This window comes from Rouxiella sp. Mn2063 (assembly GCF_049319665.1).
GTDB lineage: Bacteria > Pseudomonadota > Gammaproteobacteria > Enterobacterales > Enterobacteriaceae > JBMOUD01.
The window spans coordinates 1-115,343 of record NZ_JBMOUD010000007.1 but is presented as its reverse complement, the minus strand read 5'-3'; the positions used below and the strand labels follow the sequence as shown (position 1 = coordinate 115,343).

The 115,343-nt window shown below is 48.4% G+C and carries 102 protein-coding genes, 5 tRNA genes and 2 pseudogenes (1 of these 109 running past the window's edge); 68 read left to right on the top strand and 41 right to left on the bottom strand.

Annotated features, from left to right (window positions below):
* From mscM to rsgA, 3 genes are all read right to left on the bottom strand, one after another.
* On the bottom strand, positions 1-2,161 hold the 5' portion of the coding sequence (gene mscM / locus ACL9RG_RS12520; RefSeq protein WP_422792944.1) for a miniconductance mechanosensitive channel MscM. It extends 1,181 nt beyond the left edge of the window; 2,161 of the gene's 3,342 nt are visible here — the first part of the coding sequence; its start codon is at positions 2,159-2,161; its stop codon lies off the left edge, out of view.
* 25 nt (positions 2,162-2,186) lie between these two features.
* Positions 2,187-3,092: an archaetidylserine decarboxylase gene (gene asd / locus ACL9RG_RS12515; protein WP_422792943.1), complete on the bottom strand. Its 906-nt coding sequence runs from the start codon at positions 3,090-3,092 to the stop codon at positions 2,187-2,189.
* Positions 3,093-3,238: 146 nt separating this feature from the next.
* Positions 3,239-4,276 (bottom strand): small ribosomal subunit biogenesis GTPase RsgA, encoded by a 1,038-nt coding sequence (rsgA, locus tag ACL9RG_RS12510; RefSeq protein WP_422792942.1) that lies wholly within the window; start codon positions 4,274-4,276, stop codon positions 3,239-3,241.
* A 181-nt stretch (positions 4,277-4,457) separates the two neighbouring features.
* Here rsgA and orn point away from each other — a divergent pair, with 181 nt between their 5' ends.
* The 4 genes from orn (at position 4,458) to ACL9RG_RS12490 (ending at position 5,856) form a co-directional block, all read left to right on the top strand.
* A complete protein-coding gene (orn, locus tag ACL9RG_RS12505) occupies positions 4,458-5,003 on the top strand; it encodes an oligoribonuclease (protein ID WP_422792941.1) in 546 nt (181 codons plus the stop codon).
* A gap of 493 nt (positions 5,004-5,496) precedes the next feature.
* Positions 5,497-5,572: transfer RNA gene (locus ACL9RG_RS12500), tRNA-Gly, on the top strand.
* Between the two features lie 66 nt (positions 5,573-5,638).
* Positions 5,639-5,714 (top strand) — tRNA-Gly (locus ACL9RG_RS12495).
* Between the two features lie 66 nt (positions 5,715-5,780).
* A tRNA-Gly gene (locus tag ACL9RG_RS12490) sits at positions 5,781-5,856 on the top strand.
* 310 nt (positions 5,857-6,166) lie between these two features.
* Here the strand turns inward: ACL9RG_RS12490 and queG are convergent.
* Complete coding sequence (gene queG, locus ACL9RG_RS12485) at positions 6,167-7,324, bottom strand: tRNA epoxyqueuosine(34) reductase QueG (protein ID WP_422792940.1); 1,158 nt, start codon at positions 7,322-7,324, stop codon at positions 6,167-6,169.
* Here queG and nnr point away from each other — a divergent pair.
* The 15 genes from nnr to ACL9RG_RS12410 all read left to right on the top strand — a co-directional run bounded on the left by nnr (position 7,323) and on the right by ACL9RG_RS12410 (position 25,991).
* Positions 7,323-8,873: a bifunctional ADP-dependent NAD(P)H-hydrate dehydratase/NAD(P)H-hydrate epimerase gene (nnr, locus tag ACL9RG_RS12480; protein WP_422792938.1), complete on the top strand. Its 1,551-nt coding sequence runs from the start codon at positions 7,323-7,325 to the stop codon at positions 8,871-8,873. The two genes, queG and nnr, sit on opposite strands and share 2 nt — an antisense overlap.
* A 10-nt stretch (positions 8,874-8,883) precedes the next feature.
* Positions 8,884-9,351, top strand: a complete 468-nt coding sequence (gene tsaE / locus ACL9RG_RS12475; protein WP_422792937.1) for a tRNA (adenosine(37)-N6)-threonylcarbamoyltransferase complex ATPase subunit type 1 TsaE — start codon at positions 8,884-8,886, stop codon at positions 9,349-9,351.
* A 7-nt stretch (positions 9,352-9,358) separates the two neighbouring features.
* Positions 9,359-11,095: an N-acetylmuramoyl-L-alanine amidase AmiB gene (gene amiB, locus ACL9RG_RS12470; RefSeq protein ID WP_422792936.1), complete on the top strand. Its 1,737-nt coding sequence runs from the start codon at positions 9,359-9,361 to the stop codon at positions 11,093-11,095.
* A gap of 40 nt (positions 11,096-11,135) precedes the next feature.
* On the top strand, positions 11,136-13,148 hold the full coding sequence (gene mutL, locus ACL9RG_RS12465; protein WP_422792935.1) for a DNA mismatch repair endonuclease MutL: 2,013 nt from the start codon (positions 11,136-11,138) through the stop codon (positions 13,146-13,148).
* Entirely contained in the window at positions 13,141-14,094 is a 954-nt protein-coding gene (miaA, locus tag ACL9RG_RS12460; RefSeq protein ID WP_422792934.1) for a tRNA (adenosine(37)-N6)-dimethylallyltransferase MiaA, read from the top strand. Before mutL ends, miaA begins: the two co-directional genes overlap by 8 nt.
* 111 nt (positions 14,095-14,205) lie before the next feature.
* Entirely contained in the window at positions 14,206-14,514 is a 309-nt protein-coding gene (hfq, locus tag ACL9RG_RS12455; RefSeq protein WP_422792933.1) for an RNA chaperone Hfq, read from the top strand.
* A 98-nt stretch (positions 14,515-14,612) separates the two neighbouring features.
* A complete protein-coding gene (gene hflX, locus ACL9RG_RS12450; protein ID WP_422792932.1) occupies positions 14,613-15,917 on the top strand; it encodes a ribosome rescue GTPase HflX in 1,305 nt (434 codons plus the stop codon).
* Between the two features lie 33 nt (positions 15,918-15,950).
* Complete coding sequence (gene hflK / locus ACL9RG_RS12445) at positions 15,951-17,228, top strand: FtsH protease activity modulator HflK (protein ID WP_422792931.1); 1,278 nt, start codon at positions 15,951-15,953, stop codon at positions 17,226-17,228.
* A 3-nt stretch (positions 17,229-17,231) separates the two neighbouring features.
* Positions 17,232-18,236 (top strand): protease modulator HflC, encoded by a 1,005-nt coding sequence (hflC, locus tag ACL9RG_RS12440; RefSeq protein ID WP_422792930.1) that lies wholly within the window; start codon positions 17,232-17,234, stop codon positions 18,234-18,236.
* A 94-nt stretch (positions 18,237-18,330) separates the two neighbouring features.
* Complete coding sequence (locus ACL9RG_RS12435; RefSeq protein WP_422792929.1) at positions 18,331-18,531, top strand: DUF2065 domain-containing protein; 201 nt, start codon at positions 18,331-18,333, stop codon at positions 18,529-18,531.
* 143 nt (positions 18,532-18,674) lie between these two features.
* Positions 18,675-19,973, top strand: coding sequence for an adenylosuccinate synthase (locus ACL9RG_RS12430; RefSeq protein WP_422792928.1), 1,299 nt, complete (start codon positions 18,675-18,677; stop codon positions 19,971-19,973).
* A gap of 275 nt (positions 19,974-20,248) precedes the next feature.
* Positions 20,249-20,674: a nitric oxide-sensing transcriptional repressor NsrR gene (gene nsrR / locus ACL9RG_RS12425; protein ID WP_422793025.1), complete on the top strand. Its 426-nt coding sequence runs from the start codon at positions 20,249-20,251 to the stop codon at positions 20,672-20,674.
* A gap of 41 nt (positions 20,675-20,715) precedes the next feature.
* Positions 20,716-23,292, top strand: a complete 2,577-nt coding sequence (rnr, locus tag ACL9RG_RS12420) for a ribonuclease R (protein ID WP_422792927.1) — start codon at positions 20,716-20,718, stop codon at positions 23,290-23,292.
* A 201-nt stretch (positions 23,293-23,493) separates the two neighbouring features.
* Positions 23,494-24,234: a 23S rRNA (guanosine(2251)-2'-O)-methyltransferase RlmB gene (gene rlmB / locus ACL9RG_RS12415; protein WP_422792926.1), complete on the top strand. Its 741-nt coding sequence runs from the start codon at positions 23,494-23,496 to the stop codon at positions 24,232-24,234.
* Between the two features lie 125 nt (positions 24,235-24,359).
* Positions 24,360-25,991 (top strand): isovaleryl-CoA dehydrogenase, encoded by a 1,632-nt coding sequence (locus ACL9RG_RS12410; protein ID WP_422792925.1) that lies wholly within the window; start codon positions 24,360-24,362, stop codon positions 25,989-25,991.
* Positions 25,992-26,329: 338 nt separating this feature from the next.
* On the opposite strand, the gene bsmA is transcribed toward ACL9RG_RS12410, so the two are convergent.
* Positions 26,330-26,638 (bottom strand): biofilm peroxide resistance protein BsmA, encoded by a 309-nt coding sequence (gene bsmA, locus ACL9RG_RS12405; protein WP_422792924.1) that lies wholly within the window; start codon positions 26,636-26,638, stop codon positions 26,330-26,332.
* Between the two features lie 256 nt (positions 26,639-26,894).
* Here bsmA and yjfP point away from each other — a divergent pair, with 256 nt between their 5' ends.
* The 5 genes from yjfP (at position 26,895) to rplI (ending at position 29,255) form a co-directional block, all read left to right on the top strand.
* Positions 26,895-27,644: an esterase gene (gene yjfP, locus ACL9RG_RS12400; protein ID WP_422792923.1), complete on the top strand. Its 750-nt coding sequence runs from the start codon at positions 26,895-26,897 to the stop codon at positions 27,642-27,644.
* A 171-nt stretch (positions 27,645-27,815) separates the two neighbouring features.
* Entirely contained in the window at positions 27,816-28,208 is a 393-nt protein-coding gene (gene rpsF, locus ACL9RG_RS12395; RefSeq protein ID WP_422792922.1) for a 30S ribosomal protein S6, read from the top strand.
* A gap of 5 nt (positions 28,209-28,213) precedes the next feature.
* Positions 28,214-28,531: a primosomal replication protein N gene (gene priB / locus ACL9RG_RS12390; protein WP_422792921.1), complete on the top strand. Its 318-nt coding sequence runs from the start codon at positions 28,214-28,216 to the stop codon at positions 28,529-28,531.
* Positions 28,532-28,535: 4 nt separating this feature from the next.
* Positions 28,536-28,763 carry a 30S ribosomal protein S18 gene (gene rpsR / locus ACL9RG_RS12385; protein WP_002210155.1) on the top strand — a complete coding sequence of 76 codons (228 nt, stop codon included), beginning with the start codon at positions 28,536-28,538 and terminating at the stop codon, positions 28,761-28,763.
* Between the two features lie 39 nt (positions 28,764-28,802).
* Positions 28,803-29,255 carry a 50S ribosomal protein L9 gene (rplI, locus tag ACL9RG_RS12380; protein WP_422792920.1) on the top strand — a complete coding sequence of 151 codons (453 nt, stop codon included), beginning with the start codon at positions 28,803-28,805 and terminating at the stop codon, positions 29,253-29,255.
* Between the two features lie 145 nt (positions 29,256-29,400).
* Here rplI and ACL9RG_RS12375 read toward each other — a convergent pair whose 3' ends face one another.
* On the bottom strand, positions 29,401-30,138 hold the full coding sequence (locus ACL9RG_RS12375; protein ID WP_422792919.1) for an OapA family protein: 738 nt from the start codon (positions 30,136-30,138) through the stop codon (positions 29,401-29,403).
* 398 nt (positions 30,139-30,536) lie between these two features.
* Here ACL9RG_RS12375 and fklB point away from each other — a divergent pair, with 398 nt between their 5' ends.
* On the top strand, positions 30,537-31,157 hold the full coding sequence (gene fklB, locus ACL9RG_RS12370) for an FKBP-type peptidyl-prolyl cis-trans isomerase (protein WP_422792918.1): 621 nt from the start codon (positions 30,537-30,539) through the stop codon (positions 31,155-31,157).
* A 291-nt stretch (positions 31,158-31,448) separates the two neighbouring features.
* Here the strand turns inward: fklB and ACL9RG_RS12365 are convergent, their stop codons facing one another.
* Together ACL9RG_RS12365 and ACL9RG_RS12360 are read right to left on the bottom strand one after the other, a co-directional pair.
* Complete coding sequence (locus ACL9RG_RS12365) at positions 31,449-31,940, bottom strand: lipocalin-like domain-containing protein (RefSeq protein ID WP_422792917.1); 492 nt, start codon at positions 31,938-31,940, stop codon at positions 31,449-31,451.
* A gap of 418 nt (positions 31,941-32,358) precedes the next feature.
* Positions 32,359-34,314: a bifunctional 2',3'-cyclic-nucleotide 2'-phosphodiesterase/3'-nucleotidase gene (locus ACL9RG_RS12360; RefSeq protein WP_422792916.1), complete on the bottom strand. Its 1,956-nt coding sequence runs from the start codon at positions 34,312-34,314 to the stop codon at positions 32,359-32,361.
* 250 nt (positions 34,315-34,564) lie between these two features.
* On the opposite strand from ACL9RG_RS12360, the gene cysQ reads away from it, so the two are divergent.
* Entirely contained in the window at positions 34,565-35,308 is a 744-nt protein-coding gene (gene cysQ, locus ACL9RG_RS12355) for a 3'(2'),5'-bisphosphate nucleotidase CysQ (RefSeq protein ID WP_422792915.1), read from the top strand.
* A gap of 60 nt (positions 35,309-35,368) precedes the next feature.
* Here cysQ and ACL9RG_RS12350 read toward each other — a convergent pair whose 3' ends face one another.
* A complete protein-coding gene (locus ACL9RG_RS12350) occupies positions 35,369-35,926 on the bottom strand; it encodes a YtfJ family protein (protein WP_422792914.1) in 558 nt (185 codons plus the stop codon).
* 432 nt (positions 35,927-36,358) lie between these two features.
* Here ACL9RG_RS12350 and ACL9RG_RS12345 point away from each other — a divergent pair, with 432 nt between their 5' ends.
* Entirely contained in the window at positions 36,359-36,565 is a 207-nt protein-coding gene (locus ACL9RG_RS12345; protein ID WP_422792913.1) for a DUF1107 domain-containing protein, read from the top strand.
* Positions 36,566-36,781: 216 nt separating this feature from the next.
* Here the strand turns inward: ACL9RG_RS12345 and ACL9RG_RS12340 are convergent, their stop codons facing one another.
* Entirely contained in the window at positions 36,782-38,137 is a 1,356-nt protein-coding gene (locus ACL9RG_RS12340) for a hemolysin family protein (protein ID WP_422792912.1), read from the bottom strand.
* 495 nt (positions 38,138-38,632) lie between these two features.
* Between ACL9RG_RS12340 and tamA the strand changes: the two genes are divergently transcribed.
* Genes tamA through ACL9RG_RS12325 form a run of 3 tightly spaced genes read left to right on the top strand, consistent with a single transcriptional unit; the run spans position 38,633 to position 44,575 of the window.
* Positions 38,633-40,369, top strand: coding sequence for an autotransporter assembly complex protein TamA (gene tamA, locus ACL9RG_RS12335; protein ID WP_422792911.1), 1,737 nt, complete (start codon positions 38,633-38,635; stop codon positions 40,367-40,369).
* Complete coding sequence (gene tamB / locus ACL9RG_RS12330; protein ID WP_422792910.1) at positions 40,366-44,193, top strand: autotransporter assembly complex protein TamB; 3,828 nt, start codon at positions 40,366-40,368, stop codon at positions 44,191-44,193. The genes tamA and tamB overlap by 4 nt, the downstream gene beginning before the upstream one ends.
* 31 nt (positions 44,194-44,224) lie before the next feature.
* A complete protein-coding gene (locus ACL9RG_RS12325) occupies positions 44,225-44,575 on the top strand; it encodes a gamma-glutamylcyclotransferase family protein (RefSeq protein WP_422792909.1) in 351 nt (116 codons plus the stop codon).
* A gap of 122 nt (positions 44,576-44,697) precedes the next feature.
* Here ACL9RG_RS12325 and ppa read toward each other — a convergent pair whose 3' ends face one another.
* Positions 44,698-45,228 (bottom strand): inorganic diphosphatase, encoded by a 531-nt coding sequence (ppa, locus tag ACL9RG_RS12320; protein ID WP_422792908.1) that lies wholly within the window; start codon positions 45,226-45,228, stop codon positions 44,698-44,700.
* Positions 45,229-45,531: 303 nt separating this feature from the next.
* On the opposite strand from ppa, the gene ACL9RG_RS12315 reads away from it, so the two are divergent.
* A complete protein-coding gene (locus ACL9RG_RS12315; protein WP_422792907.1) occupies positions 45,532-47,130 on the top strand; it encodes a methyl-accepting chemotaxis protein in 1,599 nt (532 codons plus the stop codon).
* 94 nt (positions 47,131-47,224) lie between these two features.
* Here ACL9RG_RS12315 and fbp read toward each other — a convergent pair whose 3' ends face one another.
* Positions 47,225-48,229, bottom strand: a complete 1,005-nt coding sequence (gene fbp / locus ACL9RG_RS12310; protein ID WP_422792906.1) for a class 1 fructose-bisphosphatase — start codon at positions 48,227-48,229, stop codon at positions 47,225-47,227.
* A gap of 168 nt (positions 48,230-48,397) precedes the next feature.
* Here fbp and mpl point away from each other — a divergent pair, with 168 nt between their 5' ends.
* Complete coding sequence (mpl, locus tag ACL9RG_RS12305) at positions 48,398-49,777, top strand: UDP-N-acetylmuramate:L-alanyl-gamma-D-glutamyl-meso-diaminopimelate ligase (protein WP_422792905.1); 1,380 nt, start codon at positions 48,398-48,400, stop codon at positions 49,775-49,777.
* A 206-nt stretch (positions 49,778-49,983) separates the two neighbouring features.
* Here mpl and ACL9RG_RS12300 read toward each other — a convergent pair whose 3' ends face one another.
* The 3 genes from ACL9RG_RS12300 to argR form a co-directional block, all read right to left on the bottom strand.
* The gene (locus ACL9RG_RS12300) at positions 49,984-50,247 is read right to left on the bottom strand and encodes a DUF1471 domain-containing protein (RefSeq protein ID WP_422792904.1); all 264 of its coding nucleotides are present in this window, start codon (positions 50,245-50,247) and stop codon (positions 49,984-49,986) included.
* Positions 50,248-50,461: 214 nt separating this feature from the next.
* Positions 50,462-50,725 carry a peroxide/acid stress response protein YhcN gene (gene yhcN / locus ACL9RG_RS12295; protein ID WP_422793024.1) on the bottom strand — a complete coding sequence of 88 codons (264 nt, stop codon included), beginning with the start codon at positions 50,723-50,725 and terminating at the stop codon, positions 50,462-50,464.
* A gap of 490 nt (positions 50,726-51,215) precedes the next feature.
* The gene (gene argR, locus ACL9RG_RS12290) at positions 51,216-51,686 is read right to left on the bottom strand and encodes a transcriptional regulator ArgR (protein ID WP_422792903.1); all 471 of its coding nucleotides are present in this window, start codon (positions 51,684-51,686) and stop codon (positions 51,216-51,218) included.
* A 461-nt stretch (positions 51,687-52,147) separates the two neighbouring features.
* On the opposite strand from argR, the gene mdh reads away from it, so the two are divergent.
* Positions 52,148-53,086 carry a malate dehydrogenase gene (gene mdh, locus ACL9RG_RS12285; protein ID WP_422792902.1) on the top strand — a complete coding sequence of 313 codons (939 nt, stop codon included), beginning with the start codon at positions 52,148-52,150 and terminating at the stop codon, positions 53,084-53,086.
* Between the two features lie 127 nt (positions 53,087-53,213).
* Here the strand turns inward: mdh and ACL9RG_RS12280 are convergent, their stop codons facing one another.
* Positions 53,214-53,486 (bottom strand): helix-turn-helix domain-containing protein, encoded by a 273-nt coding sequence (locus tag ACL9RG_RS12280; protein WP_422792901.1) that lies wholly within the window; start codon positions 53,484-53,486, stop codon positions 53,214-53,216.
* 992 nt (positions 53,487-54,478) lie between these two features.
* Between ACL9RG_RS12280 and ACL9RG_RS12275 the strand changes: the two genes are divergently transcribed.
* The gene (locus tag ACL9RG_RS12275) at positions 54,479-54,844 is read left to right on the top strand and encodes a DNA-binding protein (protein ID WP_422792900.1); all 366 of its coding nucleotides are present in this window, start codon (positions 54,479-54,481) and stop codon (positions 54,842-54,844) included.
* Between the two features lie 87 nt (positions 54,845-54,931).
* Here the strand turns inward: ACL9RG_RS12275 and ispB are convergent, their stop codons facing one another.
* The gene (gene ispB / locus ACL9RG_RS12270) at positions 54,932-55,903 is read right to left on the bottom strand and encodes an octaprenyl diphosphate synthase (RefSeq protein WP_422792899.1); all 972 of its coding nucleotides are present in this window, start codon (positions 55,901-55,903) and stop codon (positions 54,932-54,934) included.
* A 263-nt stretch (positions 55,904-56,166) separates the two neighbouring features.
* Here ispB and rplU point away from each other — a divergent pair, with 263 nt between their 5' ends.
* The 5 genes and pseudogenes from rplU to ACL9RG_RS12245 all read left to right on the top strand — a co-directional run bounded on the left by rplU (position 56,167) and on the right by ACL9RG_RS12245 (position 59,080).
* The gene (gene rplU / locus ACL9RG_RS12265; protein WP_422792898.1) at positions 56,167-56,478 is read left to right on the top strand and encodes a 50S ribosomal protein L21; all 312 of its coding nucleotides are present in this window, start codon (positions 56,167-56,169) and stop codon (positions 56,476-56,478) included.
* A gap of 18 nt (positions 56,479-56,496) precedes the next feature.
* Positions 56,497-56,754, top strand: a complete 258-nt coding sequence (rpmA, locus tag ACL9RG_RS12260; RefSeq protein WP_422792897.1) for a 50S ribosomal protein L27 — start codon at positions 56,497-56,499, stop codon at positions 56,752-56,754.
* Positions 56,755-57,139: 385 nt separating this feature from the next.
* Positions 57,140-57,352 (top strand): annotated as a pseudogene (locus tag ACL9RG_RS12255) (EamA family transporter); the annotation flags it as partial.
* 18 nt (positions 57,353-57,370) lie between these two features.
* Complete coding sequence (cgtA, locus tag ACL9RG_RS12250) at positions 57,371-58,540, top strand: Obg family GTPase CgtA (protein WP_422792896.1); 1,170 nt, start codon at positions 57,371-57,373, stop codon at positions 58,538-58,540.
* 399 nt (positions 58,541-58,939) lie between these two features.
* Positions 58,940-59,080 (top strand): hypothetical protein, encoded by a 141-nt coding sequence (locus ACL9RG_RS12245; RefSeq protein ID WP_422792895.1) that lies wholly within the window; start codon positions 58,940-58,942, stop codon positions 59,078-59,080.
* 226 nt (positions 59,081-59,306) lie between these two features.
* On the opposite strand, the gene pmrB is transcribed toward ACL9RG_RS12245, so the two are convergent.
* The 3 genes from pmrB to dacB all read right to left on the bottom strand — a co-directional run bounded on the left by pmrB (position 59,307) and on the right by dacB (position 62,519).
* Positions 59,307-60,365: a two-component system sensor histidine kinase PmrB gene (pmrB, locus tag ACL9RG_RS12240; RefSeq protein ID WP_422792894.1), complete on the bottom strand. Its 1,059-nt coding sequence runs from the start codon at positions 60,363-60,365 to the stop codon at positions 59,307-59,309.
* Entirely contained in the window at positions 60,362-61,024 is a 663-nt protein-coding gene (pmrA, locus tag ACL9RG_RS12235) for a two-component system response regulator PmrA (RefSeq protein ID WP_422792893.1), read from the bottom strand. The genes pmrB and pmrA overlap by 4 nt, the downstream gene beginning before the upstream one ends.
* Positions 61,025-61,085: 61 nt before the next feature.
* Positions 61,086-62,519 carry a serine-type D-Ala-D-Ala carboxypeptidase gene (gene dacB, locus ACL9RG_RS12230; protein WP_422793023.1) on the bottom strand — a complete coding sequence of 478 codons (1,434 nt, stop codon included), beginning with the start codon at positions 62,517-62,519 and terminating at the stop codon, positions 61,086-61,088.
* A gap of 281 nt (positions 62,520-62,800) precedes the next feature.
* On the opposite strand from dacB, the gene greA reads away from it, so the two are divergent.
* On the top strand, positions 62,801-63,277 hold the full coding sequence (gene greA, locus ACL9RG_RS12225; RefSeq protein ID WP_422792892.1) for a transcription elongation factor GreA: 477 nt from the start codon (positions 62,801-62,803) through the stop codon (positions 63,275-63,277).
* 126 nt (positions 63,278-63,403) lie between these two features.
* On the opposite strand, the gene yhbY is transcribed toward greA, so the two are convergent.
* Positions 63,404-63,700, bottom strand: coding sequence for a ribosome assembly RNA-binding protein YhbY (gene yhbY, locus ACL9RG_RS12220; RefSeq protein WP_422792891.1), 297 nt, complete (start codon positions 63,698-63,700; stop codon positions 63,404-63,406).
* Between the two features lie 181 nt (positions 63,701-63,881).
* On the opposite strand from yhbY, the gene rlmE reads away from it, so the two are divergent.
* From rlmE to ACL9RG_RS12135, 17 genes and pseudogenes are all read left to right on the top strand, one after another.
* Positions 63,882-64,511 (top strand): 23S rRNA (uridine(2552)-2'-O)-methyltransferase RlmE, encoded by a 630-nt coding sequence (gene rlmE, locus ACL9RG_RS12215; protein WP_422792890.1) that lies wholly within the window; start codon positions 63,882-63,884, stop codon positions 64,509-64,511.
* Between the two features lie 56 nt (positions 64,512-64,567).
* Positions 64,568-66,517, top strand: coding sequence for an ATP-dependent zinc metalloprotease FtsH (gene ftsH, locus ACL9RG_RS12210; protein WP_422792889.1), 1,950 nt, complete (start codon positions 64,568-64,570; stop codon positions 66,515-66,517).
* A gap of 145 nt (positions 66,518-66,662) precedes the next feature.
* A pseudogene (folP, locus tag ACL9RG_RS12205) lies at positions 66,663-67,513 on the top strand (dihydropteroate synthase).
* The gene (glmM, locus tag ACL9RG_RS12200) at positions 67,506-68,843 is read left to right on the top strand and encodes a phosphoglucosamine mutase (RefSeq protein ID WP_422792888.1); all 1,338 of its coding nucleotides are present in this window, start codon (positions 67,506-67,508) and stop codon (positions 68,841-68,843) included. Before folP ends, glmM begins: the two are co-directional and overlap by 8 nt.
* A 252-nt stretch (positions 68,844-69,095) precedes the next feature.
* The gene (secG, locus tag ACL9RG_RS12195) at positions 69,096-69,440 is read left to right on the top strand and encodes a preprotein translocase subunit SecG (protein WP_422792887.1); all 345 of its coding nucleotides are present in this window, start codon (positions 69,096-69,098) and stop codon (positions 69,438-69,440) included.
* Positions 69,441-69,552: 112 nt separating this feature from the next.
* Positions 69,553-69,639, top strand: a tRNA-Leu gene (locus tag ACL9RG_RS12190).
* 76 nt (positions 69,640-69,715) lie between these two features.
* Positions 69,716-69,792: transfer RNA gene (locus ACL9RG_RS12185), tRNA-Met, on the top strand.
* A gap of 218 nt (positions 69,793-70,010) precedes the next feature.
* Positions 70,011-70,463: a ribosome maturation factor RimP gene (gene rimP / locus ACL9RG_RS12180; protein WP_422792886.1), complete on the top strand. Its 453-nt coding sequence runs from the start codon at positions 70,011-70,013 to the stop codon at positions 70,461-70,463.
* A 21-nt stretch (positions 70,464-70,484) separates the two neighbouring features.
* Complete coding sequence (nusA, locus tag ACL9RG_RS12175) at positions 70,485-71,993, top strand: transcription termination factor NusA (protein WP_422792885.1); 1,509 nt, start codon at positions 70,485-70,487, stop codon at positions 71,991-71,993.
* A gap of 24 nt (positions 71,994-72,017) precedes the next feature.
* Positions 72,018-74,711, top strand: a complete 2,694-nt coding sequence (gene infB, locus ACL9RG_RS12170) for a translation initiation factor IF-2 (protein ID WP_422792884.1) — start codon at positions 72,018-72,020, stop codon at positions 74,709-74,711.
* Positions 74,712-74,846: 135 nt separating this feature from the next.
* The gene (rbfA, locus tag ACL9RG_RS12165) at positions 74,847-75,260 is read left to right on the top strand and encodes a 30S ribosome-binding factor RbfA (protein WP_422792883.1); all 414 of its coding nucleotides are present in this window, start codon (positions 74,847-74,849) and stop codon (positions 75,258-75,260) included.
* Positions 75,260-76,204 carry a tRNA pseudouridine(55) synthase TruB gene (truB, locus tag ACL9RG_RS12160; RefSeq protein ID WP_422792882.1) on the top strand — a complete coding sequence of 315 codons (945 nt, stop codon included), beginning with the start codon at positions 75,260-75,262 and terminating at the stop codon, positions 76,202-76,204. Before rbfA ends, truB begins: the two co-directional genes overlap by 1 nt.
* Positions 76,205-76,324: 120 nt before the next feature.
* Complete coding sequence (gene rpsO, locus ACL9RG_RS12155) at positions 76,325-76,594, top strand: 30S ribosomal protein S15 (protein ID WP_422792881.1); 270 nt, start codon at positions 76,325-76,327, stop codon at positions 76,592-76,594.
* 262 nt (positions 76,595-76,856) lie between these two features.
* On the top strand, positions 76,857-78,974 hold the full coding sequence (gene pnp, locus ACL9RG_RS12150; protein WP_422792880.1) for a polyribonucleotide nucleotidyltransferase: 2,118 nt from the start codon (positions 76,857-76,859) through the stop codon (positions 78,972-78,974).
* A 133-nt stretch (positions 78,975-79,107) separates the two neighbouring features.
* A complete protein-coding gene (gene nlpI / locus ACL9RG_RS12145) occupies positions 79,108-79,992 on the top strand; it encodes a lipoprotein NlpI (RefSeq protein ID WP_422792879.1) in 885 nt (294 codons plus the stop codon).
* A gap of 116 nt (positions 79,993-80,108) precedes the next feature.
* Positions 80,109-80,189 (top strand): protein YrbN, encoded by an 81-nt coding sequence (gene yrbN / locus ACL9RG_RS12140; RefSeq protein WP_096335046.1) that lies wholly within the window; start codon positions 80,109-80,111, stop codon positions 80,187-80,189.
* Positions 80,179-82,089 carry a DEAD/DEAH family ATP-dependent RNA helicase gene (locus ACL9RG_RS12135; protein WP_422792878.1) on the top strand — a complete coding sequence of 637 codons (1,911 nt, stop codon included), beginning with the start codon at positions 80,179-80,181 and terminating at the stop codon, positions 82,087-82,089. The genes yrbN and ACL9RG_RS12135 overlap by 11 nt, the downstream gene beginning before the upstream one ends.
* Before the next feature lie 95 nt (positions 82,090-82,184).
* Here the strand turns inward: ACL9RG_RS12135 and ACL9RG_RS12130 are convergent, their stop codons facing one another.
* Positions 82,185-83,210 carry a luciferase-like monooxygenase gene (locus tag ACL9RG_RS12130; RefSeq protein WP_422792877.1) on the bottom strand — a complete coding sequence of 342 codons (1,026 nt, stop codon included), beginning with the start codon at positions 83,208-83,210 and terminating at the stop codon, positions 82,185-82,187.
* Positions 83,211-83,570: 360 nt separating this feature from the next.
* Here ACL9RG_RS12130 and ACL9RG_RS12125 point away from each other — a divergent pair, with 360 nt between their 5' ends.
* Genes ACL9RG_RS12125 through ACL9RG_RS12115 form a run of 3 tightly spaced genes read left to right on the top strand, consistent with a single transcriptional unit; the run spans position 83,571 to position 86,862 of the window.
* Positions 83,571-84,542, top strand: coding sequence for an HlyD family secretion protein (locus ACL9RG_RS12125; protein ID WP_422792876.1), 972 nt, complete (start codon positions 83,571-83,573; stop codon positions 84,540-84,542).
* On the top strand, positions 84,542-85,696 hold the full coding sequence (locus ACL9RG_RS12120; protein ID WP_422792875.1) for an ABC transporter permease: 1,155 nt from the start codon (positions 84,542-84,544) through the stop codon (positions 85,694-85,696). Before ACL9RG_RS12125 ends, ACL9RG_RS12120 begins: the two co-directional genes overlap by 1 nt.
* Positions 85,693-86,862 carry an ABC transporter permease gene (locus ACL9RG_RS12115; protein WP_422792874.1) on the top strand — a complete coding sequence of 390 codons (1,170 nt, stop codon included), beginning with the start codon at positions 85,693-85,695 and terminating at the stop codon, positions 86,860-86,862. Before ACL9RG_RS12120 ends, ACL9RG_RS12115 begins: the two co-directional genes overlap by 4 nt.
* Before the next feature lie 53 nt (positions 86,863-86,915).
* Here ACL9RG_RS12115 and ACL9RG_RS12110 read toward each other — a convergent pair whose 3' ends face one another.
* The gene (locus ACL9RG_RS12110; RefSeq protein ID WP_422792873.1) at positions 86,916-87,794 is read right to left on the bottom strand and encodes a U32 family peptidase; all 879 of its coding nucleotides are present in this window, start codon (positions 87,792-87,794) and stop codon (positions 86,916-86,918) included.
* A 19-nt stretch (positions 87,795-87,813) separates the two neighbouring features.
* Positions 87,814-88,809 carry a ubiquinone anaerobic biosynthesis protein UbiU gene (gene ubiU / locus ACL9RG_RS12105; RefSeq protein WP_422792872.1) on the bottom strand — a complete coding sequence of 332 codons (996 nt, stop codon included), beginning with the start codon at positions 88,807-88,809 and terminating at the stop codon, positions 87,814-87,816.
* A 358-nt stretch (positions 88,810-89,167) separates the two neighbouring features.
* Here ubiU and ubiT point away from each other — a divergent pair, with 358 nt between their 5' ends.
* The 4 genes from ubiT (at position 89,168) to ACL9RG_RS12085 (ending at position 92,671) form a co-directional block, all read left to right on the top strand.
* A complete protein-coding gene (gene ubiT / locus ACL9RG_RS12100) occupies positions 89,168-89,707 on the top strand; it encodes a ubiquinone anaerobic biosynthesis accessory factor UbiT (protein ID WP_422792871.1) in 540 nt (179 codons plus the stop codon).
* Positions 89,701-90,204 (top strand): GNAT family N-acetyltransferase, encoded by a 504-nt coding sequence (locus tag ACL9RG_RS12095; RefSeq protein ID WP_422792870.1) that lies wholly within the window; start codon positions 89,701-89,703, stop codon positions 90,202-90,204. The genes ubiT and ACL9RG_RS12095 overlap by 7 nt, the downstream gene beginning before the upstream one ends.
* Before the next feature lie 86 nt (positions 90,205-90,290).
* Entirely contained in the window at positions 90,291-90,794 is a 504-nt protein-coding gene (locus ACL9RG_RS12090; RefSeq protein ID WP_422792869.1) for a DUF1543 domain-containing protein, read from the top strand.
* 515 nt (positions 90,795-91,309) lie between these two features.
* Positions 91,310-92,671 (top strand): carbohydrate porin, encoded by a 1,362-nt coding sequence (locus tag ACL9RG_RS12085; RefSeq protein WP_422792868.1) that lies wholly within the window; start codon positions 91,310-91,312, stop codon positions 92,669-92,671.
* Between the two features lie 53 nt (positions 92,672-92,724).
* Here the strand turns inward: ACL9RG_RS12085 and ACL9RG_RS12080 are convergent, their stop codons facing one another.
* Positions 92,725-93,060 carry a GIY-YIG nuclease family protein gene (locus ACL9RG_RS12080; RefSeq protein WP_422792867.1) on the bottom strand — a complete coding sequence of 112 codons (336 nt, stop codon included), beginning with the start codon at positions 93,058-93,060 and terminating at the stop codon, positions 92,725-92,727.
* A 126-nt stretch (positions 93,061-93,186) separates the two neighbouring features.
* Between ACL9RG_RS12080 and ACL9RG_RS12075 the strand changes: the two genes are divergently transcribed.
* Positions 93,187-93,624, top strand: coding sequence for a YhbP family protein (locus ACL9RG_RS12075; protein WP_422792865.1), 438 nt, complete (start codon positions 93,187-93,189; stop codon positions 93,622-93,624).
* A gap of 441 nt (positions 93,625-94,065) precedes the next feature.
* Here the strand turns inward: ACL9RG_RS12075 and phnP are convergent, their stop codons facing one another.
* From phnP to ACL9RG_RS12020, 11 genes are all read right to left on the bottom strand, one after another.
* Positions 94,066-94,833, bottom strand: a complete 768-nt coding sequence (gene phnP, locus ACL9RG_RS12070) for a phosphonate metabolism protein PhnP (protein ID WP_422792864.1) — start codon at positions 94,831-94,833, stop codon at positions 94,066-94,068.
* Positions 94,824-95,402: a ribose 1,5-bisphosphokinase gene (gene phnN / locus ACL9RG_RS12065; protein WP_422792863.1), complete on the bottom strand. Its 579-nt coding sequence runs from the start codon at positions 95,400-95,402 to the stop codon at positions 94,824-94,826. The genes phnP and phnN overlap by 10 nt, the downstream gene beginning before the upstream one ends.
* Positions 95,402-96,538, bottom strand: a complete 1,137-nt coding sequence (gene phnM / locus ACL9RG_RS12060) for an alpha-D-ribose 1-methylphosphonate 5-triphosphate diphosphatase (protein WP_422792862.1) — start codon at positions 96,536-96,538, stop codon at positions 95,402-95,404. Before phnM ends, phnN begins: the two co-directional genes overlap by 1 nt.
* The gene (gene phnL, locus ACL9RG_RS12055; RefSeq protein ID WP_422792861.1) at positions 96,535-97,245 is read right to left on the bottom strand and encodes a phosphonate C-P lyase system protein PhnL; all 711 of its coding nucleotides are present in this window, start codon (positions 97,243-97,245) and stop codon (positions 96,535-96,537) included. The genes phnM and phnL overlap by 4 nt, the downstream gene beginning before the upstream one ends.
* An 87-nt stretch (positions 97,246-97,332) precedes the next feature.
* Positions 97,333-98,121, bottom strand: a complete 789-nt coding sequence (gene phnK, locus ACL9RG_RS12050) for a phosphonate C-P lyase system protein PhnK (RefSeq protein WP_422792860.1) — start codon at positions 98,119-98,121, stop codon at positions 97,333-97,335.
* On the bottom strand, positions 98,118-99,020 hold the full coding sequence (locus tag ACL9RG_RS12045) for an alpha-D-ribose 1-methylphosphonate 5-phosphate C-P-lyase PhnJ (RefSeq protein ID WP_422792859.1): 903 nt from the start codon (positions 99,018-99,020) through the stop codon (positions 98,118-98,120). Before ACL9RG_RS12045 ends, phnK begins: the two co-directional genes overlap by 4 nt.
* Positions 99,010-100,104 (bottom strand): carbon-phosphorus lyase complex subunit PhnI, encoded by a 1,095-nt coding sequence (locus ACL9RG_RS12040; protein WP_422792858.1) that lies wholly within the window; start codon positions 100,102-100,104, stop codon positions 99,010-99,012. Before ACL9RG_RS12040 ends, ACL9RG_RS12045 begins: the two co-directional genes overlap by 11 nt.
* Positions 100,104-100,685, bottom strand: coding sequence for a phosphonate C-P lyase system protein PhnH (phnH, locus tag ACL9RG_RS12035; RefSeq protein WP_422792857.1), 582 nt, complete (start codon positions 100,683-100,685; stop codon positions 100,104-100,106). Before phnH ends, ACL9RG_RS12040 begins: the two co-directional genes overlap by 1 nt.
* Positions 100,686-100,688: 3 nt before the next feature.
* The gene (gene phnG / locus ACL9RG_RS12030; RefSeq protein WP_422792856.1) at positions 100,689-101,132 is read right to left on the bottom strand and encodes a phosphonate C-P lyase system protein PhnG; all 444 of its coding nucleotides are present in this window, start codon (positions 101,130-101,132) and stop codon (positions 100,689-100,691) included.
* A 2-nt stretch (positions 101,133-101,134) separates the two neighbouring features.
* The gene (gene phnF / locus ACL9RG_RS12025) at positions 101,135-101,860 is read right to left on the bottom strand and encodes a phosphonate metabolism transcriptional regulator PhnF (protein ID WP_422793022.1); all 726 of its coding nucleotides are present in this window, start codon (positions 101,858-101,860) and stop codon (positions 101,135-101,137) included.
* Between the two features lie 342 nt (positions 101,861-102,202).
* On the bottom strand, positions 102,203-103,297 hold the full coding sequence (locus tag ACL9RG_RS12020) for an adenosylhomocysteinase (RefSeq protein WP_422793021.1): 1,095 nt from the start codon (positions 103,295-103,297) through the stop codon (positions 102,203-102,205).
* A 679-nt stretch (positions 103,298-103,976) separates the two neighbouring features.
* On the opposite strand from ACL9RG_RS12020, the gene ACL9RG_RS12015 reads away from it, so the two are divergent.
* Positions 103,977-104,264 (top strand): type II toxin-antitoxin system RelB/DinJ family antitoxin, encoded by a 288-nt coding sequence (locus tag ACL9RG_RS12015; protein WP_422792854.1) that lies wholly within the window; start codon positions 103,977-103,979, stop codon positions 104,262-104,264.
* Between the two features lie 8 nt (positions 104,265-104,272).
* Positions 104,273-104,548, top strand: a complete 276-nt coding sequence (locus tag ACL9RG_RS12010; RefSeq protein WP_422792853.1) for a type II toxin-antitoxin system RelE/ParE family toxin — start codon at positions 104,273-104,275, stop codon at positions 104,546-104,548.
* Between the two features lie 6 nt (positions 104,549-104,554).
* Here ACL9RG_RS12010 and nrdG read toward each other — a convergent pair whose 3' ends face one another.
* The 5 genes from nrdG to treR all read right to left on the bottom strand — a co-directional run bounded on the left by nrdG (position 104,555) and on the right by treR (position 111,674).
* On the bottom strand, positions 104,555-105,019 hold the full coding sequence (nrdG, locus tag ACL9RG_RS12005) for an anaerobic ribonucleoside-triphosphate reductase-activating protein (protein WP_422792852.1): 465 nt from the start codon (positions 105,017-105,019) through the stop codon (positions 104,555-104,557).
* A gap of 4 nt (positions 105,020-105,023) precedes the next feature.
* Positions 105,024-107,159, bottom strand: a complete 2,136-nt coding sequence (gene nrdD, locus ACL9RG_RS12000; protein WP_422793020.1) for an anaerobic ribonucleoside-triphosphate reductase — start codon at positions 107,157-107,159, stop codon at positions 105,024-105,026.
* Positions 107,160-107,480: 321 nt separating this feature from the next.
* A complete protein-coding gene (treC, locus tag ACL9RG_RS11995) occupies positions 107,481-109,118 on the bottom strand; it encodes an alpha,alpha-phosphotrehalase (RefSeq protein WP_422792851.1) in 1,638 nt (545 codons plus the stop codon).
* A 48-nt stretch (positions 109,119-109,166) separates the two neighbouring features.
* Positions 109,167-110,582 (bottom strand): PTS trehalose transporter subunit IIBC, encoded by a 1,416-nt coding sequence (gene treB, locus ACL9RG_RS11990; RefSeq protein WP_422792850.1) that lies wholly within the window; start codon positions 110,580-110,582, stop codon positions 109,167-109,169.
* A gap of 141 nt (positions 110,583-110,723) precedes the next feature.
* Positions 110,724-111,674 carry a trehalose operon repressor TreR gene (treR, locus tag ACL9RG_RS11985; protein ID WP_422792849.1) on the bottom strand — a complete coding sequence of 317 codons (951 nt, stop codon included), beginning with the start codon at positions 111,672-111,674 and terminating at the stop codon, positions 110,724-110,726.
* Positions 111,675-112,110: 436 nt separating this feature from the next.
* Here treR and mgtA point away from each other — a divergent pair, with 436 nt between their 5' ends.
* On the top strand, positions 112,111-114,828 hold the full coding sequence (gene mgtA / locus ACL9RG_RS11980; protein ID WP_422793019.1) for a magnesium-translocating P-type ATPase: 2,718 nt from the start codon (positions 112,111-112,113) through the stop codon (positions 114,826-114,828).
* The last annotated feature ends 515 nt before the right edge of the window (positions 114,829-115,343 follow it).

The window sequence follows — 115,343 nt, the reverse complement described above, 5'->3', positions numbered from 1 at the left end:
GATAGACCACTTGCAACAGGAACCAGATAGCTACTGAGGTTTCCAAACGTGCGAGCAGTGACTGGGCAGTATCTAAATAGCCAAGCAGCGACGCGAACGCGGCCAGCAGAGGCGCACTCACCAATAACCACCACAAGGCACCGTTAACGCGATGATCGCCATCGCCTTGCTTATCCAGATACAACGGAATACTGGCGCGTTTGAGGCTATGAGTCACCAAGCTGAGCAGCAAACACAGCACAATAAAGCACAGTCGCCCTAAGGTATTCGAGAATTCCCGGTCGCTGAGATTATCGAAGGTAATCAGCGCCATAATTAACGGGATAATGACCCAAATAGACATGGCGTAATAACGCAATGCTCGGGAAACCCGACGCTGTGGCCAGCCGAGATGGGCGATAAACAGCCCTTTAGGGTGGGCAAGTGCAGCGCTTATCATAAACAGCCATAGCACAGGCAGCGCCGCCGTTACGCCATCGCCGATAGCAACTGCAATCGGATAAGGCCAGGCGTTTTGTAATCCAAAACCTAACGCCGCCCACAGTACAGGCAAGGGCAGTGCGACCAGTACTGACCAAAACACGGTACGCATGGTGAGTGAGAAATGGTCTTGCGTCACTTTACCGACCCGGCTGCTGGCGCGCTCAAGGAAGGCATAATAGTGGCGGCGTGAACTGATACTAATAATCACCAGAATGAGTGCGCCAAACAGCGGCGTTAAGGTTTCTTTACTGGTGAACATCATCGCCGTTGCTTTGCTTAGCTGCGCTAAGGTATCGAGCGATAACAAGCGTTTTAAATCGTGAGCGACCATCACTGGGTAAGCCAGCGATATCGGGCTGACATCGGCTACCCAGAAGAGATAGCGGTGGGCAGCGTCGTGAATATCCTTCAGCGCATCAACTAACTGACCATTGGCAACTTTTAGTTTAGTCAGCTCAAGAATCTGTGTATCACACCCAGAAAGCAGTGAATTGAGCAAATCACTTTGCGTGCGCAACTGTGATTCCAGGATTTTTTGTTGGGATGAAGTTAATGGTTTCCCATCATCCTGACGGCCTTTACGATATTGCTGCTGCTTATCTAGCTGCTCTTCATAACGTAAGCGTTGAACGCGTAGCTGGCCCATCTCATTATCAAGCTGCTGCGGTTTTGGCGTATCTGGTAGTTTGGCAACCTGCGCACGCAGTGTTTCACCGAGAAGGTTAGACGCGCCCAGCCACTGTGCTTGTTCTCGGATGGTGCTCAGCGCCTGACGTACTTGTAACGTTTGTGCCGCGGCCTGGCGTTGTTGTGAAGCAATCAAATCCATCCGCTGTGCTTGCTGATTCATTGCCAGCGATAGCTCACGGTTGATTTGCAGCAATTCGCTGATTGATTGCGGCAATTCGCCGCTTTGTTCAGCCAATTGCTCCGTTTTTTCCAACGCTTCTTCGGCTTCTCGTTGGCGCTGACTATTGAGCGCATTACGCAGTGTCTGTAGTTGTTGATCCAGACGATCGTGGCGAACTTTATAGATTTCAGCGCGCATTCTCGACAATTCTTGTCGATTACTTGCAGACAGTTGAGCCAGCTCAAGTTCTTCGACTTTCGCTTTGCGAGCCATGGATTCTGCCTGCAAAGCGTTCATCTTGGCTTGCCCTAACGCCGAGGCATTGCTGGTCGAACTCTGGATCCTTTGGGTAATTTCAGCCAGCGTGCTGCGCGCTTCCGCTTGTTGCTGTGGGATTTGGCTCAGAGAATCGCTTATTTCGCGGGAACGGTCTTGCTCTTGACGAAGTTGCCTGGCCTGTTCAAGTAGTTGGCTGCTGACTTGTAAAATTTGCTGGTCGAGTTGCGGCGCACTTAGACTATCGTCTACCGGCAGCTGTTTATCGCTTTGTGTTTTCAACTCCTGACGCAAGCTTTGCGTCATTTTGGGGAAGTCGTCGATAACCTGCTGATATTGCTCCGTACGAGCCGTCGAGGCGCTGGCTTCATTTAGCCAGCTAAGAGCGCTTTGTAGCGCCTCGACGACTTGCGGCTGATTAGCCATATCCTTATTGGCTTCAGCTTGCTTGAGTTCTTGCCTGAGTTGATCTTCATTAGGGGCTGCGTTGGAAACCAACGGCAGCCATAACAAGAAACTTACCAGCAAAGCAGAGATCAGACGCACCAGCATTTCCTTTTAATCTGACGGGGTTTTATTATTCGTTTACTTCTACAACAGTATTTTCCGCCGCAGGCTGGCGAATAGCCTCCGCGAAGGGTTGCCCCATGCGAGTGACCGTACCATTGCTTAAGTTCGGCGAGAGCGTGACTTGATTGGCGGCAAAGAGGTTAATTACCGTGGAGCCGAGTTTGAAGCGTCCCATCTCTTGGCCTTTTTCCAATGTAATGGCGTTTTCTTCACCGGCTGCTGGGTAAGTCCAGCGTTTGATGATGCCCTCACGCGGTGGGGTGACTGTGCCACTCCATACGGTTTCAATACTGCCAACGATAGTCGCACCGACGAGAATTTGTACCATTGGGCCAAATTCAGTATCGAACGTGCAGATAACGCGTTCATTGCGTGCGAATAAATTAGGTACGTTAGCCGCGGTCAGTGGATTGACCGAAAACAAGTCACCGGGTACATAAATCATCTCACGTAGCGTGCCATCACAAGGCATATGTACACGATGGTAGTCACGAGGCGCCAGATAAGTGGTAGCAAACAGGCCATTTTCGAAACGCTCAGCGAGCTGATAATTACCAGCCAACAGCGCTTCAAGAGAATAGTAGTGGCCTTTCGCCTGGAACAATTTGCCATCTTCTATTGGCCCTAGCTGGCTAATGGCGCCATCGGCAGGCAGGCACAGCATATCCAGACCGCTGACAATAGGACGTGCGCCTTCACGCAATGGACGCACGAAGAAGTCATTAAAGGTGGCATAAGAACGCAGGTCAGGTTCCTGAGCCTCTTTCATATCCACTTTGTAGTAACGAGCAAAGCCTTTGATAACCCATTGGGTCAGCATTGCTGCACGGCGCTCAGCGCCCCAGCCAGCAAGGCGTGTCAGCCCTTGTTTAGGTAGTAAATATTGCAACTTGATTTTAATACTATCTAGCACGAGAACCTCTTGTGGAGTATCTGACCTTAAAATCAGGAGGCTGCTGTTTCCCTGCAGCCCTGTTTAATAGGTTTTAAAATATAATTAGGGTAATCAATTGGTTAATCTCAATTTTTACCTATAAATAACCTTTACGTGCCAATGATTTATAGCTCGTCAAAGTTTTTACGCGTTTTGACCTCGGCCATGCTTTCCAGGATGCGATGATAATTATCAAAGCGTTCTTCAGCTATGGTGCCGTTATCGACGGCATCACGAATGGCACAACCAGGATCGCTACCGTGCTTACAGTCACGGAACTTGCAGTAACCAATATAAGGACGGAATTCAACAAAGCCTTGGGTCACTTGCTCTGGTGCTAAATGCCACAGGCCGAACTCACGTACGCCAGGTGAGTCAATGACGTCACCGCCATGTTGGAAGTGATACAGCCTTGCTGCTGTCGTGGTATGTTGCCCCAATCCTGAGTTATCAGAGACATCATTAACCAGGATTGGTTTCTCAGCAGGCGGTAATAATGCGTTGAGTAAGCTGGATTTGCCCACACCAGATTGCCCAGCGAAGATGCTGATACGATCGGTCAATGCAGAGATGAACTCTGGCATGCCTTCGCCGGTATGGCTGGAGACTTCCAATACGCGATAATTAATATTGCGATAAATGTCCATCATCTGCTGGACGAACTGGCGACCATCATCGTCAAGCAAATCGATTTTATTGAGCACGATGAGCGGTTCGACATCGATGGTTTCACAGGCCACCAGATAACGGTCGATAATGTTGAGGGACAGCTCAGGCAAGATAGCTGAGACAATCACAATTTGGTTGATGTTAGCCGCGATAGGCTTTACGCCATCGTAGAAATCTGGGCGGGTCAACACGGAAGTACGCTCATGTACTGCTTCCACGATGCCTTTGACGCTGGCATTTTCACCAGAACGCCATACCACGCGGTCACCGGTCACCAAAGAGCGGATTGTTCGACGAATATTGCAACGGTGCAGGCTGCCGTCGGTTGCTTCAACGTCAGCATGCATCCCAAAGCGGCTGATGACGAAACCTTCTTGTGGTTCGCCGTGCAGAGAATCGTCCAACTCTTTGCGGTTGTCGGTCTTTTTCAGACGACGCTCGTGGTTTGCCTGAACGCGACGTTGTTGCCCTTTTGACAGTTTTGCTTTAGTCACTGCGCCTCACTTGACTTGCTTTAATCGCTCGTTGCGACCAAAACGGCTATGATACCAGCTATTTTATATTAATTAATAATTACAGGCGGTGGGTTGTTCGAGGTGTCGTACATTTTTGAGTGAAAATGTAAGTAACAACTCATGCTGTGGTACTAAACCTGATAATAGATATGGAGTAAACATGGCAGCAAATGACAGTAATTTGATTTGGATTGATCTGGAAATGACAGGTTTAGACCCAGAACGCGACCGGATTATCGAGATTGCAACCTTAGTGACTGATGCCAATCTTAATATATTGGCTGAAGGGCCGGTGATGGCGGTGCATCAGTCTGACGCGCAACTGGCATTAATGGATGATTGGAACGTGCGCACTCACACTGGTAGCGGTTTGGTGGAGCGAGTAAAAGCTAGCCCGTTTGATGATGTGACTGCTGCCCGTAAAACTGTCGAGTTTTTGCAGCAATGGGTACCTGCGGGTAAGTCTCCAATCTGTGGTAACAGTGTTGGTCAAGACCGTCGTTTTCTATTTAAGTACATGCCCGAGTTAGAAAGCTATTTCCATTACCGCTATTTGGATGTCAGTACTTTAAAAGAGCTGGCGCGCCGCTGGAAGCCTGAGATCCTTGATGGCTTTAAAAAACAGAATACTCATCAGGCACTGGATGATATCCGGGAGTCTGTGGCCGAGTTGGCTTATTACCGTGAGCATTTTATTAGCTTGTAAGTATGGTGTGTGGGGCCGGCGATAATGCAAATGGCTTTGCTTGTATGTCGCTGTGCCCTGCGGTATATCGCTACTATGCCCATGACTTCTGCATTAGCTTCGCTACAACCAGCGTTCGAATCTGTTACTGGCAGGCCTGTCTCTTAGCTGAATTATGTCGCCTTTGTAAGCCCGTCTTACTGTTCACAGCCTATTAGCCAGTATTTATACTAAAATCGGTGATGCAATCGGCAGTGCGGCGTATTTTTAATCGGTTGACGCGGATTTTAAAGGAATCGTGAAAATATGCTTGCAAGGATGGGGGAACGGGTACATAATGCCGCTCATCAAAAAGAGCCACCCACGAAAACTTAGTTAGATTTCAAAGGGTTAGCGAGAAAAGTTAAATATTTCTTGCAAGGTGAATTTAGATTAGTACAATGCGGCTTGAATTTTAGAAGTACGTGTTGAACGAGTAGTAAGTAGTACGAAATAAATAGCACCACCATGCGACGCGGGAATAGCTCAGTTGGTAGAGCACGACCTTGCCAAGGTCGGGGTCGCGAGTTCGAGTCTCGTTTCCCGCTCCAAAATTTCAAATGCTGTGGTTTTCCAACAAACCAGTTTAAAACAGCACGATGCGCTAGCATCTCAATGCGGGAATAGCTCAGTTGGTAGAGCACGACCTTGCCAAGGTCGGGGTCGCGAGTTCGAGTCTCGTTTCCCGCTCCAAAATTTCAAATGCTGTGGTTTTCCAACAAACCAGTTTAAAACAGCACGATGCGCTAGCATCTCAATGCGGGAATAGCTCAGTTGGTAGAGCACGACCTTGCCAAGGTCGGGGTCGCGAGTTCGAGTCTCGTTTCCCGCTCCAATTTTTACTCTTCTTTTTACTTCATCCCTTATAAAGATTGTGTATTTTCTTTGCTGTTATTCATTATCCATTAATCAATCGTAGTAACTTTTTTAACAGAGTTATCCACAGATTATGGTGTATTTTTGCACTGTACTTTTTTTGATCTGAATATCTTGCGTAAGTTTAACTAATTGAATTTAAACAATTAAAAATAAAATAAAATCGTTAGTACGATCGCTTGCTCTTTTTTTTGCACTTGATTGGCAACGCTTTTTTATTTTTATGCACAGCAAGGACAGGCTTACTATTTACAGAATTATCCTCTGTGTTAGGCATCTCTCGGTAACCCTTTTTCCACCGCCCGAATAAGCCGCTTTTTCTGCAAAGATTGGACTTCAACTTGGTTTTCATTGCGTCTGGCCAATTGTTGGCCGATGGCCCAGGTAATATGTTCATCTAGCAATTCACTCTCTCCTTGCCGTGATTGCAGCGCATTGAGCACACTTTCATCGTAAGGCGCATTACCGAGTGCTACGGCAATATTACGTAACCAGCGCAGGTGGCCGATGCGGCGAATAGGCGAGCCTTCGGTAATACGAAGAAATTTTGCCTCATTCCAGGCGAACAAATCTATTAATTCAGGTGCATGCAGGACGGCACGGGGGCTGAAATCTGCTTCATCGGTGAGTTGAGAATAGCGATTCCAAGGGCAGATCAATTGGCAATCGTCACATCCGTAAATGCGATTGCCCATCAGCGGGCGAAATTCTTCGGGGATCGCACCTTCTAATTCAATCGTCAGATAGGAAATGCAGCGCCGGGCATCAACAGTATAAGGGGCGACAATTGCGCCGGTTGGGCAGGTTGTCATACAAGCCACGCAACGCCCACATTGCTCCTCCTGTGGACCATCGACGGGTAGCGGCAGGTCAATCAACAGTTCCCCAAGGAAAAACCAAGAGCCTGCTTCTCGATTCAATATAAGTGAATGCTTACCAACCCAGCCAATCCCAGCTTTTGCTGCAAGAGGTCGTTCCATTATCGGCGCAGAATCGACAAAAGGGCGGAAGTTTGTTTGGCTGCCGGGCTGATGTTCGCAGCAATACTCTTGAATCATTTCGCCGAGTTTTTTCAAGCGCTGGCGTAAAACCTTGTGGTAATCGCGTCCTAATGCATAACGGCTAACATAGCCGAGTTTGGGATTATTCAGCGTTTTAGCAAAGGCGGCTTTTGCAGGAAGGTAGTTCATGCGCACGCTGATCACGCGCAGTGTGCCGGGCAACAGTTCATGCGGCCGGGCACGCATCATACCGTGACGTGCCATCCATTCCATTTCGCCATGATATTGTTTATCAAGCCATTCTTGTAAACGTGGCTCTTCAACTGACAAATCAGTATCGCAAATGCCGACCTGCTGGAAGCCTAGCGATAAGCCCCATTGCTTGATATGTTGGGATAATTGGACGAGATCGAGAGGCTGGGTCATGGCTAACCAAAGTGAAAAACACAACGCGACAAGTTTACCACAGTCTGTCTACTCTGCAGACTGGGTGCGTCAAGCAGAGCGTCGTGCGGCACAAGAAACCGGTATTTCGTTGTTTGTATTAATGCAACGAGCTGCCGCTGCCGCTTTTACCCATGCGCAACGCACGTTTCCCAACGCTCATCATTGGCTGATACTTTGTGGCCACGGTAATAACGGCGGAGACGGCTATGAACTCGCTCGCTTGGCGAAACAGGCCGGTTTGAACGTGACGCTATTGGCCGTTAACCAAGATAAACCACTGCCAGAAGAAGCGCAGCGCGCCCGCGATGCCTGGTTGGAAAGCGGAGGGCAAGTCGGTGAAAGCAGCAGCGAGTGGCCGCCGTCTGTTGATTTAATTATTGATGCATTGTTAGGTACCGGGCTGTCTTCGGCTGCGCGTGCGCCGTACGATCAATTAATTGCGGCGATTAACCGTCATGCCGCGCCTGTTGTTGCATTGGATATTCCTTCCGGGCTGGCTGCTGAAACTGGCGTAGCTGCAGGTCGGGTGGTTTATGCCAATTTAACGACCTGCTTTCTAGCACTAAAACCGGGCTTGTTGACCGGGCAAGCACGGGATTATGTTGGTACGCTACACTATGATTCGTTGGGGCTTGAAAGCTGGTTACGGCACCATCCCGCTTTATTACAACGTCTTGATGCTCAACATATTAACCGTTGGTTTGCGCCTCGCCGTCCTTGTTCACATAAAGGTGAACACGGGCGTTTATTGTTAATCGGTGGCGATATTGGTTTTGCTGGCGCGATTCGCATGGCTGGCGAAGCGGCACTGCGCGCGGGAGCCGGTTTGGTGCGAGTACTTACTCACCAGAAACACGCCGGCCCGATGCTTACTGCTTGTCCCGAGCTGATGGTTGAAACACTAAATGATGCCGCACTGTCAGCCGGGATTCAGTGGGCAACCGCCATCGTTATCGGGCCGGGGCTAGGTCAAGGTGAGTGGGGGAAATCAGCTTATCAACAGGTCGCAAATAGCGAAAAACCCGCATTATGGGATGCAGATGCGCTTAACATGCTGGCAAAAAGCCCGCAGAAGCGGCAAAATCGCGTCTTAACGCCACATCCTGGTGAAGCGGCTCGTTTGTTGGGATGCTCGATTCAAGATATTGAGAGTGACCGCTTACTTTCTATCAAGAAGCTGGTGGAACGCTTCGGAGGAACGGTTGTCCTCAAAGGCGCAGGAACATTGATTGCTGCCCAAAATGAGATTGCCACCAAAGGTGCTGTAGCAGAGCAAGAATGGCAACTGGCGATTGCTGATGTAGGCAATGCCGGGATGGCCAGTGGCGGAATGGGCGATGTTCTGTCAGGGATTATTGGCAGCCTGTTAGCACAAAAACACTCACTTTATGATGCGGCTTGTGCCGGAACGTTGGTACATGGCGCTGCTGCTGATAGCATCGCTTTGCGTCAAGGTACGCGAGGCATGTTGGCAACTGACTTAATCACCGAGATTCTCCCTTGGGTTAATCCCGGCCAAAAAAAATAGAAATAACCCAATGAATCAACTTAACTTATCTCTGCCAGACGAAGCCTCAACATTGCAACTCGGGGCCAACTTAGCCAAGGCTTGCCAGGGCGCAACCGTAATTCATCTTTTTGGAGAATTAGGTGCGGGTAAGACCACATTCAGCCGTGGTTTTTTGCAGGCGCTTGGGCATGCAGGCAATGTAAAAAGCCCAACCTATACGCTGGTTGAACCTTATCAATTGCATCCAATGTCGGTTTATCATTTTGATTTATATCGTCTTGCTGACCCTGAAGAGCTAGAATTCATGGGGATTCGCGATTACTTTACTGAAGATGCCATTTGTCTGGTCGAGTGGCCGCAACAGGGGGCGGGAGTATTGCCTGAACCTGACCTTGAACTGACCCTCGAATATCAACCGCACGGAAGATTGGCGACGATTAAAGCGGTTTCCGATGTCGGAATGACAATAATACAGATGCTGGCAAAGCAAGGATAAAGGCGTAATGATTGAACGCGTTAACAGGTTGTGGATAACGATAGTTGCTGTCGTCTCGCTATTGCTTTTTTTCAATGCCTCGGCACTGGCCGTTGGGCTTAAAAATATCAATGTTTCCAATGGAGCGACGCAGTCTATTGTGACCGTCACTTTTGACGGTCCGCCAGTGTATTCCTTTTTCTCACTGCATAATCCCGACCGCGTCGTTATGGATGTTAATCAAAGCGGTGTGATGCATGGTTTGCCGCTCAATTTTAACGGACAAAATATCGTTCAACGCGTTCGCGCCAGTACACCAAAAGATGCCACCAGCCAGCGGTTGGTGTTTGAACTGACCAAAAAAGTCAGAACCAATGCCGTCAAGCAACAAAATGGCAATCAATATACCGTGGTATTTACCATGAATGCGGTGAATGCCTCCCCGGCTCAACGTGTAACAGCCCCGGTGGCTGCTGCACCAACTCCTGCGCCAGCGGTTGCTAATGCTTCTGATGATGACAAAACAACGGCCGTTTCCGGTGGTCCACTTTCCCGCACACCTGTTGTTGCCAAATCGCACAATGCAGCGGCTAATAGCCAGGTTATTGTGGCGATTGATGCCGGGCATGGTGGGCAAGACCCCGGTGCTTCAGGCCAGCATGGTCTGAAAGAGAAAAACGTCACTATTGCCATTGCTCGAAAATTGCAGGCGTTACTTAATCATGACCCGATGTTCAAACCAGTGCTAACGCGCGATGGCGATTACTTTATTTCCGTAATGGGCCGCTCTGATGTGGCGCGTAAGAAAGGGGCCAATGTGCTGGTTTCTATTCACGCTGATGCCGCGCCAGATCGCCGTGCAACAGGGGCATCTGTTTGGGTACTTTCCAATCGCCGGGCTAATAGTGAAATGGGTAACTGGCTGGAGCAGCATGAGAAACAGTCTGAATTATTAGGCGGTGCTGGTGATGTTCTCGCCAATACCTCTGCCGATCCTTATCTCAGTCAGGCGGTACTAGACCTGCAGTTTGGCCATTCTCAGCGAGTGGGTTATGACGTCGCAACTAAAGTATTACGTGAGTTAAATCGCGTGGGCTCTTTGCATAAACGCAAACCAGAGCATGCCAGCCTTGGCGTCCTGCGTTCGCCAGATATTCCATCTCTGCTGGTAGAAACTGGATTTATCAGCAATGCCAATGAGGAGCGGCTGCTTGGCAGCGGTGCCTTCCAGGATAAAATTGCCCACGCTATTTACCAAGGCTTGCGCAATTATTTCCTGGCGCATCCGTTACAATCTGTCCCAAAGGTCGAAAACCGCCCGCAGCTGGCTTCATCAGCGGCGGCGGTAGCTAATACGCCTCGCGCTAGCCTGTCACAACCAGGTCCGATTGAAGCTACGGCAGCATTATCCGGTGCCACGCAGATTCACGTGGTCACTCAGGGGGAAACACTTGGTGGTATCGCCAACCGTTATGGCACGACCATGAGCGCGTTACGCTCTCTGAATCATCTGAAAAAAGATGGCGTGTGGGTTGGACAACGCCTTAAAGTCCCCGCGGCCACGCGAACTGCGGCGACACAAGCGGCTGCGAGTACTAAAAAAACGACGGCCGCTAAACCGACCAAACACAAAGTGATCCGAGGCGATACATTATCTGATATTGCCGTGAAGTATGGGGTCAGTATGAATGATATTAAAACGGCGAACCATTTGAAGTCAGGGGATGTCCAATTGGGACAAACGCTGACGATACCGCAGTCTTAAACTGCCATGATGTAATACGCCTAACTTTTCAGGAGCCGTTATGCCGATCCAGGTACTGCCGCCGCAACTGGCTAACCAGATAGCGGCGGGCGAGGTTGTCGAAAGACCCGCCTCGGTGGTGAAAGAGTTAGTGGAAAATAGCCTGGACGCTGGGGCAACGCGTATCGATATTGAAATCGATCGCGGAGGAGCCAAACTTATCCGTATTCGCGATAACGGCTGCGGTATCGGCAAAGATGAGTTGGCACTGGCGTTGGCGCGCCATGCCACCAGTAAAATCAGCTCGCTTGACGATCTCGAAGCCATTGTCAGCCTAGGATTTCGCGGCGAAGCACTGGCCAGCATCAGTTCTGTTTCTCGCCTGACCCTGACCTCGCGTACCGCCGATCAGCCCGAAGCCTGGCAGGCTTATGCCGAAGGGCGCGATATGGCCGTGACGGTTAAACCGGCGGCGCATCCCCAAGGTTCAACCGTGGAAGTGCTGGATCTGTTTTTCAACACGCCAGCACGACGCAAATTCATGCGCACGGAAAAAACCGAATTCACGCATATTGATGAAATAGTGAGGCGTATCGCACTGGCTCGCTTTGATGTGGCGATTAACTTAAGCCACAACGGGAAACTCGTGCGTCAATATCGGGCGGTGAAAGACCAAAGCCAACGTTCGCGGCGTTTAGCCAGCATCTGTAGCACGGCTTTTGTAGAACATGCGCTTGAAGTGGAATGGCAGCACGGTGATTTAGCGATCCGCGGTTGGGTGGCCGATCCCGTGGGATCGCGCACGTTAACGGATATGCAGTATTGCTACGTGAATAATCGGATGATGAAAGACCGATTGATCAACCATGCCATCCGTCAGGCCTATCAGGAGCAGTTAAAAGACGATCAGCAGCCGGCGTTTGTACTTTATTTGGATGTTGATCCTCACCAAGTTGATGTCAATGTACATCCTGCTAAACACGAGGTACGTTTTCACCAGTCGCGTTTGGTGCACGATTTTATCTATCAGGCGGTACTTTCTGTGCTGCAACAGGCTGGAAATCCGGTGCTGACAGAAACGTCATCACCAGAGAAATTAGGTGGTGAAGCAGAAACGCCCGTTGTGCGTTGGCAGCCAGAGAATCGCCAGGCAGCAGGTGGTAATCATTTCTCACAACCTGCTGAGCGCTCGACTGCACGAACAGAACGCGCCAATGTATTCCCTGATACATCGCGGGTGAGTCATTTGCGTGAAACGCCGACAGGCTATACTGGCAAGCAGGAGGGCGAGCCTTATAGCAAACCGCAAGGCGAGCTATACCAGCGTTTATTACGTCCTTCACCTGAGGTGCATGCTGTCAAAGCGGTGCCCGACCAGACTCCAATCATGCCAGCGCCATCGGTACCGCGCCAAAATGTATTATCGAGCGGCAGTGTTAGCTCTGAGGCGGCGCTTGACGGCCATAGCCAGAGTTTAGGGCGGGTGCTGACAATATGTGCGCCGAGTTATGCGCTGCTTGAGCGTGCCGGTAAATTGGTACTGTTATCGCTCCCGGTGGCAGAACGCTGGCTTAAATGGGCGCAACTCACGCCTGATGAACAAGGGTTAAAGCCCCAGCCATTGTTAATTCCGGTTAAGTTGACGCTGACCAAGGAAGAGAGTGCAGCCTTTAATCGCCACCACGCGCTTTTGCAAAAAATGGGCATTGAAATGCTGCTTGAGCATCAAAGAGCGACGCTTCGCACGGTACCTTTACCATTACGACAACAAAATTTACAAAAGTTGATACCCGACCTGTTAGGCTACCTGACTACCCAGCAGGAAATGATTCCTGATGCGGTAGCTATGCCTAAAACCGAGCCACAATCCGAGATTGTTGCCACGTTAGATACGATAGCTATGTGGTTAGCTCGCCATCTCGCCAGTGAGCACGAGGTCTGGACAATTTCCCAAGCAATACAATTACTCACGGAAGTGGAGCGACTTTGCCCACAATTGGTAAAATCACCGCCTTCCGGACTTCTGCAACCTGTTGATTTACAGCCCGCACTGGCGGCTTTTAAGCATGATTGATTCTGAACAAAATAATAAAAACACTTCGCTGCCTACGGCTATTTTTATTATGGGGCCGACGGCTTCCGGTAAAACTGCGTTGGCTATGGCGTTGCAACAACATCTTCCTGTCGAACTGATAAGCGTCGACTCTGCGTTGATTTATCGTGGCATGGACATTGGTACGGCCAAGCCTACGCCAGAAGAATTATCCACTGCTCCGCATCGCTTGATTGATATTCTTGATCCCGCGCAATCTTATTCTGCGGCTGATTTTCGTCGTGATGCGTTACGCGAAATGGCCGAGATCAGCGGACGGAACAAAATTCCGCTGCTGGTGGGCGGAACCATGTTGTATTTCAAAGCGTTATTGGAAGGGCTTTCGCCATTACCCGCGGCCGATCCACTGGTGCGTGAACGTATTGAAGCCCAGGCCGCAGAGCATGGTTGGGAGCATTTGCATCAGGAATTAAGCCGAATAGATCCGACGTCGGCAATGAGAATTCATCCTAATGATCCACAGAGACTGTCTAGAGCACTGGAAGTTTTTTATATTTCGGGTAAAACTTTAACGGAACTGGTTAAAATTTCGGGAGAATCCCTACCTTACCAGGTTCATCAATTTGCGATTGCACCGACGAGTCGTGAATTGTTGCATCATCGTATCGAACAGCGTTTTGAACAAATGATGGCTAACGGGTTCGAAGCTGAAGCCAAGTCGCTGTTTAATCGAGGTGATTTGCATACGGACTTGCCTTCCGTTCGTTGTGTTGGTTATCGCCAGATGTGGTCATATCTTTCTGGTGAAATCGGATACGATGAAATGGTTTATCGTGGTGTTTGTGCGACACGGCAACTGGCCAAGCGTCAGATGACTTGGTTGCGCGGTTGGGATAACGTCGAATGGTTGGATACAGAGAAACCAGACGAAGCGTTAAGCCGCGTTATTCAGGTTGTTAGTGCATAGGTTGGGTGATTGTGTACAATTGATCAGTACTCAACGCGCAAATTTTTTATGTGGTTCATTTTCGAGCTTATGGCTCACAGTAAAACAACAAACTAATAAGGAAAAGATAGAATGGCTAAGGGGCAATCTTTGCAAGATCCGTTCCTGAACGCATTGCGTCGTGAACGTGTTCCGGTTTCTATTTACTTGGTGAATGGTATTAAGCTGCAAGGCCAGATTGAGTCTTTTGATCAGTTTGTCATTCTTTTAAAGAACACGGTTAGCCAGATGGTGTATAAACACGCTATCTCTACCGTAGTGCCTTCCCGTGCGGTTTCACATCATAATAATCCGAGCAGCGGTGGCACTAACAACTACCACCACGGTGGTACAACTTCTGCCCAGCAACAACCGCAACAGGACAGCGATGACGCCGAATAAGGCGCAACGTTGTACAACCAAGACGGGGACCATAAGTAGTGCATTACTACTTATGCGTCCCTCGCTGGCTTTATTTATTACATTGAGAGGTCGCACGCTTGTTTGACCGTTATGAAGCCGGTGAGCAGGCCGTACTGGTTCACATCTATTTTTCGCAGGACAAAAACACAGAAGATTTAAGCGAATTCGAGTCGCTGGTTTCTTCTGCCGGGGTTGAGGCGCTACAAGTCGTCACCGGAAGCCGCAAGGCTCCGCACCCTAAATATTTTGTCGGCGAAGGAAAAGCCCAAGAAATTGCAGATGCCGTTAAAGCAACAGGCGCATCTGTCATCCTGTTTGATCACGCCTTAACACCTGGCCAGGAAAGAAACCTGGAAAGTTTGTGCGAATGTCGCGTGGTTGATCGTACTGGACTGATCCTGGATATTTTTGCCCAGCGCGCCCGAACTCATGAAGGTAAGCTACAAGTAGAATTGGCGCAATTACGCCATATCGCTACCCGATTAGTGCGTGGTTGGACGCACCTTGAGCGTCAAGGTGGGGGCATCGGTGCCCGTGGTCCTGGCGAAACACAGCTTGAAACTGACCGTCGTTTACTGCGCGACCGTATCACTCTGATTTTAAATCGCCTTGAGCGCGTTGCTAAACAACGCGAGCAGGGGCGTCGTTCGCGAGTGCGTGCAGATATACCGACGGTATCATTGGTGGGTTACACCAATGCCGGTAAGTCCACGCTTTTCAACCGTCTTACTGAGGCCGATGTGTATGTGGCCGATCAGTTGTTTGCCACGCTGGACCCAACACTGCGCCGTATTAACGTCGCAGATGTAAGTGAAACAGTGCTGGCAGATACCGTAGGGTTTATTCGTCACCTGCCCCATGATTTAGTTGCTGCTTTTAAAGCAACATTGCAGGAAACCCGACAGGCATCTCTGTTAATGCATGTGATTGATGCAGCGGATATTCGCGTCGAGGAAAATATTGATGCGGTGAATACGGTGCTGGCAGAGATTGAAGCAGATGAAATTCCTGCGCTGTTAGTGATGAATAAAATAGATATGTTGGATAATTTTGTCCCGCGTATCGACCGCAACGAAGAGAATTTACCGATTAGAGTCTGGCTTTCAGCTGTGACCGGTGAAGGTATCCCGTTGTTATTTCAGGCATTGACGGAGCGTCTTTCTGGCGAAATCGCGCAATATGAATTGCGTTTACCGCCAGATGCAGGTCGCCTTCGTAGCCGTTTTTACCAGCTTCAGGCTATTGAGAAAGAGTGGATTGAAGAGGACGGTAGTATTGGGTTAATGGTGCGAATGCCCATTGTCGACTGGCGTCGTCTTTGTAAACAAGAGCAGGAACTCACCGGATTTATCCGTAACACGACTCTGTCTGACATAGTTTGAAGAACACCAATCATAGAATAATGGAGCTATAACATGGCGTGGAATCAGCCCGGTAATAACGGACAGGACCGCGACCCCTGGGGCAGCAGCAATAATAATGGCGGCAACTCTGGTGGAAATAATTCTGGTGGAAATAATAACAAAGGTGGCCGGGAACAAGGGCCGCCAGATCTTGATGATATCTTTCGTAAATTAAGTAAAAAGCTGAGCGACTTCGGTGGTAAAGGTTCTGGTAATGGAACTGGCGGTACTGGCGAGCAGCATAAAGGTTCAGGTAGCAAGATTATTGGCATTGCCGTTGCGGCAGTGGTGGTGATTTGGGCTGCAAGTGGTTTTTATACCATTAAAGAAGCCGAGCGTGGTGTCGTTACCCGTTTTGGTAAATTCAGCCATCTGGTGCAGCCGGGTTTGAACTGGAAACCAACCTTTATTGATAAGGTACGTGCGGTTAACGTTGAATCCGTGCGTGAATTGGCTGCCTCTGGCGTGATGTTGACCTCTGATGAAAACGTCGTACGCGTTGAGATGAACGTCCAATACCGCGTGACAGATCCAGAAGCTTACCTGTTTAGCGTTGCTAATCCAGACGATAGTCTGAGCCAGGCAACCGACAGTGCTTTGCGTGGTGTCATCGGTAAAAACACCATGGATAAGATCCTCACCGAAGGTCGTACCACCGTGCGTAGCGAAACGCAGCGCGTGTTGGAAGAGACAATTCGTCCTTATCATATGGGTATCACGGTTCAGGACGTCAACTTCCAGACGGCACGTCCACCGGAGGAAGTGAAAGCTGCCTTCGATAACGCGATCGCTGCACGTGAGAAAGAACAGCAATATATCCGTGAAGCAGAAGCTTATGCCAACCAGATCCAACCGCTGGCTAATGGTGAAGCACAGCGTAAGTTGGAAGATGCGAAAGCTTATAAAGATCGTACTGTGCTAGAAGCGCAGGGTGAAGTCGCTCGTTTTGCTGAACTGTTGCCGGAATATAAAGCCGCGCCACAAATCACTCGTGAGCGTCTGTATATCGAAACCATGCAGAAAGTGCTGAGTCATACCCGCAAGGTGTTGATCAATAATACGGGGAGTAATCTGACCGTGTTACCACTGGATCAAATCCTGCGCGGTGGTGCCAAAGCGCCTGCTAATGATAATGAAGATCCAAGCGTGAATCTGTTGCGCCCTTCATCATCTGGTAGCAATAAAAATAGCAGTGCCAGCAACAGCGGTTCCCGTTCCTCTGGCAGTGTCATGGATCAACGCCGCGCCGATGCGCAGCGTGACGACACCCTTCGAGTAGGGAGAGAATAATCGATGCGTAAGTCAATTTTACTTATTGTCGTTGTGGTGCTGGTAGCGCTCTTTACGTCAGTGTTCGTCGTTCAGGAAGGTCAGCGTGGTATCGTGCTGCGCTTTGGTAAAGTTCTGCGCGATAGCGAAAACAAACCACTGGTGTACGCGCCGGGCCTGCACTTTAAAGTGCCTTTCTTTGAGTCGGTTAAAACGCTTGATGCACGTATCCAGACTATGGATAACCAAGCTGACCGTTTTGTGACCAAAGAGAAGAAAGACCTGATTGTTGATTCATACCTGAAATGGCGTATCAGCGACTTCAGCCGTTACTACCTGGCAACCGGTGGTGGCGATGTTTCTCAGGCCGAAGTGCTGCTCAAACGTAAGTTCAGCGACCGTCTGCGTTCTGAGATTGGTCGTCTTGATGTGAAAGACATCGTTACCGACTCGCGTGGACGTTTAACGCTGGACGTGCGTGATGCCTTGAACAAAGGTACCGACGATGACGATAGCGCTGCAGCAGCAACGACCGCTGCTGATGATGCTATTGCCTCCGTAGCTAAACGTGTTGAACAGGAAACCAAGGGTAAACAACCTGCGGTGAATCCAAACAGCATGGCGGCGTTGGGTATTGAAGTCGTTGACGTGCGTCTCAAGCAAATCAACCTGCCGGAAGAAGTGTCGAGTGCAATCTATGAACGTATGCGCGCTGAGCGTAATGCGGTTGCGTTGCGTCACATCTCCCAAGGTAAGGAAGAAGCTGAGAAGCTGCGCGCAACTGCCGACTACGAAAGAACTCGTACTTTGGCAGAAGCTGAGCGTCAGGCGTTGATTACTCGTGGTGAAGGTGATGCACAGGCGGCTAAACTGTTTGCCGATGCGTTCAGCCAGGATCCTGATTTCTACGCTTTCATCCGTAGCCTGCGTGCATATGAAGCCAGCTTCGCCAGCGGTAACGACGTAATGGTCATGAGTCCAAACGATGATTTCTTCCGTTATATGAAATCACCGGATAAGACCAAGTAATACCCGGTCGTTATCTGTAAACATTGCACTATCTATCCTAAAAGGCCCCTGAGTGGGCCTTTTGTCATTTGAATTACACTGAGTACCTGATGATATGAACGCAACTATTTGGATGGCAGTAGGATTAGTTTTAGTGCTTGAGGGGTTAGGCCCGATGCTTTTTCCACAGGCGTGGAGAAAAATGATCCAGGCAATGACGCAACTTCCTGATAGTACTTTACGCCGTTTTGGCGGGGGACTTGTGGTTGCAGGCTGCGTTATTTACTACATGTTGAGTGTGCACGGCGGGCGTTGAGGATATGTGACATTTTTATGTCACGTTATCTGTGGGTACGCAGCTCACATAGGAAATTTTTCACACAATCCTATGCTAAAAGTGCTGGAAACCGTGGGATGAGATGTTAGAATCCTTTTTTAAGCAACCTGGTGAATCTTGAGATGGGTAAGAACGTCGTCGTACTAGGCACTCAATGGGGTGACGAAGGAAAGGGCAAGATTGTTGACTTGCTGACTGAACGGGCTAAATATGTTGTGCGCTATCAGGGCGGTCACAATGCCGGTCATACTTTGGTTATCAACGGTGAAAAAACCGTTCTTCATTTAATTCCTTCTGGCATTTTACGTGAAAACGTCACGAGCATCATCGGCAACGGTGTTGTACTGGCGCCTGACGCATTAATGAAAGAAATGGGTGAACTTGAAGCTCGAGGCATTCCGGTACGCGAACGGCTATTACTGTCTGAAGCTTGCCCGCTTATTCTGCCTTATCACGTTGCCCTGGATATGGCGCGTGAAAAAGCCCGTGGCGCTAAAGCTATCGGCACCACTGGACGCGGTATCGGTCCAGCCTACGAAGATAAAGTTGCCCGTCGCGGTCTGCGCGTTGGCGACCTGTTCAATAAAGAAACTTTCGCTCAAAAACTGAAAGAAATTATTGAATACCACAACTTCCAGTTAGTGAATTACTACAAAGTTGAAGCGGTTGATTACCAAAAAGTTCTGGATGATGTACTGGCTGTGGCCGACATCCTGACTGGCATGGTTGTTGACGTGTCTGAACTGCTGGATAACGCCCGTAAGCAGGGTGAGTTGATCATGTTCGAAGGTGCCCAAGGTACGCTGCTGGACATCGACCACGGTACTTATCCATACGTTACCTCTTCCAACACCACCGCGGGTGGCGTGGCGACAGGTTCCGGTATTGGCCCACGTTATGTCGACTACGTATTAGGCATCGTTAAAGCCTACTCGACTCGCGTTGGTGCAGGTCCATTCCCAACTGAACTGTTCGATGAAACCGGCGAATACCTGTGCAAACAAGGTAATGAGTTTGGTGCGACCACCGGTCGTCGTCGTCGTTGTGGTTGGTTGGATATCGTTGCGGTTCGCCGTGCGGTACAAATCAACTCATTGTCTGGTTTCTGTTTGACCAAACTGGACGTGTTGGATGGTTTGAAAGAAGTTAAGTTGTGTATTGGTTACCGCATGCCAGACGGCAGCGAAGTGACCACCACGCCGCTGGCTGCTGAAAACTGGGAAGGCATCGAGCCGATTTACGAAACCATGCCAGGCTGGAGCGAAACCACCTTTGGTGTGAAATCTGTTGATGGCTTGCCGCAAACCGCGCGCGATTACATCAAACGTATCGAAGAGCTGACTGAAGTGCCAGTAGACATCATTTCTACCGGCCCAGATCGTAGCGAAACGATGATCCTGCGCGACCCATTTGACGCGTAGTTTGGCTATCTGCCTGTGCAAGCCACTTGCACAGGCAACGATATCCAAAATAGATGATAACCGGGCGCTTTCGCCCGGTTTATTTTTTCTATTTGTCCTATCGATAATCACCGGCTCCAATCGACAATCACCGCCTCATTTCACCTACTTTCATTGATTTTACTGCAAACTTTGTGGCTGTTTTGCTCTCCAATAGAGTAATCTTAAACAATCATGTTCATCATGTTGCTATTAACCCGGTAGCAAAACGGGTAAACGTCTACCCAGAGGTCAGTGTGCAGTTAACGAGTTTTACCGATTATGGCTTAAGAGCTCTGATTTATATGGCGGCATTGCCAGAAGGTCAGCTCACGAATATTTCACAGGTCACCGATATATACGGTGTCTCGCGTAACCATATGGTTAAAATCATTAATCAACTCAGCCGTATTGGGCTGGTTACCGCCACGCGGGGTAAAAATGGCGGTATCAAACTGGGCAAGCCGGCTAATACTATTTTAATCGGTGAAGTGGTCAGAGAACTGGAGCCGCTGGCGCTGGTGAACTGTTCTGAGGGGTTTTGTCATATCACGCCCGCCTGCCGTCTTAAACAAGTGCTGCATACTGCTGTAGAACATTTTCTCGATGAGCTGAATCAATATACTTTGGCTGATTTGGTCAAAGAAAATCCGCAGCTTCATAAATTATTGCTTGTTGAATAAGACATTTTCAACAAACTGCTGATGACAACGGAGGAACCGCTATGTCACAAGATCCATTCTTGGAACGAGAAGCAGAAAAATACGAATCACCCATTCCAAGCCGTGAATTTATTTTGGAACATCTTGCTAAACGCGAGACGCCAGCGAGCCGCGAAGAGCTGGGCAATGAACTAAAACTTGAAGGCGAAGAAGCGCTTGAAGCACTGCGACGTCGTCTGCGAGCCATGGAACGCGACGGTCAGTTGGTCTTTACCCGTCGTCAGTGCTACGCGCTACCAGAGCGTTTGGACCTGCTAAAAGGCACGGTTATCGGTCATCGCGATGGCTATGGTTTCCTGCGCCTGGAAGGCGTGAAGAAAGATGATGTTTATCTTTCCGCTGAACAGATGAAAATGTGCATCCACGGTGACGTGGTATTGGCACAACCGGTAGGTCAGGATCGCAAAGGGCGCCGCGAAGCGCGTATTGTGCGTGTTCTGGTGCCAAAAACTAGCCAAATTGTTGGCCGCTACTTTACCGATGCAGGTACCGGCTTTGTGGTGCCAGATGACAGCCGTTTAAGCTTTGATATTTTGATCCCAGCCGATGCCGTCAGCGGCGCACGCATGGGTTATATGGTGGTGGTTGAGCTGACCCAACGCCCGACTCGTCGCACCAAAGCGGTGGGTAAAATCGTTGAAGTGCTTGGCGATAAAATGGGTACCAGCATGGCGGTTGATATCGCGCTGCGTACTCACGAAATCCCGCACGTTTGGCCGCCGCAGGTTGAGAAACAGGTGGCTGATCTCTCCGAGCAGGTGCCTGAAGAGGCTAAAAAAGGCCGGGTAGATTTACGTAATCTGCCGCTGGTGACTATCGATGGCGAAGACGCCCGCGACTTTGATGATGCGGTCTACTGCGAGAAAAAACGCGGCGGCGGCTGGCGCTTGTGGGTTGCGATTGCCGATGTGAGTTATTACGTGCGTCCAGGCACTGCATTAGATGATGAAGCGCGTAGCCGTGCCACCTCGGTCTATTTCCCATCACAAGTGGTGCCGATGCTGCCGGAAGTGCTATCTAACGGCTTGTGTTCACTGAATCCGCAGGTTGACCGTCTGTGCATGGTGTGTGAGATGACTATCTCGGCGCAAGGCAAACTGACGACCTCGAAGTTCTATGAAGCGGTGATGAGTTCTCATGCGCGTCTGACTTACAACAAAGTCTGGCGCATCATCGAAGGCGATCCGGAACTGCGTGAGCATTATGGCCCGCTGGTTAAGCACCTTGAAGAACTGCATCACATGTATAAAACGCTGGATCAGGCGCGTGCAGAACGCGGTGGGATTGCGTTTGAAACCGAAGAAGCCAAGTTTATCTTCAACGCTGAGCGCCGTATTGAACGTGTCGAACCGACCGTGCGTAACGATGCGCATAAACTGATTGAAGAGTGCATGATCTTAGCGAACATCGCTGCCGCTCGTTTTGTTGAAAAGCATAATGAACCGGCGCTGTTCCGCGTGCACGATCGTCCGAGCGATGATCATATCTCTGCGCTGAAAAGCGTGTTGGGCGAGCTGAGCCTGACCTTGGGCGGCGGCATGAAGCCTGAGCCGAAAGATTATGCGCAACTGATGGATGAACTGGCGGATCGCCCGGATCGCGAGATGCTGCAAACGATGTTGCTGCGATCGATGAAACAGGCAATTTACGATCCAGAAAACCGCGGTCACTTTGGCCTGGCGCTGCAATCTTACGGGCACTTTACTTCGCCAATTCGTCGTTATCCTGACCTGGCATTGCATCGGGCAATCAAATATTTGCTGGCGAAACAGCACGGTACGTTACAGCATCGCTGGACGCCAACCGGTGGTTACCACAGCGATTATGAAGATATGCTGCAACTCGGTGAGCATTGCTCAATGGCCGAACGCCGGGCTGATGAAGCCACGCGCAATGTTGCCGACTGGCTCAAGTGTGACTTTATGCAAGATCACGTGGGCGAAGAGTTCAGCGGGATTATCTCCAGCGTCACCGGTTTTGGATTCTTTGTTCGCTTAAGCGATCTGTTCATTGATGGCTTGGTGCATGTATCGAGCCTCGATAATGACTATTACCGCTATGACAATATTGGCCAGCGTTTAGTTGGCGAATCCTCTGGTCGTGTTTACCGTTTGGGCGATACCGTTGAAATTCGCGTTGAAGCGGTACATATGGACGAGCGTAAAATTGACTTCGCGTTGATTTCGAGCAGCCGTAAACCGCGTGGTGAAGGTAAAACCGCCCGTGAACGAGGCAAGAAATCCGGCGAAAGGTCGATGCGCTCGAGTGCTCCAGCGAATGCTGGCCGCCGTCGTTCATTGAAAAAGAATGTTAACTTTGAGCCGGACAGTGCGTTTCGTAAAGACGGTGATAAGCCAGCTAAGCCGACTGCTAAAGCGAAGTCAGGGGCTAAAGCTAAGCCAAGCGATAAAGCCAAGCACGAAGGTAAAGCCGCCAAGGCCAAAGAGCTGAGCGCAGTAGGTAAAGACGGTAAGCCGAAGGCGGCCAAAGCGAAGAAGCCTTCTGAGAAGACGTTGAAAATCGCCGCGGCCACCAAGGCGAAACGCGCGAAGAAGAAAGCGGCTGACAGTAAAGAGTAAAACGCCAGTGACATCGGGCGATTGTTCCATCAGTCGGTACTTATAGACCCAACAGATTTCTAGATGCAGGCAGGCGGCAAGCAAGTGCCGCCAACACAGATGCAGCTTCAAGTATGATGGATAAAGACAAAGATGGTAGAATCGCCCGCATTCGATTGCACGACGGGGTATCCCACCCCGTGACACCATTTTAAGAGCATTATGAGCGAAATTATTTACGGTATTCACTCCGTTAAAGCCTTACTCGACAACGATCCTCAGCGTTTTCTAGAAGTATTCATTCTGAAAGGACGCGACGACAAACGTCTGAAGCCGTTGATCGATGAGCTTGAAGCCAGCGGTATTGTGATCCAGGTAGCTAACCGCCAATGGCTGGATGAGAAATCTGAAGGTGCAGTACACCAAGGGATCATTGCCCGTGTGCGCGAAGGACGCCAGTATCAGGAAAATGATCTTCCCGCGTTGCTGGAAAGCCTGGATTCTCCTTTCCTGCTGGTACTCGACGGCGTAACGGATCCGCACAACCTCGGCGCTTGTCTGCGTAGCGCGGATGCTGCCGGTGTTCATGCGGTGATCGTACCGCGCGATCGTTCTGCGCAACTGAATGCTACGGCCAAAAAAGTGGCCAGCGGCGCTGCTGAGAACGTACCGTTGATCCGTGTTACTAATCTGGCTCGCACACTGCGCGTCTTGCAAGAGCATAACGTGTGGATCGTCGGCACTGCGGGTGAAGCCGATCACACCTTGTTCCAGAGCAAAATGACAGGCCCAATGGCGCTGGTGATGGGGGCCGAAGGAGAAGGGATGCGTCGTTTGACTCGCGAGCATTGCGATGAGTTGATCAGTATTCCAATGGCGGGGAGCGTTTCGTCGCTCAACGTGTCGGTCGCGACCGGCGTTTGCCTGTTTGAAGCCGTGCGTCAGCGCGCAGTAAAAGCCTAAATTCTGCCCTATAGCCCGCAGCCTATACGCTGCGGGTATATTCCCTCGCTTTGTGATCTCTCCTGCGGCAAAAAATCCTACATTTACCATACTTACTCTTCATTCATTGGATGATGGAGATGGCGATGAGTTTGGAAACGCACCGGGTTTTTAATCAGCCCAAGCCTTTGACTAACAGCAACCTATTCTTATCAGATGTTCCGTTACGTGAAGCCGTGGCTTTGCAAGGCGCAAGCTGGGATAACGACGTGCTGGCCTCTTTAGGTCAACAGCTCGGCTCGATAGAATCTTTAGAATTAGGGCGCTTAGCCAATGTTCACCCGCCGGAACTATTACGTTTCGACAGCCGCGGTGAGCGTCTTGATGATGTGCGTTTTCATCCTGCCTGGCATTTGCTCATGCAAGGGCTGATTACCAACCGTGTACATAATCTCCCTTGGCTGCCCGATGCGCATTCAGGCGCGTTTGTGGCTCGTGCCGCGCGCTTTGTGCTACATGGGCAGGTTGAAGCCGGCACGCTGTGCCCGATAACCATGACATTTGGCTCGATCCCTCTCTTACAGGCTTCTTTACCCAAAGAGTTTACCAACTGGTTAACGCCGCTGCTGTCTGAGCGTTATGACTCGCATTTACTGAGTGGTGATAAAAAGCGCGGATTGTTAATTGGTATGGGCATGACCGAGAAGCAGGGCGGCACCGACGTGTTAAGCAATACCACGACCGCGACAGCGATTGGCGGGCGTGGAATGGGCTGTGCTTATCGCTTAGTTGGGCATAAATGGTTTTTCTCGGTGCCACAAAGTGATGCGCATCTGGTACTTGCACAAACCAAAGGCGGTTTATCTTGTTTCTTCATGCCGCGTTTCTTACCGGATGGAGAGCGTAATGCGGTACGTATTGAGCGTTTGAAAAACAAGCTGGGCAACCATTCCAATGCCAGCAGTGAAGTGGAGTTTGATGGTGCCATCGGCTGGCTACTGGGAGAAGAGGGCGAAGGGATGCGCCATATCCTCAAGATGGGCGGCAATACCCGCTTTGATTGTGCGCTCGGCAGCCACGCTATGATGCGTCGTGCGCTTTCCATTGCCCTGTATCATACCTTCCAGCGGCAAGTTTTTGGTAAGCCTTTAGTGGAACAGCCAATGATGCGCCAAGCCTTGAGCCGTATGGCGCTGCGCTTGGAAGGACAAACGGCGCTTTTATTCCGTCTGGCCCGCGCTCGCGGCGCATTGCAGGACCCGCAAGAGCAAGTTTTATCACGTTTACTCACGCCCGCTGCCAAATATGAAGTGTGCCGTCATGGCATTCCTTTTGTCGCTACCGCAATGGAAGCGCTTGGCGGAATAGGCTATTGCGAAGAGAGTGAATTACCGCGCTTGTATCGCGAAATGCCGGTAAACAGCATCTGGGAAGGTTCGGGTAACGTGATGTGTCTTGATGTGCTGCGTACTTTCAAGAAACTACCCGCTGCCGCTGAGCTTTTACAGCATATTTTGCATCAGGCTCGGGGGCAAAACCGCTTATTTGACCACGCCGCTCGCCAATTGTTATCGCGTATTCATACTTTGTCAGAAGAGCAAAGCCCGCTGATCGCCAGCCAGCTATTCAGCCTCTGCGCAGGTGCTGAAATGCTACAACACAGCTCGCCACTGTTGGCGGATGCCTGGTGTCGCATGACGCTCGATCCTCGCGGCGAAAGTTTATTACCAGAGGATTTATGCAAAGTATTGCTCGACCGAGCGACAGGTATTTCATAAGGTTTTTGGTCTTAATGTGTTGACGTTAATAGCGCATCTTGTTGGCCAAGAGAGCGTATGCAGGCCAGGGGAAATCTGCCGGGAGCAGATTTAGGCTGAGCGGGCATGGATGCCCGTTGAGGCCGACCCGTCCGGCCAAAGTAGTGAACGCGGGGAGTCGCGAAGCGGCCCAACAAGCTAAGCGTAGGCGTTGGGTGCAGGGGCTTTCGCCGAAAAGCCCTTGCCGGACGCATTCGGCGATATCTGTATATTATCGATTAGCTTATATGCGCCCGAACTTGCGCCGACCTCAAATAAATCCCAATAAACAGCAATTCGCTGCCTGTATCGGTGGGCAATCACCGATATAAAATGGCCTGTGAATACCATTGGCCCGGAATCACTGTTTCGCTGTTAAAAATAATCATGTAGTAGCGTGCGCCGGCGGCGTTAGCTTTGTCCGCGATGGCGGCTTCCACATCCATTGGGCTGCCTCTGACTTGGGCTGAAATGGTGCTTATCTTGGTTAAGGTCGAGGTTTGGGCACGAGTGATTTCTTGGGCTTTGCTGGTCGGCGGCGGAGGAGCTACCGGCGTGGTGTGCATCAGGCTACAGGCGGAAAGCAAAAACATCAGTAAGCTTATTGCGGCAAAACGCATCAGGTTCATTGGGATATCCAAAGCCAAGGCAAGAAGATGGCGCCAGTGTAGCGCTTGTACGATGATGTTGGCGAGTAGGCAGGTAAATAATTAACCAAATGAAAATAGACGAAAGATTTTCGATACGCGTATTGAATAACAGAACAACCATTGGGTTATAAATCATAGCGAAAAGGTCGAAGTGGGTTGCGTAGGACAAGATAAACTTACTTTATCTTGATAGGGGTTATTCATGTGCTCACGACTGGCTAAAAAGGAGTGTTAAATGGTTGAGATGTATGAAGAGAGCGCGGAAGGTATTCAGTTTATTCACGCCGTGCCGAGTGGTAAATATCACCAGTTACTACCGACCGTATTTTTCTATCATGGCTTCACTTCCTCAAAAGAAATTTATTCCCATTTTGGTTATACGCTAGCGAAGGCTGGATTCCGGGTTATTACACCGGATGCGCCGATGCACGGTGCGCGTCTCGAGCCTGATGAAGGAGTGCTGCTCGCTAATTTCTGGAATATTTTGCAAGGCAACGTCGATGAGCTGGCGAGTCTGAAAGATCTATTTGTTAGTCGTGGCCTGGCAGACCCGCAGCGGCTTGGCGTCGGTGGCGTGTCGATGGGCGGCATGACGGCCATGGCGGCGCTGGTGCGTTTTCCTTGGGTGAAAGTCACCGCAAACTTAATGGGATCTGGCTATTTTTCGTCGCTTTCTGGGCATTTATTCCCGGCTTTTGGCGGTAATACTGGCTTAACTCGTGAGCAAACAGATCGCAAAATCACCCGCTTGCTTGAGTGGGATGTTAGCGAGCATCTGAATGTAGTTGGTAGTAAACCGCTGCTGGTATGGCATGGCCAGCAAGATGATGTGGTGCCTTTTGATGAAAGCTGGCGTTTGAAGCAAGCACTCGAGCAACAAGGGCTGACCGAGAACCTGACCTTCTTAAGTGAAGCAGAAGCTAAGCATAAGGTATCGGCGAAAGCTGTCTGGCAAACGACAGATTTCTTTAAAAATCATCTTTGAAGAGCGCCTGATAAATCTTATCGTCATTAATCAGGGATTGTCCTTGAGTTTCCTGCTGGCTGAACTTATAATTGCGCGTCATTTTTTCAGCCGCACACAAACACGTTCCTTGCTTCCATGGGCCGCGGCTGACCCTGACAGGAGGCTGAATAATCCGTAAGGAGCAATTCGATGCGTCATTACGAAATCGTTTTTATGGTCCATCCTGACCAAAGCGAACAGGTTCCGGGCATGATCGAGCGTTACAGTGCTGTAATCACTAACGCTGCTGGTCAGATTCACCGTCTGGAAGACTGGGGCCGCCGTCAACTGGCTTACCCGATCAACAAACTGCACAAAGCTCACTACGTTCTGCTGAACGTTGAAGCTCCGCAGGAAGCGATCGATGAGCTGGAAACTAACTTCCGCTTCAACGACGCCGTTATCCGTAGCATGGTTATGCGTACTAAACACGCGGTAACTGAAGCTTCACCAATGGTTAAAGCGAAAGACGAACGCCGTGAGCGTCGTGAAGATTTCGCTGATGCTAGTGATGATTCTGAAGCTGGGGATTCTGAAGAGTAATTGCCGTGACGGCGAATCGCTTGGTGTTGTCTGGCACAGTGTGCAAGACCCCCATTCGAAAAGTCAGTCCTTCGGGCATTCCTCACTGTCAGTTTGTGCTTGAGCACAGATCGGTACAGCAGGAAGCCGGATTTAGCAGGCAAGCATGGTGCCGTATGCCCGTGGTTGTCAGTGGACAAGCGTCACAAGCATTAACTCACAGTATAACGGTCGGCACGCAACTTACCGTGTCTGGTTTCATTAGTTGCCATCAAGGGCGCAATGGACTGAACAAAGTAGTGTTACATGCCGAGCAGATTGATTTGATAGATTCTGGAGACTAGCCTAATGGCACGTTATTTCCGTCGTCGCAAGTTCTGCCGTTTCACCGCGGAAGGCGTTGTAGAGATCGATTATAAAGACATCGCTACGCTGAAAAACTACATTACCGAAAGTGGTAAAATTGTCCCGAGCCGTATTACCGGTACTCGTGCAAAATACCAGCGTCAGCTCGCTCGTTGTATCAAGCGCGCACGCTACCTGTCTTTGTTGCCGTACACTGATCGTCATCAGTAATAGGCCACAGTCCATTAACGACTTTGAGAGGATAAGGTAATGCAAGTTATTCTGCTTGATAAAGTAGCAAACCTGGGCAGCCTGGGTGATCAAGTTAACGTTAAAGCGGGCTATGCTCGTAACTTCCTGGTACCACAGGGCAAAGCTGTTCCTGCTACCAAGAAAAACGTTGAGTATTTCGAAGCACGTCGTGCAGAACTGGAAGCTAAATTAGCTGACGTTCTGGGCGCCGCTGAAGCTCGCGCAACCAGCATCAACGAACTGGGCTCTGTTACCATCGCGTCTAAAGCAGGCGACGAAGGTAAACTGTTCGGCTCTATCGGTACCCGTGACATCGCTGACGCAGTAACTGCGGCTGGTGTTAACGTTGCCAAGAGCGAAGTTCGTCTGCCAGAGGGCGTTCTGCGCACTCTGGGTGAGCACGAAGTGGACTTCCAAGTTCACAGCGATGTGTTCGCTAAGCTGACTGTAGTTGTGGTTGCTGAAGCGTAATATTCGCTTTAGTTGACCCGTGTGAAACGCCGGCCTTGTGTCGGCGTTTTGCTTTTCTACGCTGGATAAAATGTACGGGTCTTTGCCATCAGGCGCAGTTTTTTGCGCTGTGTGAATTTTTACTCGAACAACTCAATTCTCAATATTAGCGACTGCGTTGATAGCTGCCATCGGCCTTACGGGTAAAACGAATGGTATCGTTTTGATCGGTAGTGACTTGCAACTCGCTAACCGCGCCCTGCGCGTTACGCTGAATCTTTACCTCTTGCCCCGTTCGCAGATTGCTTAACGGTTTGCCACTGCCTTCAACTTGCGCCATGGAAAAGACATCATTGACGTTAAGGTTATTGTCACGGAACAACTGCGCCAATGTTTGTCCTGATTGCACACGGTAACTTTTCCAGTTGGCGTTGTCTTGAGGTTGTGGTGGTGGAGAAGGCGGGGCGGTTTGAACCGGTGTTGCCACCGGTTGGTTATTCGCTTGCGGTTGTTGCGTCGTTGGAACGGTGCGATTGGGTTGGTTATTCAATTCTGCCTGCATCGGAATCGAGACCGGCTTATCCGAAGGTGCATAGGTATTCTTAGGTGAATAAGGCCATAGCAGCGCGACTAACACGACTAACGCACTGACTAATATCCAACGCCGGTGCATCGGCGGTAGCGGTGACATCCAGTGGAAATCATCGCTCATATGCCAGATTTTGCTGACCATTTGACGTGCTTTGCCCACAGCATTCACGCGCTCTGGTTGCTCATCTTCCTGCAACGCTTCATCTTGTTGCTGTTTTCCCCGCGGTAGCCTTTGCATGACGCTCACCCAAGATTTCAACATAGGTTGATAAATACGCGTGGCTTTCCTTCTCCTGGGCTGATTTTTGCCCATGACGACCTCACTTACATGTACAAAACACAAAAAATCCGGCGGCAATCTTATGTTGGAATAACCCATTATGCGGCTATTTCACTGCCCCTCTGTGCCCAATAGACTCCGAGTTACGGGGAGGCGTGCTAACTGAAGGAGACGTTAGCCACATTGACACTCATTAATCCCATATCTTGAAGTATGACCGCTATAAGTATAGCTGGTTAACTGCTTGATGCGGAAAGGCTCAACGTACAATATTCAGGCAAATGATGCGCTGATTGTCAATAAAGGGACAAAATCGTCTTATTGATACCTGAATTTGCCGCAAAAGTGAGAGCTGTGCACTGAAGATTTTACCCAAAACCTCGGCGCTGTTATGCTGCGCCTTCGACTTTTTAAAGATTAAAGGAAATTCCATGACAACCCCTTCATTTGACAGCGTAGAAGCGCAAGCAAGTTACGGTATTGGCCTGCAGGTTGGCCAGCAATTGCAGGAATCAGGTTTACAAGGCTTGGAGCCAGATGCGTTGCTTGCAGGTTTGCGCGATGCGTTAGAAGGGAACACTCCATCTGTGCCAGTTGACGTTGTTCATCGTGCGCTGCGTGAAGTTCACGAGCGTGCTGATGCAGTACGCCGTCAGCGTCAGGAAGCCCTGGCAGTGGAAGGCCAAGAGTTCCTGGCTGCCAATGCTCAGCGTGAAGGCGTGACCAGCACCGAATCTGGTTTGCAGTTCTCTGTACTGAAACAAGGCGATGGCAAAATCCCAGGCCGTCAGGATCGCGTACGCGTTCACTATACTGGCAAACTGATTGACGGCACTGTCTTCGACAGTTCTGTTCAACGTGGCGAACCAGCAGAATTCCCAGTCAGTGGCGTTATCGCAGGTTGGATCGAAGCGTTGACCCTGATGCCAGTAGGTTCTAAGTGGGAGCTGTATATCCCTCATAACCTGGCTTACGGTGAGCGTGGCGCCGGTGCATCTATCCCACCATTTAGCGCATTGACCTTTGAAGTTGAGCTGTTGGAAATTCTGTAAGACAGAATTTTTTAAGAGCCAGTTAAGTACTAACTGGCTTAATATCTTAAATACGGCGCATCTAGTTGATGTGTCGTATTTAACTATTATTACGACACCTTCATTGCTTGATGCTTAGCCATTACTGCTAAACGCTTCTCAAATATGAGATGACTATGCACTCATATTCCTAGTGTTATGTTCTATTTAGTCCTGATGCGACTACTGGTAATGTGCACATTGAAATTAATATGTTATGTAAAAAAATAAGCCATATCTGAATGGCCTATTCTCTTATTTATTTAATTTATATTAGACTTCTTTTTTAAAGGTAATAATTGAGCGGGTCATACCTGGCCAGTTTGGCATCTGTCTCCATGGGCTGAGTACATGGATAGTGTTGCCGTCGATATGGAACTCGCGGCATTGATTGGTGCCGACCCATTGAGGATTCCAGGCCACCTCAACGGCAGTACACCATTGGTCGCCTTTGACAGACCATGTGCCGCTATAAGCAACGAAGCTATCCAGGAGTTTCGCTTTCTCTGCATCGCTGCTACCCGCTTTTCTGCCGTCTGCGGCCGCGATAAAGGAATCATGATGGTTTTCGCTAAATATTACTCTTCCGCTCGGGTGTTCACCCATGGCAAGAATCGTTTTGTGGGTCTCTTTCATTTCGACTTTATAGCCGGTTAACGCCCAGGTACCGACTAAAGGTTCTGGATTCTGTGCATTGGCATAAAAAGAAGTGCCCAATACTGAAATAGCAGTAACGAGAAATAAGCGTTTTAATTTATATTTCATATTTTATACCCATTGAATAAGTATTGTATTTAATGCCTTAGTAAGCGGTTTTTTATTATGAATTTTTAATATTTTTCTTTTGGTATTAAAATGTTAAATGATATTGATGTTTTTTTTGCACACTAAGAATTGGGATAAATCAGAAATAATATTTTCAATAGAAAATGGTTGATATATTGCGCGATAAATAGAAAGGGTGAATACAGCAGCATTCTTTTCTCTGACGCTGTACGTTGTAAAAAATATTTGTGTAGGTGATTGAAAAATATTTAGATTATGTAAGGTAGCGCTTTAGCCATCCGTAACGTGGTGTAGACGTGATATACGCTGTATTAATATCGGCAAGAGAGTGACTTTAGGCGATCTGAGATATCGCCTAAAGTGCATTTATTTTAGGCGATATCGCCTGTATGAAAACTTACTTTTCTTTCTGTAAATCGACTTTATATACCGCGAAACCAACGTCGTCGGTTCCCTCGCGGACCATTGGATATTGTGCTTTTTGCTTAATAAACTCGGCCGCTTTTGCCTCTGGTGATGTCTCAAAACGGATATCCAATGCCTGGCTGGCGTGGATAGGCGCTAAGCGCCAGTTATTATCAACGGTTGGTGTTACTGCACCGGATTTTTTGGTTTCAGCACCTATATAAGCGGCCAGTACCGAGCGGTTCTCATCCGGGGAAGCGAAAGCAATATGTTTATCCCCGGTACCGGCAAATTTACCGCCGTAAGCACGGTAATTATTGGTCGCAACCAAGAAAATAGCTTTCGGGTCGATAGGCTTACCTTGATAAGTCAGATTCTTGATGCGTTCGGCATCTTTGTTGATTAGCGTACATTCACCATCAAAGCGGGCTGGTTGCGTGACATCAATTTGATAATTCACCCCGTCGATCACATCGAAGTTATAGGTACGGAAGCCATCCCAGTTGATTAGCGTCTGCGGTTTGCTGCTGTTGACGTCAATCTGGTTAAACTGTCCTGCTGAACATTCCAGCCAGTCTTTTACCTCTTGGCCGGTGACTTTCATCACCACTAGCGTATTAGGGTAAAGATACAGATCGGCAGCATTGCGGAAGGTGAGATCGCCTTTTTCTACTTCGACATAACTGGCCGGATCGTTACGGCGGCCACCGACTTTAAACGGTGCTGCCGCAGAAAGCACCGGCAGGTTTGCCAGATCCGGATCGCCCTGAATAAAGTGTTCGGTATAGGCTTTTTGTGCATTGTTGACGATCTGCACCGTTGGATCATCTTGTATTAGTGCCAGATAGCTGTACATGTTGTCTGTCGATTTGCCGATAGGCTGACTGACAAATTCACGGGTGGCTTGATGATCTGCTGCCAAGACTTTCAGTAGTTTTGGATCTTCTGCTGCCAGCGATTTTTTCTCCGCCTGATCGTAGATAGGGCGCGCTTCTGCTTTGGCGGTCTCGACTTTCCACTTACCGTTTTCGTTGTTCAGTACCATATCGACCACACCAAGATGATCGCCCCACATCCCTGGCATCACCGCTGGGATACCGTTGAGCGTACCTTGTTTAATGTCAGCGCCTTTAATGCTGGCGAAATCTTTGCTTGGGAAGACGGCGTGCGCGTGGCCAAACATAATGGCATCAATGCCCTTCACCTGGCTCAAGTAATAAACCGAGTTTTCCGCCATGGTTTTATAAGGATCGCCAGATAACCCAGAGTGAGGGATCGCCACAATAATATCAGCACCTTGCTGGCGCATTTGTGGGATCCATTTTTTTGCTGTTTCGGTAATATCATCGACGGTAACTTTGCCTTGCAGATTGGCTTTATCCCACATCATGATCTGCGGCGGGACAAAACCAATGTAACCGATGCGCAAGTTGTGCGTTTTTCCGTCACGGTCTTTAACGGCGTTATCGGTGATGATGAATGGCGTAAACATTGGTTTGCCAGTTTTGCTGTCGATGACATTAGCATTCACATAGGGGAATTTTGCCCCTGAAATCGATTTCTTCAGGAAATCTAAGCCATAGTTGAATTCGTGGTTACCGATGTTGCCTACCGCGTAACCTAGCTGATTCATGGCCTTATAAACGGGATGAATATCTCCAGCTTTCAGCCCCTTGGCCGCCATATAATCGCCCAGCGGGCTGCCCTGAATAATGTCGCCGTTATCGACCAATACTGAATTGGTCACTTCGCCACGTGCGGCTTCGATCAAGCTGGCAGTGCGCACCAGACCGAACTTCTCCGTAGGTTTATCTTTGTAGTAATCAAAATCCATCATATTGCTATGTAGATCGGTGGTTTCCATGATACGCAGGTCAACCTGTGCGGCCTGAGCCGAACCGGCAACCAATAGGGCAATTAGGGATAAACTCAGATGATGCTTGTCCATTGCAAAGCCTCCAGAAGGCATAAGTAATAAAAACGAGATATATATCTCAAAACTTTAAGAGTCTGTAACTGATTTCCATAAGTAACTGTGAGATACGACTCATTTCAATTCACCGCTCTCAGTTAGTGCATCCCTGTTCGCTTTTTATATCGCTCACCTGTTCTATGGTGATGACAGGATGGCTATTCATCGTAAAAAAATTTAGGCTTGGGAAAACGCGGCAGAACTAAAAATTGTATTGAGGTGAAAGATGTTAGAGCAAATCTGTCAGCTGGCTCGCGAGGCCGGCGATGCCATCATGGTGGTTTACAATGGTGAGCAACCTGTCGATGCCCGTCAGAAAAAAGATGATTCACCGGTGACGGCTGCTGATATTGCGGCGCATAACGTCATTAAGCGTGGATTGGCACGGCTAGATGGGCAAACTCCGATGTTATCCGAAGAAGATCCACAATCTTGGGATGAACGTAAAAAGTGGACTCGTTACTGGCTGGTGGACCCTCTGGATGGCACCAAAGAGTTTCTTAAACGCAACGGTGAATTCACCGTGAATATTGCCTTGATTGAAGAGGGGAAACCGGTACTTGGTGTGGTTTATGTGCCTGTGACGGGCGTAATGTATAGCGCCGCTGACGGTAAAGCCTGGAAAGAGGATAAGGGGCAACGTCAGCAGATCCACGTCAAAGATGCGACACCGCCGTTAGTCGTCGTTAGCCGTTCACATGGTAGTGACCAAGAGCTACAAGATTACCTGACGCAGCTAGGTGAACATCAAACCGTATCAGTGGGATCATCGCTTAAATTTTGTTTGGTCGCGGAAGGGAGCGCTCAACTTTATCCGCGTTTTGGGCCGACTAATATTTGGGATACCGGAGCTGGCCATGCGGTGGCGGTTGCTGCCGGTGCTAAAGTACATAATTGGCAAGGACAGACTTTGCTTTATACCCCGCAAGAATCTTTCCTTAATCCGGGTTTCCGGGTGACTATTTTCTAATCAAAAATATGTGGGTATGGTTGTGGCAGCGTGTTGTAAAGGCTGCCACATTACCTTGCGTTATGCCTTGGTTAATTGATGCAGCAGGTCCACGACTTTCTGGATTTCCTCTGGCGTCAGTTTTCCTTCTTTCGCAAACTGAACGTTTCCTGCCTTATCGAGCACCACAACCGCTGAGCTTTGTGGTTGCAGATCCCAAGCCTTTTTGACCACGCCTTTGCTATCGACAATCACTTGTGACCACGGGAATTCTTTTTTACCGTTCTCGATGCTGTTACGAACAAATATCCCGGTACCGATGATCGCATCGTCGGTATTGATGATGGTGGTGGTTTGGTAAATATCGTGCGATAGCTTCGCCTTAATAATGGCGTCAATCAGCGGTGCATTAAGCGCCTTCGCGCTGCTACGTCCGGCAATATGCTGAATAACGCGCACTTTTCCCGGTAGTTTGGCGGCGTTCCAGTTGTTGTAGCTGAAGGTTTCATTGCTGTATTGCAGTTCTCCTTTATCTTCTACACCAACAGCAGGTACGCGCTGACCGATTGTAAAATTGTGCGCTGAGGCTAAAAAAGAAATTAACATTGTCATTACAATTAACAGGCTTCGAATAATCATAGATTCTCCATAGCGAAACTGGACTTCAGCATTTCTCTATACAATTAAATAAGTAGCACTCAAGTAGTGTAGATGTGATGTCAGAGGTCTGTCCTGTTTGATTGTTAGCATTGTGTTATAGATAACAAAAAGTGTTGTCGTTATCTGAAATTGAGAATAAAAAAAGTGCGGCTTTATGCTATTTATTACACAAACTGTAACAGTTCGACGTTAACATCGTATAAGTGGCATTTTTTGAAGGGTTATTCTGTTACATTTCGACATTTTACTAATGTGGCCCGTCAGTTTGGGTAAATGTAGTTAAATGCACTGGCATAAACGGAACCCTTTGCTAATTTATAAGTCTACTCACTGCGAGTAAGTGTGATTCCGGTTTTATCGCGGCATTACCAAACTGGAGTCGGCAGTGATTCAACGGAGGAAAGCAAAACAATGAAAATCTTCCAGCGTTACAACCCTATGAAAGTAGCGAAGTATGTCAAAACGCTGTTCCGTGGACGTCTCTATATTAAAGACGTCGGTGCTTTTGAGTTCGACCAAGGTAAGATTCTTTTGCCGAAAGTCCGAGATAAGCGCCACTTTAGCGTGATGTCTGAGGTTAACCGTCAAGTGACGCACCTTCAGATGGAAATGGGCTGATAAGCCTGCGCGAAGAACCCGTCCATAATGCGTGGTTCTTGCCAAAAAAAACGGCCCCATATCAATACGGGGCCGTTAATGTTTGTCCGTGATACTTGAAGCTAGCTCTGCGTTGGGCTACATGCACTCATCCGAATCACTTACTCCAGTAAGCTCATTGGGATGAATTTACTTGTCGCCTTGAGGCAACTCCAATTATTTAGGGCTGTATTTACACTAACCTGCTTTTTCCGCGTCTTTCTCGTCTTTCAATTCCTGCGGTGTTTTCGGTAGCGTTGGCGTGAGCTGTAGTTCGCTGATGCGTGTCACTAGCAGCTGGTCAATCTTGTAGCTATCGATATCTACGACTTCAAATTTAAAGCCGGAAAACTTCACGAAGTCAGTGCGTTTAGGGATTTTACGCAGCATAAACATCATGAAGCCGCCAATGGTCTCGTAGTTTCCAGACTGTGGGAAATCTTCGATATGCAACACGCGCATTACATCTTCAATCGGCGTGCCACCTTCAATTAGCCATGAGTTTTCATCGCGGGTAACAATTTGCTCTTCCATCCCCTGACCAACCAAATCACCCATGAGCGTGGTCATTACGTCGTTGAGGGTGATAATCCCTACCACTAACGCATATTCATTGAGGATCACTGCGAAGTCTTCACCCGCCGTTTTAAAGCTTTCCAGCGCTTCAGATAGCGTTAAGGTATCGGGCACAATCAGCGCAGAACGAATTTGCACGCCGCTGCTGAGCATCAAACTTTGGTTAGCCAATACGCGGTTGAGCAAGTCTTTAGAATCGACATAGCCGACAACTTGATCGATTTGCCCGTCGCACACCAGGAATTTTGAATGCGGATGCGTGGCGATTTTTTCTTTAATGCTCTCTTCGCTTTCGCGCAAGTCGAAGTAGATCACGCTTTCACGCGACGTCATTGAAGAAGGAACGGTACGCGACTCCAGTTCAAAGACGTTCTCAATCAGTTCATGTTCTTGCTTGCGCAGAACGCCAGCAAGCGCACCGGCTTCAACCACGGCATAAATGTCATCAGAGGTGATGTCGTCATTACGCACCATTGGCAGCTTGAACAGACGGAAAATAATATTAGCTCCACCGTTGAAGAACCATACCAGTGGCCGACAGATGAGCAGACAGAAACGCATCGGGTTGACTATACGAACGGCAACCGTTTCGGGTGAAATCATCCCGATGCGCTTCGGTGTTAAATCTGCGAAGAGAATGAACATGCCGGTGACTAAGACGAATGAACAAATAAAGCTAACTTGCTCTGAGATTTCTGGGGAGAAGAATTTTTCAAAGAAAATTTTAAAAGCAGGAGAGAAGGCTGCGTCACCGACGATACCACCTAAGATGGCAACGGCGTTCAAGCCAATTTGTACCACAGTAAAGAATAATCCAGGCGTTTCTTGCAGTTTAAGAACTCTTAAAGCGTTAGTGTTTCCTTCATCAGCTAAAAGTTTGAGTTTAATTTTTCGTGATGCGGCCAGTGATATCTCCGACAGGGAGAAAAACGCACTGATCGCGATGAGTAAAAGAATCAGCAAAATACTGTTTAACATAATCTATCCGTTTAACACCGGCATCAGTACCGGCAGGGAGAGGCAATTCACTTTGACAATGGTTGATTAATATTCGTGGAGTGATTGAGAAAAATCAAAGATAACAGCCAGAAACGAAAGCATCAGACCACGAATTCGGCTTGGGTAGTATAGCAGTAGCCTATCGTTTGCTGCCAGTGATAAGAATGCAGTCGCACGATGTACAATATTTGTCCGTTTAATCCTTAAGTTGATGTGATGATTGGTGGGGTTTTCAGTGGTTGGCAGTTTTAAGAATTTACCTGTTCTGCCCTCTTCATAAGGCTATGAGTTGTATCTCATCACATCTTTGCACACAATAGGACGTTGAATGCTATAAATAAGTGTGTGCAGTGAAATGCTTACGTTAGATTGTATATGCGTTAGATTGTATAAGGTTGAAAATGCTTCATCGGCATGATCCCCTGCAATAAGCATCTAATTTTTACAGGATAAGTAAACCTAGCAGGAGTGCGTGTGCCACGATACCGCGAGCTTTGTCTTTTATGTATATTGCTTGTTTCCCCTTTTTCTTTTGCTGCCAAAGTACGTTTGCAGTTAGAAGGGTTAGACGGCGAACTGGAAAAGAACGTTCGTGTGCGTCTTTCTTCTATTGGTAACGATGAAGTCTCTTCTGGAGGGCGTTTTCGTGCTCGAGTGAGTGACGCCATTAAACTAGGCCTGCGCCCACTCGGTTATTATCAGCCAACAATTGATTTCGATTTTCGCAATACACCTCCTCCTGGCAGGCCAGTGCTTATCGCTAAAGTGACGGCGGGCACCCCGGTAAAAATTGCCGGTACACAGGTCGTTATCCAAGGCCAGGCCAAAGATGATGAAGACTTTGAACGTCTGAAAAAAACACAAGTGCCAGCGGTGGGAACCATCCTCAATCATGCTACCTATGATAACTTCAAAGGCGCATTGAGTGGATTGGCGTTACGTAAAGGCTATTTCGATGGCGATATGCGTAAAAGCCAGCTCGGCGTAATAGAAGACCAGCATCAGGCATTTTGGGATATCGACTTTGATAGCGGACAGCGTTACCGCTTTGGCAAAGTGCTGTTTGATGGTTCGCAAATCCGTGAGGATTATCTACAAAATATCGTCCCTTTCCATCAAGGCGAGTATTACAGTTCTGCGCAACTGGCTGAACTTAACCGACGCTTGTCCGCCACCGGATGGTTTAACTCCGTTGTTGTATCGCCAGATTTTAAAGATGCGAAAGAGAGCAAGATTCTGCCTTTGGACGCCGTGGTCACCCCGCGTACCAAGAACACGTTAGAAACCGGGATAGGCTATGCGACTGACGTTGGGCCGCGTGTAAAAGCTAATTGGAAGAAGCCTTGGCTTAACGATCGTGGCCAAAGTTTGGAATCTTCCGTCAGCCTGTCGGCACCGGAGCAATCGCTTGATCTCAGTTATAAAATTCCACTGCTTAAAGACCCGCTGGAACAATATTATTTAGTTCAAGGCGGCTTCAAGCGCGAAGACCTCAATGATACTAAATCAGATTCGAGTACCGCCAACGTAGCGCGTTATTGGGATCTTTCCAGCGGCTGGCAACGCTCGGTGAACTTACGTTGGAGCCTCGATCACTTTACGCAAGGTACGGTGACGAATACCACCATGCTTATTTATCCCGGCGTGACCTTTAGCCGCACCCGTTCGCGCGGCGGTCTAATGCCGACCTGGGGCGATACACAGCGTTATTCTCTGGATGTATCAGATACAACCTGGGGGTCAGATATCGATTTTGCGGTGGTACAAGCACAAAACGTTTGGATCCGTATGCTCGGCGAAAAGAACCGATTTGTGGTCCGCGGTAATGTGGGGTGGATTGAGACGAATAATTTCGAAAAAGTCCCGCCGTCACTACGCTTCTTCGCCGGTGGCGACCGCAGTATTCGCGGCTATAAATATAAATCCATCTCGCCACGCGATAGCGATAACAAGCTAACCGGTGCGTCGAAACTGGCAACGGGATCGCTTGAATATCAATACAATGTGACCGGAAAATGGTGGGGAGCAGCCTTTGTGGATTCGGGCGAAGCGGTGAACGACATTGCCAAAACGAATATAAAAACGGGCGCAGGTGTGGGCGTACGTTGGGCCTCACCTATCGGTCCGGTTAAATTGGACATTGCTGCGCCTATTGGCGACCGGGATGAACATGGCGTGCAGTTTTACATCGGTTTGGGCCCAGAATTATGAGTTGGTTTAAAAGAATCAGTCTGGCATTTCTTATCATCGTGCTGCTATTGCTTGGCGGCATTGCGTTTCTGGTTGGTACACAAACTGGCTTACATCTGTTGATTAACAGTGCGCAACGTTGGGTGCCGGGATTAAATATTGCCAGCGTGGACGGTGGATGGCGCAATCTGACGCTTAAAGGCGTGCAATATCAAATGCCGGGTGTGGCAGTAAAAGCGGGCGAGTTCCACCTCTCGCTTGATACTTCATGTTTATGGCACAGCAAAGTCTGTGTCAATGCCGTGCGTCTTCAGGATGTAGATGTCTCAGTTAAAACCAAAGAGATGGCACCTGCTGAGCCGGAAACGGCCCCTGCGAGCAACGAACCACTGAATCTCAGCACGCCTTATCCGATAGAGTTGCGTTTGCTGGCGCTTGATAATGTTAATGTCACTATTGATGATCAGGCGATTTCACTTCATGAATTCCATACCGGTGCGAGCTGGAATAAACGTGCGCTCACGCTGTTACCGACTAAGATCAGCGGGCTGCTGATTGCCTTGCCAAAAACGCCAGAGCATCCGTTACCGCCTGTTGTTCAAGCGGCACAGGAAAAAGTCGCTGAGCAAGTGACCGCCAAAATAACGGATAAAGCCCCACCGGCTCCTCAGCCGAAAGTAGAAGAAAAGCCTCTTGGCGAAACGCTCAAAGAGATCTTTGCCAAGCCTTTGCTGCCGGAATTACCTGACTTCAAGCTGCCATTAGATCTCACTATTGAGAAAATTAGCGGCGATAATTTGCGTTTGACCGGTGATACCGATGTGTTGATCACCAGCTTGTCATTACAAGCTTCAACGCAGGACCAGCAAATTACTTTGCAACAGCTGGCGGTGCGCTCGCCGCAAGGATCGCTGGATGCGCTAGGCAAAGCGACGCTCAATCAAAACTGGCCGGTCGATTTCACCTTAAACAGTGCGTTGAACGTTGCGCCGCTCAAAGGGGAAAAACTTAAACTGACGCTAGGCGGCGGTTTACGCGACAAGCTTAATCTCGCACTTAATCTCTCCGGTCCGGTTCGGGCACAATTGGCTGTTGATACTCAGTTAGCTGAAGCCGGATTGCCTCTCAATCTCAAATTGCAAAGCCAGGCATTGCGATGGCCGCTGACCGGCAAAGCAGACTATCAGGTGAAGAACTTTAGTCTTAATTTCAGCGGCAAAGCGACGGATTATGCGCTTGCATTGCACTCTGAACTGACTGGCGAGCAGTTACCTCCAGCGACATTATCTCTCGATGGTAAAGGGAATATCGAACAGTTCCACCTGACATTACTTCGTCTTGCTGCGCTTCAGGGTAATACCTCTCTTACCGGTGTGGTGGACTGGAGCAAAGCGATTAGCTGGAATACCTTGTTGACGCTTGACGGTATTAATACCGCCAAACAGTGGCCAGAGTGGCCGGCTAAGTTGCAAGGCAAGATAGCCACGCGCGGTAGCTTGTATGGGGGCAGCTGGCAGCTTCAGGTTCCTACTTTGCAGTTGGATGGTAACGTCAAACAGAACAAGGTCCAGGTGCAGGGGAATTTGCGTGGCAATGCCGCGGGACAATGGGATATTCCGCAGCTGCATCTTGAGCTGGGGCGAAATAATATCGATGTTAAAGGGAATCTGAGCGATAAGTGGAATCTCGATGCCAATATTGATGCCCCACATCTTGATGGCGCGCTGCCAGGTTTAGGCGGTGTAGCTAAAGGCAAACTGCAACTGCGTGGCAACCTAAAAGCGCCACAGTTGTTAGTTGATCTTAATGCTGCGGGTTTGAAGTGGCAGGAGATGAGCGTGAGCCGCGTCAGCATCAAGGGTGATGTTAGCGCCAACGAGCAGATTCAGGGCAATGTGGCAGTGCAGGTACAGCAACTCAAGCAAGATACGCTGGAGATTAGCAACCTGACGCTAGATGCCAAAGGGAATGAGAAACAGCACCAACTCAAACTCAATATTGTCGGTCAACCTGTTTCAGGCCATCTGGCACTGACCGGTAGCTTTGATCGCAAGACTGAACAGTGGACGGGGAATCTCAATAATACGTTGTTTGATACCCCTGTTGGGGAGTGGCGTCTGACACGTTCCATTGCTCTGCAATATTTTAATGCCGATCAACATGTGACGATAGGGCCGCATTGCTGGCAGAACCCGAACGCTGATATTTGCGTGCCGACCACCATTAATGCCGGTACCAGCGGGCAGGCGAGCTTGCAACTGAACCGTTTTGATTTAGCGATGCTCAAACCTCTGTTAACCGATGAAACACAGCTACAAGGTGTTTTCAGCGGTAAAGCCAATGTCAGTTGGAAAGCACAAGGCGGCTTGCCGCAAGCCAGCCTGACGCTTGATGGCAAGGGGGTGAAAGTTCAGCAGGCGGTGCAGGGCAATATGCTGCCGATAGCGCTAGATACACTAAGCCTTACGGCGGCATTGAATAATGGGCGTGCCGATCTGGGATGGTTAATCAAGATTGCCAATAATGGGCAGTTAGACGGAAAAATCCAGATTGCCGACCCGATGGGGAAACGTAATCTCAGCGGCAATATCAATATCGCCAGAGTGTCGCTGGCATTGCTACAACCTGCGTTGGCCGATGGGGAAAAAGTGTCTGGGCAACTCAATGCCAATCTACGGGTTGGTGGCAATGCCAAACAGCCACAAGTATTTGGGCGTCTGGCACTTTCAAATCTGGGTGTCGACGCAGAATTTATGCCCTTTGATATCAGTAATGCGAATCTGAATATCAATTTCAATGGCATGTCGTCGATGCTCGACGGTGTGATTCAGACAACGCACGGGCAACTGGCGCTTAATGGCAACGCCGACTGGAGCAACATTAACGCCTGGCGTGCGCAGATTGCCGCGAAAGGCGATAAAGTCCGTATCTCTATTCCGCCGATGGTGCGCCTTGATGTTTCACCTGATCTGGTGTTTGAAGCCACTCCTCAGGCCTTCTCATTAGACGGTAAAGTCGATATTCCTTGGGCACGTATTACGGTGCAGGAATTACCTGAAAGCGCCGTTGGTGTTTCTTCAGATGAAGTGATGCTTAACGACCAGCATCAACCTATTGCACCGGCATCGACATCTATCCCAATCAACACCAATCTGGTGGTTAATATCGGTAAGGATGTGCGTTTGGATGCATTTGGCTTGAAAGCGCGCTTAGAAGGCGCATTGAAGGTCGCGCAAGATAAGCGCGGCTTGGGGCTGAATGGACAAATTAATATTCCTTCCGGGCGTTTCCACGCTTATGGTCAGGATTTGATTGTCAGAAAAGGGCAGTTGTTATTCTCAGGGCCTGCCGATCAACCGCTGCTTAATCTTGAGGCAATACGTAACCCTGATTCTACTGAAAATAATGTTGTTGCAGGTGTCAGAGTAACTGGAGAAGCGGATGCGCCGAAGTTGGAAATCTTCTCTGACCCAACAATGTCGCAGCAAGAGGCGTTATCTTACTTGCTGCGCGGACAAGGATTGAATAACTCTGGTGCCGATAGCAGCGCCATGACCTCAATGCTGGTGGGGATAGGGGTTGCACAAAGTGGTAAACTTGTGGGTAAAATCGGCGAAGCATTCGGTGTCAGCAATCTGGCGCTGGATACTCAAGGTGTCGGCGATAGTTCTCAAGTGGTAGTGAGTGGCTATGTTCTTCCAGGACTCCAAGTCAAATATGGCGTAGGAATATTTGACTCACTAGCTACATTGACATTACGTTATCGTTTGATGCCTAAATTGTATCTGGAAGCGGTATCAGGTATCGATCAGGCTCTGGACTTGCTTTATCAGTTTGAGTTTTAACCCACATGAATTTCACTATACGAATATAAACATGCGAATAATTGTTTATGGCAGTTTACGACGCAAGCAAGGTAACAGCCACTGGATGACACACGCTCAGTGGCTGGGTGACCATGAGCTGGAAGGCTACGAGCTTTATAACTTGGGGCATTATCCGGCGGTTATTCCTGGGGACGGCAAGGTCTACTGCGAAGTTTACCGCATAAACTCATCCATTATGGCTGAGTTGGATGAGTTAAAAAGTAATACCAAAGACTACAAAAGAGAGTTGATCTCCACGCCTTATGGCAGTGCCTGGATCTATCTCTATATTCGCTCATTGGATGGTGTTGAGCGGATTGAGGGAGGAGACTGGGTAAAGCGTAATGAGAATGCTCAGTAAGAAAATACGCTAAGTGGCAGGAAAGCTGCAGCGAAGATCTACCAGGGTCGATTTATAAAAAAACACCGCCAATAAGGCGGTGTTTTTTTACGTGGATCACTTTAGTCGGGCATCAACAAGGCTTACTTGTTTTTTGCGCGCTCGAAAGAGTCAACGATCTCTTTTTTAGCTGCTGCTGCGTCTTCCCAGCCTTCAACTTTAACCCACTTACCTTTTTCCAGCGCTTTGTATTGCTCGAAGAAGTGAGTGATTTGTCCACGCAACAATTCTGGCAGGTCGTTCACATCTTTAATGTGATCGTACTCTTTGCTCAGTTTGGTGTGAGGAACAGCGATAACTTTCGCATCTTCACCTGATTCGTCGGTCATTTTCAGTACGCCAACTGGACGGCAACGAATGACTGAGCCTGGTTGCAGTGGGTATGGAGTTGGTACCAACACATCAACCGGATCCCCATCCAAAGACAGAGTGTGGTTCACATAACCGTAGTTACATGGGTAGAACATGGTGGTTGACATGAAACGGTCAACGAACAGTGCGCCCGTATCTTTATCAACTTCATATTTGATCGGATCGGCGTTAGCTGGGATCTCAATCACAACATAGATATCTTCTGGCAAATCTTTGCCAGCCGGTACATTCAGTAAGCTCATCGTTATTTCCCTTTAGTCTTCTAGGAATGGAGTGCCGCACATTATAGCCAACTCCGTCACGAATTCCTGCCTTTTCCATCTTTGAACGATAGCAAAATTCTTTGGAATGATCGGCTGGGATACTCAGTTATGATTAGTCGTTATCCTTATAAACTGCTGCGATTTTCACCATTATCGCGGAATCCCCTGTAATGGCCGTTCATCTCAAGAATGAAAGGGCTATGCCGATAATATCTAACGCTTAAAAATAATAAAAAGCGGCCTTTTCTTTCCTAGATTGACTAAATAGCCGGATAACAGAGTATGTTAAAAAAGATGAGTGTGAAGGCGGGATTGATCGCCTTGTTAGTGGTAATGATATTAATTCAGTTACTTGTCAGCGTGATTGGGGGTCAGGCGATTAGCAACGGAGCGGCATCGTTGCAGAAGATTAATCGTATGCAGAATCAGGAGTTAGGTTCGCTTTCCGATAGCTATATTTTCTCGCTGCGTGCCCGCACCGCTAGCGCCGTCGCGGTTCATGAGTTAGAAATCGGTATGTTAGATGACTCGACGAAAACCTGCGATCGCATTCAAAACTACCTGCAAAAATCCAGTCAGGAATTGGCTATCTTTCTTGCTATTGATGATGGTAATGATGAAGGAAGAGCATTAACCAAAGCCGTTGCGGAAACTTATCAAGCTTATAGAAAAGAAGCGTTAGAGCCTGCTGTCGCGGCTATCAAAGCGCAAAGTACCGATATTTATTACGATATCTTAGAAAAGAAAATGGACCGCTACAGCAACGCCTACGACAAGGCGTTAGAGCAATTCCGCCAGTATGCTGAAAAGAGAGCGCAGCTCAGTACTGATGCCGCTGATAGCGCTTCCCGCTTGCAATTGACCATTATTATCATCTCTTTCGTTGCTTCACTGATTATCACTATCTTGTCATGGTTTGCATTACGCAAAATTATCATTAGCCCGTTAGATGAGTCCATTTCTCAGCTTGAGTTTATTGCTGAAGGTGATTTGACTCACCAGATTGATGATTCCGGTAATAATGAGATGGGACGTCTGGCGAAAGCACTGAATAAAATGCAAAACGCGCTATCGCTTTCGATGGTACAAGTCCGTGAAGCGGGCAATCAAATTGACGTAGGTGCGCGGGAATTATCGGCCGGTAATGCTAATTTGGCTCAGAGGACTGACGAATCTGCCGCTTCACTGGAAGAAACTGCCGCGAGTATGGAGCAGTTAACTTCTACGGTGAAAATGAACGCCATGAACTCCGAACAAGCCAGTCAGTTAGCGAAAAATGTTTCTACTATTGCCGATAAAGGCAGTGAGGTAGTCAATCAGGTCATGAACAAGATGCAGGCGATTACTGAAAGTTCTTCGCGCATTGGTGACATTATTTCGGTGATTGATGGTATCGCCTTCCAAACTAATATCTTGGCGCTTAACGCCGCCGTTGAAGCAGCGCGGGCAGGGGAGCAAGGCCGAGGTTTTGCCGTTGTCGCCGGAGAGGTTCGTAACCTCGCACAGCGTAGTGCGCAATCAGCGAAAGAAATTAAAGAGCTGATTGTTGATTCTGACAACCGCATCGTAGAAGGCGAAGCGATGGTCAAATCAGCGGCGGAAACCATGGGGGAGATCGCTCGTGAAGTACGACGAGTCACCAGCTTGATGAGTGAAATCACTATTGCGACGACCGAACAGACACACGGTATTGAGCAAGTTAATGTCGCCATTACTCAGATGGACCAAGTGGCGCAACAGAATGCAGCGTTGGTCGAGCAGGGCGCAGCGGCTATGCGTTCGTTGGAAGAGCAAGCACAGCGGCTAGCGCAGACCGTTGCGGTATTTAAACTGGATCATCAAGGATTTTCGCAACCCCAGGAATTACTGCGTTTAAATTGATGCGCTAAAGTGAAAAAAGGCAGCCAGTGGCTGCCTTATTATTAAGCTAATCGTTATCACGTCAGTCAGCTTTGCGAGGCTAACGTCTTAGATTTTACTCGTCTGGGAATTCGCGGATAAAACGCTCTGCATCTTCAACCATTGAGCTATTGCCCACGAAGAACGGTGCACGTTCGTGCAGTTTCTGCGGAATAATATCTAGAATACGATTTTTACCATCGCTGGCTTTACCGCCTGCTTGTTCGGCCAGGAATGCCATTGGATTACATTCATACAGTAGACGCAGCTTACCTTGAGGATGGCTGGCGGTACTTGGGTAAATGTAAATCCCGCCTTTAAGCAGGTTACGGTGGAAATCGGCTACCAGAGAGCCAATGTAGCGAGAAGTGTAAGGACGTTGCGTCGCCGCATCCTGCTCCTGGCAATATTTGATGTATTTTTTCACGCCAACTGGGAACTTGATGTAGTTACCTTCGTTGATTGAATACATATTGCCTTTAGCCGGGAATTTAACTTTCTCATGGGAGAGGCAGAAGACCCCGAGAGAAGGATCGTAGGTAAACGCATGAACGCCTGCACCGGTGGTATAAACCAACATAGTAGAGGAGCCATAAACGACATAACCTGCTGCAACCTGACGATGCCCCGGTTGTAGGAAGTCAGCTTCCGTTACCGGCTGGCCGATAGGGGTAGTACGGCTGTAAATAGAGAAGATGGTACCAACTGACACGTTAACGTCGATGTTGGAAGAGCCATCTAGCGGGTCCATCAGAATGACATATTTGGCATTTTCTGCACGATCGCCGTCGAAAATAACAATTTCATCTTCTTCTTCAGACGCAATACCTGCGATCTGACCACGAGCTTTCATCGCTGCTTTCAATTTTTCATTGGCATACAGATCGAGCTTCATCTGCACTTCGCCTTGAATATTTTCAGCGCCACTTGCCCCGAGAATATCAACCAGACCTGCTTTGTTGATATCGCGGTGAATAATTTTGGCACCGAGTTTTATTGCGGAGAGTAATGCAGTCAGTTCGCCGGTAGCGTGTGGGAAATCTTGTTGTTTTTCAACGATGAATTCGCCTAGCGTTTTCATGACACTGTCCCTGGTTCGTAGGATGGGTAACGGGTTTGTTAGAAATCTATTACAGGAGCTTTTTCAGTTTATCCCAAATATATGGGTGGTTGATAGGCAAATCCATTTCTTCTGAGGGATTCTCAGCGTTAGAATAGCGGCTGACTTAAAGGCACTAATGGAAAATTTATGCGCATTCATATTCTTGGGATTTGCGGCACGTTTATGGGCGGCCTGGCTATGCTGGCTCGTTCGCAGGGACATCAGGTTACCGGTTCGGACGACAACGTTTATCCTCCGATGAGTACGCAGCTGGAAAGCCAAGGCATTGAGCTGATTAAAGGATACGATCCTATTCAGTTGGAGCCTCAACCTGATCTGGTGATCATCGGTAATGCGATGACGCGGGGAAATCCTTGTGTTGAAGCGGTACTGGAAAAAGGTATTCCTTATGTTTCTGGTCCGCAGTGGTTACATGACCATGTATTACCTGGACGTTGGGTCATTGCGGTGGCAGGGACTCACGGTAAGACAACCACGGCTGGTATGGTGACTTGGATCCTCGAATCCTGTGGCTACGAACCGGGTTATGTCATCGGTGGAGTTCCCGGTAATTTTGAGGTTTCAGCGCGTCTGGGCAATAGCCCATTCATGGTGATTGAAGCAGACGAATACGATTGTGCATTTTTTGATAAGCGCTCTAAATTTGTCCATTACAGCCCGCGCACGCTGGTACTGAATAACCTCGAGTTCGACCATGCCGATATCTTCGATGATCTGAAAGCTATCCAAAAACAGTTCCACCATTTGGTTCGTCTGGTACCGGGACAAGGGAAAATTATCCTCCCTGAGAACGATACGCCGCTCAAGCAAGTAATGGCGATGGGCTGCTGGAGCGAGCAGGAGTTCACCGGCGACGGTTGCACATGGGATGCAAAAAAGGTCTCGACCGATGCCAGCACCTTCAGCGTTTTGCTGGATGGTGAAGTCGTCGGAGAAGTGAACTGGTTGCTGGTCGGTGAGCACAATATGCATAATGCATTGATGGCCATTGCCGCTGCTCGCCACGTTGGCGTCAAACCTGAAGATGCCTGTAGAGCGCTGAAGAGTTTTATTAACGCTCGTCGTCGCTTGGAGCTTCGTGGCGAAGCTTTCGGTGTTAGCGTCTATGATGACTTTGCTCACCATCCAACGGCAATTCTGGCTACGCTTGCGGCCTTACGTAGCAAAGTTGGCGGGACAGCGAAGATCATCGCCGTACTTGAGCCGCGCTCTAATACTATGAAAATGGGATTGAGCAAAAATGAACTTGCTCCTTCACTGGGTCGGGCCGACGAGGTATTCCTTTTACAGCCGCAACATATTCCATGGCAAGTTGCCGAAGTGGCTGAACACTGCGTACAACCCGCTCATTGGAGTGCAGATGTTGACACGCTGGTGGAGATGATTGTTAAGACTGTTCAGCCTGGCGACCATATTCTGGTCATGAGCAACGGCGGTTTTGGCGGGATACATAATAAATTATTAGCTGCGTTAGACGTGAAGTCTCGTTTGGTCGAGCAGAAATAATCTGTCTTTTCCCTTTATTGCTTGTACTTTCAGGGCATGGATTCATTCCATGTCCTGAAATGCGGCAACAAAAAAAGCTCCCGTGAGTTTCACGAGAGCTAAAAGTGTCGCCAGACAGCACGACGAGGGTGATCTAACAGCGTTGCATGTTTACTTTGCGTCAGCAGGGGAAGTAAACATAGGGTGAACTGATCTTGTACGGAAAATCAGTTAAATAATTCTGCAGTAACGTGATAGCTACCGTCATTATGTGCTTCGATGATATGGAAAGATTTTGCGCCGGCACTGTCTGCTTTGTCTGAAAGCTGACGATTAATGTCGCTCGGCACACCATCAATACCACTTACGCTGATGGTACCTATTGACTGCATGTCAGCAGCCTGTTCTGCGCTAACCATTGTCGCGGCAGAGGCACCGAAAGACAGTGCAGCAAGAATACTGGCAGTGACAAGTGTTGAGATAGTTTTCATAATATATTCCTGATTTTTTCATTGGCGCAATTTTTTGCAGCCGTTGATATTGGGATTCATCAGGTCTGTCTTAACAACAACGCAAAGCATTTTTGCGTGTCGAAATTTGAGTTGCTACAGCGATAAATCCGTCTTTTAGCGAAGTCATCATGTTTGATTTCGCCTTACTTCCGTTGCCTACTTTATTGCCAAACGATGGCCAGCCTTTTCAGGCTTATTGGTAAATTTCAGCCGTTGCGTGGTAATTCCCTTCCTGGCGAACTTCAATCACACGAAACGTTTTAGCACCTTGTGCGTCTGCTTTATCTGAAAGAGCCTGACGAATATCAGAAGGGGTGCCGTTAATACCGCTTACATTGATTACCCCAATCGGCTGAAGATTTTGAGCCTGATTTTGGTTGATTGGTTGTGCTGAAAAAGCACTAAAAGAAAGCACGGAAAGAATGCTTAATGCGGAAATTGTAGTTTTAATGTTCATCATTGCCTCGTCATCTATTTTATTATCTGTCGATACATCATGTGACTTGCATCACGGAAATGAGTATACATCTACTAATCATGATTATTAATAGTTTGCTAATAGTTTTTTGCGGTTTTAAATTTGAGAAATTGAATTTTTTATAATCTTAAAGAATAAAAATCGATTATTATTTGTTCTTTTATGCGGTAAGTTTTAATTAATCAATGGATTAGAGTTTTTTTGCGAAAAGTGCGATATGTTGCAGGCTGTCATGCTATTGACATCAAAAATGTGAGCGATTTGTAATCGTGGTGGAGCGCAGGGGGAATTTTTACCTGTTTAGTAGGATTGTCAGAATCTCTAAAAACATTATTTATGGTAAATAAATAAAAGATGAGCGGATTTACGAATAAATCCAAGCAGGAACACTCATATCTTGCCGCATTCGCGGCAGGGATAGTGGTGATTGTTTTAGGTCGAAAGTAGACAGGTGAAGCAAGCGTCGATATTACAGCTCTTGTTCAAACAGACCCAAAATAGCTTCATACAACTGTTTGACACTAAAGCCACGTGCAGGTGTACTGAAAATAGTGTCATCACCAGCGATACTACCTAGAATCCCCTCGGATTTACCTAATGAGTCAAGCAGTCGTGCGATCAGCTGTGCGGCTCCTGGACTGGTACGAATAACGACGACCGATTCGTTATAATCAATATCCAAGACCAGATTTTTCAGCGGGCTAGTTGTTGTCGGTACACCAATTTCAGCTGGTAAGCAGTACACCATTTCCATTTTAGCGTTGCGCGTGCGTACTGCACCAAATTTAGTGAGCATACGAGAGACTTTTGATTGATTGATGTTTTCAAAGCCTTCATCTTGCAATGCAATAACAATCTCACCTTGAGAACTAAATTTCTCTTCTTTTAACAGCGCTTTAAACGCTTTAATTAGATCTTCCTGTTTAGCAGGATTGCGCATTTTACACCCGTAGGATCATGACATTATTAGTATGATTATGCATATTAATGAATTTTTATGCAATAACCATTAACGCATAAAATGCATCATGCCATGATAATCTTAGTACTATCAAAGATATCATGATGCTAACAAAGTAATAAATATGTCAAATCAATGCATCTCGGTAGCACTGCGTGGTAAATGCTGTGTTATGAAAATGATATTGTCCAAATACCAACAACAGGTCTAGTGTTATTAATGGTTAATCCCTACGCTGCATGTATTCACTGAAGATTAATCTTTATTAATCGACTGATGTTAATAGAAAAAACCAAGGTTATTCTGCCATATAGCGTTAATTACTGCGTGGCCTCCCAATCTATCGATCTGGTAATTGTGTTTGTGCTTATTGTTGATTAATGTCATGTGGCAAAAGAAGTTGTGAAGAATTTAACTTACTGATAATAAAGGAGTATAGGATGAAAGTTGCCGTTCTAGGTGCAGCCGGTGGTATCGGCCAAGCCCTCGCCCTTCTACTCAAGACCCAATTACCTTCTGGTTCTGAACTCTCTCTGTACGATATCGCACCTGTCACCCCTGGTGTTGCTGTCGATCTGAGCCACATCCCTACGGCCGTAAAAATTAAAGGCTTTAGTGGCGAAGATGCTAAACCTGCTCTGGTCGGTGCTGATATCGTGCTGATTTCTGCAGGAGTGGCACGTAAACCTGGTATGGATCGCTCCGATCTTTTTAATGTTAACGCAGGTATTGTACGTAATCTGGTACAACAAATTGCAGAAACCAGCCCAAAAGCTTTGATCGGCATTATTACTAACCCGGTAAATACGACGGTGGCTATAGCTGCTGAAGTACTTAAAAAGGCCGGTGTCTATGATAAGAACAAACTCTTTGGTGTCACTACCCTTGATGCAATTCGCTCTAATACTTTTGTGGCCGAACTGAAAGGTAAGCATCCTGAACAATTGGATATTCCTGTCGTTGGTGGCCATTCAGGGGTGACGATTCTTCCTCTGTTGTCTCAGGTTCCTGGTGTGAAATTTACGGAGTCAGAGGCTGCTGAATTAACCAAACGTATTCAGAATGCAGGTACTGAAGTTGTAGAAGCCAAAGCGGGCGGCGGGTCAGCTACATTATCGATGGGCCAGGCTGCAGCGCGTTTTGGCCTGTCGCTGGTTCGTGCATTGCAAGGCGAAAGTAATGTTGTTGAGTGCGCTTATGTAGAAGGAAAAGGTGAATACACACGTTTCTTCGCACAGCCGGTTTTACTGGGTAAAAATGGCATCGCAGAGCTGAAAGATATCGGCCCTTTAAGCGCTTTTGAGCAGAAATCTCTGGACGATATGCTAGAGGTATTGCGTAAAGACATTCAACTAGGCGAACAGTTTATTAATAACTGATGCGTATATTCGCTATTTGAATGATGTCAGATAACCTGTTGCGAATGTATTAACGCTTATTTGGTATCAGCAATCGATGTAATGTAAACCGCCAGCAATGCCTGGCGGTTTTTTTATAGTAAAGTCCCTATGACTTTTTTTCAGATGCACTTCGCATTTGGCGATTAATTAATGTATGTGTTTTGGGATCAAAGTAGCGACTTGGCCAAATGATTGATGGATGGATCCCTAATGCATTAGCAATAAGCCATTCCCCTTTAGGCCAGGGGCGAGATAGGGCATTAGCTAATGTCGAAGAGCTCAACCCTGCTGCTCTAGAAACTGCTGCAAGTGTCGTACCTTGTTTACGCAGTGCCGCAATAATATCTGCATGATGCCAGTCCTGTTTCCTGTTCGTCATTTTTACTTCCTTTTAGATTATCGACAAAGCTTACGCATGAGTTTTTTGTATTGGATGTTCTTTTCTAGTGATTTAAAAGTATATGAACAAATTTCTGAACATTTTTCAAATATGTTTATTTAAAAATACAAAGATATTTAATATGGAATGTTTTTTGTTTTATTAAAAGAGGGAGTTGTAAGAGCGGGCGTCTTTCAATTTTATGTAATATATGGTTATTATTTTTAACGACTTTTATAAATGGTTTGATTAAGCAAAGTGAGTTAACTTATCGAGTAAGTTGCCTTGGTATCACTCTGTTGTGTAAAAGCATTCCAACTTGTTCTTTCAATAAGAAATCTTTAATGTATTGTTTTTTAAGGTTGTTTTTGTTTCTCTCTGCAATGTTTTAATCATATCCCTCTTGTTGTTTTTTATCTCATTTTTGTTATTGGTAAGTTAGTGTTTTTTAAAATTAAATGGAGTGTATTATTGATTTTAACCTTTAGTTGTTTTTTTGACGGGTTTTATTTTTTTGCACTCATGATTTTATTTTAGCGTTTTCATATTTTAGTCATCAAAGTAAATCATTTCTTAATGGTTTCCAAAAAATGCGCTAATGCTGCGATCGGATTTATGCGTGTAAGTGCCAACACCTATGTGAAGTAGCGCTATATATAATAAAAGAAGAATATTTATTATTTGGATTGGATAGGCAATATTGTCTTTTATTATATTATTATTGATTTTTATCCGCGGGATATTAATGGGCTAACGTTGAAAACCATCGTTTACACTACTGCTGATATGATTTTTTGTTTAGTAATTGGAAGGGTAGTCATAAAAATGCAATGACTTATCCTGTTGTGACCTATCATTTGGTGATATAAGTTAACCGTAGATTTTACGCTATCAATTAAAAGGATTGGTTGGGGTTTAGCAATAAACATCCATCCTCAAGGACTTATAACTTTATTTCCTTAATGTCTCAGGACAAATCAGAGAAGAATGTTATGAAGCAAGAGTGGTTTGCAGCAAAGGAATTAATTGGTGTAGCGGGTTTGCCTGGCTCGACTCAAGGCATTCATGGAATGGCTCGGCGTCAGGAATGGATTAAACGTCGTCGGCGCGGTGTTCAGGGGCGTGCTGTTGAATATCATGTCGATAGTTTACCGATAAAAACGGTATCTACATTACTTATGCAGGAACAATCTGCAGAATACGTTTATTCGTCACATCAAGATCCGTTAGCAATTTGGGTTGAAAGCTATAAACAGTTTAGCGAGGACGAGCGCAAGTCGATCGTTTCTTTCATCGTTAGAGAGGGAGTGAAAGAGATGATGAAGCGTTTGGCCTTGAATCAGGAAACGACGGACTAATATCCTTGATGTCATAAACTCACTCTCATTGCGTACCTGAGCGCGGTAGCGCAATGAGAGTGTTGGCAACAAGTATCACTAAGACAATTAGAAGTCTCGTTTTACTGCAATATGTGCAAGCGTTTCGAGCGCAATACGGTGCGGTGATTCTGGCAAGATCTGCAGGGCCGCAATAGCTTTATCTGCTTCTTCTTCTGCCCGGGTTCGGGTGTATTCAAGCGAACCCCATTGATGCATCGCGGCAAGTACCGGTTCGAGCAGATGTCTGCCATTACCTTGTTCAATTGCCTGACGAATCATTGCCGATTGTTCAGGATCCCCATGTTTCATTGCGTGTAACAACGGTAACGTCGGTTTGCCTTCATTGAGGTCATCGCCGGTATTTTTACCCAGCGTTTCGCCGTCAGCATCATAATCAAGCAAATCGTCTATTAACTGGAATGCGGTACCCAAATAGCGGCCATAATCTTGTAATGCGACGATTTGTTGCTCATTACCGCCGGCTAGCATCGCTGATGACTGCGCAGCGGCTTCGAAGAGACGAGCTGTTTTACTGTAGATAACCTGCATGTAAATTTCTTCAGTAATATCAGGATCGTTACAGTTCATAAGTTGTAAAACTTCACCTTCGGCGATGACGTTTACCGCTTTAGCCATTAATGCCAGTACCGGCATTGATTCTAAATCGGTCATCATCTGGAAGGCGCGCGTGTAGATAAAATCACCTACTAGTACGCTGGCCGCGTTACCAAATGCAGCATTGGCTGTTGCTTTGCCTCGACGCATATCGGATTCATCTACAACATCGTCATGTAACAATGTTGCGGTATGAATAAACTCAATAAGTGCGGCCACCGTAACATGTTTATTGCCACTGTAATCGAGTGCTTTGGCTGCCAAAACGGCAATCATGGGGCGGATTCTTTTACCGCCGCCGCTGATGATATAGTGTCCAAGTTGATTGATGAGCGCGACATCAGAATTCAACTGTTCAAGGATGGTTGCGTTGACTGCAGCCATATCTTTCTCGGTAAGATCGATAATCTGTTCTAGGTTCATTGTGATTTTTCGGCTGTTTTTCTCTTTACCGCGATGAGTTGTTACTCACTTTGGCACATTATTCAACTGAACTGTATAAGGGATTGTACTTGAAAAACGCTGTAGATAAATGACAACCAGTGTACTGCGCTTTTTTTCTTCTTTTGTGGTGAAAGTGCTCTTGTCTTATGCTGATTTTTTGCGTAGAATTCGCGCCCTATTGTGAATATTTATAGCGCCCTCTGGACTATACAAAGTTGAGTGCGCGGAAAGCGGAGTTTTATATGTACGCGGTTTTCCAAAGTGGTGGTAAACAACACCGAGTAAGCGAAGGTCAGACCGTTCGCTTGGAAAAGCTGGACATCGCAACTGGTGAAACCATTGCGTTTGACCAAGTTCTGATGATTGCTAACGGTGAAGAGATCCAAATCGGTCTGCCTTTAGTTGAAGGCGGTGTGGTCAAAGCTGAAGTTGTAGCTCACGGTCGTGGCGAGAAAGTTAAAATCGTTAAGTTTCGTCGTCGTAAGCACTACCGTAAGCAACAAGGTCACCGTCAGTGGTTCACTGACGTCAAAATCACCGGCATCAGCGCTTAAGTTTAGGAGAGCGGATTCATGGCACATAAAAAGGCTGGCGGTTCGACCCGAAACGGTCGTGACTCAGAAGCAAAACGTCTGGGCGTAAAACGCTTTGGCGGCGAAGCAGTTCTGGCAGGCAGCATCATCGTTCGTCAACGTGGTACTAAATTCCACGCTGGCATCAACGTAGGTTGTGGTCGCGACCACACTCTGTTTGCTTTGGCTGACGGTAAAGTTAAGTTTGAAGTTAAAGGCCCGAACAACCGTAAATTTATCAGCATCGAAGCTGAATAAGTTTTTCGAGTCTAAGAACCACTGACGAAATGCTTTGCAGATGATGAGTGGTTCTACAAAATAGATGTAAGCCCTGCAACTCGTTGCGGGGCTTTTTACATTCTAGTCAGTCCATAAAATAGCAACTATATGGATAGCAAATCTCTGGCTCCAATAGAGATACTGCCGGTGTAATCACAGCAACTAACGGTTGTTCATTACTGATTGCATCGATGTCGCTTTTGTCTGAGTAATGATTGCATGATGCAAAATACGCTACTGCGGTTGGCTATATTCACCGTGGCGCTTATTTTTGCTGTACACTTTGCATACTACTCATCGTTATCTCTGGTAGTTTCAGAAATACTTTGGCATTTCAGCGGCTGACAACAGAGCTCAGCATTTTATCTCGCTGACAGCATTGTCTACCCTGCTATTTACGGATTAATTGGCGCTCGTTTGGCCAGATACTTTAGCCGCACCGATAGTCAATTTTATCGGTCATTCAGGCCTATTTGTGGTGGTAGCGGGAGCAATGTTTTCCGCAATTGGCCATCGTTGGTGGCCGCGGCGGACAGAACAAGACTTGGTGGCTCAATTGCAGCAACCCGGTGAATGATTGACGGAGAGAGTTCAAATGAAGTTTGTAGATGAAGCCACAATTCTAGTCGTGGCCGGTGACGGCGGTAACGGATGCGTTAGCTTCCGCCGTGAAAAGTATATTCCCCGTGGTGGCCCTGATGGCGGCGACGGTGGCGACGGCGGCGATGTGTATCTGGTGGCGGATGAGAATCTCAATACGTTAATTGATTACCGGTTTGTAAAATCTTTCCGTGCTGAGCGCGGTGAGAATGGTCAAAGCCGTGACTGTACCGGTAAACGTGGCAAAGATATCACGATTAAAGTTCCGGTAGGTACGCGCGTACTAGACCAAGGTACTGGCGAAGTCTTAGGTGATATGACTCGCAATGGCCAGGTGCAAATGGTTGCCAAAGGTGGTTTCCACGGCTTAGGCAATACCCGTTTTAAATCGTCGGTAAACCGTTCCCCACGCCAAAAAACTATGGGGACAAAAGGCGAACTACGCGACTTGTCACTGGAGCTAATGCTGCTGGCTGACGTAGGTATGCTGGGCTTGCCAAATGCCGGTAAATCGACATTTATCCGTTCAGTTTCTGCTGCAAAACCTAAAGTTGCTGACTATCCATTTACTACGCTGGTGCCAAGCTTAGGCGTTGTACGTATGGATAACGAACAGAGCTTCGTGGTGGCGGATATCCCTGGTTTGATTGAAGGGGCTTCTGAAGGCGCTGGCTTAGGTATTCGCTTCTTGAAGCACCTTGAGCGTTGTCGTGTATTACTGCACCTTATTGATATTGCACCAATCGATGAATCCGATCCGATTGAGAATGCTAAAGTTATCATTAATGAATTGCAGCAATACAACGAAAAACTGGCATCCAAACCGCGTTGGTTAGTCTTCAACAAAGTTGATTTGATTGATAAAGAAGAAGCAGAAGCACGGGCAAAAACTATCGCTGACGCGTTAGGTTGGGAAGGTAACTACTACCTGATCTCTGCCGCTAACCGTGAAGGCGTGAATGCACTGTGCTGGGATGTCATGAGCTTTATCAACGCTAATCCTAAAACAATGGCAATCGAAGAAGCAGCGCCTGAAAAAGTCGAGTTCATGTGGGATGATTACCACAAAGAGCAACTGGCTGAGATCGAAGCTGAAGATGACGATTGGGATGACGACTGGGACGAAGACGACGACGAAGGCGTCGAAATCATCTATGAGCGTTAAAATTTAGTATTGAGGGCCGCATTTGATGCGGCCCTCAATGTTAGTAGAGAAACTGGGAAGGTTTGAAGGTTGTGGAAGCAATAACCGTGCTTGCGCGGTTATCAACACCAGAATAGTGAGTTTTTCGGTTTCCGAAGTGAAGTGTTCAATACAGGCCCGCAGCCTAAACCGAGTAAAGGGTGGTGGCGCCACCCTTTACAATCCCGCGCCTTTTCATGGTGTTATATCGGATTCCAATTAGGCTATGTTTCAGATATCACTGTTATAGGCGCAAATTTCATGGCTTCGCCATGCCTTCCTTCGGGTTCGAGCCAGCTTTGCCGTCTCTCCACCACTCGTCAGTGAAATTTTGAGTGCGCCACCAGGCTGTTAAAGTCAAAAGTTAAGCTGCCTTTGCCTTTGAACTTGACCTTAAAAGCCGCCAAGCGCACTCAAAATGCCACCGGTGGAGTGGTGAAAGACAATAGAATTATCGTTGGCTTGAACCCGGAGGCGGGGAGCCTGGAAGGCTGGCATTTGCGCTATCACGGAAGCTTCTGAAACATGGCTTCCACTGGATACCGAGCTGGAAGTAGGAAAAAGCGCGGGATCGCGAAGGGGGACGCGTTCCCCCTTGGCTCGGTTCGGGCTGCAAGGTTGCATTAAATACCGTATTTAAAGAACCGAAACTTACTCTATTCCCGTTTTAGAACCCGACATATACTCTGTCAAGCTTGAGCAAGCTTGAAAAACTTTCAATAAGCCTCACCGGCGAGGTAGAAAAAACTTAACTTCCCCTTACTGGAAGTAAACACTGAGCACTAAGGCCAGGCGCTTTATCCCGGTTACGCAGTATCAACTCCCCACCATGTAAGTGAATAATCCTCACCACGATATTTAATCCCAGCCCGCTGCCACCAAAACGCTCGTCACCACGTTTAAATGCTTGGGTTAGCTCGCTGGCTTTTTGCTCATCGATACCTGGACCTCGATCACTGACTTCTATTAATAATCGTTCGTTTTGGGTATGGAGTTTGATCTCAATATCGCTGTTTTCCGGGCTGTAGCGATAGGCGTTTTCGACTAAGTTGCGCACCATCAGACGTAGTAGAACGGCATCTCCTTCAACAATGATTGATTCTTTTTCATCGATATGTAGACGCTGATGGCGATGGGACAACATCTCCTGCAGTTCGTCTCTGAGCGGCGCTAATACGTTATGGGTGATATCGACTTGCTCATAAAGCCCTTTGGCAAAATTTTGCCCTGCACGAGCTAACATCAGCAATTGCTCAATAGTATGCATAAGTTGATCGATGCGTTTGATCAACATCGTACTGCCTTCTACCCCTTTTTGCTCCATCAGTTCCAGATGCAGTCTGACGCCGGCCAGCGGCGTGCGTAGCTCATGAGCCGCATCGGCAGTAAATAATCTCTCTTGGGCAATAGTGGTTGATAAGCGGCTGAATAACTGGTTTAGCGCGTTGGTTACCGCAACCACTTCTTTGATCTCAGTATTTAATGGTAAAGGGGAAAGGTTGTCTGCGGAGCGCGTCTCCAAACGCTGTTGCAACTGATTCAACGGGCGGATAATCCAGCTTATTGCCCAGAACGAGAGTAATAATGTTGCGGCAAGCATCGTAAGGGAAGGGGCTATCAGCGAGGTGATAGCTTCGGTTATTTCTCTTTCCAGATGAGCATCACGAGCTTTGGCTGATAAGGTGTCATCGACTAGCAGGTTGATCTGCTCTTGGCTTTCATGCAATAGCCAGAAGGCGCTGGTCAACTGGGTCGCAACCAAGATGAGAGCTAGCATCAGCAAGAGTCGGCGGCGCATACTGGTCATCGTATTTTGTTCAATCGGTAGCCAATGCCTCGAACCGTGTGGATCAGATCTTTGCCTAATTTTCGACGTAAATTATGAATATGTACTTCAAGCGTATTGGAACCTAGATCATCTTGCCACGTGTAGAGATCTTGCTGCAAAAGTTCGCGATTTACCGTTTGGCCGGCACGCATCATTAATCTGGAGAGCAGAGAGAACTCTTTTGGCGTAATTTCGACTAATTGCTGGCGCTGGTAAACCTGCTGGCTTGAGAGATTAAGCGTAATATCTCCGACTTCGAGAAGATTGTCGCTATACCCCTGATAGCGGCGGATTAACGCTCTTACTCGGGCCTGAAGTTCCACTAAGGCGAAAGGCTTTATCAGATAGTCATCGGCTCCAGCATCTAAACCATCAACGCGATCTTCAAGTGCATCTCGGGCGGTGAGAATCAGTACCGGTAGAGACATATTTTGCCGGCGCCACTGGCGTAATAACGTGGCACCGTCTTTATCTGGCAGGCCGAGATCGAGAATAATCAGGCTGTATTGGCCTGCTTGCAGGAGTGCGCAAGCTTCAGCTGCTGTGGATGTACAATCACAGGCGTAATTATCACTGGTTAGTGCCTGCGCCAATCCTTGACGTAAAAGCTCATCGTCTTCAACAATTAATAGCTTCATGAATTAATTGTTTTATAAATAAATAGTTTCATGGCGCAGGCTTTATATCGCTCGGTAAAAGTTAGTTGTTTTGATAGATATCCTTATAGAGACGGCTTTCAAAACGGACTAATGGTGCACGACGTGTGCGCTGATCCTCTGGTGGTACTGCATAGCCAGACAGATATTGAATAAAGGCCAAACGCTGGCCACTTGCGGTGGTGATGAAACCGGCCAGATTATAAACACCAGCCAGTGATCCTGTTTTGGCCGATACTTTCCCATCAACGCCAGCCTCGTGTAGACCACCGCGATATTGCAGAGTTCCATCATGGCCTGCCAACGGCAGCATTGAGATGAAATCGAGTTCTTTATCATTCTGGGCGATATATTGCAGTACTTGCATCATTGTCGCAGGAGAAATCAAATCATGGCGTGATAAACCAGAGCCATCGACTTGGATCGTATTACCAAGATCAATCCCCGCTTTTTGGCGCAGAATTTGTCTTACTGCATCAGAGCCCGCACGCCAGGTTCCTGGTACACCAAGGCGCTGGTGCCCAATAGTACGAAATACCGTATCAGCAATCATGTTGTCAGATTTTTTCAACATTTGGCGCAGTAAATCGTGTAGCGGTACTGATTGCGTTTGTGCCAGTACTGTTCCAACAGGTGTTGGTCGTGTTTGGCGTTTCAGGGTACCGTCGATCTGGATATCTGCTTGTTGTAACTCTGCTTTTATGATTTCGCCAGCATAAGCCGCGCCATCCTGGATAGCAAAAGCCAGCGGTAAAGGTTCACTGCGTTGCGTTAAACAACCCGTCAGTGTGTAGCGGTTAAACTCACCAGGCACAACATCCAGCTCGCAATACTGCGCATCTGGGGAGCCTTTTGCTAAGGTGCGTACTTCGCTGAACATATGTACTGGATAATAGGAAGCGACGCGGATAAAGGCGTTCTCATCAGGCTTAGTTGCACTGTACAGGGACACAGAGAAACAGTTCCGATCGACAATGGCCGCTGCTGGCGGCGCGCTGAAACACTGAGTGATATCATTCCATGGCCAGCCCGGTGCTTTATCGTGGCTGGCGAAGACTGACGTATCAATCAGTACATCACCACTTATCTCTTTTATGCCCTGTTTCTTTAAAGCTGCCACCATATTACGGATATTTTGCCGCTTGAAAGACGGGTCGCCGTCAAAACGGGCCACCAAGTTGCCTTTCAATACGCCGTCCGAAATAGTGCCATTCGTTTCAAAGGTAGTATTAAAGCGAAAATCTGGCCCTAACTGTAATAAAGCCGCTAATGCCGTTAGCAGTTTCATCGTACTGGCAGGTAGCGCCATCTGCTGCCCGTGGTAATCAATGATAGGCGTTGTTGCACCAATTTTCTGCACTAGCACGGACAGATTGGTGCCATCAGGCAGGTACTGTGTATAAGATTCTACCGGGGCTGCGTTTGCATTTAGAACAAAGGCGCAAGCTAATCCACTGACAATTCGTAAAAAACGCATTATTTTGCTAAAGGCCCTGGGTAACGGCTGAATAAAGTGCTTCATACTACGATGCCTCGAAGGAGGGTGCAACGTGGGTGAAAGTAAACGATGATCCTAATGGAACTCTACGTTAAAATACGTTTCAAAATGAAAAACCAATCCTGACTTGGAGCGAGTCTCCGGGTTAGGTTTTTTTTGTTTATCGTCAGAGAAAGTCGCTCAAACCAACGGGATGGACTTGTGCCTGATTCAATCAGGACGATGTTTACCGAAAGGACAAAGCTAGAGGTAGTGAATATATGAAACCGATTCCGATGACATTGCGTGGCGCTGAAAGATTACGTGAAGAGCTTGATCACCTGAAAAGCGTTCGTCGCCCGAAAATTATTGCTGATATCGCTACTGCACGAGAGCATGGCGATTTAAAAGAGAACGCCGAATATCACGCTGCCCGCGAACAGCAGGGTTTTTGTGAAGGGCGTATCCAGGAAATCGAAGCTAAGCTATCAAATGCTCAGGTTATCGATATCCAGAAGATGCCTCAGACCGGGCGAGTTATCTTTGGTGCGACCGTAACGGTAATGAATTTGGATACTGAAGAGCAGCAAACTTATCGCATTGTTGGCGATGATGAAGCTGATTTTAAGCAAAATCTGATTTCTGTAAACTCACCGATAGCGCGTGGATTGATCGGTAAAGAGCAGGATGATGTGGTTGTTATTCGTACGCCAGGTGGCGATGTTGAGTACGAAGTGTTGAAGGTTGAATATCTTTAATATTCTTTACATTGGCCCACAACCCCAAATTTAAGCAATAAAAAAGGCCGCTGGCGGCCTTTTTTTATCAACTTGTTGAGTGTATGTAGATGAGAAGCAAAGCGCTTTTCGTTAAACTCAATACACTTAACGAGGTAAGATAATTTTGCGGTCTTCGGTCGAAGGGCGATAAAGTACCAGCATATTGCCGATCACTTGCACATTGTTCGCCTTGGTTTCACGAATAATTGCTTCTACAATCAAGGTCTTGGTTTCACGCTCTTCAGCAGCGATTTTCACTTTGATGAGCTCATGATGTTGCAGTGCCTGTTCGATTTCAGCAAGCACACCCTCGGTAAGGCCGTTATTACCCAGCATAACAACCGGTTTTAATGGATGTGCCAAGCCTTTCAGGTACTGTTTTTGTTTATTGTTAAGATTCATCGTCTTTTTTGCTTAAGTTGGGATTGAAAACGGGACATTCTACCGCCATCTCTCCTTTATCACCAACTCGGACTGTATCGAAAAGGTGTCAAGACTGACTTAACCATAGACGTAATGGAGCTAAGAGCTTGTTATGCAGGCCCTAACTCAGGTTAGTTGCAATTAATATGGTTAATAAATAATGTCTAATAAAAAGCGTTCTGCAAGTTCCAGTCGTTGGTTGCAGGAACACTTTAGCGATAAATATGTGTTACAAGCACAGAAAAAAGGGCTGCGTTCGCGTGCCTGGTTTAAACTGGATGAGATCCAGCAAGCTGATAAGCTGTTCAAACCAGGAATGACGATTGTAGATTTAGGTGCAGCGCCAGGCGGGTGGTCGCAATATGTGGCAACTCAAATTGGTTCTAAAGGGCGTATAATCGCGTTGGATCTTTTACCTATGGATCCAATCGTTGGAGTCGACTTCCTCCAAGGCGATTTTCGTGATGAATTAGTTCTCAAAGCTTTGTTGGACAGAGTGGGAGAAAATAAAGTTCAGGTGGTCATGTCCGATATGGCCCCGAATATGAGTGGTACTCCGGCCGTCGATATTCCAAAATCGATGTATCTAGTAGAGTTAGCGCTGGATATGTGCCGAGATGTACTGGCACCAGGCGGAAGTTTCCTGGTGAAGGTGTTCCAGGGAGATGGCTTTGATGAATACCTACGGGAAATTCGCTCCCTGTTTACGAAGGTGAAGATTCGTAAGCCAGACGCTTCCCGAGCACGTTCGCGAGAAGTGTACATCGTAGCGACAGGGCTGAAACTGTAATACCCTAACGCTGTTTGTTAACACAGTTGTAATATGAGGTTAATCCCTTGAGTGACATGGCGAAGAACCTGATTCTCTGGTTAGTCATCGCAGTTGTATTGATGTCTGTATTCCAGAGCTTTGGGCCCAGCGAGTCTAATGGCCGTAGGGTAGATTATTCTACCTTCATGTCCGAATTGACCCAAGACCAGATTCGTGAAGCACGTATCAACGGGCGTGAGATTGTTGTTACCAAAAAAGATAGCAACAAATACACGACTTATATCCCTGTCAACGATCCTAAATTGCTGGATACCTTGTTGACGAAGAATGTCAAAGTTGTTGGTGAGCCGCCTGAAGAGCCGAGCTTGCTGGCATCTATCTTTATTTCTTGGTTCCCGATGCTGTTGCTAATTGGGGTCTGGATCTTCTTTATGCGACAAATGCAGGGCGGAGGCGGTAAGGGCGCGATGTCCTTCGGCAAAAGCAAAGCTCGTATGTTGACGGAAGATCAAATCAAGACCACTTTTGCCGACGTTGCTGGCTGTGATGAAGCCAAGGAAGAGGTAAGCGAGCTGGTAGATTACCTTCGCGAACCAAGCCGTTTCCAGAAACTTGGCGGTAAAATTCCTAAAGGCGTTTTGATGGTCGGTCCTCCGGGTACCGGTAAGACCTTGCTGGCGAAAGCCATTGCGGGTGAAGCTAAAGTGCCATTCTTTACGATTTCAGGTTCTGACTTCGTAGAAATGTTCGTTGGCGTGGGTGCATCCCGCGTACGTGACATGTTTGAACAGGCGAAAAAAGCTGCACCTTGCATCATCTTTATCGATGAGATCGATGCAGTAGGTCGTCAACGTGGTGCTGGTTTAGGCGGTGGTCACGACGAACGCGAGCAAACGCTGAACCAGATGCTGGTTGAGATGGATGGCTTTGAAGGTAACGAAGGCATTATCGTTATTGCTGCAACTAACCGCCCGGACGTTCTTGACCCAGCGTTGCTGCGTCCAGGTCGTTTCGACCGTCAGGTTGTGGTTGGTTTGCCAGACGTTCGTGGCCGTGAGCAGATCTTAAAAGTTCATATGCGTCGTGTGCCATTGGCGCCAGACGTTGAACCATCTGTTATCGCTCGTGGTACACCAGGTTTCTCTGGTGCTGATTTAGCTAACTTAGTTAACGAAGCAGCCTTGTTCTCAGCGCGCGGTAATAAGCGTGTCGTATCGATGGTTGAGTTCGAAAAAGCTAAAGACAAAATCATGATGGGTGCGGAACGCCGTTCCATGGTGATGACCGAAGAGCAGAAAGAGTCCACCGCATATCACGAAGCAGGCCACGCTATTATTGGTCGTCTGGTTCCTGAGCATGACCCGGTGCATAAGGTCACAATTATTCCGCGTGGTCGTGCATTAGGTGTGACGTTCTTCCTGCCGGAAGGTGATGCTATCAGTGCCAGCCGTCAGAAACTTGAAAGTCAGATCTCCACGTTATATGGCGGTCGTCTGGCTGAAGAGATTATCTACGGTGTAGAAAAAGTTTCTACCGGTGCATCAAATGACATCAAAGTAGCGACTTCTATTGCGCGTAACATGGTTACCCAATGGGGCTTCTCTGAGAAGTTAGGTCCGTTACTGTATGCAGAAGAAGAAGGTGAAGTCTTCTTAGGCCGCTCAGTGGCAAAAGCTAAGCATATGTCTGATGAAACGGCGCGCATTATCGATCAGGAGATCAAATCTCTGGTTGAGCAGAACTACAAGCGTGCTCGTACATTGCTGATGGAAAATATGGATATCTTGCATTCAATGAAAGATGCACTGATGAAATATGAAACCATCGATGCGCCACAAATTGATGACCTGATGAATCGTACTGAAGTTCGCCCGCCAGCTGGCTGGGATGACGCAAAGGCTAGCTCTAAAGGCAGCAATGGTTCTAACGACGGTGGTGCCGCACCTAAAGCGCCAACCCCAGTTGATGAGCCTCGTACACCTAATCCAGGTAATACGATGCGTGAAACCTTCAGCAGCAACTAATATCTCAGCGATTTATTGCTGATATAAGATTGCAGTTGGTTGGAAAAAAAGATTTACGATGATTACACTCAAAACCCCAGGCTTGCCTGGGGTTTTTTCTTATTTAAATTAGGCTAGCCTGCACGCGAAAAGGAATATCACCACTATGATACTTACTGCCAGAGGGTCTGTGCTTGATCTGCGTTTCCCGCAGGTTATGGGGATCCTTAATGTCACGCCTGACTCTTTTTCGGACGGTGGAAGACATAACCGCTTAGATCAGGCTCTGCATCATGCACACGCAATGATTGATGCCGGGGCTACTTTATTGGATATCGGTGGTGAATCAACCCGCCCCGGTGCCGCAGAAGTCAGTGATGAGGAAGAGTTATCGCGGGTTATTCCTGTCGTGGAAGCTATCGCCCAGCGTTTTGACGTTTGGATTTCGGTGGATACGTCGAAAGCCTCTGTGATCACCGCATCAGCGCAGGCGGGTGCGCACATGATCAATGATATTCGTTCATTATCAGAGCCTGGTGCATTGGCTGCTGCCGCTGAAACTTCACTGCCTGTGTGTTTAATGCATATGCAAGGTCAGCCCAAAACTATGCAACATGCGCCGCAATATCAAGACTTGATTGGTGAGATTAATCATTACTTTACTGAGCAGATTGCGCGCTGTGCTAGCGCCGGTATCAAACAAGAAAAATTACTGCTCGATCCCGGTTTTGGCTTTGGTAAAAATCTAGACCATAACTATCAACTTTTAGCCAGATTAGCCGAATTTCACCATTTTGGGTTGCCACTCTTGGTCGGGATGTCTCGAAAGTCTATGATAGGGCAACTTTTACATGTTTCACCTGATAAGCGGGTTACCGGTAGTATTGCCTGTGCGGTCATTGCGGCGATGCAAGGCGCACAAATAATTCGGGTACATGATGTCAAAGAAACCGTCGAAGCGATGCGTATTGTCGAAGCCACACTTTCAGCGAAGGGATAAAGAAAATTTATGAGTAGCCGTAAATATTTTGGTACAGATGGTATTCGTGGAAAGGTGGGTGATAACCCTATTACACCTGAGTTTGTTTTAAAGCTCGGTTGGGCTGCTGGCAAGGTATTGGCCCGTCATGGTTCCCGCAAAGTTATTATTGGTAAAGATACGCGTATTTCCGGGTATATGCTCGAGTCTGCCTTAGAGGCTGGATTAGCCGCGGCAGGTTTGTCTGCATCATTTACCGGCCCGATGCCAACACCTGCTGTTGCGTACCTGACCAGAACCTTCCGCGCTGAGGCGGGTATTGTTATTTCTGCGTCGCATAACCCTTATTACGATAACGGTATCAAGTTCTTTTCTATCGATGGCACCAAATTGCCGGATAGCGTTGAAGAAGCGATTGAAGCTGAGATGGAAAAACCGCTCACTTGTGTCGAATCTGCTGAACTTGGTAAAGCCAGTCGTATTGTCGATGCCGCGGGTCGTTATATCGAATTTTGCAAAGGTTCATTCCCGAGTGAATTGAGTTTAAGCGGCTTAAAAATCGTTGTTGACTGTGCAAACGGTGCGACTTACCACATTGCACCAAGTGTAATGCGTGAACTCGGCGCTAAAGTTATCGCTATTGGTTGTTCTCCAGATGGTATGAACATCAATGAAGCCTGCGGTGCGACCGATGTTCGTCAGTTGCAACAGCGGGTTTTGGCAGAAAAAGCAGACATTGGCCTTGCATACGATGGTGATGGCGACCGAATTATTATGGTTGACCATGAAGGCAACAAAGTCGATGGCGATCAGATTTTATATATTATCGCTCGCGAAGGGCTACGTCAGGGGCAACTGCGCGGTGGTGTAGTTGGAACCTTGATGAGTAACATGGGGCTTGAGTTGGCATTAAAACAGCTGGGGATCCCCTTTGCTCGTGCCAAAGTCGGTGACCGTTATGTGCTAGAAACGCTGAACGAAAAAGGCTGGCGTATCGGTGCGGAAAACTCTGGGCATGTCATTTTGCTAGACAAAACCACCACTGGTGACGGCATTGTAGCTAGTTTGCAAGTGCTCACTGCGATGGTTCGTAATAGCATGAGCTTACATGATTTGTGCAGTGGCATGAAATTGTTCCCACAGATTCTGGTTAATGTACGTTTTACTGGCGAACATGATCCGCTGGATACCGAGGAAGTGAAGCAAGTGACTGCTGATGTGGAAAAACAGTTGGCGGGTCGCGGTCGAGTGTTGTTACGCAAATCAGGAACTGAACCTCTGATTCGCGTTATGGTTGAAGGCGAAGAAGCAACATTGGTTGAAACTCTGGCTAATCGTATTGCCGATGCAGTAAAAGCAGCTAAGTGATTTCCCCAGTAAAAATCGGCTAAAAGATTGCGGGTTAATCGCCAAGAATATCCCCTTTGTATGATATTAATGCGGTTAACCTGCTCAAGTTGACGATTTTTTCTGCAAACGCGCTGCCGAGTTAAAATTGCCCTTGCGTGGTTATACGGCTTTGGTTAGTATTCAGACCCGCTTCAGTAGGTCGTTGAAGAACTACTAAATTGGTGAGAAGCGATTAGCGCGCGGTAAAACCGCAAGGATACAGGTACAACTATGTACGATGCTCTTCTGGTAATTTTCCTTATTGTGGCAATCGGGCTTGTAGCTCTGGTTATGTTGCAACAAGGTAAAGGTGCAGATATGGGAGCCTCTTTCGGAGCAGGTGCATCAGGCACATTGTTCGGTTCGAGCGGTTCCGGTAACTTTATGACCCGCATGACGGCTATCTTGGCGGCGCTGTTCTTCGTCATTAGTTTGATTTTGGGGAACATGAGCACCAATAAAAGCCAAAAAGGCAGCGAGTGGGATAACTTGGGTTTAGGTCAGCCAGCTAAAACTGAGCAGGCAACAACTGCACCGGCAGCGCCAGCCGCGCCTAACAGTGATATTCCTAAGTAATCTGTTGTCCTTGATACTTAAGCGTTAAGAAGTTGCAGTAAGATTGAGTAGTAAAAAGTTTTCAAACAATTGCTTGTACTCGGACAGTATCGGCAGTTGCGAAAAAAAGAGTGCCGAGGTGGTGGAATTGGTAGACACGCTACCTTGAGGTGGTAGTGCCCGAATGGGCTTACGGGTTCAAGTCCCGTCCTCGGTACCAATCATTTTGATAATTTGCTTTTATGCAGTTATCGGCGTAGTATGTCGTGGCAATTAAGTAGCTGTCACGTTTCGGACGCGGGGTGGAGCAGCCTGGTAGCTCGTCGGGCTCATAACCCGAAGGTCGTCGGTTCGAATCCGGCCCCCGCAACCACTTTCCTCAAGTATTTGTTTTCAAATATACTTTTAGTGTCTCCTCAGTGCTTCTTAGTATTCATTTGAAAAGAATTCTTTTAGAAAGTCGTACCGAAGCCGCAATGCGGCGAACAGGGTCCAGTTGCATAAAGCCCCGATTTATCGGGGTTTTTTGTTATTTGGCAACAATATCACTGGGCTATTAAGCCCTTTTTTTATGTCTTCTTGGGGGTGGGCTTGTCCACATTAGAACAAAAATTAACAGAGATGATTTCATCACCGGTTGAAGCACTAGGCTTTGAACTGGTCGGCATCGAGTTCATTCGAGCTCGTCAATCGACGTTACGCATCTATATTGATAGTGACGAAGGGATCAACGTTGATGATTGTGCTGATGTCAGCCACCAGGTTAGCGCCATACTGGAAGTAGAAGATCCAATCACTGTTGCTTATAACCTGGAAGTATCCTCCCCTGGCCTTGATCGTCCAATGTTCACTGCGGAACATTACCAACGTTTCATCGGTGACGAAGTCAGCGTGGTTTTACGTATGGCAATGCAAAACCGTCGTAAATGGCAGGGAATAATCAAAGCTGTCGAAGGCGAAATGATCACGGTTACTGTGGATGGGAAAGATGAAGTGTTCGCACTGAGCAACATCCAGAAGGCGAACCTGGTACCCCACTTTTAAAGTTTGGACGAGGCAACTAGGATGAACAAAGAGATTCTGGCTGTTGTAGAAGCAGTTTCTAATGAAAAATCCCTCCCACGCGAGAAGATTTTTGAGGCGCTGGAAACTGCACTATCGACGGCGACCAAGAAAAAATACGAGCAGGAAATTGAAGTCAGAGTCACTATCGACCGTAAAACCGGCGACTTTGACACCTTCCGTCGCTGGGTAGCGGTTGATGAAGTGACTCAACCTACTCGCGAAATCACGCTCGAAGCAGCGCAATACGAAGATCCTTCTATTGAGTTAGGTGGATACATCGAAGATCAGATCGAATCTGTTACCTTTGACCGTATTACGACCCAAACCGCTAAGCAAGTTATCGTACAGAAAGTACGTGAAGCAGAGCGCGCAATGGTTGTGGATCAATTCCGCGAGCAAGAAGGCGAAATCGTTACTGGCGTGGTGAAAAAAGTAAACCGTGACAGTATCGCCCTGGATCTGGGAAGCAACGCCGAAGCGGTAATTCTGCGTGAAGATATGCTGCCTCGTGAAAACTTCCGTTCTGGTGACCGTATTCGTGGTGTGCTGTACGCAGTACGCCCGGAAGCACGCGGTGCTCAGCTGTTCGTCAGCCGCTCACGTAATGAGATGTTGGTTGAACTGTTCCGTATCGAAGTACCAGAAATTGGCGAAGAGCTGATTGAAATCAAAGCCGCAGCTCGCGATCCGGGCTCACGCGCTAAGATTGCAGTGAAAACCAACGACAAGCGTATCGATCCGGTTGGTGCTTGCGTGGGTATGCGCGGTGCACGTGTTCAGGCTGTTTCTAGTGAGCTGGGCGGCGAGCGTATTGACATCATTCTGTGGGATGATAACCCGGCACAGTTCGTTATTAACGCAATGGCACCAGCAGATGTTGCTTCCATTGTTGTTGATGAAGACAAATACACCATGGATATCGCAGTTGAAGCCAGCAACTTGGCTCAGGCGATTGGCCGTAATGGCCAGAACGTCCGTTTAGCTTCCCAATTGTTAAAACAGCATCGTGGTGACGATCGTTGGGAACTGAATGTGATGACCGCAGATGACCTGCAGGCGAAACACCAAGCCGAGGCTCACGCTGCAATTGATACCTTCACTAAATACCTGGATATCGACGAAGATTTCGCTACGGTACTAGTAGAAGAAGGTTTCTCTACGTTAGAAGAACTGGCTTATGTGCCAGTGAAAGAGCTGCTGGAAATTGACGGTCTGGATGAAGACACCGTTGATGCACTGCGCGAACGTGCGAAAGAAGCGCTCACAACCCTGGCATTGGCCCAGGAAGAAAGTCTCGGTGACAACAAGCCAGCTGAAGATCTGCTAAACCTTGCAGGTCTGGAACGTAGCATGGCATTCAAACTAGCAGCACGTGGTGTCTGTACGCTGGAAGATCTTGCCGAGCAGGGTGTCGACGATCTAGCAGATATTGAAGGTCTTAGTGACACGGATGCGGGTGAATTAATCATGGCCGCACGTAATATCTGTTGGTTTGGCGACAATGCGTAATAAACTGTAGCAGGAAGGAACAGCATGACAGATGTAACCGTAAAATCGCTAGCGGCGGAGATTCAAACTCCGGTTGATCGCCTGGTACAGCAATTTGCTGACGCAGGGATCGAAAAGTCGGAAGGTGACTCTGTTACCCAGCATGAAAAAGAGACATTGCTGGCGCATTTGAATGGTGGAAATTCAGGTGCGACAAACAAACTGACGTTACAACGTAAAACGCGTAGTACACTAAACGTACCGAGCACCGGCGGGAAGAGTAAATCGGTGCAAATCGAAGTCCGCAAAAAACGCACTTATGTTAAATCCGATATGACTGAAGCTGAACAGGCTCAGGCAGAAGCGGAAGAGCAGGCGAAGCGTGACGCGGAAGAACAGGCACAGCGTGCAGCAGAAGAGCAAGCTCAACGAGAAGCTCAAGAAAAAGCTAAACGCGAAGCCGCTGAGCAGGCTAAACGTGAGGCCGCTGATAAAGCTAAGCGTGACGCAGCGGAAAAAGATAAAGTGACGAATCAACATACTGATGATGTAACCAAGCCAGCGCAGGCAGAAAAAGCACGTCGTGAAGCAGAAGCTGCAGAGCTGAAACGCAAAGCAGAAGAAGAAGCACGTCGTAAGATCGAAGAAAACGCCAAACGCGTTGCTGAAGAGGCTCGTAAAATGGCTGATTCTGGCGTCTGGACTGAAGCTGCTGCACCAAGCGAATCTGAGTCTGCTGACTATCATGTCACCACTTCTCAACACGCTCGTGCTGCAGAAGACGAAAACGATGCGAAAGTAGAAGGTGAGCGTCGCAGTCGTACTCGCGGTGGCAAAGCGACCAAGCAGAAGAAAGGCAATAAACTGTCTGAATCTAAAGCCGATCGCGAAGAAGCCCGTGCCGTTACCCGTGGTGGTAAAGGCAAGCGCAAGCCAAGCACCTTGCAACAGAGCTTTAATAAGCCAGTTATCGCAGTAAACCGTGATGTCGTCATCGGCGAAACTATCACCGTTGCTGAATTGGCTAACAAAATGGCTGTTAAAGGTTCTCAGGTCATCAAAACCATGATGAAACTGGGCGCAATGGCAACCATTAACCAGGTTATCGATCAGGAAACTGCTCAACTGGTTGCGGAAGAAATGGGCCACAAAGTTATCCTGCGTCGTGAGAACGAGCTGGAAGAAGCGCTGATGAGCGACCGTGATACCGGTGCTTCAGCAGCTGCTGAGCCGCGTGCACCTGTTGTTACCATCATGGGCCACGTTGACCACGGTAAAACCTCTCTGCTTGACTACATTCGTTCAACGAAAGTAGCAGCAGGCGAAGCCGGTGGTATTACACAGCACATCGGTGCTTATCATGTTGAAACTGAAAATGGCATGATCACCTTCCTCGACACCCCGGGTCACGCCGCGTTTACTTCAATGCGTGCTCGTGGTGCGAAGGCAACAGATATCGTTGTTCTGGTTGTTTCTGCTGACGATGGCGTGATGCCACAAACTATCGAAGCCGTACAGCATGCGAAAGCTGCTGGCGTGCCAATCGTTGTTGCCGTCAACAAAATCGACAAACCAGAAGCAGATCCAGATCGCGTTAGAACCGAACTGTCTCAGTACGGCGTTATGCCAGAAGAGTGGGGCGGTGAGTCTCAGTTCGTCCACGTTTCTGCGAAAGCCGGTACCGGTATTGATGATTTGCTGCAAGCTATCTTGCTGCAAGCTGAAGTTCTGGAGCTTAAAGCAGTACGCAGCGGCATGGCAAGCGGTGTGGTAATCGAATCCTTCCTGGATAAAGGCCGTGGCCCAGTTGCTACCGTGCTGGTTCAAGAAGGTACCCTGAACAAGGGCGATATCATCCTGTGTGGCTTCGAATACGGCCGTGTTCGTGCGATGCGTGACGAGATGGGCCGTGATATTACGGCGGCTGGTCCTTCAATTCCGGTTGAAGTATTAGGCTTGTCTAGCGTCCCAGCAGCTGGTGATGAAGTTACCGTTGTTCGTGATGAGAAGAAAGCGCGTGAAGTTGCGCTGTATCGTCAGGGTAAATTCCGCGAAGTTAAACTGGCTCGTCAGCAGAAATCTAAACTGGAAAACATGTTTGCTAACATGACTGACGGCGAAGTTTCTGAACTGAACATCGTACTGAAATCAGACGTACAAGGTTCTTGTGAAGCGATCTCTGATGCGCTGCAACACCTGTCTACTGCTGAAGTTAAAGTTAAAATTGTTGGTATGGGCGTAGGTGGTATCACCGAAACTGACGCCACTCTGGCCGCTGCTTCTAACGCAATCATTCTGGGCTTCAACGTACGTGCTGATGCATCTGCTCGCCGTGTCGTTGAAAACGAAAGCTTGGATCTGCGTTACTACTCCGTCATCTATAATCTGATTGATGAAGTTAAGCAGGCGATGAGCGGTATGTTGGCGCCTGAGTACAAACAGCAAATCATTGGTCTGGCAGAAGTTCGTGATGTCTTCAAATCACCGAAATTCGGCGCTATCGCAGGCTGTATGGTTACTGAAGGTATGATTAAGCGTAACAACCCAATCCGCGTACTGCGTGACAACGTGGTTATCTATGAAGGCGAGCTGGAATCTCTGCGCCGCTTCAAAGATGACGTTAGCGAAGTCCGTAACGGTATGGAATGTGGTATCGGCGTTAAGAACTACAACGATGTGCGTACTGGCGATGTGATCGAAGTCTTCGAAATCATCGAGATCAAACGTACCATCGCTTAATCTTTGCGACGTAGCTAATACCCAAACTCATTTGAGTTGCTGGAAAGCGGCAATTCGAAAGATAACGGGGTTATATCCAGTTGGGGGGCCTTGAGCCCCCCTCTTTGTCTGGAAATTGTCTGAAGGAGTCTTATCATGGCAAAAGAATTTAGCCGTACCCAGCGCGTCTCCCAAGAGATGCAAAAAGAGATCGCCATCATCTTACAGCGTGAAGTCAAAGACCCGCGCGTTGGTATGGCGACAGTGTCAGGTGTAGAAGTGTCGCGTGATCTGGCTTATGCCAAAGTATTCGTCACTTTCCTGGATGTGTTAAGCAGCGAGCCTCAGGATCCTGATCGTGTCAAAAATGGCATTAAAGCCTTGCAGGATGCGTCTGGTTTCATCCGTACCTTGATTGGTAAAGCGATGCGTTTGCGCGTTGTGCCTGAATTGACCTTTGCCTACGATAATTCGTTGGTAGAAGGGATGCGTATGTCTAACCTGGTCACCAATGTGGTGAAGAATGATGCTGAGCGTCGTTCTGCAGCAGGCGACAACGAGGAAGAATAATGAGCCGCCCACGTCGCCGTGGCCGTGATATTCACGGCGTTCTGTTATTGGATAAGTCTATCGGTTTATCTTCCAACGATGCGCTGCAAAAGGTTAAGCGTTTGTACAATGCCAACCGTGCAGGTCATACCGGTGCATTGGATCCGCTAGCAACAGGTATGCTGCCATTGTGCCTGGGAGAAGCGACTAAGTTTTCTCGCTTTTTGCTCGATTCAGACAAACGTTACCGAGTGGTTGCTCGCCTTGGGCAGCGTACAGATACTTCTGACGCTGAAGGCCAGATTATTTCCGAGCGCGACGTCGCCATCACTCAGCAGCAACTCGACCGTGAATTAGACAGTTTCCGTGGCGAAACTCAGCAGATCCCTTCGATGTATTCCGCTTTAAAATATCAAGGTAGAAAACTTTATGAGTACGCTCGTGAAGGTATCGAAGTACCAAGGGAATCACGCAGCATCACGGTCTATGAATTGACCTTTATTCGCTGGGAAGGCTTTGAAGTCGAGCTGGAAATTCACTGTTCGAAAGGCACTTACATTCGCACTATTATCGATGATTTAGGCGAAAAACTAGGTTGTGGTGCTCACGTGACTTTCCTGCGTCGTTTGCAAGTAGCAACCTACCCATCTGAGCGTATGGTCACAATGGATCAGTTGCATGAACTGATCGCGCGCGCGGAGTCAGAAGGTATTGAACCGCGTTTGCTACTTGATCCATTGCTAATGCCAATGGACAGTCCTTGCAAAGACTTCCCTGAAGTTAATATGTTGCCTGTCGTTGCTGGCTACATAAAACAAGGGCAACCGGTGCAGGTTGCCGGCTCGCCGATATCAGGGATGGTGCGCATGACCGAAGGGGAAGCGCGTAACTTCATCGGCGTAGGTGAAATAGATGATGACGGCCGCGTTGCGCCACGTCGTCTGGTGGTTGAGTATCCAGAGTAGCACTTATTGCTCATCTTGCGATCGTAGGCCTCAAAGAGTAGAATAGCGCGGCTTATGCGTTGGGTCGCTGAATTAGAGATCGGCACCCGTTTTTTTTATATATTTTTTTGGAGTAATATCATGTCTCTAAGCGTTGAAGCTAAAGCTCAAATCGTTGCAGACTTTGGTCGTGGCACTAACGACAGTGGTTCTTCTGAAGTTCAGGTTGCTCTGCTGACTGCTCAAATTAACCATCTGCAAGGTCACTTTGCAGAGCACAAAAAAGATCACCACAGCCGTCGTGGTCTGCTGCGTATGGTTTCTCAGCGTCGTAAACTGCTGGACTACCTGAAGCGTAAAGATGTAGCACGTTACACCAGCCTGATCGAACGTCTGGGTCTGCGTCGCTAAGTCAGCGAGTTTCAGTGTAAAGGGGCCAAATGGCCCCTTTATTCTAGGAAGCGACTAAGAATCAGGTTATTCTATAGTCGCATTTCTTTGATATAAAAAAGTGATCTTCCATTGCAGAGGTTCGCGCGGCTAATGAGAGACTTTATTCTTGTCTAGGAGAATGAGGGTTGTCATTAGTCGCGAGGATGTAGTGAGAAGCTCGATTATTTCTGGTGTGAACTGCTGTCATAACAGCTGCGCGCCAAATCAAAAGGATATTACATTGCTTAATCCGACTATTCGTAAGTTCCAATACGGCCAACACACTGTCACGCTGGAAACCGGCATGATGGCGCGTCAGGCAACTGCTGCTGTTATGGTTAGCATGGACGACACCGCAGTATTCGTTACTGTTGTTGGCCAGAAAAAAGCTAAAGCGGGCCAAAACTTCTTCCCGTTGACCGTTAACTACCAAGAGCGTACTTACGCTGCTGGTCGTATTCCGGGAAGCTTCTTCCGTCGTGAAGGCCGTCCAAGCGAAGGTGAAACACTGACCTCGCGTCTGATTGACCGTCCAATCCGTCCTCTGTTCCCAGAAGGCTTCCTGAACGAAGTTCAGGTGATTGCGACCGTGGTATCTTTGAACCCACAAGTTAACCCAGATATCGTGGCGATGATTGGTGCTTCTGCTGCACTGAGCCTGTCAGGTATTCCATTCAGTGGCCCAATTGGTGCTGCACGTGTCGGTTACATCAATGACCAATATGTTCTGAACCCAACTGCTGATGAGCTGAAAACAAGTAAGCTTGATCTGGTTGTAGCGGGTACTCAGGGCGCCGTTCTGATGGTTGAATCAGAAGCCGAAATCTTGAGCGAAGATCAGATGTTGGGTGCGGTAGTTTATGGCCACGACCAACAACAAATCGTGATCAACGAAATTAACGCATTGGTTGCCGAAGTTGGCAAACCGAAGTGGGATTGGCAGCCTGAAGCGGTCAACGCTGAACTGCACGCTCGCGTTGCTGCACTGTCTGAATCTCGTCTGGGCGATGCTTACCGTATCACTGAGAAACAAGAGCGCTACACCCAAGTTGATCTGATCAAAGCAGAAGCAACAGCAGCACTTCTGGCTGAAGACGAAACGTTGGATGCGGGTGAAATTTCTGATTTGCTGGGCGCGATTGAGAAAAACGTTGTTCGTAGCCGCGTGTTGCGTGGTGAGCCGCGTATCGATGGTCGTGAGAAAGACATGATCCGTGGTCTTGACGTTCGTACTGGCGTGCTGCCACGTACTCACGGTTCTGCTTTGTTCACCCGTGGTGAGACTCAGGCACTGGTTACCGCAACTCTGGGTACTGCGCGTGATGCACAGAACCTGGATGAGCTGATGGGCGAGAAAACAGATAGCTTCTTGTTCCACTACAACTTCCCTCCGTACTCTGTTGGTGAGACTGGGATGGTTGGTTCGCCTAAGCGTCGTGAAATCGGTCACGGTCGTTTAGCTAAGCGTGGCGTATTGGCAGTCATGCCAAAACCTGAAGACTTCCCGTACACTGTACGTGTTGTTTCTGAAATCACCGAATCTAACGGTTCTTCTTCTATGGCTTCTGTCTGTGGTGCTTCTCTGGCACTGATGGATGCAGGCGTACCGGTGAAAGCTGCAGTTGCGGGTATCGCAATGGGCTTGGTTAAAGAAGGCGAAAGCTTTATCGTTCTGTCTGACATTCTGGGTGACGAAGATCACTTGGGCGATATGGACTTTAAAGTGGCCGGTAGCCGCGACGGTATTACCGCGCTGCAAATGGACATCAAAATCGAAGGCATCACCCGCGAAATCATGCAGGTTGCTCTGAACCAAGCTAAGGGTGCTCGTCTGCATATCTTGGGCGTAATGGAACAGGCTATCGGTACTGCGCGCAGTGATATCTCTCAATTCGCACCACGTATTCATACCATCAAGATCAATGCTGATAAGATTAAAGACGTTATCGGTAAAGGTGGTTCTGTTATTCGTGCGTTGACTGAAGAAACCGGTACTACCATCGAAATTGAAGATGACGGTACAGTGAAAATCGCAGCAACCGACGGTGAGAAAGCGAAACATGCTATTCGCCGTATCGAAGAAATTACTGCGGAAATCGAAGTTGGTCGTATCTACCAAGGTAAAGTGACCCGTATCGTAGACTTTGGCGCATTCGTGGCCATTGGTGGCGGTAAAGAAGGTCTGGTGCACATTTCTCAAATCGCTGACAAGCGCGTTGAGAAAGTCACTGATTATCTGCAGATGGGTCAAGAAGTTCCAGTTAAAGTCCTGGAAGTTGACCGTCAGGGTCGTGTGCGTTTGAGCATCAAAGAAGCTACCGCACCAACCCAAGATGCCGAAGAGCCAGCAGCAGAATAATAATTTCTGTAACTTGTAGTTTACAGCCCCTGTCATTAGGCAGGGTGCTGTTCGTATCGCGAGTATAGGATATACTTGTGTATAGCAAGCGGGTGTCAGGACGATAACCCAATGTTTGTCTCTGGGAGTTGAAATGAAGCCTTTCTTGCGCTGTTGTTATATTGCGACAACACTTTTGTTGGCAGGATGCAGCAACCATGATTGGCGTAAAGACGAGGTCTTGGCAATTCCGCTGCAACCTACTTTGCAGCAGGAAGTGATCTTGGCGCGTATGGAACAGATACTTGCCAGTCGATCATTAACAGATGATGAGAGAGCACAGCTATTATATGAGCGCGGTGTGCTGTATGATAGTCTCGGGCTAAGAGCACTAGCGCGAAATGATTTTTCACAAGCGCTGTCTATTCGTCCTGATATGCCAGAAGTTTTTAACTACCTGGGTATTTACCTAACGCAGGCAGGCAATTTTGATGCTGCCTATGAAGCGTTTGATTCTGTACTAGAGCTTGATCCAACTTACAACTACGCGCGTTTAAACCGAGGTATCGCTCTGTATTATGGCGGCCGATACTCATTAGCGCAGGATGATCTGCAGGCGTTTTATCGAGACGATCCAAATGATCCCTTCCGTTCGTTATGGCTTTATCTTGTGGAGCGAGAAATCAATCCTAAGAATGCCGAAGTAGCGCTCCAGCAGCGTTATGACAAAGCGACCAGAGGGCAATGGGGATGGAATATCGTCGAATTCTACTTGGGCAAAATCAGCGAATCTACGTTGATGGAACGCCTCAAGGCGGAAGCTACGGATAACACTTCGCTCGCTGAGCATCTCAGTGAAACTGACTTCTATTTAGGTAAGCATTACCTAAGTCTGGGGGACAAGAACAGCGCTTCTGCACTGTTCAAACTGACGGTAGCTAACAACGTTCACAACTTTGTTGAGCACCGCTATGCATTGTTGGAATTGGCGCTTTTGGGCCACGAGCAAGATGACCTATCAGAATCGGACCAGCAATAGCTGACGAAACCAATCAGCCTGATTAACTGTGGTGCTATGCCATTTTTAATCGCCTTAACGGGCGAGGGTTGCTTTGTTCGTTTTATAATCTAATTTGAGCCGGTTCACACTTTTCAATGAAAATGACTGAAAATTTTCTCGACGAGTTATGTAGACTGGCTGCCATTATTAATGAGGCACGTGTACATGACTACTGAGTTTGAAACCTCTTTTGCTGACCTGGGGCTGTCCGCTCCTATCATTTCCGCCCTGACTGATTTGGGCTACGAAAAACCATCACCGATCCAAGCTGAATGTATTCCGCACCTGTTAAATGGTCGCGATGTTCTGGGCATGGCGCAGACCGGTAGTGGTAAAACTGCAGCATTCTCGCTGCCACTGTTGCACAACATTGATGCTTCCCTGAAAGCACCACAAATTCTTGTTTTGGCTCCGACCCGCGAACTGGCGGTTCAGGTTGCTGAAGCAATGACCGATTTCTCTAAACACATGCATGGCGTGAATGTGGTTGCTCTGTACGGCGGCCAGCGTTATGACGTCCAACTGCGCGCATTGCGTCAGGGACCACAAGTTGTTGTAGGTACTCCAGGCCGTCTGCTGGACCACCTGAAGCGCGGTACTTTGAACCTCTCTAACTTGAGCGGCCTGGTACTGGACGAAGCCGATGAAATGCTGCGTATGGGCTTCATCGAAGACGTTGAAACCATCATGGCGCAGATCCCGGCTGAACATCAGACCGCGCTGTTCTCTGCAACTATGCCAGAAGCGATTCGTCGTATTACACGTCGTTTCATGAAAGATCCACAGGAAGTTCGCATCCAGTCAAGCGTGACTAACCGTCCAGACATCAGCCAGAGCTACTGGTCTGTTTACGGCGCACGCAAAAACGAAGCACTGGTACGTTTCCTGGAAGCGGAAGATTTTGATGCAGCTATCATCTTCGTTCGTACCAAAAATGCCACGCTGGAAGTTGCCGAAACGCTTGAGCGTAGTGGTTACAGCAGCGCAGCACTGAATGGTGATATGAACCAGGCACTGCGTGAGCAGACTCTGGAACGTCTGAAAGATGGCCGTTTGGATATTCTGATTGCAACCGACGTAGCCGCTCGTGGTCTTGACGTTGAACGTATCAGCTTGGTTGTAAACTACGATATCCCAATGGATTCAGAGTCTTACGTCCACCGTATCGGTCGTACCGGTCGTGCGGGTCGTGCTGGCCGTGCTTTGCTGTTCGTTGAGAACCGCGAACGTCGCCTGCTGCGTAACATCGAACGCACCATGAAGCTGACCATTCCAGAAGTTGAATTGCCAAATGCAGAGATCTTGGGTCAACGTCGTTTGGCTAAGTTTGCAGCGAAAGTTCAGCAACAACTGGAAAGTAGCGATCTGGACTTGTACCGCGGCCTGTTGGCTAAGTTGCAACCAGAAGAAGAGTTAGAAATCGAAACTCTGGCTGCTGCATTGCTGAAAATGGCTCAAGGTGAGCGTCCGCTGATCGTTCCTGCTGATCCGGTATTCAAAAGCCGTCCACCGCGTCGTGAGTTCGAAGATCGTGCTGACCGTGGCGATCGCGGCGACCGTCGTCCATCTCGTGATGGCGATCGTCCTGCGCGTGATGGCGATCGTCCACGTCGTGAGCGTCGTGATGCTGGCGAAATGGAACTCTACCGCATTGAAGTGGGCCGTGATGATGGCGTTGAAGTTCGTCACATCGTTGGTGCTATCGCTAACGAAGGCGACATCAGCAGCCGTTACATTGGTAACATCAAGCTGTTCGCTGGACACTCAACCATTGAGTTGCCAAAAGGTATGCCGGGCGAGATCCTGTCTCACTTCACCCGTACTCGTATCTTGAACAAGCCGATGAACATGCAACTGATGGGTGATGCACAGCCTCAGTCAGCACGTCGTGAACGCCCAGCTGGCGGCGGTGAACGTCGTGGCAACGGTGCTCCACGTTCTTTCAGCGGTGAACGTCGTGAAGGTGGTGCGGGTCGCGGTCGTCCTTTCAACGGTGAACGCCGTGAAGGTGGCAACTCAGCTGCAGGTGAGCGTCGTCCACCGAGCCGTGCGCCGCGTCGTACTACTGACGCATAATCCCTCTGTGGCCATAAAGGCTATTGAGAGATAATACGCGAAAAGAAAAAACCAGCCGTAAGGCTGGTTTTTTTATGTCTATGATTTGGCGAACATTAGCCTAGGCGTGTTTCTTTTATCAAATCGCCTTGTAATTGCGAGACAATTTCAAAAGAGTGCAGACGAGCCTGGCGATCAAAAATTTGACCATTAATCATCAGCTCATCAGCGTCAGTTTCACGAAGCACGGTTTGTAAGCCCTGGCGTACAGTCTCTTTATTACCCACGACCGACATCCTTAGCGCTTGATCGACGCCAAAGCGCTCCTGTGCTGACCACAGGCTTTCGATATTATCCACCGGTGCCGGCAATTTCCCCGGTTTGCCACGGCGCAGATTAATAAATTGCTGTTGATTTGAGGTAAACATCCGCTGTGCCTCTTCATTACTATCAGCAGCAATGACATTGATACATACCATCGCGTGAGGTGCTTGTAATTGAGCAGAAGGTTGGAATTTACTGCGATAAATCGATAGGGCCTGATAAAGCATATCAGGAGCAAAGTGCGAAGCGAACGCAAAAGGCAAACCCAGTGCTGCTGCGAGCTGGGCGCTATAAAGACTAGAACCTAGCAACCAAATCGGCACGTGTAAACCTTGTCCTGGGACGGCCTGTACCGCTTGGTCGGGTTGCACATCTGCAAAATAGTGCTGTAATTCTTGTACATCGCGCGGGAAATTATCTACTTCGCCTGAAAGATGACGACGCAAAGCGATCATGGTTCTCTGATCGGTTCCCGGCGCGCGGCCAAGTCCCAAATCAATACGATTGGGATAGAGTGTCGCCAAAGTGCCAAACTGTTCAGCGATAACCAACGGGGAATGGTTGGGTAACATGACGCCACCTGAACCGAGGCGAATATGTTTGGTGCCAGCGGCGATAAAACCAATAAGTACCGATGTTGCCGCGCTGGCGATACCGGTCATATTGTGATGTTCAGCTAACCAATAGCGCTGGTATCCCCATTTTTCGGCGTTTTGCGCTAGCTCAAGGGAAGACTGAAAAGCTTGTTTCGGCGTAGCGCCCTGCGGGACAGGGGCTAAATCGAGGACCGAAAGAGGAACCGTTATTTTCTCAGACATAAGATAAGCTCACCATTTGTTGATTTAAGCAGCAAAAGTAGCAAGTCTGCTAATTATGACGTTGAGTATTGCTTATTTCATGTATTTTTAATACTCCATTTACTTTTAAGGGTTTTATGGCCTGTGATATGTGGCCTGTCCGATAAAAGAAAGGGATTGCTTGATTAAAAAAGTGATTTCATGTCAAACATATTCAATGTGTTTACAGTTATGATTGCTCACTTGATCGTCTGGAAACACCAATGGATTGCTGTGCATGCCTCCTTATTGCAAGTGGTAGGTATGAGAAGGATACCTTCTGGCTGCCGTTGAATATTTTGGGTTTACTATTTGAATTAGCAGGTAAAAGGTAACGATTGAATGAGCAAAAGAGTGTTATTTACCCTGCTGCTGGTAGCAATATTGGTTGCATTGGCAGTACTGTTTCGCGCAAGTAATCAGGACTTGTTGCTACAAGGTGAAGTAGACGCGCCAGAGGTCATTGTCGCTTCAAAAGCGAAAGGGCGCGTCATTGAACGTCAGGCAAGGCGTGGTGATGATGTGAAAGCCGGCCAACTGCTGATGACTCTGGATAGCCCTGAACTGATGGCACAGCTTCGATCCGCACAGGCTGCTCGCGATCAGGCCAAATCCCAATTAGCGCTCTCCTTGAATGGCACGCGTGAAGAAAGTATTCGCAATTTGCGTGCGACTGTCGCGCAGGCTCAGGCCGCTTACGTAAATGCTCGCGACCAATACAACCGCAATGCGCGCGTTGCCGCTAAAGGTTATGTGTCGGCCTCTGACCTCGAATCTTCGTTGAAAACACGCGATAGCACCTATCAACAATTGATGGCTGCAAAAGCAAACTTGGAAGAGGGCATCAACGGCGATCGTTTTGAACAACGTGATATTTATGCTGCTCAATTACGTGCTGCTGAAGAGAACCTTCTGGTTATCAAAGCACAAACCGACGATCTGCAAGTTAGAGCACCGGTTGATGGTGAAGTCGGGCCAATTCCTGCCGAAGTGGGTGAGCTGGAATCCGCCAATAGTCCGCTCATTACGTTGATCCGTTTGCCGCAGGCCTATTTCGTCTTCAATTTGCGTGAAGATATCTTGGCTAAAGTTCGTAAGGGCGACAAAGTGACGATACGGGTGCCGGGTTTAGGCAACCAAAGAATTGAAGCTGAAGTTCGTTATATTGCACCATTAGGTGACTACGCGACTAAACGTGCGACGCGTGCGACCGGGGATTTTGACCTGAAAACCTTCGAGGTTCGATTATATCCTGCAGAACCGGTACCCGGGCTGCGCCAAGGGATGAGCGCGCTTTGGCAGTGGAAACACTAATGAATGGGCATAGAATAAGAGCCGGCTGGCGCGCTTTCAGTCGATCATTTAGTCGCGAGACTGCTTCTTCATTTCGGCGGCCAGTTATTCACTGGCTATGCTGGTGTTTTCCATTACTGCTATTTACGCTAATCGCCAGTAATTTCTCGGAAGGCACCTTGCTCGATCTGCCTGTCTCGGTAGTGGACAATGACAATAGCACGATGTCAAAAGCATTGGTGCGCCACTTGGATGCAGGTTCACATGCCAAAGTGCAGGCGTATGATGGTGGCTTGCAACAAGCGCTAAATCGGCTCAGAAGCGGGGATGATTATTCGCTGTTGTATATCCCACCGAAATTTGAAGCTGATGTGTTGGCGGGGCGTCAGCCGAGTGCTGTACTTTATTATAATGCGTTGTTCTACGGCGCAGGGTTCTATTCCACCCAAGATTTTAGCGGTGTGATGACAGATCTTAATAGCAGCTATCGTAGTTTTATTGCCGCCGCTATTGGTAAACCAGCTCCAACGCTTGCCAACGTTCAACTCAATTACGACAGCCTCTTTAATGCCAGCGGCAGTTATATTTACTTCCAGCAGTTTGCGGCAACTATCCATATGTTGCAGCTGTTCACCGTCACTTGCATGATTTATGTGATGGCTCGCAGTCAATCATTGCTTGGTTCTCAGTCGTTCACCTTGGCATTGCTCGGTAAGCTTGCACCCTATACGCTGTGCTTTACCACGCTATTGATGGTAGAAATTGCCTTATTGGTATGGGTATTTGATGCGCGAGTGAGCGGCAACCCAATCTTTATGTTATTAATCGCATTTTTCTATGTCATGGCGGCGCAGAGTATTGGTATTTTGCTCTTCACCTTCACCGGGACGACGATCAATGCTTATACCCTGATGGGGATTTTTGTCAGTCTGGCCTTCACCTTCTCCGGTACCTCGGTTCCTGAGCTCTCAATGCCGCTGTTTGCCAGAATTATTGCTGAAATAGAACCACTTACTCACGCGCTTGCCGCTATGTTTGATGTGTTCTTACGACAAGTTCCGGTTAGCCATATTATTAGCGTATGCGCGCTTTTACTGGTTTATCCTTTTATTACCGGCATTTTGGTTCATAAACGCCTCTACCTGAGATTGAAGAAACAGGAGGCGGGAAAATGACTCGTCGCGAATGGCTAACAATTTACCGACAGACCTTTCTCAAAACGCTGACTGGCTTACTCGATAAGCCAATGTGGCTCATGCTGTTGCTATCGTTGTGTCTGATGAGCACAGTCTATCTGAATCATTCGGTTTGGGATCTTCCTGTTGGTGTTGTCGATCAGGATCATAGCCATGCTAGTCGGCTGCTGATCCGCGATCTTGATTCAACGCCTAAAGCCAGTATGGTCAGCTATCAAAGTGTGCAGGAAGCGCGTAATGATCTGAATCTACGTAAACTTTTCGCTGTTCTTGTCGTACCGACCGATTTTGAGCAGAAAATGCTGGCAGGAAAATCGGTAGTAATCCCGATGTTTGGTGATGCGACTAACCGGCTTGCGAACGGACAGATTCAGATCAATATACAGAGTGCTTATCAAAGTATGGTAAGTAGTTACAATACAGAATTATTGCTGCAAAGTGGCTTTAGCCATCGCCAGGCGCAAGTATTATTAACCCCGATTGTGGGACAAACAATCGATCTGTTTAACCCTGGGACCAGTTTTGCTGCCATCGTATTTCCGGGGTTGCTCGTTATGCTATTGCAGCACTCCTTGCTGATTGCCAGCGTGCGAACCAATATTGCGGTAAACAGCGCGCCGAATGGCAAACCTGCGATACCGGTTGTGTTGGGGGCGCTATCGGCACTGATCCCTATTTGGTTATTCTTATCGATAGTGTTGTTTGTCCTATGGCCCTGGGTATTGGGATATCGACAAACAGCGACCATCGCTGAGATTTTACTATTGACCTTCCCTTTCTTATTGGCGGTATTAGGCTTAGGAAAATTAATTACCGAGTGTTTGCGCAGTGTTGAGATGATTTATCTGACGCTGGCTTTTATTACGACGCCGGTTTTTTATATCTCAGGGACTATTTGGCCGCGTCAGGCAATGCCCGACTGGGTGTGGTTAGTCTCCTCGGCCTTCCCGTCAACCTGGGCGACCAAAGCGATTGCTGGTGTTAACCAGATGGGACTGCCATTTAGCGAAGTCTGGGGGGATATTATTAAAATGCTGATTTTGGGCGTAGTTTATACGTTGCTTGGCATTGGTTTGGGCATTTTGCGTGATAGTGGGAAATTCAGGACATTGTTGCATAGAAAAAAACCGCTGAAGAATGACTAACAAATCAGGCTGGTGTGCCACACCAGCCTCTCTCTGCTAGCTAAAACTGATAGTCATCCAACTAACTCTAATCCTGCTAAACGTTTCCAGTAACCGTTACATTCGCTGTGGTTAGTTAACGCCAGCGGTCGTTGGCCCTTTTCATTGGCGCGAAATGCCTCTAGCTGCTCTAGTGTTTCAATACCTTGTGGTGAGAGGCGAACGATATCAACAAGTCCGTCCATCGAAGCCAGTTCATTACCCAGGTTATAACAATAGCCACTTTGCGTCTGGATCCCGTTGAGAACAAACACTTGTTGGTCTTCTTGAGTTAACACTTTTCTACCTTGTGGATACTGAATACAGCAGGTTTCACACTCATCCTTACCACGATTTTCGGCACGGGCGGTAAAGCAGCGAGCGGAGTAGGCCAGCGGTAAATGGCCGTAGGATAATACTTCGATTTCAAACTTATCGCGGATGCCCAGCTCCTGGCATTGATTGAGTAGATTAGTCAGCCAGTCACGCGAGAGCTCTACCGGCATGCACCAGCGGATCATACCTTGCTGTTGCAGAATTTTCAGGGCGACGGCGTTATAGCAATTAAGCGCGTGACCAGCGACAAAAGGTAAATTACGTTCTGCGGCCATATTTACCGCCCCCAGGTCGTTGGCTTCTAGCAAAAATTCGCCATTTTCAACGTAACGTTTCAACTCGTTAAGTTCCGAAGGGGCTTGCAGCAAGGCCAGTGTTGATATGACAACCTGCTTACCCTGCCCGGCAAGCTGGCGGGCAAGATGAAGCCAATCATTTACTTTCATTTCCCGTCGTTTGGCACAAACCGTTTCCCCCAGGTAAATGATGTCAGCACTACTGTGGCTGGCTGCTTCATAAAAGGCTTCTACTTCATTTTGAGGCCAATAATATAAAACCGCACCTAATGAATACTTCATGATGTTCCTCGTCTTATATCTATTGCCATTCGCGGTGATAAGCGCCCAGCGTAGTTTGTGAACCTTCAGATAAGGCCCCCAAGGTTTGCATCCAATTGGCCTCGACGGTGAAATGCTGCGGATTGGCTAAATAGCTGTCGATTGCTGTACGCCAAACCCGTGTAACCTGGCTGACATAAGCCGGACTGCGCTGACGGCCTTCAATTTTTACCGAGGCTATATTGGCAGCGAACAGTTCTGGCAGCAGCTCGAGAGTATTGAGGCTAGTGGGCTCTTCTAGCGCGTGATAGAGATGGCCATCAACCTGATAGCGGCCTTTGCACAAGGTTGGATAGCCAGCGTTTTCACCTTCGTCATAGCAATCAATCAATACGTCATTAAGTCGGGAATTCATTCCCTGTGGCGTTTGTTGCCAGCGAACAAAACGAGCGGGCGAGCAAGCGCCTGATGTATTTGGCGATTCGCCAGTGAGATAGGAGGAAAGATAACAGCGCCCCTCGGCCATGATACACAAACTACCGAAAGCAAAGACCTCGAGTGGAACACAACTGCTGCGTGAAAGCTGGCGTACCTGATGTATAGAAAGTACTCGAGGAATAACGACACGTGCGACGTCAAAATGTTGTTTATAAAAATGGATAGCTTGTTCATTAGTCGCCGAGGCTTGCACCGAAACATGGCGTTCAACGGAAGGATAACGTCTTGCCGCGTAATCCAGCATCGCCAGATCCGCCAGAATTAGTGCGTCTGCGCCTAATCCAACGGCGACATCAACCGCTCGTTCCCAACGAGAAAAACCATCGGGATGAGCGAAAGTATTGATAGCGATATGCAATTTACGGCGATGCTGATGGACGTAATTTGCCGCTTCATTAAGCTTTTTCTCGGTAAAATTCAGGCCAGCAAAATGGCGGGCGTTGGTGTCATCTTTCAGGCCGATATAGACAGCGTCAGCACCGCTATCGATTGCTGCCTTTAATGCAGGCAGATTACCTGCCGGGCAAAGAAGCTCCATCTTTTTTTCCTGTGAAAATCGATAAATTGACCGATTCGTATAAAGAAAATTTATGCACTCTAGGGCAAAATCCCATACAAGCGTCATGGCGAGGCGGCTATTTTAAGTAAGGTTTCTGCACAATATTTTGATTTGGGGCAGTTTATGCTGTGTTGTACCAAGGACGTTCAATCAGAAGGTTGTACACGTAGGAATTCTGGTGCACTATTTTTATTGCCCGACTCTTTGGCCTTAGCGTGAGGCTATGGATGTCAGCGTAAATAGAGAAAGTTGATGACTACAAGCTGCTGTGAATTAATGTGAAGACCATAATATCTGTCGCTTGTGGAGTATCTGTTAACTGAAGGAGCAGCCCCCTATGTTGCAAAAACTACGTGCCCAGTTGGTACATCAGGCCCCATCGCTATTAAAAGTCCCTTTGGGGTTTACCCCTTTTGCACTAAAGCGTCGGGTTATTGAACAGGTACTGAGTTGGCAACTACAGCAGACGCTGGCTGATGGCGAGTTAGATTTTCTTGAGAATCGCTGGTTGCGTATTAACGTTGGCGATTTGGGTTTGCAGTGGCAGATGAGTGTTGTCCAAGGCAAGCTATGCGTACGTGAGCAGGGGACTGCGGATGTTACCTTTACGGCTGATGCGAATGATCTTATCTTGATTGCTGCCCGTAAAGAGGATCCCGATACGTTATTCTTCCAGCGCCGTTTGCGCATAGAAGGAGATACTGAATTAGGTTTATATGTAAAAAATCTAATGGATGCTCTTGAACTGGAAAGTATGCCGTTATTATTACGTACAGGTTTATTACGTTTGGCTGATTTCGTAGAAGCCGGGCGACTTGCTCCAACCGGAGTATCAGAGAATGAGGGGATATCCTCCTCAATGAGGCAATCATGTTAATCAGGGTTGAAATTCCTGTTGATGCTGCTGGCATCGATAGTTTGCTACGCCAAAGTTTTGGCCGTGATGATGAGGCTGACTTAGTTCAGCAATTACGTGAAGACGGCTTACTGACTCTAGGTATTGTCGCAACGGACGATGAAGGTGGCGTAGTCGGTTATGCGGCATTTACTCCGGTTTATGTTCAAGGAGAAGACCGCCAGTGGGTTGCGTTAGCGCCAATAGCCGTAGAAGCTTCTCTGCGTCGCCAGGGGCTGGCAGAGAAATTAATTTACGAGGGTTTGGATTCGCTAAACGAATTTGGCTATGCCGCTGTTGTGGTTTTGGGTTCTCCGAGCTATTACGGACGTTTAGGGTTCAAATCTGCGATATCGCAACAGTTGCATTGTCGCTGGCCCGATTCACAAACCTCTTTCCAATATTATTTACTCGATCCGATGGCGCTGTCTGATGTCAGCGGGCTGGTGGAATATTCGCCACCATTCGAACGCCTGTAGAGGTTGCAGTAAAACGAGGGGAAACTCTTGATTTTTTGCCGTGCGGCCATGCTGATAACCATAGTGACGAATGAATTGGTAAGTTTATGAATTTGTATATTTTTTATGTTGGAGGTAATGCGGGAAAATCGAATATTGAAGTTCATGATATTCAGTTTGCCGCCGTGAATAAGCCAGAAGAGGCGATCCCTTTATTAAGAGCGGCCTGGTTTGGTGATAAAGACAAAATTCACCTTGATGGATATGCCAATATCAAATGGGCCGATGGCTACGATATTACTCTTTCAAAACAACCTTATACTGGTAGTAAACGTCTATATTTCGTCAATGCAGGTGGTTACAGGCCAGACACCTTAGCCGAATTACATGAATTTGATCTCTTTGTCGCTGGCGATGTAAAAGAGGCCAAAGCTAAAGGACTCAGTGCTCTTCTCAATGGCGTTGATCATCAACATAAAGACAATCTTAAGGACGTAGATGATTGTCTATTGCTTGAAAAAATGGGTGAATTTTATATCCATTTGCAAGAGAATCCACATGGGCAACCTTATACTCCAGAATGGCAAGGGTATATGCCGATTGGTGAGTAAATACAACGTTGTTTTATAGAGTTTCGTTTTCAATGAAAAACAGGGTAAGGGATATTTCTTTCTTACCCTGAGTTACTGGTTTAATTTAGCGGATTACATATTTATTCTGTCATTCTATTTTTATTTTCAGCGTTACTTTTTAACTTTTATAAAGTTAATCATCCAGACCGTTATATCCGCTTATAAATGGAACAAGTAATAAGTCGAGTTATTATCAACTGCTTTATTAAAGTTTTGTCAGTTGTGTGTAAATAATCGTATGTTTCTCCAGTGAGACGGTGTCTTGTTAACTATAGTGAATTTTTCATTCCATACAGTGATAATAAACTTAGTATAACAATTTTGATTTATTTTAAACAAAAAATGCGATTATCTCGAAGGGTTAAAATATTATTTAATTTATTTTCGCTGGTTTAATTTTTTAGTGTTAAATAATCCAATCTAGGTCACAGTTTAGCATGCTAAGTATAATAATATTGCTGCTACTGAACTTTTGATTATTTAAGGAATCTAACGTGGCCAGCCAAATCCCGTTCCGTTTTAAAAAACTTAGCCTTGCTTGTTCACTTGGACTGCTGTTTGCCACTGGGAGTAGTTTTGCTGCTTCGACAGCCGAGCCATTCTCAATGGATTCTCCTTATATGCTTGGAGATTGGGGCGGTGCGAGAACTAATTGGAAGCAAGAAGGTGTTGATTTCCAAATTAACTATACAGGTGAAGCGGCAAGTAATTTTGCTGGCGGCCATCGCACATCAACTACCGCTCGTTATGCCGATCAATGGGGTTTTGGGGTCAATCTAGACTTAGATAAGCTACTGAACTGGAGCGATACAGAATTCCAATTCACCGTCACTAACCGTAATGGCCGTAACCTGAACAATGATGTCACTGGCGATCCGCGTGTGGGCACGCTCTCGTCTTCACAAGAAGTCTGGGGCCGTGGGCAAACCACGCGTCTGACCCAATTGTGGTTACGCCAGGGCTATTTCAACGATGCGCTGGACATTAAATTGGGTCGTGTGACCGTGGGTGAAGATTTCGACTCACTGAACAGCAACTTTGAAAACCTGACCATGGGCAGCGGTGCTGCGGGTAACTGGCGCGGCGATCGTTGGTACAACTGGCCTGTCTCTCAATGGGGTGGCCGTATCAAGTTGAACTTCACACCTGAAATTTATACCCAGGTGGGGATCTACAATCAAAACCCTAAAAACTACGATAGCGGTAATGGTTTCCGTTTAGATACCAAAGGAACGGTTGGTAACCTGGTACCGGTAGAGATTGGCTGGTTGCCGAAATTGGGCGCAGAAAAATTACCGGGCAAATACAAAATTGGTGCCTATTACAGCTCAACTAACGGCGACGTTTATCATACTTCTTATATCGACAGCAACGGCGCTCAGCAATATGGCGATACTGCGCACGCTTACGGTGGCTATCTGTTGGCACAACAGCAGATTACGTCCGTCAATGGCGATGCCAGCCGTGGTTTGACGCTGACTGTTCAAGGCGTGATGAATGACAAGAAAACGTCGAAAACTGATAACTTCCAGTCTATTGCCTTCACTTATGTCGGGCTCTTTGATGCGCGTCCGCAGGATGAAATTGGTTTCGGCGTAGGTCGTATTCATGTTAACAGTGATTTTTCACAAACCCAGCGTCAACAAAACGATGCTAACGGCGTGAATAGCTACAATAACCCAACTTATTTGCCGGTGCAGCACGGTTCAGAATATGACTATGAACTTTACTACGGCATCAAAGCGACAAACTGGCTGACAGTTCGTCCAAACCTGCAATATATTTCTGCACCAGGTGCAGTGAGCCAGGTTAAAGATGCCTTTATTGGCGGCGTAATGGTTAACGTTTCACTATAATGTATTAACTAATAACATTATTAAGTAATAATAAGGGGCGAAAAATCCGCCCCTTATTTATTGTTTTTTTTACTAATACTCTTTTCTATCATTTCAGCAAGATAGTTTTGCAAACAATCCGGTTTTGCAACGACCAATTTTTCTTTTTGTTTTTTCGCTAACTGCTTTACCTGCCATTCTAATTTCGATGCTAATGAGCGATCGCCAGCTACACAATAATAAACTAACGTGAGTTCACCTTTACCGCGCAATGACTTGGCCCCTTTACCTGATTGATGCTGTATTAATCGCCGCTCAACATCGGTGGTAATACCGGTATAAAGCATGTCGGACGATGTCCGCAACATATAAAGATACCAAGTAGTATTGAGTGCAAGGCTAGCTGTCATGCGATCGAGTCTCTAAGCAAATCTGCTGACGATTAATTCATAGCGCGAGTAATAAGTGAAGTAAAACATCGATATGATTACTCGCGGCACGTTACACTGGCAGGCAAGTGATGATAAGGAGCTACGATGAGCAACCCTGATGAATTAGCGCATATCAGCAAGTATTTGCGCAAGAATCATGTCCTGAGCCTGTGTGCTCAAGCCGATGGCGATATGTGGTGCGCCAGCTGTTTCTACGTCACAGATCCTGAAAACATGACGCTGTACCTGATGACCGAGCTTAAAACCCGTCACGGCGCGCTGATGCAGCAAAATCCACAGGTCGTCGGCACGATTTCAGCGCAGATTAAAAGCGTGGCGCTGATCAAAGGCATTCAATTTAGTGCGCAAGCGACAATCTTGCAGGGTGAAGACGAGCAGCGAGCCCGTCACCTCTACTGTAAACGCTTCCCGGTCGCCAAAGTAATGAAAGCCCCAATCTGGCAGCTTAGCCTCAGCGATATCAAAATGACCGATAACGTCCTGGGATTCGGCAAAAAAATCTTCTGGAGTCGCTCCCAGTAAAAAGCTGATCAAGTGATGAATCCGACCCTAACCAGCCTATTCACTCTTGCTTCGTTGACCTTGACCTAACTATTGACCTTGACCTAGCTGTTGACCTTGACCTAGCTGTTGGCCTTGACCTAGCCGTTGACCTTCAATAGCGCATCTTATCGGCCAAGCGAACGCATAAGGCCAGGGGAAATCGGTCATGGACGACCGATTTAGGTTGAGCCGGGCAGGACGCCCGTCTCAGCCGACCCGCCCGGCCGAAGCAGTAAGCGCGGGCAGTCGCGCAGCGACCCGATAAGCTAAGCGCAGGCGTTGGGTGCAGGGGCTTTCGCCGAAAAGCCCCTGCTGGGCGCGAGCGGTAACGTTGGCATATATCAGCTGAGTGAATAAGCGACCAAATCTACTCCGAGCAGCCATAAACGCCTTTAAATCATTGCCGCCGCCCCTTAGCCATCATAATGTAATCACCATATTATCCCGCGCCACGTCGACCCCTTTCGGTAAATGATTATCCATCAGCCAGGCATCCAGCAGGTGGCTGACGTGTGTCAGCAACGTCTGCTTAGGTACTAGCTGGCGATGAATCTCCAATGCTTGATGAATATCATTATGATTACGGTCAGGTTTACTACGCGGTGGATGACTGCAGTCGAGCACTAACAGATCAAGGCTCACGCTCTGCAAAAATGCCTTGCTGACATCGGGTAAACCCGCGGTATCGGTTAGATAGGCGAGAGAGACGCTTCTATCATGATGATCTGACGGATGTTGAATCAAATAGCCGTAAGTCACTTTGGAATGATTAAGCGGGATTGGCGTGACCAAAAGGGCACCGACTTGTTGCGGCACCAAAGCCTGGAATGGTGGTTGGAAATCTAATATCCCGGGGTGTTTGAACAGGTCATCACAGCCTTGGTTATCCGGTGGGCCGAAGACCGGAATGGTTTGACCCATCCCCCAACGTAGAGGAAATAGTCCCTGAACGTGATCCATATGATAATGTGTCAGCAAAAAACGTTGAATTTGCCCCGCACGAAATATCTCCGCTAACTGATGCAAACCGGCATCAATCAAGGTTAACTCTCCGTCATAGATTATCTGTGCACTGCAAGGCAGTCGGCGAAACTCTGGCTGCAACCGTGCGCGTTCACAGACCACACAATCACAACCAAAAACCGGCACCTGTTGCGCGCCGCCGCTACCGAGAAACGTCAATTGCATGAGGGCATTTCCCCTTCAATTATCGGCTGCATTGGGCAGATTAACGCCAGCAGTTCGGCCAGCGTATCTTGCAATGCTCCATCATTGGCCAGCAAATGGCAGTTAGCAGGCAACATGTGCTGATAATCCGCTGCACGTTGTAGGCGTGCGCTAATTTGCTCGCCGTTTTCTCGTCCTCGTTGTTGCAAGCGTTTCTCCAGTACCGAGGGTGAAACATGCAAACAGATCGGCAGCAGGCGCTCGCCGTAACGTTGCTGTGCTTGCTGCAAATACTCTCGCGAGCCGTTAGCGATAACGTTCAACCCTTGCTGCATCCACAAATCAATCTCAATACCTAGCGCGTAGTGGGTTTGATGTGCGTCCCAATGCAGTGCAAACAAACCCAACTCACGGCGTTTTTGATACTCCTCGACGCTCAGCGCAACATGGTTCTCAGACCCGGCGCTAGCCGGGCGAGTAATATAGCGATGGGCGACGATAAAACCCGGCGGCTGTTGGTCACGAAGCGCGTCCAGCAGGCTATCTTTGCCTGAGCCGGAAGGCCCCACCAGATAGAGTAATCGGCTCATTAAAATACCTGCTTTCCTTGGCGCCACACGTTGTGTACGTAGTGATGGCCTTGATGCGCACGCGCCAGCACTAAGTCCGCACGTTTGCCTTCGGCAATCACACCCCGGTCTTGCAAGCTCAATGCCGTTGCTGGGTTACGCGTCACCAGCGCTACGGCTTGTGACAGGCCAAAGGCGTTGCTTTCGTCCAGTGCAATACGGAACACGGCATCTATCAAGCTGGCGGGATAATAGTCAGAAGACAGAATATCCAGCAGGCCTAAAGAGGCGAGATGCTGTGCCGCTACGTTACCGGAATGCGAGCCACCACGGATAATATTTGGCGCTCCCATCAATACTTGCAGCCCTTGCTGATGAGAAGCGTATGCTGCTTCCTCGGTAGTCGGGAACTCAGCGATCACGCTGCCTAGTGCTTTAGACTCGGCTACGTGGGCAGCGGTTGCATCATCATGGCTAGCGAGCGCAATGCCCAGACGGTTGCAATGCTCAGCAATCGCCATGCGGTTTGGCTTGGCCCAGCGCAGAGAATTAGCTATTTGTGATTCCTGGAAAGCTTCCATCTCATCGTCATTGAGACGGTATTTGCCTTGATAATATTCGCGGTATTTTTCTGGCGTCGAGAATTGGCGCTGACCAGGTGAGTGATCCATTAACGAGACCAGCCCCAATTCTGGGATGTTCATAAACTCTTCAAACAATGGCAATGTTGACTCATGCGGCAGCTCGCAACGCAGGTGCAAACGGTGTTCAGCGCGATTGAGACCCGCTTGCTCGCTATTGCGTACTGCGCCAATCATTTTTTGCAGGTTATCTAAGCGGTGCCCACCATCGCGCACATCGCCTACGGCGATAGCATCAAGCACGGTGGTAATACCGCTAGCCACCATCAACGCATCGTGGCTGCTCATTGCGGAGTAGGCAGGCCAGTCAACCTTAGGGCGCGGGGTAAAGAATTTATCCAGGTTATCGGTATGTAGCTCGATAAAACCCGGCATTAACCAACCGCCTTCGCCATTAATCGCTTCTGGCAACTGACTATTCGTATCGGCAAAGGCGCTGATCACGCCATTTTTTACTGCTAATGATCCCTCAACGACTTCGTTTTCCAACACCAGTTTAACGTTATTGATAATCATGGTTGAACCTCGGCAGAGACTGACGCTGGCGTCATGGTATAGAGCCTGTCGGCAACTTGGTCGCGGACATCTTCGTCGTGGAAAATACCGACAATAGCGGCACCGCGTTGTTTGGCTTGTTGAATCAGGGTAACGACGGCTGCGCGGTTGGTGGCGTCCAGCGAAGCGGTCGGTTCATCGAGCAGTAAAATCGGGTAATCGACAATAAATCCACGGGCAATATTCACGCGCTGTTGTTCACCGCCAGAGAAGGTTGACGGTGCCAGATGCCAGAGGCGTTGTGGCACATTCAGATGGGTCAATAAGGTGCTGGCGCGCTCTTCACACTCGGCTTTATCTACGCCCAACTCCAGCAAGGGCTGCATCACCAGATTCAATGCACTGATACGAGGGATCACCCGCAAGAACTGGCTGACCCAGCCTAAACTGTGGCGACGCACGGCCAAAATTTGGCGCGCTTCGGCCGCGACCAGCTCGACCATCTCACCTTGGTGACCGACCCAAATCTGGCCGCTATCTGGCAGGTAATTACCATAAAGCGAGCGTAACAGCGTCGATTTCCCACTGCCTGAATGGCCGTGTAACACCACGCATTCACCGGCATTTACCTCTAAACATGCGTCGGTAAACACCGGCAGACGAATACCTTGCTGATTATGTAATACGAAGGTCTTACTGAGATTCTCAACCCTAAGCCTGGTTGTCATAGTCTGATCACTCTTATATTTGGCTATTTGTAAGCGATTACCTTGGCAATCACTTATCCGCTGGCATTGCTCACGGCGGTGCTGAAATTACGACAGCACCGACGACACTAATAACTGGGTGTAAGGGTGATGCGGATCGTCGAGCACACGGTCAGTTAATCCGCTTTCCACCACCTGACCTTGTTTCATCACCAGCAATCGGTTAGCTAGCAGGCGGGCAACGCCCAAATCATGGGTAACAATGACCACGGCCAGTTGCATTTCCACCACCAGAGTGCGCAGCAAATCCAGCAGACGTGCCTGAACAGAAACGTCCAATCCACCGGTTGGTTCATCCATAAATACCAAGCGTGGGTGCGTCACTAAATTGCGGGCAATTTGCAGACGTTGCTGCATGCCACCAGAAAACGTCGTTGGCAGGTCATCCAGACGATTAACCGGGATCTCGACATCTTCCAGCCATTTCGTTGCTTGTTGGCGGATATTGGCGTAATTACGTTCACCAATTGCCATCAAGCGTTCGCCGATATTACCGCCTGCGGAAACCTGCGGACGTAAACCGTCCATTGGATGCTGATGCACTACGCCCCAATCGGTACGCAGCAGACGACGGCGATCGCTTTCCGACATGTCATACAGTGATTGCGCTGCCTGATTGCCGTTGTGATAAATCACCTTCCCAGCTTGCGGTGCCAAGCGTGCAGAGATCGATTGCAGTAGCGTGGTTTTACCTGAGCCAGATTCACCGACGATCCCCAGCACTTCGCCTGGATAAAGCTGGAAAGAGACATCCATAAAGCCTTTGCCCGGCGCGTACAGATGGGTCAGATTATCGACTGACAGCAGTGGCGTTTGCGCCTGAGTCTGAGAGTTCATCGTGAAGTCGCCTCATCGGAAGGGGCCGTGGATGCTGCACTTTGCAGCGCAAGTTGTTCGGCGCAATAGTCGGTGTCGGAGCAGACAAACATATGGTTGCCGACATCATCGAGCACCACTTCGTCTAAATAACTGTGTTTAGAACCACAGATGGCGCAAGGTTCATCCCATTGCTGCACGGTGAAAGGGTGATCCTCGAAATCTAGGCTCTCAACTTTAGTAAACGGTGGCAGCGCATAAATACGCTTTTCACGACCGGCACCAAAGAGTTGCAACGCCGCCATCTGGTTCATTTTCGGGTTATCGAATTTTGGGATAGGTGAGGGATCCATCACGTAGCGATCGTTTACCTTGACCGGATAAGCATAAGTCGTCGCGATATGGCCAAACCGCGCGATATCTTCATACAACTTCACTTGCATCACACCGTACTCTTCCAGCGCGTGCATCTTGCGGGTTTCGGTTTCTCGTGGCTCGATAAAGCGCAGCGGCTCAGGGATCGGCACTTGGAAGATAAGAATCTGATCTTCTTGCAACGGTGCTTCTGGAATACGGTGACGCGTTTGGATAAGCGTGGCTTCTTTGGTACGTTCTGTCACTTCTACGCCGGCAACACGTTGGAAGAACTTGCGGATAGACACGGCGTTAGTGGTGTCATCGGCCCCTTGGTCGATCACTTTCAACACGTCCTGTTGACCAATCAGGCTGGCAGTGAGCTGAATACCGCCGGTTCCCCAACCGTAAGGCATTGGCATTTCGCGCCCGGCAAAAGGCACTTGGTAACCGGGGATCGCCACCGCTTTGAGAATGCCGCGGCGGATCATGCGTTTGGTCTGTTCATCCAGATAGCCGTGGTTATATCCTTCGGCGACAGAGGCATCTTGCTGTTTACTTTTCATTGCTCAGATCCTGATTTAGAGAGTCATCACGCTGCTGGCGCAGGCGTTTTAGCAGCTCCAGCTCGGCCTGGAAATCAACGTAATGCGGCAATTTGAGGTGCGAAACGAAACCAGCGGCTTCCACGTTGTCAGCGTGTGACAACACAAACTCTTCATCCTGTGCCGGGCTGGTGACACGTTCCTGATATTCACGGGTTTGTAGCGAGCGATCGACCAGCGACATCGACATTGCTTTGCGCTCGGCGCGACCGAACACCAAACCATAGCCGCGGGTAAAGTGCGGTGGCCTGTCTTCTGGCGCTACGAAGCCATTAACCATTTCGCATTCAGTCAGCAAAATCTCACCAATATCGATGCTAAAACCCAACTCTTCCGGCACGATTTCCACCGTTACCCAACCGGTGCGGATTTCGCCGGCAAACGGGTGGTTACGGCCATAACCGCGTTGGGTGGAATAGGCTAATGACAACAAGAAACCTTCGTCGCCGCGTACCAACTGTTGCAAACGGGCGGCGCGAGATGCTGGGTAGACGGGCGGCGTGCGCGTCACGTCTTCTGGTTCGCTGCCGTCATCTTGCTCTTCAATAGAAAGTTGCTGATTAGCAAGCAGGTCAAACACGTGGCCACACTCTTCCGGCATCGCTTCATTAGCGATAGGCGCGACCGGTGTTTTACCTTCAGCGAGCAGCGTGAAGTCCAGCAAACGATGGGTGTAATCGTAAGTCGGGCCTAATACCTGGCCGCCCGGTAAATCTTTATAGATGGCGGAAATACGGCGTTCTAAACGCATCTTGGCGGTATTGAGCGGCTGACTAGTAGCCAGACGAGGCAAAGTGGTGCGATAGGCACGCAGCATGAAAATCGCCTCGACCATATCACCGCTGGCTTGTTTGATGGCCAGTGCGGCGAGCTGGCGGTCATAAATACCACCTTCACTCATCACACGATCGACGGCCAGTCCAAGCTGTTGTTCAATTTGGTCACATTCGACTTCAGTAATGGCGGTATCGCCCCGGCGTTGATGCGCCAGAAGTTCATGGGCAGCGTCAATCGCCTTTTCGCCCCCTTTAACGGCTACGTACATCAGCAAACCTCCACGTGGGTGGTGCGCGGCAGGGCGATCAACTGCTCACCGCAGGTAAACATAAAGTCCAGACCCAACGGGAAACGGTGCGGACGATTGAGCAGATATTCACGCACGGCATCAGGTAATACTGGGCTGATAACGCGAGTAGATTCGATGCCAGGGCCATGCAGACGCAGCGGTTGCCCACCGGTCAAGGCCTCAACCTGTACGATGACGCTGGTTGCCAGTTCTGGAGACATCTCATCACCACAAGGGAAGGCCAGCAGCGTGCTGCTATCCAGCGATCCTTCGGCCAGCGCAAAACTCACTTCGCGAGGATCATTGGTCAGTACGGCTCCAGTGTGAAAACGTAGGTTGTGACGTAGCACTTCATCGTCCAACACCGGGCTTATCCACAGCGGAGTGTCTTGGTCGATCAGGGTCAGTAACACGCAGGTGCTGGCTGGGCACAGAGCGCCAAAGCTTTGTACAGCAGGCAGTTCTACGTTTACGCCTGGTTCGCTTAATGCTTTAAGAATGCGGCGGAAGCTATATTGCGCATCGGCAACGGGGTGTTTAAAACTGGCAACGAGCGACATGGCTTATTCTCCTCTAACCAAGGTGAAGAAATCGACGCGGCTAGAGGCAATCTGGCGGGCGCGTTCTTCGCGGCGAGCCTGCTGCTGTGCCGCCAGCGGTGCGATCACTTTGCTATTTAAAAGCTCGTCCATACCTTGCACTTGCAGCAGGGCATCGATGATGGCGCAGAGCTCGGCGTGAGCTTTATCTCTGCCAGCAACGTAGCTGTAGCCATAAACGCCAGAGTCGAGTTGCACCACGGCGCGTGTCACGGTCATATCGCCCATAACAAAGCGTTTGCCGGTGCCGCCCATTCGTCCTTGCAGTTGAGTCAGGCCAGTTTCCGGGGCGCGCAGGCGTTGAAACTGTGGGTTAAGATTGAGCGGCTGCCAATACGCCAGCAGCTCCGTTGGTTGACTGTGTGCAAGCACAGACATCCAACGTTGGCGGGGTTGTAGATGGTCCATACTTAATGCTCCATAGTCAGTTCGATCATGTCGGCACGGGTCAGGCTGACGGAGTATTCCGCCACGCTGTCCGAGCCTTCACAGATATTCAAAGTGCGAACGCAAAGCAGCGGTGCCTGAGGAACGATTTCGAGTAACTTGCTCTCTTTCACCAGTGCGCGGCGGGCGTTAATACGAGTAGTGCGGCGGCTCAGATTTTGATTCATCTCTTTGCGGATAAACTCGTGCAATGAACCGTTATTGAAATGCTGTAATGCGGGCCACCAGCCTAGGTCCGGCAAATAGTGGTCAATCACGCAAACCGGAGTGTCATTAACCCGGCGTAAAGTACGCAGATGAATCACCGTATCCCCTTCCTGCAAACCCAGCGCGCTGGCGACGTGGTCGGGTGCCGGGCGTAGCACCGCCAGGAGTTTTTCGCTGGTGGGGTGGCTGCCTTGTTCCAGTAGATTCTGACTAAAGCGGGCTTGGGAATGCAGTGGGTAATCGTAAGGACGCATCAGCACCAGAATGCCGATGCCGTGGCGGCGTTGCAGCCAGCCTCGTTCAACCAACTCATCGACTGCACGACGTAACGTATGGCGATTAACCTGAAAACGTTCTGCTAGTTGTTGCTCTGGCGGTAAATAATCACCGCAGCGATAGATATTACGTAGATCAAGTTCCAGTTCGGCAGCAATTTGCTGATAGCGCGTGGGGAAACTGGTCGGATGTCTAGATAAGTTCATCATAATAAAAACTCCGCGTAGTCTGGGCCAATGCTCAAGGACGATGCGCACATGGTTTTTGATGTTTGAATACTTACCGAAGAGCTGTGGTGCTGTAAGCGAAACAGGGCGTACATAGTGTCAACCTCAATTCGGTGTTGAGGTGTATGTTGCCGGGCAATGATGACAGCGGGGTGAATGCGCGGTTGCAGAATGATGAAGTCTGTGTGATAGCGCCTAATCAAAGGGCGGAATAATGGTTTATTGCTGTGCGTCCAATGGGAATGTTCTGCCTCAGAAACCAGTGTAAAAGGTCTGAGGCAGATAAAAGCCAGATGGGAAGGATGTGGGGGAAACAGTCAGTTATAACGCGTTTTCCCAGACGCTTTTCGGCAGCAAATACACCGCGTTATCTGCCCGTTGGCCGTCGGTAACAATATGTTTGATACCGCTGGCCATGACGGCGAGCGTAACGTCGAAAGCGTTTAGGCTATCGCCGAAACCTGCGGTCAGGTTTAGCATCGATCCGTTTGCCATCAAATAGAGCGTTTTACCTGGCAACTGATAGGCATTGATAAAGGGCATCACTTCTTCGTTCGGATATTGTTGCAGATATTCGCAGTCGATCTCCTGAGCAACGTGGCCTACGTTAAGGACAAAGACGCCGTCTTTGGCTTTATCCAGTACGGCTGCGCTAACTACTCTCGTTGCTCCGGTCGCTGTCGCAACGACATCGCTGGTGGCAATAGCATCATCAATATCCACGATGTGCCAGCCATCATAGGCAGCCTGCAGACGACGTGCAGGATCAAGCTCTGCGACCATTACCTGTCCACCGTAAGCTTTCGCCGCAGCGGCAACGCCTTGGCCTACCAGTCCGTAGCCAATCACCAATACGCGCTTTTCATGTAAGGTCAGATGCGTCGTTTGGAAGAAGGTCTGCCAGGCGGTTAATCCGACCATATGGCGGTTATGCAGGCCTTCTTTAACCGGCAGATCATCCCAGTTAAAAATAGGGTAGCCCGGACGCAGGTCTGCCAGACGGTTCACGCCAGAACCGGTGGCTTCCAGACAGGCTACAACATCGCCGAATTCGCCGCGCTGATGCAGCAATGTCGTAATATCTGCGCCCATTTCACATAAATGGGTTGGTCGCCAGGCAATAGCTTTTTCCCATGAATCACGCCAGTCTGTATCGCTCATATTGCGCCAGGCGCAGGCCTCAGCCCCGGCGGCGACCAGATAAGCCACCACATCATCTTGCACCGTTGTTGGGTTGCAGGTAGTCAGAAAAATCTTGGCGTTCTTTTTAAGTAAACCTTCTACCAACGGGATCATTTTCAAATCGAGATGCATATTGCAGGCGAGGCGAACATGGCGTAAGTCCGGCAGCATCTGGACTTGTTTGAGTGTCCTGACCATATGGCGACATGACCATTCAATCTCTTTCTTAAACATCTCGTTAGGCGAGTTCACAGTATTTCCTTATTGATTATTTTAAATTTTTACAGAGAGAAGGGCGAATTGCATGGCGTCGAGAATAGCAAAATGGCCTGGGGTTGTTAACTTGAGGGAAGTGAAGTTTGCGCGGCATCTCGCAGCGTTGTGATGATGGACTGGTCATGAATAACATTTGCGATAACGATAGGGGCGTTATTTGGATAGCCAGACATCTTTAAGTATCAACATTGTTGATACTTAAAGGCGGTAGATACTATGGTTGCCTCAATGCAGATATGTATGAGGTGAGTGCTATGCCGCAAGTTATCGTGAAATAGCCGGAAACCCGCCAAGCGTGGTGTTATCCGATCGGCTTAAAAGTCTGGACTGGCGACATAGAAACGCACTGAAGAAAGGGCAAGTATCGGCAGCAGAACTTGCTGAGGTGCGCAGTAAAGCCAAAGTGCTGATGGGTTGTTAGATTGATTTTTACAAGGAGGAAGTATGTCAATTAAGGGAAATGCAACCATGAACAAGGCGCACAATCTGGCGGCAGATATTAGCCAAGCCAAGGGGAATCGCGGCCATTTATCAATACCATGGTGAGAGTATATTCATCTTCGGCATAGTTGCCTCGCTGTCATCACATTTGTGCTAACATAACTTGTCTGTAAATTAACCAATCTACGAGGGCGCAATGGAAAGTCGTATCCAATTTCGCATCGATAATGAAACGAAACAGCTAGCGCAAAAGGCGGCACAAAGCAAAGGGATGACCCTCAGCGAAGCTTGCCGCAATTTAGCCGAGCAGCTTGCTGAAGAACAGAGAGAAGCTGAGTCTCATGATGCATGGTTAAAGAACAAGGTTGATGCTGCATTTGCTCAACTTGATTGTGGGGAGAGTTACTATTTGCAGGAACCACAAGCTGAACAGCTCATGGAATCTTTTAAGGACAATATCCGAGCCAAGCTGGCGAAAAAATAGAGGCAATTATGCGGGTTGAATGGGCAGAGTCTGCCTTACAAGACCGACAGCGGATTTTTGAATTTCTTTATCCTATTAACCCACGAGCTGCGGAACAAGCTGATATAGAATTGATGAAATCTATTAAGTTATTAACCAGCAACCCCCACTTGGGGAAAGCTTGGTATGGCAGGATGAGGAAATTATTAGTGAGCCGGGCGTCTTTATTGATTGTTTACTTCATTGAGCAGGAGGCGCTGAAAATACTTGCTGTTGCTCACCAAAAAGAACGTTTCCCTAATTAATTCCCCTCACCGCAACCTATGCACCACCTGATTACTGCTACCGCGCCAGATCAATGACGGATCGTGCAGCTCTTGCACAAACTTACCATCGACTAAGACATTGATCAGCGCGATCGCTTGTTGCTGATCTGCCGATAACTCTTCAAATCTATAGCCACTCCATAGCCAGACATCTTTTCCCGGACATTCATCGCGCACGCGCTGCAATAATTGGACGATCGCCACCAGATTTTGTGGATGCAACGGATCGCCGCCGGATAGCGACAATCCTTGCCGCGGGATCAAGATATCCTGCAGATCGCGAATAATGCGATCTTCTAGCGCCTGAGTAAAAGGCTGGCCAGAATCGAGCCGCCAGGTACTTTGGTTATAGCAGCCGCGGCATTGGTGGACGCAACCGGAAACAAACAAAGTACAGCGCGTTCCCGGCCCGTTAACCACATCAATCGGATAGTATTGATGATAATTCAAAGCATTACCCTAACTGGCCGTTGTTTAAGTGTTTCACTCGTCGTTTCACTTCTTCTTGTTTACCGGCATTAAACGGGCGGGCATCCGGGCTGCCGAGATAGCCACAGACGCGGCGGGTGACCGACACCCGAGCTGAATCATGATTGCCACATTTTGGGCAGGTGAAACCTTTGCTGGTACAGCTAAATTCGCCGGTAAAGCCACAGTCGTAACATTCATCGATAGGCGTATTGGTTCCGTAGTAAGGCACGCGCTGATAGCTATAATCCCAAACATCTTCTAAGGCTTTCAGGTTGTGCTGTAAGTTCGGGTATTCGCCATAACAGATAAAGCCGCCGTTGCTGATGGCTGGATAGGGCGCTTCAAAGTCCAGTTTTTGATAGGGATCGACTTTCTTCTCAACGTCTAAATGGAAGCTGTTGGTGTAATAACCTTTATCGGTTACCCCGGCTACCAAGCCGAACTCTGCGGCATCTAATTGGCAGAAACGATCGCATAGATTCTCGCTTGGAGTGCTGTACAGGCTAAATCCGTAGCCGGTTTCTTCTTTCCAGCTCTCTACCGCGGCTTTTAGTTTGGCGACGATCGCCTGTGCTTTTTCTTGCAGTATCGATTGATCGAAGAGATGGGTGTCATTGCCAAACAGTGCATTAATGGTTTCATGTACGCCGATATAACCCAAAGAAATTGACGCACGGCCATGTTTGAAAATCTCTGAGATATCATCGTCGGCTTTTAGCCGCACGCCGCAGGCCCCTTCCATATATAAAATGGGTGCAACCCGGGCTTTTACTCCTTCCAGACGGGCAATCCGCGTCATTAAGGCTTTCCTGGCTAGCAAGAGACGCCGATCGAGTAACGCCCAAAACACAGCTTCATCATGTTTGGCTTCCAGCGCAATACGCGGCAGGTTCAAGCTGATCACGCCAATATTATTACGGCCTTCGTGGATCTGTTGGCCGTTTTCTTCATACACACCGAGGAAGCTGCGGCAACCCATTGGCGTCTTAAAGGAGCCGGTGACCTTCACCACTTGATCATAATTGAGGATATCGGGATACATACGTTTACTGGCGCACTCAACGGCGAGTTGTTTGATATCGTAGTTGACATCCCCGGGGCGATGATTCACACCGTCGCGGATGGCAAAGACCAACTTAGGGAATACCGCCGTTTTACGGTTTTTACCCAGCCCGGCGATGCGATTGCCTAGAATGGATTGTTGAATTAAGCGCGATTCCCAACTGGTGCCCAATCCAAAACCAAAGGTGACAAATGGCGTTTGGCCGTTAGCGGTATGCAGCGTATTCACCTCATATTCCAATGATTGAAAGGCGTCATAACACTCTTTTTCTGTGCGCTCGCGAGCAAATGCTTGAGTATCATTGATGCGCCACTGTTCGGCGACCGCCAGATGTTTATTAAAACTTTGCGTTACATAAGGGGCCAAAACTTCATCAATACGGTTAATCGTGGTGCCGCCATAAATATGGCTGGCGACCTGAGCAATAATTTGTGCAGTGACCGCGGTGGCAGTAGAGATCGATTTAGGGCTGTCGATCTCAGCGTTGCCCATTTTAAACCCTCGAGTCAGCATGCCGCGCAAGTCGATCAACATGCAGTTAAACATTGGAAAGAAGGGGGAGTAATCGAGATCGTGATAGTGGATCTCACCACGCTGGTGAGCGAGGACTACATCGCGAGGTAAAATATGCTGGGTGGCGTAATGTTTAGAGACGATCCCGGCAAGCAGGTCACGCTGGGTTGGGATCACCTTGCTATCTTTATTGGCATTTTCATTGAGCAGCGACATATTGCTTTGTTCGACCAGCCCGCGGATCGCCTGATTCAACTGTCCACGCCGTTCACGTCCTACGTCTCTGTCATGACGATATTCAATATATAACCGAGCGAGTTGTTTGTATGGCCCTGACATCAACTGATTTTCTACCGCATCCTGAATCTCATGAATATCAACCTGTTGACGCTGTTGTAATCCGAGGCTGACTGCCTGCGCGACCTGTTGACAATAATCACCACAATCTATCCCCGCTGCTGCTGCGGCATGCTGTACCGCCTGCTTGATGCGCCTTTGATCAAAAGGCACCCGGCAGCCATCGCGTTTGACCACTATTGGCAGGGCTTGATGAGCACCGTTGGGCTGAAAAAGGTCGGCAGCTAGGTTCAAAATTTTTCTCCTTGAGCGAGCACGCTGATGAGGACTATTGATTAGTTGCATCAGCGTACATTGCAATGAAATACCATATATATGAATTGATGTTGAATATACGCACTATATATAGATATTTCTCGCTGCTTAATGTCTATTTGATTGACCTAAGACAAGGAAAATACAGTATGTGGATTTTGGAAGGTACGTCGAAAAAGAGGAGTAAAAAAATCAGGGAAGGAAGTAAAAAAAGAGCGGCAATATAGCCGCTCATTGAGAGTAATAGTCGGCCTATACGAGCCAGTAAACGGCTTCAAAAGGACGTAAATTACCGTGGTTTGGCGCATCCTCGTAGTTACCGAGCAACCATTCACCGGCAGGAGATGTGAGTGGAACCTGTTGCGATTCTGCACTGAGATTACACCATACCACCAATTTTTGACCTTGCCAGCTGCGCTGATAACACCACAAATGCGGATGTTCAGGCAGTTGATCCTGATAATCGCCTTGAGTCAGTATCGGTAGACTTTTACGAAGCTGGATCAGTTGCTGATAGGTATAAAATACCGAATCTTGATCCGCCAGCGCCTGTTCGGCGTTAATCTGCAGGTAATTCTCGGCCGGGCTAATCCAGGCGGTACCTTCAGTAAACCCAGCGTTTGGCGAGGCATCCCATTGCATTGGTGTACGGCCATTATCGCGGGATTTAGTGGCTAAAATGGCCAGCAACTGCTGCTGGTCCTGGCCTGCCTCTGCGAGTTCGGCAAACATATTCAGACTTTCAACGTCACGATATTGCTCGATACGTTGATAGCCAGGGTTAGTCATGCCAATCTCTTCGCCCTGATAAATATAAGGTGTGCCCTGCATTCCATGTAGCACCATCGCCAACATCTTGGCGGCCACAACGCGTAGCGGCCCTTCATCACCAAAGCGTGAAACAATGCGCGGCTGATCGTGATTACACCAGAACAGTGCGTTCCAGGCGTGACCGTGCATCCCTTGTTGCCACTGGTTGAAAATGCTTTTCAGCTCGACAAAATCCGGCTTCGCCAACGCCCATTTCTGGCCTTGAGGGTAATCGACCTTCAGATGGTGGAAATTGAAGGTCATCGATAGTTCGCCGCCATCTAGAGCCGCATAGCGCTGACAGTGCTCGAGCTTAGTCGAAGACATCTCGCCGACGGTCATCAAGCCTTTTGGCTGGAATACATCGCGGCTCATCTCCTGCAAAAACTCATGAATGCGCGGGCCATCGGTATAGAAACGGCGGCCATCGCCGCTATCATCAGACGGGAAATCCTGCTCTTTCGAGACCAGATTTATCACATCCAGACGTAAGCCATCCACACCAAGGTCAGCCCAAAACTCACAAACCTGCTTTAAGGCCTGGCGCACCGGCGGGTGCTCCCAGTTGAGGTCCGCCTGTTCTGGGGCAAACAGATGCAAAAAATACTGACCGCTTTCGGCATGCCATTGCCAGGCGTTCCCACCAAATTTAGATCGCCAGTTATTCGGTAATCCTTCAGCGCTGGCATCACGCCAGATATAGAAATCTCGATACGGGCTAGCGCTATCCTGTGCCTGTTTAAACCACGGATGTTCGGTCGAAGTATGGTTAAACACCATGTCCATCACCAGACGAATACCGCGCTGATGCGCGGCGGCGATCAGTGCCTTAAAATCGTCCATTGTGCCGTAACTTGGATCGATACCGCAGTAATCTGCAACATCATAACCATTATCTACCTGCGGAGAAGGATACATCGGAGTGATCCACAGCGCGTCCACCCCTAAGGTTTGCAGGTAGTCCAGACGACGGATAATCCCGTTAATGTCGCCCGTTCCGCTGCCAGTGCTGTCCTGAAAACTCTTCGGATAAATTTGGTAGATAACGCCGTTTTGCCACCATGGCACAGGAGTATTCATTGCCAGACTCGCCTTATTTTAAAATAACAGTACAAAGTAGTTCGAAAATTAAACCGCCAGCTCGCCGCGACGGAACTTACGTTGATAGACCAGAATGGTCAGCACGACCGGCACTACGGTTGCTACCAGCATCGCGATGGAGAAGACCACCCAGAACTGCGGTTTGATGGACAGAATGCCCGGTAAGCCGCCGACACCAATGCCGTTAGCGGTCACGCCATACAGACCACAGATCAGTGCAGCGAGGCATGAACCAATCATTGCGCACAGCATTGGGAAGCGATATTTCAGGTTGATACCGTACATCGCAGGCTCTGTTACACCCAGGAAGGCGGAAATGGTTGCCGGTACGGAAATCTCGCGCTCATTGTGTTTGCGGCTAATGATCACAATACCCAGCACGGCAGCGGCCTGAGCGATATTAGATAATGCAATCAGCGGCCAGACTGGTGTGCCACCGGTGCTTTGCACCATCTGCATATCGATAGCTAATGTGGTCTGATGGATACCGGTTATCACCAGCGGGGCGTAGAAGAAACCAAACAGCGCTGCACCAATTGGGGCGAAGCTGCCGGTCATGACGCTTTTCACTACCCAGGCAACGCCATTGCCGATACTGCGGCCAAACGGACCAATCAGTGTGTGCGCAAGGAAGACCGCCAGAATCAACGACACAACCGGCACAATCACCAGATAGAGATAGTTAGGCACGATTTTTTTCATGCCATTTTCAATAAATACCAGCGCCATCCCGGCCAGAACCGATGGGATCACCTGCGCCTGATAGCCGACTTTCTGAATGGTAAACCAACCAAAATGCCAGACATCTGGTGTTTGTTGTCCAAGCTGATAAGCATTCATCAACTGTGGTGAGACCAGCGTAATCCCTAATACGATACCGAGGATCTCGGTGCCGCCCATTTTCTTCACCGTAGACCAACACACGGCAACCGGCAGGAACATAAAGATGGCTTCGCCCAGCAGCCATAAGAAGTCATAGAGGGTTTTCCACGTCTCGCTTGATTGGGCCAGCGTTTTGCCATCGCCGAAGGGAATATCGCCGATAACATTACGGAAACCGAGGATCAAGCCGCCGCTGATAAGTGCTGGCAGCAGTGGGAAGAAGATCTCGGCAAAGTGTGAGATCCCACGCTCAAACCAGCTCATGTTTTGGCGCGCGGCCACTTTGGCTTCATCTTTGGTCGTGCCTTCACGGCCCATCGTTGCCGTTAGCGCCTTATAGTAATCATCGACCTCAGGGCCAATCACTACCTGGAACTGACCGGCATTGGTAAAGCAGCCTTTAACCATCGGCAAGGCTTCAATCGCTTTAGGATCGGCACTGGCCGGGTCTTGTAGCACGAAGCGCAGGCGAGTGATGCAATGGGTAACAGTAGCAATATTATCGCGACCACCGATTAGCTCAATTAAGCGGTCTATATTTTGTTGTTTGACTTTGCTCATTCTGGTGTTTTTCTCGTAGTGGTGTAGGCAGAGAATTTACGTTTAGGACAAGTAATGCATGCAGCATATCCTGTCTTCTGGATTTAGATCCGGGAACGTTCCCAATTTTGAAAGCAAGATCACAAAATTTAGAAAAATAGGTTAATCGGCCAGCTTGCTAGGAATAATGATTTGCTGTGGCGCTGCACTTCTTAATACCTGTTCTAACAGCAGGCGTGCGGCGGCATTCCCGGCTTGTTCGTAGCCTAAATCAATAGAAAAACTTTTTGGGAACAGAAACTTAAGTAATGGGTTGTTCCCTATGCCGACAACGCGCACATTGCTGGCTTGCTGCTCTTGCAGATATTTAGTGACGCCGAGTGCAATAGTATCCGAGGCGCAGACAATCGCATCGGTCTGTGGGCTTAGCACTTGCGAGGCCAAACGAAAACCGCTGTGGTAGCTAAGTTCACCCAAGGCAATGGCCGGTGTCAGGTTATGTTGCTGGCAAAAATCGAGGTAGGACTGGCTACGTAATTTACCCGTCGTGGCATCTTTGGCATCAACGCCAACATAGCTGATATGCCGCTGGCCCTTTTCATAAAGCTTGTTCAGTAACAGGCTAACGGCGCCAGCATCGTCATAACATACGGAAGATAAGCCCGGATACTCTCGTGCCATTACCACCATTTTATCTTGCCATGGCATCAACTGCTCGACGTCCAACTCGGTAAAACCAAACAACACAATGCCATCGACGCTACGCTGATGCAGCACTTTGAGATGTTCACCTACGCGCTGACTGCTGAACTGGCTTTCCATCACGATAGGGTCGTAACCCTGCTCATAAAACAGCGGCAGCATGGCACGTAAGGCCTGATTCTCAGAAGGGGAGTCAAGACGACTGATAATAATTGCCACTACTTTATCACTCTGACCTCGCATCGCTCGAGCCGATTTGGACGGGCTAAACGAATGCTGATTAATCACTTCCAACACGCGTTCTCGTGTGTTGTCACTGACGTGTCCTTCATTATTCAATACGCGGGAAACGGTTGATTTCCCGACGCCGCTCAAACGAGCAATATCCTTGATGGTCAGACGATTAGACATGGTTTAATTACTGTTCATGTTGAAAAGAGTATTATACACGCGCTGAAATAACCGCTGTGGCGTATTTCTTGCGGTTACCCTAAGGCTTTTTAATCCGAATAGATACGATTTAGTGATGTGGAGATGAAGGAATTTTGTACTCCGCATCGTTTCGCTTTATCTGAGAATCATAGCGGGTAAAAAAAATCTTTGTACACCGAGATTATTTATACAACTGCAATGTTTATCGCAGATAAATGGCCTACCGAAGAGAAAGTAATGGACCCCGACCCCAACACAACAATAAGTCCGATATGACCCGGTAAGCACCTGCCTTTTACGCCGCTGCTTGCCGATTACAGGTAAGCAGTAGCGACCTCTGGAGTTCGCGCTGTTTATATAATCCTTTTGCCATGCTCTTGGCTGTTTTGCCGTGGGCGCAACAAAGGTGCGCATCATTATGTTTAAAAATATCACTCAACGTTTGTTCAATGCTCTGAGCCGTAATTTACCGCGCCGTTTGGTGCATCGTTCTCCTATGCTGGAAAGCACTGGCAAAGGGCAGGCGGTGCAGGACGTACCCGCGTCTATCGCCGAACACAGCCAGGCTTGTGCTAAAGCACCGATTGAACAACTCTACTTGCAGTTTGGTTGCCATGATGAAGGCCTGACTGAGCAAGAAGCTGACGCGATTCGCGAGCGGGTTGGGGCTAACCAAACCGGCGATCAGCAGCCGATGTCTTGGTGGCAGCATCTGTGGATCTGTTATCGCAACCCGTTCAATTTATTGCTCACTTTGCTGGCACTCATCTCCTACGCGACCGAAGATATTACCGGTGCGCTGGTGATAAGCGCGATGGTGCTTATCTCAACCATTATGCGTTTCATTCAAGAAGCGCGTTCTAATAAGGCCGCTGATGCCCTTAAAGCAATGGTTAGCAATACGGCGACAGTATTGCGCAGCGATGCGCTGACCGGGCGTAGTGCGACGGTTGAAGTGCCGATTAATCAGCTGGTGCCGGGCGATCTGGTTAAGCTGTCTGCAGGTGATATGATCCCAGCTGACCTGCGTATTTTATCGGCCAAAGATCTGTTTATCAGCCAAGCGGCGCTGACCGGCGAATCTCTGCCGGTGGAAAAGCAAGCTAACAGCCGTATGCCAGCCGATTGCCATCCTTTAGAGCAAGATACGCTGTGCTTTATGGGGACCAACGTGGTCAGCGGTACCGCAATGGCGATGGTAATAGCGACCGGTGCGCAAACTTGGTTTGGTCAACTGGCCGAGCGCGTCACGCAAACTGACCAGCAGCCGAACGCATTCCAGGCAGGTATTACTAAAGTAAGCTGGTTGCTGATCCGTTTCATGATGGTGATGACGCCGATAGTCTTGCTGATTAACGGTTATACCAAAGGCGATTGGTGGGAAGCTGCGCTGTTTGCGCTCTCCGTTGCCGTTGGCCTGACGCCAGAAATGCTGCCGATGATTGTGACCTCGACGCTGGCCAAAGGGGCGGTCAAACTGTCGCGTCAAAAAGTGATCGTGAAACGATTGGATGCTATCCAAAACTTTGGCGCGATGGATATTCTGTGCACCGATAAAACCGGTACCCTGACACAAGATAAGATTGTATTGGAGCGCCACACCGATGTGCTGGGTGCGAGCAGCGACAGCGTATTGCATCTGGCTTGGCTAAACAGTTACTACCAAACTGGCCTGAAAAATCTGCTGGATGTGGCGGTATTGGAAAGCACCGATTGTACGCAAACGCAGGAAGAGCTGAAGAAAACCCAAAAAGTCGATGAAATTCCTTTCGACTTTGACCGCCGCCGCATGTCAGTTGTGGTGTCTGAATCTCAGGAACATCATCGTCTGATCTGTAAAGGTGCGCTGGAAGAGATGCTGTCGATTTGTACTCTGGTGCAAATCAATGACGAAACCGTACCAATGAGCGAGCAGATGCTGGTGCGCATTCGCCGCATTACTGATGACCTCAACCAGCAAGGCCTGCGCGTGGTTGCCGTGGCGCATAAAGTTATGCCCGCACGTACAGAAGGTTACGCGGTAGCGGATGAATCTAGTCTGATTTTGGCCGGTTATATCGCCTTCCTCGATCCACCAAAAGAGAGTACTGCTCCTGCATTAAAAGCGCTGCAAAGCAAAGGTGTGGTCGTTAAAATCCTGACCGGTGATAACCCGCTGGTGGCGCGTAAAGTCTGTAAAGACGTGGGATTAACCGTCGATAATATGCTGATTGGCAGCGATATCGAAACTATGGGCGATGCTGAGCTTGCCGAAGTCGCGCAGAACACCACAGTATTTGCCAAGTTAGCGCCGCTGCACAAAGAACGTATTGTCCGTGTGCTGCGTGAACGTGGCCACGTTGTCGGCTTTATGGGCGATGGTATCAACGATGCTCCGGCATTGCGCGCTGCTGATATCGGAATTTCGGTCGATTCTGCAGTCGATATTGCCAAAGAAGCGGCGGATATCATCCTGTTGGAAAAGAGCCTGATGGTACTGGAACAGGGCGTAACCGAAGGCCGCCGTACTTTCGCCAATATGCTCAAATACATCAAAATGACCGCCAGCTCCAACTTCGGTAACGTATTTAGCGTATTGATCGCCAGTGCCTTCTTACCGTTCTTGCCGATGCTGCCATTGCATTTGCTGGTACAGAACCTGATTTACGATGTGTCACAAGTCGCTATTCCGTTTGATAACGTCGATGAAGAGCAACTGTCAAAACCACAAAACTGGAACGCGGGAGATATCGGCCGCTTTATGGTGTTCTTCGGGCCAATCAGTTCGGTGTTCGACGTGCTGACCTTTAGCTTGATGTGGTGGGTATTCAAGGCCGATACAGTGCACGCGCAGACCTTGTTCCAGTCTGGCTGGTTCATTGAAGGCCTGCTGTCACAAACGCTGATTGTGCATATGATTCGTACCCGCAAAGTGCCATTTATCCAAAGCCGCGCCGCTTGGCCGCTGTGTGTGATGACGCTGGCTGTGGTCGTTACAGGCATTGCCTTAGTCTACTCGCCAATTGCCAGCTTCCTGCAATTGCAGGCATTGCCGCTGAGCTATTTCCCATGGTTGGTCGTCATTCTGGCCGCGTACATGGTGCTGACTCAGGCAGTGAAAGGCATCTTTGTGCGTCGTTATGGATGGCAGTAGGGGAATCCAGACCGGGATTTTGGCGGTTTCTTTAAGCCAGAAGGGCTTGGAGATTAAAGCAATCACCGTGCTTTAAGGTGGTTTTGTAAAACCGGAATGGTGAATATTTCGGTTTTCGAAGCGCGGTGCCCAATGCGGCTCCGCAGACGAAACCGACCGAAGGGTTCAAGGCGGAACCCTTCGGCATCCCGCGCCTTTTCATGGTGTTATATCGTATTCCAATTAGGCTGTGTTTCAGGCACCGCAGCGACAGGCGCAAATTTCATGGCTTCGCCATCCCTTCCTCGGGCTCGAGCCTGCTGCGCCGTCTCTCCACCACTCGTCAGTGAAATTTTGAGTGCGCCACCAACCTTGTTACGTCAAAAACTAATCTGCCTTTGCCTTTGCCTTTGCCTTTGCCTTTGCCTTTGCCTTTTTTCTTTTGATTTAAAAGCCGCTAAGCGCACTCAAAATGCCACCGGTGGAGTGGTGAAAGACAATGGATTTATCGTTGGCTTGAACCCGGAGGCGGGGAG

Bases quoted from the DNA above. Each gene is read 5' to 3' on its own strand.
- orn (WP_422792941.1), top strand. From the start codon at position 4,458: ATGGCAGCAAATGACAGTAATTTGATTTGGATTGATCTGGAAATGACA.
- nnr (WP_422792938.1), top strand. From the start codon at position 7,323: ATGGCTAACCAAAGTGAAAAACACAACGCGACAAGTTTACCACAGTCT.
- queG (WP_422792940.1), bottom strand. From the start codon at position 7,324: ATGACCCAGCCTCTCGATCTCGTCCAATTATCCCAACATATCAAGCAA.
- tsaE (WP_422792937.1), top strand. From the start codon at position 8,884: ATGAATCAACTTAACTTATCTCTGCCAGACGAAGCCTCAACATTGCAA.
- amiB (WP_422792936.1), top strand. From the start codon at position 9,359: ATGATTGAACGCGTTAACAGGTTGTGGATAACGATAGTTGCTGTCGTC.
- mutL (WP_422792935.1), top strand. From the start codon at position 11,136: ATGCCGATCCAGGTACTGCCGCCGCAACTGGCTAACCAGATAGCGGCG.
- miaA (WP_422792934.1), top strand. From the start codon at position 13,141: ATGATTGATTCTGAACAAAATAATAAAAACACTTCGCTGCCTACGGCT.
- hfq (WP_422792933.1), top strand. From the start codon at position 14,206: ATGGCTAAGGGGCAATCTTTGCAAGATCCGTTCCTGAACGCATTGCGT.
- hflK (WP_422792931.1), top strand. From the start codon at position 15,951: ATGGCGTGGAATCAGCCCGGTAATAACGGACAGGACCGCGACCCCTGG.
- hflC (WP_422792930.1), top strand. From the start codon at position 17,232: ATGCGTAAGTCAATTTTACTTATTGTCGTTGTGGTGCTGGTAGCGCTC.
- ACL9RG_RS12435 (WP_422792929.1), top strand. From the start codon at position 18,331: ATGAACGCAACTATTTGGATGGCAGTAGGATTAGTTTTAGTGCTTGAG.
- ACL9RG_RS12430 (WP_422792928.1), top strand. From the start codon at position 18,675: ATGGGTAAGAACGTCGTCGTACTAGGCACTCAATGGGGTGACGAAGGA.
- rnr (WP_422792927.1), top strand. From the start codon at position 20,716: ATGTCACAAGATCCATTCTTGGAACGAGAAGCAGAAAAATACGAATCA.
- rlmB (WP_422792926.1), top strand. From the start codon at position 23,494: ATGAGCGAAATTATTTACGGTATTCACTCCGTTAAAGCCTTACTCGAC.
- ACL9RG_RS12410 (WP_422792925.1), top strand. From the start codon at position 24,360: ATGAGTTTGGAAACGCACCGGGTTTTTAATCAGCCCAAGCCTTTGACT.
- bsmA (WP_422792924.1), bottom strand. From the start codon at position 26,638: ATGAACCTGATGCGTTTTGCCGCAATAAGCTTACTGATGTTTTTGCTT.
- yjfP (WP_422792923.1), top strand. From the start codon at position 26,895: ATGGTTGAGATGTATGAAGAGAGCGCGGAAGGTATTCAGTTTATTCAC.
- rpsF (WP_422792922.1), top strand. From the start codon at position 27,816: ATGCGTCATTACGAAATCGTTTTTATGGTCCATCCTGACCAAAGCGAA.
- rpsR (WP_002210155.1), top strand. From the start codon at position 28,536: ATGGCACGTTATTTCCGTCGTCGCAAGTTCTGCCGTTTCACCGCGGAA.
- rplI (WP_422792920.1), top strand. From the start codon at position 28,803: ATGCAAGTTATTCTGCTTGATAAAGTAGCAAACCTGGGCAGCCTGGGT.
- ACL9RG_RS12375 (WP_422792919.1), bottom strand. From the start codon at position 30,138: ATGGGCAAAAATCAGCCCAGGAGAAGGAAAGCCACGCGTATTTATCAA.
- fklB (WP_422792918.1), top strand. From the start codon at position 30,537: ATGACAACCCCTTCATTTGACAGCGTAGAAGCGCAAGCAAGTTACGGT.
- ACL9RG_RS12365 (WP_422792917.1), bottom strand. From the start codon at position 31,940: ATGAAATATAAATTAAAACGCTTATTTCTCGTTACTGCTATTTCAGTA.
- ACL9RG_RS12360 (WP_422792916.1), bottom strand. From the start codon at position 34,314: ATGGACAAGCATCATCTGAGTTTATCCCTAATTGCCCTATTGGTTGCC.
- cysQ (WP_422792915.1), top strand. From the start codon at position 34,565: ATGTTAGAGCAAATCTGTCAGCTGGCTCGCGAGGCCGGCGATGCCATC.
- ACL9RG_RS12350 (WP_422792914.1), bottom strand. From the start codon at position 35,926: ATGATTATTCGAAGCCTGTTAATTGTAATGACAATGTTAATTTCTTTT.
- ACL9RG_RS12345 (WP_422792913.1), top strand. From the start codon at position 36,359: ATGAAAATCTTCCAGCGTTACAACCCTATGAAAGTAGCGAAGTATGTC.
- ACL9RG_RS12340 (WP_422792912.1), bottom strand. From the start codon at position 38,137: ATGTTAAACAGTATTTTGCTGATTCTTTTACTCATCGCGATCAGTGCG.
- tamB (WP_422792910.1), top strand. From the start codon at position 40,366: ATGAGTTGGTTTAAAAGAATCAGTCTGGCATTTCTTATCATCGTGCTG.
- ACL9RG_RS12325 (WP_422792909.1), top strand. From the start codon at position 44,225: ATGCGAATAATTGTTTATGGCAGTTTACGACGCAAGCAAGGTAACAGC.
- ppa (WP_422792908.1), bottom strand. From the start codon at position 45,228: ATGAGCTTACTGAATGTACCGGCTGGCAAAGATTTGCCAGAAGATATC.
- ACL9RG_RS12315 (WP_422792907.1), top strand. From the start codon at position 45,532: ATGTTAAAAAAGATGAGTGTGAAGGCGGGATTGATCGCCTTGTTAGTG.
- fbp (WP_422792906.1), bottom strand. From the start codon at position 48,229: ATGAAAACGCTAGGCGAATTCATCGTTGAAAAACAACAAGATTTCCCA.
- mpl (WP_422792905.1), top strand. From the start codon at position 48,398: ATGCGCATTCATATTCTTGGGATTTGCGGCACGTTTATGGGCGGCCTG.
- ACL9RG_RS12300 (WP_422792904.1), bottom strand. From the start codon at position 50,247: ATGAAAACTATCTCAACACTTGTCACTGCCAGTATTCTTGCTGCACTG.
- yhcN (WP_422793024.1), bottom strand. From the start codon at position 50,725: ATGAACATTAAAACTACAATTTCCGCATTAAGCATTCTTTCCGTGCTT.
- argR (WP_422792903.1), bottom strand. From the start codon at position 51,686: ATGCGCAATCCTGCTAAACAGGAAGATCTAATTAAAGCGTTTAAAGCG.
- mdh (WP_422792902.1), top strand. From the start codon at position 52,148: ATGAAAGTTGCCGTTCTAGGTGCAGCCGGTGGTATCGGCCAAGCCCTC.
- ACL9RG_RS12280 (WP_422792901.1), bottom strand. From the start codon at position 53,486: ATGACGAACAGGAAACAGGACTGGCATCATGCAGATATTATTGCGGCA.
- ACL9RG_RS12275 (WP_422792900.1), top strand. From the start codon at position 54,479: ATGAAGCAAGAGTGGTTTGCAGCAAAGGAATTAATTGGTGTAGCGGGT.
- ispB (WP_422792899.1), bottom strand. From the start codon at position 55,903: ATGAACCTAGAACAGATTATCGATCTTACCGAGAAAGATATGGCTGCA.
- rplU (WP_422792898.1), top strand. From the start codon at position 56,167: ATGTACGCGGTTTTCCAAAGTGGTGGTAAACAACACCGAGTAAGCGAA.
- rpmA (WP_422792897.1), top strand. From the start codon at position 56,497: ATGGCACATAAAAAGGCTGGCGGTTCGACCCGAAACGGTCGTGACTCA.
- cgtA (WP_422792896.1), top strand. From the start codon at position 57,371: ATGAAGTTTGTAGATGAAGCCACAATTCTAGTCGTGGCCGGTGACGGC.
- pmrB (WP_422792894.1), bottom strand. From the start codon at position 60,365: ATGACCAGTATGCGCCGCCGACTCTTGCTGATGCTAGCTCTCATCTTG.
- pmrA (WP_422792893.1), bottom strand. From the start codon at position 61,024: ATGAAGCTATTAATTGTTGAAGACGATGAGCTTTTACGTCAAGGATTG.
- dacB (WP_422793023.1), bottom strand. From the start codon at position 62,519: ATGCGTTTTTTACGAATTGTCAGTGGATTAGCTTGCGCCTTTGTTCTA.
- greA (WP_422792892.1), top strand. From the start codon at position 62,801: ATGAAACCGATTCCGATGACATTGCGTGGCGCTGAAAGATTACGTGAA.
- yhbY (WP_422792891.1), bottom strand. From the start codon at position 63,700: ATGAATCTTAACAATAAACAAAAACAGTACCTGAAAGGCTTGGCACAT.
- rlmE (WP_422792890.1), top strand. From the start codon at position 63,882: ATGTCTAATAAAAAGCGTTCTGCAAGTTCCAGTCGTTGGTTGCAGGAA.
- ftsH (WP_422792889.1), top strand. From the start codon at position 64,568: ATGGCGAAGAACCTGATTCTCTGGTTAGTCATCGCAGTTGTATTGATG.
- glmM (WP_422792888.1), top strand. From the start codon at position 67,506: ATGAGTAGCCGTAAATATTTTGGTACAGATGGTATTCGTGGAAAGGTG.
- secG (WP_422792887.1), top strand. From the start codon at position 69,096: ATGTACGATGCTCTTCTGGTAATTTTCCTTATTGTGGCAATCGGGCTT.
- nusA (WP_422792885.1), top strand. From the start codon at position 70,485: ATGAACAAAGAGATTCTGGCTGTTGTAGAAGCAGTTTCTAATGAAAAA.
- infB (WP_422792884.1), top strand. From the start codon at position 72,018: ATGACAGATGTAACCGTAAAATCGCTAGCGGCGGAGATTCAAACTCCG.
- rbfA (WP_422792883.1), top strand. From the start codon at position 74,847: ATGGCAAAAGAATTTAGCCGTACCCAGCGCGTCTCCCAAGAGATGCAA.
- truB (WP_422792882.1), top strand. From the start codon at position 75,260: ATGAGCCGCCCACGTCGCCGTGGCCGTGATATTCACGGCGTTCTGTTA.
- rpsO (WP_422792881.1), top strand. From the start codon at position 76,325: ATGTCTCTAAGCGTTGAAGCTAAAGCTCAAATCGTTGCAGACTTTGGT.
- nlpI (WP_422792879.1), top strand. From the start codon at position 79,108: ATGAAGCCTTTCTTGCGCTGTTGTTATATTGCGACAACACTTTTGTTG.
- yrbN (WP_096335046.1), top strand. From the start codon at position 80,109: ATGAAAATGACTGAAAATTTTCTCGACGAGTTATGTAGACTGGCTGCC.
- ACL9RG_RS12135 (WP_422792878.1), top strand. From the start codon at position 80,179: ATGACTACTGAGTTTGAAACCTCTTTTGCTGACCTGGGGCTGTCCGCT.
- ACL9RG_RS12130 (WP_422792877.1), bottom strand. From the start codon at position 83,210: ATGTCTGAGAAAATAACGGTTCCTCTTTCGGTCCTCGATTTAGCCCCT.
- ACL9RG_RS12125 (WP_422792876.1), top strand. From the start codon at position 83,571: ATGAGCAAAAGAGTGTTATTTACCCTGCTGCTGGTAGCAATATTGGTT.
- ACL9RG_RS12120 (WP_422792875.1), top strand. From the start codon at position 84,542: ATGAATGGGCATAGAATAAGAGCCGGCTGGCGCGCTTTCAGTCGATCA.
- ACL9RG_RS12115 (WP_422792874.1), top strand. From the start codon at position 85,693: ATGACTCGTCGCGAATGGCTAACAATTTACCGACAGACCTTTCTCAAA.
- ACL9RG_RS12110 (WP_422792873.1), bottom strand. From the start codon at position 87,794: ATGAAGTATTCATTAGGTGCGGTTTTATATTATTGGCCTCAAAATGAA.
- ubiU (WP_422792872.1), bottom strand. From the start codon at position 88,809: ATGGAGCTTCTTTGCCCGGCAGGTAATCTGCCTGCATTAAAGGCAGCA.
- ubiT (WP_422792871.1), top strand. From the start codon at position 89,168: ATGTTGCAAAAACTACGTGCCCAGTTGGTACATCAGGCCCCATCGCTA.
- ACL9RG_RS12095 (WP_422792870.1), top strand. From the start codon at position 89,701: ATGTTAATCAGGGTTGAAATTCCTGTTGATGCTGCTGGCATCGATAGT.
- ACL9RG_RS12090 (WP_422792869.1), top strand. From the start codon at position 90,291: ATGAATTTGTATATTTTTTATGTTGGAGGTAATGCGGGAAAATCGAAT.
- ACL9RG_RS12080 (WP_422792867.1), bottom strand. From the start codon at position 93,060: ATGACAGCTAGCCTTGCACTCAATACTACTTGGTATCTTTATATGTTG.
- ACL9RG_RS12075 (WP_422792865.1), top strand. From the start codon at position 93,187: ATGAGCAACCCTGATGAATTAGCGCATATCAGCAAGTATTTGCGCAAG.
- phnP (WP_422792864.1), bottom strand. From the start codon at position 94,833: ATGCAATTGACGTTTCTCGGTAGCGGCGGCGCGCAACAGGTGCCGGTT.
- phnN (WP_422792863.1), bottom strand. From the start codon at position 95,402: ATGAGCCGATTACTCTATCTGGTGGGGCCTTCCGGCTCAGGCAAAGAT.
- phnM (WP_422792862.1), bottom strand. From the start codon at position 96,538: ATGATTATCAATAACGTTAAACTGGTGTTGGAAAACGAAGTCGTTGAG.
- phnL (WP_422792861.1), bottom strand. From the start codon at position 97,245: ATGACAACCAGGCTTAGGGTTGAGAATCTCAGTAAGACCTTCGTATTA.
- phnK (WP_422792860.1), bottom strand. From the start codon at position 98,121: ATGAACTCTCAGACTCAGGCGCAAACGCCACTGCTGTCAGTCGATAAT.
- ACL9RG_RS12045 (WP_422792859.1), bottom strand. From the start codon at position 99,020: ATGAAAAGTAAACAGCAAGATGCCTCTGTCGCCGAAGGATATAACCAC.
- ACL9RG_RS12040 (WP_422792858.1), bottom strand. From the start codon at position 100,104: ATGTACGTAGCCGTTAAAGGGGGCGAAAAGGCGATTGACGCTGCCCAT.
- phnH (WP_422792857.1), bottom strand. From the start codon at position 100,685: ATGTCGCTCGTTGCCAGTTTTAAACACCCCGTTGCCGATGCGCAATAT.
- phnG (WP_422792856.1), bottom strand. From the start codon at position 101,132: ATGGACCATCTACAACCCCGCCAACGTTGGATGTCTGTGCTTGCACAC.
- phnF (WP_422793022.1), bottom strand. From the start codon at position 101,860: ATGAACTTATCTAGACATCCGACCAGTTTCCCCACGCGCTATCAGCAA.
- ACL9RG_RS12020 (WP_422793021.1), bottom strand. From the start codon at position 103,297: ATGTTTAAGAAAGAGATTGAATGGTCATGTCGCCATATGGTCAGGACA.
- ACL9RG_RS12015 (WP_422792854.1), top strand. From the start codon at position 103,977: ATGGAAAGTCGTATCCAATTTCGCATCGATAATGAAACGAAACAGCTA.
- ACL9RG_RS12010 (WP_422792853.1), top strand. From the start codon at position 104,273: ATGCGGGTTGAATGGGCAGAGTCTGCCTTACAAGACCGACAGCGGATT.
- treC (WP_422792851.1), bottom strand. From the start codon at position 109,118: ATGAATACTCCTGTGCCATGGTGGCAAAACGGCGTTATCTACCAAATT.
- treB (WP_422792850.1), bottom strand. From the start codon at position 110,582: ATGAGCAAAGTCAAACAACAAAATATAGACCGCTTAATTGAGCTAATC.
- treR (WP_422792849.1), bottom strand. From the start codon at position 111,674: ATGTCTAATCGTCTGACCATCAAGGATATTGCTCGTTTGAGCGGCGTC.